The organism is Hydrogenophaga sp. (assembly GCF_051860785.1).
In the GTDB taxonomy this organism is placed as follows: Bacteria; Pseudomonadota; Gammaproteobacteria; order Burkholderiales; family Burkholderiaceae_C; genus Hydrogenophaga.
Window position 1 is genome coordinate 222,747 of record NZ_JBIMLB010000002.1, and the last position, 110,238, is coordinate 332,984.

Consider the following 110,238-nt stretch of genomic DNA (forward strand, 5'->3'; position numbering starts at 1 on the left):
GGCTGCGTGGGCTGCGGCCTGTGTGGCGAAGTGGCCGATGCGGCCGTGCTCTGCCCGTCGTTCCACAAGATCGAGATCGTCACCCACCCGAGCTGGTGGGACCGCCTCACCGACCGTTTCAACCGCTTCTTCATCGGCCTGTTGCAGCCGGCCTGATCCATGACGACGACATCACAAGACAAGGCCTACGGCATCCTGATCGCCGCACTCGGTGGCGAGGGCGGCGGTGTGCTGGCCGACTGGCTGGTGCAGTGCGCCCGCATCCAGGGCCTGCCGGTGCAGGCCACCTCGGTGCCCGGCGTGGCGCAACGCACCGGCGCTACCAGTTACTACATCGAGCTGCTGCGCGAGCCGCTGGCCGAAGGCGCTTCGCCCGTGTTCGGTCTCACGCCCGTGGCCGGGCGCGTGGACGTGGTCGTGGCCAGCGAGTTGCTGGAGGCCGCGCGCATGGTCGAACGCGGTTTCGTCACCGGCCGCACGACGCTGCTGGCGTCCACGCACCGGGTCTACACCACGCTGGAAAAAATGCACATGGCCGATGGCCGGCAGGACCCGCAGCGCCTCGCCGCGGCGGCGCGCGCGCTGGCACGTCAGACCGTGCTGTTCGACATGGAAGCGGTCACCGTGAAGGCCGGTACCGTGATCTCGGCCGTGATGTTCGGTGCACTCGCCGGTGCCGGCGTGCTGCCCTGGCCCCGCGCAGTGTGTGAAGAGGTGATCCGCGCGTCGGGCAAGGGTGTGCAGGCCAGTCTGGCGGGGTTTGGTGCGGCGTTCGACGAAGCGCAGCAGCCTTCCGGCTCGGTGGACGTGGTCGCGCCCGATGCCTTGCAGGTGCTGGCCGGCGCCGGCTTGCCCAACCGCGTGCGCGAGGCTTGGGTCGGGCGCATGCCAGCGTGGCCATCGGCGGTGCAGTTGCTGGCTGCGCACGGGGCGCTGCGTTGCCGCGACTACCAGAACGACACTTATGCAGACACCTTCCTCGATCACGTGCGGGCACTGGTGGCCGCATCCCCACCGAGCGCCAGCGATGCGCTGGAAGAAGCCGTGCGGCACCTCGCCTTGTGGATGTGCTTCGAGGACGTGATTCGCGTGGCCGACCTCAAGACGCGGCGCAGCCGCTACGCCCGCGTGGCCAGCGAGGCGCAGGCCCGTGACGGCGATATCGTGCGCGTGACCGAACACTTCAAGCCCGGCATCGACGAGGTGGCCGCTGTGCTGCCGCGTTCGATGGGCGAGGGCCTCATGAAGCTGGCGCAGCGCCGCGGCTGGCTGGGCAAGGCCCATGTGAGCCTGCACATTCGCTCCACCAGCCTCTGGGGTTACCTCATGCTGCGCAGCCTGGCGCGTTTGCGCCCGCTGCGCCCGCGTTCGCTGCGTTTTGCGCAGGAGCACGAGACGCTGACTGTGTGGCTCGGCGCGATGCGCCAGGTGTTGCCGCAGTCGCCCGCGTTGGCCCGGGTGCTCGCCGGCTTGCCACAGGTGCTCAAGGGCTACGGCGACACACAGTCGCGTGGACGCCTGAACTATGCGCGGCTGTGGACGACACACGTGGCACCCACCCTCGCGGGCACGCTCGATGTCGCCACGGCCGCCAGCGCGCTGCGCGACGCGCTCAAGGCCACGCTGGCCGATCCCGAAGGCAGGCTCAACACCGCGCACCGGCCAACCGCCGGTGGCAGCCAACCCGTGTTCTGGGCCGAACGGCCTCGGCGCGACAAACCCGTCACCCCCGCCGCATGAGCGCACGCCGCCTGCGAATTTTCTTAGAAGACCTCAACCAGGAGACAGACATGAAAAAAATCTTCCACCCCTCCCTTCGCGCGGTCGCCGTGGCGGCCCTGTTGCTGGGCGCTGCAGGTGCGCAGGCGCAGGACAAGGCGGTCGAACTCAAGTTCGCCCATTGGCTGCCGGCCTCGCACCCGCTGGCCAAGCTCGGCTTCGAGCCCTGGGCCAAGTCGGTCGAGGCGGCCTCCAAGGGTTCGATCAAGGTGGCCCTGTTTCCCGCACAGCAGCTCGGCAAGGCCGCCGACCACTACGACATGGCGCGCGACGGCATCGCCGACATGACCTGGGTGAACCCGGGTTACCAGGCCGGCCGCTTCCCGCTGGTGGCCGCCGGTGAACTGCCCTTCCTGATCGCCAAGCCAGGCCCTGGCTCCGCTGCGCTTGACCAGTGGTATCGCAAGTACGCCACCACCGAAATGAAGGACGTCAAGTTCTGCTTTGCGCACGTGCACGTGGGCACCTTCCACTCCAAGAAGCCGATCACGGAACCGGGTCAGCTCAAGGGCATGAAGATCCGCTCGGCCAACGGCACCGTGGCGCAGACCATGTCGCTGCTGGGCGCGACCAACGTGCAGGTGTCGGCGCCGGAGTCGCGCGATGCATTGGAAAAGGGCCTGGCCGATGCCATCACCTTCCCCTGGAATTCCATCGTCACCTTCGGCATCGACAAGGCGGTGAAGTTCCACAGCGACATGCGGCTCTACACCTCGGACTTCGTCTGGGTCATGAACAAGGGCTGGTACGACAAGCTGGCCGCCGGCCAGAAGAAGGTCATCGATGACCACTGCAACAACGAGTGGGCCGGCAAGGTGGGTGGTGCCTGGGGCGACGAGGAAGACTCGGGCCAGGCGAAGCTGGAGAAGACCGCCGGCCACACCATCGTGCCGATCTCGGCAGCACAACTCGACGTGTGGAAGAAGGCGGTGGAGCCGGTGTACACCCAATGGGTGAAGGCCGCCGATGGCGCGGGCGTGCCCGGCCAGGCCGCGCTGGATGAGCTGCGCAAGGAACTGGCGGCGCGCAAGGCCTCCAACTGATGAAGCGGTTGTTCTCGGCCATCGAGACGATGGCCGCGCTCACCCTGCTGCTGGTGGCGGTGCTGACGGCGGGCAACGTGCTGGTGCGCTACGCATTCAGCACGCAGATCCCCGACTGGTTCGATGGCTCGCAGATGCTCCAGGGCATTGCCATGTTCTGGGGCATTGCGCTGGCCACCTACTACGGCACGCACATCGGCGTGGACATCGTGTGGGAGCACCTCAAGCCCGCCGGCCAGCGCCGCGTGGATCTGGTGGCCACCACCATCACGGCGGCCTTCATGGTGCCACTGGCGTGGATGGTTTGGGTGAAAGTGGCGGGCACGGGCAGCCAGGGCACCATGGACCTGCGGCTGCCGCTGCAATGGTTCTACAGCGTCGCCGCGGTGGGTGCCACGGTGGCCGCGGTGCTGGCGCTGGTGCGGCTGGTGCACCTGTGGCAGGGCCGTGCGGCCGCGCCCGAACCGCTGGAAGACGACGTGCCGGGAGCCGCCCATGGATCGTGATGTCGTGGCCTTGCTGGGCTTCGTGGCCATGTTTGGCCTCATGGCGGTTCGCGTGCCCATCGGCATCGCCATGGGCATTGCCGGCGTGGGCGGTTTTGCGCTGCTCTCGGGCACCAAACCGGCGTTGAACCTGCTGGCCAATGTGCCGCTGTCGGTGCTCACCGACTACAACCTCAGCGTGATCCCGATGTTCATCCTGATGGGCGCCTTCGCCTCGCATTCGGGCATGAGCACCGAGCTGTTCAAGGCGGGGCGGGCATGGCTGGGGCACCGCCGGGGTGGGCTGGCACTCGCGTCCATCGCGGCCTGCGGTGGCTTCTCGGCCATCAACGGCTCCTCGGTGGCCACCGCCGCCACCATGACGCAGGTGGCCTTGCCCGAGATGCGCCGCGCGGGCTATCACCCCGGTTTCGCGTCCGGGCTCATCGCGGCCGGCGGCACGCTGGGCATCATGATCCCGCCTTCGGTGATCCTGGTGCTCTACGGCATCATGACCGAGACCGACATCACCAAGCTGTTCGCCGCCGGCATCATCCCCGGCCTCATGGCCATCGGCTTCTACAGCGTGGTGGTGGCCATCGTCGCCCGTCTGCGGCCAGACACCATGCCCAGTGGCGAGCGCATGGACTGGCGGCAACGTTTTGTCTCGCTGCGTCCGCTGTGGGCCGTGGTGGTGCTGTTCCTGTTCGTGCTGGGTGGCATCTACGGTGGCATCTTCACGGTGCAGGAGGCCGCCGGAGTGGGTGCCATCGGCACGCTGCTCATCGGCATGCTGCGCCGGCGCCTGGGCTGGCGGCAGATCAAGGCTGCGCTCATCGGTGCGTTGCGCGTGTCCTCGGCCATCATGATGATCGTCGTGGGGGCCTACCTGTTCGGCTACTTCCTCACCATCACCCAGTTCACGCAGAACGCGGTCGAATTCCTGGTGCACCTGCCAGTGGGACCTTATGGCGTGCTCGCGCTCATCATGGTCGGCTACCTGATCCTGGGCGCGGTGATGGACGAACTCGCCATGATCCTGCTCACCGTGCCCATCGTGTTCCCGGCCATGATGCAGCTCGGCTTCGACCCGGTGTGGTTCGGCGTGATCGTGGTGATGGCGGTGACCTTCGGCATGATCTGCCCGCCCGTGGGCATGAACGTGTTCGTGATCAACTCGATCGCGCGCGACGTGCCGCTGGGTACCATCTACAAGGGCACCATGCCCTTTATCGCGGTGGATGTGCTGCGCCTGCTGATCCTCTGCGCCTTTCCTGCGATTTCGCTGTGGCTGCCCGGGTTCATCGAATAGGGATGCGGCGTTATGCTGCGTCCCATGAACACCCCATCTCTCGAACTGCTTGAACTCGTGAGCGGCGGCGATCCGGCCGCCGCGCCGGTGGCCTCCATCATCGTGCTGCACGGCCTGGGGGCCGATGGCAACGACTTCGTGCCCATCGCGCGGGAGCTTGACCTCGATGACATCGGTCCCGTGCGCTTCGTGTTCCCGAGCGCGCCGGTGCGCCCGGTCTCGCTCAACGGCGGCTACCGCATGCGCGCGTGGTACGACATCTTTCCTCCGCCGAGCCAGCCTGGCGCGCAGCGGCCCGAAGACGAGGCGGGCTTGCGCGAAGCCAGTGCGCTGGTTCAGGGGCTGCTGGATCGCGAAGCCACGCGCGGCGTGCCGGCTGCCCGCACAGTGCTCATGGGCTTTTCGCAAGGCTGCGCCATGACGCTCATGGCCGGCCTGCGCGCGCCGCAGCGCCTGGCGGGTCTGGTGGGACTCTCGGGTTACCTGCCGCTGGCCGACACCACCGCGGCCGAGCGCAGCGACGCGAACCGCGATGTGCCCATCTTCCTGGCGCACGGCGAACACGACCCTATGGTGGTGCTCGACCGCGGCGTGGCCACGCGCGACGTGCTGCAGTCGCTCGGGTACGACGTGGACTGGCACACCTACCCGATGGAGCACTCGGTGTGTGCCCAAGAAGTGGAAGATCTGAATGGGTGGTTGCTGCGCGTGCTGGCTCAGCCCGGCTGAAACAGCCGCAGGAAGCGTTCGTCTCCCGCATACGCGATGTTCACGCGCATGCGTGGGCGTTCGGAGTGGCGGTCCGGAAAGAACACCGAACCCGGTGAAATGAAAATGCCCTGGGCGGCGGCACGGCGCACCAGATCGATTTCCGACTCGCCCTCGGGCAACTCCGCCCACGCGTAGTAGCCCCCGGTGTAGCGCGACAACAGCCGCAATCCGACGCGCTCCATGGCCGGAATCGAAAGGCGTTGCGCCGACTCCAGCCGCGCCTTCAGGCGCGCGAGGTGCCGACGGTACTGGCCGCCATCGATGAGCTGGCTGACCACGCGCTCCACGAAGTCCGAGGTGGAGACCAGCGTCACCATCTTGAGGTCGCACAGGTCGTTGATGGTCGCGCTGCGTCCCGCAATGAAGCCCACGCGCAGGCCGGCCGAGAGCGTCTTCGAGAAGCTGCTCACGTAGATCACCCGGTCGAGCTGGTCCAGCGCCGAAAGGCGCGGCGCGCTGGCGGGCATGAGGTCGGCAAACGGATCGTCTTCGACGATCTGCAGGTCGTGCTGCGCGGCGAGCTGCAGCAAGCGGTGCGCCTTGGCCAGCGAAAGCGAACCGCCTGTGGGGTTGTGCGCCAGGGACTGCGTGAAGAACACCTTGGGCCGGTGCGCGGCGGCCAGGGTGTTCAGTGCCTCCAGGTCCGGCCCATCGACCAGGCGCGGCACGCCCACCATTTCCACCTTGGCCAGCTTGAGTTTGCCGAACAGCGGGTAGTAGCCGGGCGAGTCCACCAGCACCACGTCGCCCGGCTGCAGCAACTGACGCACGATGAGGTCGAGCGCGTGGTTGGCGCCCTGGGTCAGCAGCACCTGTCGTGCATCGGCCTGAATGGCGCGCTCGTGCAGCAGCCGCGCAATCGTCTGGCGCAACGGCAGGTAGCCCGACGGCGTGCCGTAGCCGTGCTCAAGCTGGTTCCAGGTGCTGGAGCGCACGCCGCGCAGGTGGCGGCCGAGTTCCGATCCTTCCATCCATGAGGCGGGCGGCCGGCCGTCGCCCACGCGCACTTCGTAGTGCTGCTCGAGCTGCTCGCGCAGCAGCGAGACCACGTCCACCGCTTCGCTCAGGTGGGCGGCCGGTGCTTGCGTTCGCGGGCCGGTGGCCTTGCGCGCGAAGTAGCCTGAGCCCGGGCGCGATTCCGCATAGCCGCGTGCGATGAGGCGGTTGTAGGCCTCCACCACGGTGTTGCGCGAGAGGGCTTCCTTGTCGGCGCAGTCGCGCACGGAGCGCAACCGCGTGCCTGCCGGCAGCAGGCCATGGTCGATGGCGGACGCAATGCGCTTGACCAGTGCCTCCACCTTGGTGTCCGGTGAGGCGTTGTCGTCGGTGGAGGTGGGGATCTCGTGCACGGCGCTGTCTCCATGTATCGATGGGTACGGTTTGTTCTTCCGTCACCAAACTGTACCCTTTGATTGGGATGTCCGTCGATACACTTTGCCCGACGTTGCCCCAGCCGGCGACGCTCACCGCCCGCTCACCGCGCGGGATGCCACAACCAGAATCGAATGGAGACAACAGATGACTCAGAAAACCGTTGCGCGCCGCGCGATGCTCAAGTCCGCCCTGGCCGGGGCTGCCGTCGCGGGTCTTGCCGCGCCGAAACTGGCGAGCGCCCAGTCCACCGTCACCTGGCGCATGCAGGCGCTCTGGGACGGGGGCACCACGCCGCAGAAATTTGAAGAGCAGTTCGTGGCCCGCGTGGCCGAGCTCACCGGCGGTCGGTTCAAGATCAACCTGTTCGCCGCCGGCCAGATCGTGCCGGCCGCGCAGGCTTTCGACGCGGTGCGCGGCGGCGCTTTCGAGATGATGAAGACCTTCGACGGCTACGAAGCCGGCAAGATCCCCGCCTTTGCCTTCACCAGCACCATTCCGTTCGGATTTGCCGAGGCCGATGAGTACGAAGCCTGGTTCTATGAAAAAGGTGGCCTCGACATGGCCCGCCAGGCCTACGCGCCCGCCGGCCTGCACTACATCGCGCCCACGGTGTACGGCCAGGAGCCGCTGCACTCCAAGGTGCCGGTGCGAAAGATTTCGGACCTGACTGGCAAGAAGGGTCGCTTCGTCGGCCTGGCCTCCTCGGTGATGGGGGCGTTCGGCGTGGCGGTGACGCCGCTGCCCACGGGCGAGGTGTATTCCGCGCTCGACAAGGGTGTGATCGACATGGCCGACCGGGGTGACCTCACCGCCAATTTCGAAGCTGGCCTGGCCGAAGTCGCCAAGTTCGTGATCGTGCCAGGCTTCCACCAGCCCACCACCGCCACCGCCTACGTGGCCAACCGCGGCGCCCACGACAAGCTGCCGGCCGAGTTCAAGGCGGCTCTGGCGGTGGCGGCGCGTGAGGTGTCGGGCGCGCTGCGCCAGCGCATCGTGGTCAACGACGCTGCGGTGCTTGCCAAGTACCAGGCCAAGGGCTGCGAAATCATCCGCTTCAGCGCGGCCGACGTGGCCGCCGCACGCCCCAAGGCCATTGAAGCCTGGCGTGGCGCCACCAAGGGCGATGCCCTGGCCGGCAAGATCCTGGACAGCCAGATCGCCTTCATGAAGGAACTGGGCCTGCTGGCCTGATCGCCCGCACCCCGCGTCGCAAGTGCAGCGCGGGGTGTTCTTGTCCTTCAAGGAAACCGGTATGCCTGCCTGGTTGTCGGCGGCCACCTCGGCCGTCACGCGCCTGAACCGCGCGATCTTCTTTCTCACCGTCTGGCTCATGGCCATCGTGGTGCCCGTGATGTTGTACGAGGTGGTTCGCCGCTACCTGTTCAACGACCCCACCGTCTGGGCCATGGAACTCGCCGTGCTGCTGTTCGGCCCGTATTTCCTGCTCGGTGGTCCCTACCTGCTGCACCTGCGCGGCCACGTCACGCTCGACCTCGTTCGTCAACGCCTGAACGCCACCTGGCAGCGGCGCATGGACCTGGTGAACTTCCCCGTGATCATCCTGTTCTGCGCCATCCTCATCTACTTCAGCTGGCCATCGGCCTGGAGCGCGTGGCAGTACCGCGAGACCAGCTTCTCGGCCTGGAACCCGCCCATCTGGCCGGCCAAGGCGGTGGTGCCGCTGTCGCTGGTGCTCATGTTGCTGCAGGCGGTGGTGGAACTGTGCCGCGTGTTCTTCCGCACCGATGGGGAAGCGTCCACGGTTGAGGGGGTGACACAGTGACCCCGAACACCATCCTGCTGCTGATGTTCGGCAGCCTCACGCTGTTCATGCTGAGCGGATTGCCGATCGCCTTCGTGCTCGGTGGCCTCTCGCTGCTCTTCATCGTCACGCTGTGGGAACCGAGCGCGGTCATCGTGCTGGTGCTGCAGATCTACGACACCATGAAGTCGGAGGCGCTGCTGGCGATTCCGCTCTTCATCCTCATGGCCTGCATCCTCCAGCGATCGGGCGTGATCGAGGCCCTCTACAAGGCCATGGAGCTGTGGTTCGGCCGCCTGCGCGGGGGGCTGGCGATCGGCACCGTGATCATCTGCGTGGTGATGGCGGCCATGACCGGCGTGGTCGGCGCGGCCGTCACGGCCATGGGCATCCTGGCATTGCCCGAGATGCTGCGGCGCGGCTACAAACCCGAGCTGGCGCTGGGCACCATCTGCGCGTCGGGCACGCTGGGCATCCTCATTCCGCCTTCGGTGCTCACCATCGTCTACGCGGTCACCGCGCAGGTCTCCATTGGCCAGATGCTGATTGCCGGCCTCGTCCCCGGCCTGATCCTGGCTGCGCTCTACATCGCCTACATCGTGGTGGTGGGGTGGCTCAAGCCCGAGTGGGTGCCGCTGGGCCCCAGCACGCGCCAGGTGCCCTGGCGCGACAAGATCGTGGCCCTGAAGGCGCTGCTGTTCCCAAGCATGTTGATCGTGCTCATCCTGGGCTCCATCTTCTTCGGCATCGCCACGCCCACGGAGTCCGCAGCGGTTGGCGTGGCGGGGGCCATCATCCCGGCGCTGTTCAAGCGCAAGCTGAACCTGCCGATGCTGAGCCAGGCCGGCGTGGACACGCTCAAGGCCACGTCGATGATCCTCTGGATCACGCTGGGCGCCAAAGCCTACGTGGCGATCTTCACCGGCCTCGGGGGTGCAGACACGCTGCTCGAGTTCATCAAGGGCATGGAGGTGAATCGCTGGTGGATCCTGGCGGCCATGATGCTGTTGCTGATCTTCCTGGGCACGGTGCTCGATGAGCTCGGCATCATCCTGCTCACGGTGCCGGTGTTCCTGCCGATCGTGCGCCTGCTCGGCTTCGACGAGATCTGGTTCGGCGTGCTCTACGCCATCACCATCCAGATGGGCTACATCAGCCCGCCCTTTGGCTACACGCTGTTCTACATCAAGGGCACCTTGCCCAAGCACATCGGCATGGGCGCGGTCTACAAGGGAATCATTCCCTTCTTCTTCCTGCAGTTCGTCGGCCTGCTGATCTGCGCCGCTTTCCCCGACCTCATCACCTGGCTGCCGAAGCTCATGGCTTCGCGCTGATTCCGCACTTTCTCATCAAGGTTCAACGCATGAACACCCAGACCCCATCCAGCCGCATTGGCGGCTTCCACAAGCTGGCCGTCGCCCAGCGCATCGAGCGCGTGGCGCAGTTCGCCCGACTCAGTGCCGAAGACCAGGCGCTGCTCGCGCAGACTGGCAACCTCTCGGCCGAGACCGCCGACCACATGATCGAGAACTTCGTCGGCACCATGAACATCCCCATGGGCGTGGCGACCAACCTGCGCATCGATGGCCGCGATCGGCTCGTGCCCATGGCCACCGAGGAGTCGTCGGTGGTGGCGGCGGTGTGCAACGCAGCGCGCCAGAGCTACGACGCGGGTGGTTTCGTGACGTCCATGTCGGGCACCCAGATGATTGCGCAGATCCAGTTGACCGGTGTGAGCGATCCGCAGCACGCGCGCATCCGCATCCTGGAGCGGCTCGAAGACATCCGCGCGATGTGCGACGCCTGCGACCCGGTGCTCGTCAAGCTGGGCGGCGGCTTCCGCGATCTGGAGGTGCGTGTGCTCGACACACGCGGCGGCGCCATGGTGATCACCCACCTCATCGTCGACACGCGCGATGCCATGGGCGCCAACGCCGTCAACACCATGGCCGAGAAGCTGGCGCCGCACATGGCACAGTGGACCTCGGGCACCACCAACCTGCGCATCCTCTCCAACCTGGCAGACCGCCGGCTGGCACGTGCTCGTTGCGTGTGGCCACTGGAGGCCATTGGTGGTGCCGAGGTGCGCGACGCGATGCTGTCGGCCTACCACTTCGCCGACGCCGACCCCTACCGCGCCGCGACGCACAACAAGGGCATCATGAACGGCGTGAGCGCCGTGGTGCTTGCCACGGGCAACGACACGCGCGCGGTGGAAGCCGGTGCCCATGCCTACGCCGCGCGCAGCGGTCGCTACGCCAGCCTCACCGCCTGGGAAGCCACGGCGCGCGGCGACCTGGCCGGCACCATCGAGCTGCCCATGGCCGTGGGCCTGGTCGGTGGTGCGACCAAGGTGCACCCCATGGCGCGTCTGGCATTGAAGATCCTGAACGTGGGCAGCGCCGAAGAACTCGCGCGCATCATTGCCGCAGTGGGCCTGGCGCAGAACTTCTCGGCCCTGAAAGCGCTGGCCACCACAGGCATCCAGAAGGGGCACATGGCCCTGCACGCACAGAACATTGCCATGATGGCCGGCGCCGTGGGCGACGAAATCGACCGCCTGGCCCGGGTGCTGGTGGCCAAGGGCATGGTTCGCATGGACGTCGCCGAGGCCGAACTCCAGCTGCTGCGAGGCGCCTGAGCCCCGGTCTGCCGGCAGGAAACTGTCGGCTTGACTTTCGACTTGATATGAATCATGATTCAGTATTCGTGAATTAGAGTTCATTCATGACCAAAGCCCAGATTCGCAAGCAGTTGATCGCCGACACCGAGCAGCGCGTGCTCGCCATCACCCGGGAAATGGTGTCCGAGGGAGGGTGGGGTGCGGCCCAGATCGCGCTCATCGCCCACCGCGCCGGCGTGGCCACGGGCTCCGTCTACCGCTACTTCGACTCCAAGGCGGATCTGTGCGCACAGGTTCTGGCGGCGGTGTCCCAGCGCGAGATCGATGTCGTCGCCGCCATCGTCGACAGCGAAGGCGATGCCACGGTTCGCCTGCACGACGCAGTGGTGGCTTTCGTGCGCCGCGCCTCGCGCAATCCCCGCCTGGCCTACGCGCTGATCGCGGAACCATGCGAGCGCGAGCTGGACGAGGCGCGCCTGGCCTACCGGGCTGCGCTGGCCAAGCAGTTCTCGCGGTTGATCGCCGAAGGCATCGCGCGCGGCGAATTCGTCGACCTGCCCAGCGACCTGCTGTCCACCTGTGTCACCGGCGCCTTCATGGAGTCGCTGGTCGGTCCGCTGGCGCGTGAGGCCCATCTGGACCCGCAGGAGATCGACGCGCTCGCCCAGCAGGTCGCCAACCTGTGCGTGCGCATGGTGCGCGCCGGCTCACCCGCGCTGGCATTGGTCAAGGCAAAAAAGGGGCGAACATGAACATGCCGACAGAGGGTGAATACCTGAGCACCATAGGTCACGCGGATGCTGCACCAACGCACGAAGTGCTCAACCAGGCAAAGCCTTGTGAAGGCCACAACGCCTTCGAAGACGATGTCGCACTGAGTGGACTGGTCTCGCGCGTGGCGCCGTGGTTTGCGCCGGAGGCGGCTGCACTGGGCCGTCTGGCCGGTGATGCCGGCACACAGGAACTGGCGCGGCTGGCCAACGAGCACTCGCCGCAGTTGAAGACCCACGATCGCTTTGGCCACCGCATCGACTGGGTCGAGTTCCACCCGGCCTGGCACCAGCTCATGGCCCTCGCGTGGGAGCATCAGGTTCCAAGCCTCGCCTGGACTACCGGGCATAAGTTGGGTCACTTCGGTCGTGCCGTGCTCAGCTACCTGTGGAACCAGGTCGAGAACGGCGTCGCTTGCCCGACCGGCATGGCCTACGCAGCCGCGGCCGGGTTTCACGGCAAGCCGGCTTTCGCCGAGTGGCGAGAGAAGGTCCTGTCCCGCAGCTACGACGGACGCCGTGTGCCCATCGCGCAGAAGCAGGGTGTCGTCATCGGTTATGCGATGACGGAGAAGCAGGGCGGCTCTGACCTGCGGCAGACGCAGACCACGGCCACCCTCGCCGGCCGTCACGTCGACACGCCGGTCTATCTGATCACCGGCCACAAATGGTTCTACTCGGTGCCCGTGGCCGACGGCTTCTTCACGCTCGCACAGACCGCCTCGGGCGTGAGCTGCCTCTTCGTGCCGCGCTTCCTGCCGTCCGGTGAGGCCAACACCTTCGCCTTGCAGCGGCTCAAGGACAAGTGCGGCAACCGTTCCAACGCATCCAGCGAGATCGAGTTCCGCCAGACCTGGGCGCTGCTGGTGGGCGAAGAGGGCCGAGGCATTCGCGAGATCCTCTCGCACGCCCATCTCACGCGGCTGGACTTCGCGGTCGGTTCTGCCGGGCTGTTGCGCCAGGCGGTGACGCTCGCGATCCACCACGCGCAGTCGCGCATCGGCTTCGGCCAGTCGATGGCCAGCCTGCCGATGCAGGTCAACGTGCTGGCCGACCTGGCCCTGGAAAGCGAGGCCGCCATGCTGTCGGCCCTTCGCGTGGCGCGCGCCACCGACGGCATGGCCAGCAGCGAACACGAGCGCCTGCTGGCACGTGTGGCCACGCCGGTCACGAAGTACTGGAACTGCCAGCGTGCTCCCACCGTGGTCTACGAAGCCTTGCAGGTCCACGGTGGCAATGGCTTCATCCTGGAGAACCCGGTGGCGCGGCTCTATCGGGAGGCACCACTCAACTCCATCTGGGAAGGCACGTCCAACATGATGTGCTTGGACGTGTTGCGCGCCATGCAGCGCGAGACCGGTGCGCGCGAAGTCTTCGTGGAGGAAGTGCGCGGCGCGGGCTATGCGGGCGACGCGCACCGCCGCTTTGTGCAGCAGCTGGCCAGCGACCTGGGGGCCGTGCAAATCGACGAAGCGCAGGCACGGGCCATCACCACGCGCATGGCGCTGGCCTTGCAGGCCAGCGAGATGCTGCGGCACAGCGATCCCGGCGTGGCGCAGCGCTTCATCGACTCGCGCCTGGGTGGTGCATCCTGTGGTGTCCTGGGCACCCTGCCTTCCGGTGCGGACCTGGGCCGCATCGTGGATCGCGCTTCGGTGGCCCAGCGCGCGGAGGCCGCATGGGCGTGATGGAAGCACTGCCACTGAGCGATGTGCGCTCGACCGTAACCCCGCAGGAATGGCAGATGCGGGTGGATCTGGCTGCGTGCTACCGCCTCATGGCGGTGTTCGGCATGACCGACCTCATATACAACCACATCAGCGCGCGGCTGCCAGGCAGCGATGAGCACTACCTCATCAATCCCTACGGCATGTTGTACGAGGAAGTCACCGCGTCCAGCCTGCTGACGATCGACATCGAAGGCCACACGCTGCTGCAGCCCGACCATGGGTACAGCGTCAACGTTGCCGGCTTCTACCTGCACGCGCCGATCCACCGGGCCCGTGCCGACGTGCAATGCATCATCCACACGCACACCCGTGCAGGCACGGCTGTGAGCGCGCTCGACGAAGGCCTGTTGCCGCTCTCGCAGACGGCCATGCGTTTTCATGGCCAGGTGGGTTACCACGAGTTCGAGGGACCGGCGATCAACGGCCTGGAGTGCGAGCGCGTGGTGCGCGACCTCGGCCTGCGCGACGTGCTGATCCTGCGCAACCATGGCCTGCTGGTGTGCGGCCAGAGCGTGCCGCAGGCCTTCAACGCCATGTACTGGCTGGAGAACGCCTGCCGCATCCAGGTCGACGTGCTGGGCTGCAACCGGCCGGTGCGCGAGCCCTCGGCGCTGGCCATCGACAACACGGTGACCTGCTTCGCGGGCCGAGAGATCACACTGGTCAACCAGGCGCTGACCAATCCTGTGCTCAACGAGGCCGCACGATCGCCGCAGGGCGGTTACGGATCGCTGGAGTGGGCCGCGTTGCTGCGCAAGCTCGACGCGCTGGATCCTTCCTACAAGACCTGAGGGAGCGGCCATGACGTTCCAACAAAGGCGGGTGGGCTTCGTGGGATGTGGCCGTGTCGGCCGTACGCTGGGGCAGGCGCTCGCGCAGGCGGGGTACCGCGTGACGGCCGCCTGGAGCCGCTCGCCGGAAGACCTCGACGCGTTCGAGCGGGAAGTGTCTGGCGCCGCAGCCATGGCCAGCGCGCAGCACGTGGCCGACGCTTGCGACTTTGTCTGGCTCACCGTGTCGGACGATGCCATCGGACCGGTGGCCCGGTCCATCCGGTGGCGACCCTCGCACCGCGTGGTCCATTGCAGCGGCGCCACCGAAGTCGATGCACTCAGGCCTGTGGCCGATGCCGGTGGCGCATGTGGCGGATTCCACCCGCTGCAGATGTTTGCCAACCCGGCCGTGGCGCTGAAAGGGCTGCCCGGTTGCACCGTCGGCATTGAGGCCGAGGGCGATTTCGAGCGCGAACTGGAGCAACTGGCGCGGGATCTGGGTGGCGTACCCATTCGTGTGCCCCATGGGGGCCGGGCGGCCTACCACGCCTCGGCCTATTACGTCGGGCCCTTCCTCATTGCACTGCTCGCGGAGGCCGCCACCCTGTGGCGCAGCTTCGGCGCGAGCGAGCAGCAGACGCTGGAAGCGCTGTTGCCGCTGCTGGCCGGAACGGTGGCGGCCGCGCGCGATTCCGGGTTGGCGGGGGGCATGGGCGGTTGTGTGGCGCGCGGCGATGTCGGTACGGTCGAGAAGCACCTGCGGGCGCTGGACGGACTGCAGCCGGCGATGGGCGAGCTCTACCGCGAACTGGCGCTGCGCACCATCCCGCTCGGTCTGGAGCGGGGCACGCTGAGTGCAGGCGCAGCCCGGCGCATCGAGGAAGTCATCCACGAAGGCGCGAGCGCCGGGAGCATCCAGTCATGAGCCGTTATCTGTGCCACGACCACCCGGACGTGTTCGAGTTCACCGCCACCGTGCTGCGTTCCCGCCCCGGTGGCATGCTGCTGTCGCGAAGTTATTTCTACCCCGGCGGTGGTGGCCAGTTGCCCGACCGCGGTCACTTCACCATCGACGGCGCGATGCACGCCATCAGCGGTGTGGAGGAAAGCGGCAGTGTCTGGTGGCACCTGCACGACGGCCCGGATCACGTGGCGGGTGAAGTGACGGTGCGGATCGACGCCGGCTTCCGCGCATCCATGGCCCAACTGCACACGGCGCTGCACCTGGTCAACGCCTTCGTGTTCAAGGCGTTCGAGGGCGCACTGGTCACGGGTGTGCAGATGGGGGCGGATCGAACCGCACGCATCGACTTCGACCTGCCCGACGCCGACAACGACCGCATTCGCGCGCTGGAACCCTTGATCAACGACGCCATCCGGGCCGGCCTGAAGGTGAGGGAGACCTTCGTCCCGCTGAGCGCAGCGGCCAGCGAACCCGGGCTCTTGCGCAGCCGCTCGGTAGCGCCTCCACCCCAGGCCGACGGCACGGTCCGCATCATCGAAATCGACGGACTGGACCGGCAGGCCTGTGGCGGCACGCACCTGGGAATGACCAGCGACTCGCCCCCGATTCGCATCCTGAAGATCGAGAACAAGGGTCGCCACAACCGGCGGGTGCGGATCGGGCTGGCATGACCCCGGCCGACCCGGTCGAGATCCTGCGCGAACTCGTGGCGTTCGACACCACGTCGCGCAACTCCAACCTGGCGCTGCTCGAATGGGTCGCGGAGCGCGCGCAGGCGGCTGGCGCGGTCGTGCGCTACACGCGCAGCGACGACGGGTGCAAGGCCAACGCGCTGATCTCGATGGGTCCGGTGGATGTGCCCGGCATCGTGCTCTCGGGGCACACCGATGTGGTGCCGGTCGACGGACAGGCGTGGAGTTCCGATCCGTTCACGCTGCGTGACGATGGGGGCCGCCTGTATGGCCGCGGCACCTCCGACATGAAGGGGTTCATCGCCTGCTGCGTGGCCGCGTTGCCGCAGTGGTCCGAGCGGCCGCTGGCCCGGCCGATCCACCTGGCCCTGTCGTACGACGAGGAGGTGGGCTGCCTGGGCGTGCCCCGTCTCATCGCCGACATGCTGGACCATGTGGCCCGGCCGGAATTCATCATCGTGGGCGAACCCACCGGCATGAAGCTCGCCACCGCGCACAAGGGGTTCTGCCTGTACTCGACCGTCTTCGATGGCGAGGAGGCACATTCGAGTCTGTCCCACCTGGGGCGCAGCGCCATCGCGCCTGCGGTGCGCTTCGCCAACTTCCTGCTGGAGACTGGCTCATTGCTGGCCTACCGCACCACGGCCGTACCCGGCATGGTGCCCAACCACACCACCTTCAACATCGGACAACTGGAGGGGGGCACGGCCATCAACATCATCGCAGGCCGGTGCAGGGTGACGTGGGAATTTCGCGCCGTGCCCGACGAGGACGTGGCCGCCATCAAGGGCCGCATCGCCAACTACCTGCGCAACGGGCCCGTGAACGAGGGCAAGGTGACGCACCAGGAACTGCTGGAGGTGCCGCCGCTGATGACCGATCCGACGCAAGCCGCCGTGGAATGGCTCAAGCGCTTCCTGCAGACCGACGAGACGATCTCCGTGCCCTTCGGCACCGAGGCGGGATTCTTTGCTCGGCAGGGGCTGCCCGCGCTGGTGTGCGGTCCAGGCTCGATCGCGCAGGCACACCGTCCCGATGAATGGATCGAAAAGGCACAACTTCGGCAATGCATGCGCCTGATGCAGCATGTAGGCAGCCAGGCCTGGAGCCACTGACGGGTGATGCTGCCTAACGTGCTCCGGCCACGCTGCCGGGCTTGCGAAGCCACCAGGTCCGGCCCAGTTTCATGGCTTCGCGGCCATAGAGGATCAGCGCCAGCGCGAGCAGGATCAGCGGCATCGCCACGAATACCCAGCCGGTCAGGCGTTCGCCGCCCAGCATCACGCCCACGCACAGCGCCACCACGGGGTTCACGAATGAGTAGCTGCCGGCCAGCGCGGCCGAGGTGTTCTTGAGCAGCCACAGGTAGGCGTTGAGCGTGACCATGGTGCCCATCACCACCAGGTACAGCCAGGCCAGCGCCGAGGCGAGCGAGACCTGGGCCCAGGCCACGTTGCGCGAACCGGGTTCCCACAGCCAGGCCACCACCAGCCCGAGCAGCCCGCCCAGCAGCCACTGTGTGGCCGAGGCCATGGCGGGCGGAGGCAGGTCGAGTCGGCGGGAGGCGTAGGAACCCAGGCTCCAGGCCAGCGGTGCGCCGAAGGCGCACAGCGTGCCGACGAGCGTGGTGGAGAAATCACCTTCCAGCGCCAGGAGCGCCGCGCCGGTGGCGCCCAGCACCAGGCCGACCCAGCTCGTCACTGGCACGCGCTCGCCACCCCAGCGTGTCCACAGCGCCAGCCACATGGGCATGGTGGTCACCACCGTGGCCATGAGCCCGGAGCCGATGCCCAGCTTCTGTGCCAGCACCACCAGCGCCATGGCGGCAAAGGCCATGAGCGAACCGATGAGCGCGCTCGCGCGCCATTGCGCAGCCGTGGGCCAGGCCAGGCCTTGCCAGCGTGCAATGCCCAGCATGAGCACGCCCGCGAGCAGGAAGCGCCCGCCGTTCATGAGCAACGGCGGCAGCGTCTGCATGGCGATGTCGAGCGCGAAGTAGGTCGTGCCCCACACCAGGTAGACGATCAGCAAGGCCCCGCCCAGTTTCAGGGTTTGGCGATCCAGGGCATTGGGGTTGAAAATGGACGGCATATCCGGCTCTGCGTAGGATAATTTCCGGCGAATCGCCGTGTGTCCGTATTTTGAACAGATTTCAGCCGCCATGCAAGCAAATATTCAGCTCGACGACACAGACGCCAGAATTCTTACGGCGTTGAGCAGCGACAGCCGTCGTTCCTACGCCGACGTGGCCTCTGAAGTGGGGCTGTCGACCGCGGCGGTGCATGAGCGCGTGAAGAAGATGGTTGAGCGTGGCGTGATCGAGCGCTTCTCGCTCAGCGTCGACCCCGACCGCGTGGGCCTGCGCTTCACCGCTTTCGTGGCCATCCGCAACGACGGTGGCGTGCACTGCCGCGAGGTGGCGCCTCGCCTTCGCGAGCTGCCCGAGGTGCTGGAACTGCACAGCGTGGCCGGCGAGTTCGACTTCCTGGCCAAGATCCGCACCACGCACGCCCGCGCGCTGGAAGATGTGCTTTATCAGATCAAGGCGATTCCCGGCGTGGCGCGCACCACCAGCACGGTCGTGCTCAACACCGAGTTCGAAGATCGTCCCCTCAAGCTGCCCGGCGTCGGCGAGGGCTGAGCCTTCAGGCGCTGCGCGCGGTGTGCGCGAGCTGCAACGCCAGCCGGTTGTGCCGCTCCACCAGCGGGCCGAGGTCCACCGTGGTGAGCTGCCCGTCGCGCACCACCACCCTGCCGTTCACCACCGTGTGCGTGGCGAGCGGGCTGGCGCACAGCAGCAGGCTGGCCACCGGGTCGTGCACCGCGCCGCCGGCAAAGCCCAGGGTGCGCAGGTCGAACAGCGCGATGTCGGCGCACATGCCGGGCGCGAGGTGGCCCACGTCCGAGCGGCCCAGCACCTGCGCGCCGCCGCGCGTGGCGATGTGCAACGCGTCGCGCGCCGTCATCTCGGCCGGGCCGAGGTCGCAGCCGAAGAAGGTCTTGCCGTTGCGCGTCTCGGGGGCTTGCAGCGCGCGCCCTACGCGCGCCAGCAGCAGGGCCTGGCGCGCTTCGTTGACCATGTGCGCGCCGTCGTTGCTGGCGCTGCCGTCTACGCCCAGGCCCACGGGCACGCCGGCGTTCAGCATGCGGCGCACGGGCGCAATGCCCGAGGCCAGGCGCATGTTGCTGCAGGGGCAGTGCGCCACGCCGGTGCGGCTGGCGGCGAACAGCGAAAGGCCTTCGTCGTCGAGCTTCACGCAGTGCGCGTGCCACACGTCGTCGCCCAGCCAGCCGAGCTCCTGCGCGTACTGCGCAGGCGTCTTGTTGAACTTCTCGCGGCTGTAGGCGATGTCGTGGTCGTTCTCGGCCAGGTGGGTGTGCAGGCGCACGCCCTGGCCCTTGAAGGAGCGCGCCAGCGCAGCGCTTTCACGCATCAGCGCCGGGCTCACGGAAAACGGCGAGCAGGGCGCCAGTGCCACCTGCTGCATGGCGCCGTGTCGTGGGTCGTGCCAGGTCTCGATGAGGCGCTGGCTGTCCTTCAGGATCGCATCTTCCTTCTCCACCACCGAGTCCGGTGGCAGGCCACCGGCGCTGGCGCCAACACTCATGCTGCCGCGCGTGGCGAGGAACCGCATGCCGACGGCCTGCGCCACCTCAATGCTGTCTTCCAGCCGCACGCCGTTGGGGTAGATGTAGAGGTGGTCGCTGCTGGTGGTGCAACCCGAGAGCAGGAGCTCGGCCATGGCCACCTGGGTGGATACGCGCACCATCTCGGGGGTGAGACCGGTCCAGATCGGGTAGAGCCCGCGCAGCCAGCTGAAGAGTTCGGCGTCCTGCACGCCGGGTATGGCGCGGGTCAGCGACTGGTACATGTGGTGGTGCGTGTTCACCAGGCCTGGCGTCACCAGGTGGCCCCGCGCATCGATCACCTCGTTCGCCTCGTCGCGCAGCGCCTGGGGCAGTTCGGCATCCGGGCCGATCCATTCGATGAGCGGGCCACGCGCGAACAGCGAGGCATCTTTCAACTCGCGGCCCCGCGCCGGGTCCGCATGGTCGAACGTGGCGATGCAGGTGGCGTTCCGGATCAGCAGGCTGGTGTTGTTCATGGCGTCTCGCGCAGCCAGTAGCCGGGCTGCGAGTAAACCTTCTTGAGGTGGTCGATGAAGAACCGCACCTTGGCCGGCAGGTGACGCTGCTGCGGGTACACGGCCAGGATGTCGTAGGCGGGCAGGGCGAAATCGTCGAGCACGGTCACCAGTTCGCCGCGCTGCAGTTGCGCCTGGATTTCCCAGGTGGAGCGCCAGCCCAGGCCCAGGCCTTCGCTCACCCAGCGGTGCAGCAGTTCGCCGTCGTTGCAGTCCAGGTTGCCTTCGGCGCGCACCGTCACGGTCTTGCCGTCCTGCTGGAAATACCAGCCGCGCTGCTGGCCGCCTTGCAGGTTGAAGGCCAGGCAGTTGTGGCGTTTGAGATCGTCCAGCGTCTTGGGCTTTCCGTGCTTGCGGAAGTAGGCCGGCGTGCCGCACACCACGCGCTGGTTGGTGGCCAGGTGCACGGCCACGAAGTTGGGGTCGATGGCGCCGCCGATGCGCAGGCCCACGTCGTAGCCTTCTCGCACCAGGTCCACCACGCGGTCGGTGAGGTTGAAGGAAATCTTCACCTCGGGGTTGGCCTTGAGGAAGGCGCTGGCGTGTGGCGCCACGTGCAGCCGGCCGAACGCCGCCGGGGCTGACACCACCAGGTGGCCGCTGGCGCGGTGCTTCTGCGCCGACACCGTGGCCTCCGCCGCCGACCACTGCGCCAGCAGCGCGCGGCATTCGTCGAGATAACGAGCACCCTGCTCGGTGAGGGCCAGCCGCCGCGTGGAACGGTGGATGAGCTGCGTGCCCAGCCGGCGTTCCAGCCCGTCGATGCGCCGACCCATCATCACCGGGGTGATGCCCGCGTGCGGAGCGGCAGCGGCCAGGCTGCCGTGCTCCATCACCAGCACGAAGGCTTCGATTTCCTTGAAACGGTCCATGGCCGCATGTTAATGCCGGTTTGGGGCGATTGCATACCTGGAGTACCGAATCAAAGTACCTGCACTGTCATTCCCAAGGAAGAAGCTTCTGCCTAGCATCGGAACCAGTCCACCAACCCAGGTAAGGAATCACACCATGGCTCGAATGACTGCGGCGCAAGCCGCCATCTGTGTGCTGGAGAAGGAAGGCGTCTCGCAGGCCTTCGGCGTGCCCGGCGCCGCCATCAACCCGTTCTACGCCGCCATGCGCGAGCGCGGCAGCATCTCGCACATCCTGGCGCGGCATGTGGAGGCCGCCTCGCACATGGCCGAGGGCTACACGCGCGCCAAGGCCGGCAACATCGGCCTGTGCATCGGCACCAGCGGCCCTGCCGGCACCGACATGATCACCGGCCTGTATTCCGCGCAGGCCGACAGCATCCCCATCCTCTGCGTCACCGGCCAGGCACCGCGCGCGCGGCTGTACAAGGAAGACTTCCAGGCGGTGGACATCGAGAGCATCGCCAAGCCGGTGACCAAGTGGGCCGTGACGGTGCGCGAACCCGCGCTGGTGCCGCGCGTGTTCCAGCAGGCCTTCCACCTCATGCGCTCGGGCCGTCCGGGCCCCGTGCTGATCGACCTGCCGTTCGACGTGCAGATGGCGCAGATCGAGTTCGACCCCGACACCTACGAACCGCTGCCGGTCTACAAGCCCCAGGCCAGCCGCAAGCAGGTCGAGCGCGCGCTGGACATGCTGGCGGCCTCCACCAAGCCGCTCATCGTGGCCGGCGGCGGCATCATCAACGCCGATGCGGCCGACCTGCTGGTGGAGTTCGCCGAGCTCACCGGCGTGCCGGTGATTCCCACGCTCATGGGCTGGGGCACCATTCCCGACGACCACCCACTCATGGCCGGCATGGTCGGCCTGCAGACCAGCCACCGCTACGGCAATGCGACCATGCTCGCGAGCGACTTCGTGATCGGCATCGGCAACCGCTGGGCCAACCGCCACACCGGTTCGGTCGAGACCTACACCAAGGGCCGTAAGTTCGTTCACGTGGACATCGAACCGACGCAGATCGGTCGCGTGTTCGAGCCGGACTTCGGCATCGTCTCCGATGCGAGAAGCGCACTCGAACTCTTCGTGCAGGTGGCGCGTGAGCGCAAGGCCGCTGGCCAGTGGCCGAGCTACGCCAACTGGGCCGGCCGCTGCGCCGAACGCAAGCGCCTCATGCTGCGCCAGACGCACTTCGAACAGATCCCCATGAAGCCGCACCGCGTGTACGAAGAGATGAACCAGGTGTTCGGCCGCGACACGGTGTACGTGAGCACCATCGGCCTCTCGCAGATAGCCGGGGCGCAGTTCCTGCATGTGTACGGCCCACGCCAGTGGATCAACTGTGGCCAGGCCGGTCCGCTGGGCTGGACGCTGCCGGCCGCGCTGGGTGTGGTGGCCTCCGATCCGACTAAGAACGTGGTGGCGCTCTCGGGCGACTACGACTTCCAGTTCCTGATCGAAGAGCTCGCCGTGGGTGCGCAGTTCCGCCTGCCCTATGTGCACGTGCTGGTGAACAACTCCTACCTGGGGCTGATCCGCCAGAGCCAGCGCGGCTTCGACATGGACTACTGCGTGCAGCTCGCCTTCGACAACCAGAACATGGGCGAGGAAGCCGGTGAGCTGCGCGGCTACGGCGTGGACCACGTCGCCGTGGTCGAGGGCCTCGGTTGCAAGGCACTGCGCGTGACCGATCCCGAGAAGCTACAAGGCGCTTTCCGCCAGGCGCAGCAGATGGCTCAGGAGCACCGTGTGCCGGTGGTGGTGGAATGCATACTCGAGCGCGTCACCAACATCGCCATGGGCACCGAGATCGACAAGATCAACGAATTCGAGGCCATCGACTGCCGTGCCCCTCAAGGCCTCGAAACGGTCGGCCTGCTGGACTGAACAACAAGGAAACGAAGCCATGCCGAAGTTCGCCGCCAACCTCTCCATGCTCTGGAACGAGCTGCCGTTCCTGGACCGTTTCGCCGCCGCCGCGCGCGCCGGTTTCAAGGCCGTGGAGTTCCTGTTTCCGTACGACTTCAAGGCCGAGGAGATCGCGCAGCGTCTGAAAGAGAACCGCCTGCAGCTGGTGCTGCACAACATGCCCGCCGGCGACTGGGCCGCCGGCGAACGCGGCAAGGCCTGCTGGCCGGGTGGCGAAGACGAGTTCCGCGCCAACGTGACGCTGGCTCTGCAATACGCCACCGCGCTCGGTTCACCCAGCCTGCACTGCATGGCCGGCATTCCGCCCGCCGGCGCGAGCCGCGCCCAGGCACACGCCACGCTGGTGGGCAACCTGCGCTTTGCCGCCGAGGCCGCGAAGCAACAGGGTGTGCGCCTGCTGCTCGAGCCCATCAACCATTTCGACATACCCGGCTTCTTCGTGAACCGTCCGCGCCAGGCGATCGAGATCCTGGATGAAGTGGGTTCCGACAACCTCTTCCTGCAGTACGACATCTACCACGCGCAGCGCATGGAAGGCGAACTGGCCAACACCATCAAGGACCTGCTGCCGCGCATCGCCCACATGCAACTGGCCGATACACCGGGCCGCCATGAGCCGGGCACGGGCGAGATCCACTACCGCTACCTTTTCGATCGCATCGATGAGCTCGGCTACACCGGTCACATCGGCTGCGAGTACAAGCCGCGCGACGCCGGCCCCGGCGGCACCGACAAGGGCCTGGCCTGGGTCGCTGCGCACCACCAGACCCTGTAAGGACACGAACGCATGACATCGAACAACGCCATCAAGGTCGGCTTCGTCGGTCTGGGCATCATGGGCGCGCCCATGGCACTGAACCTGCTCAAGGCCGGGCACGCGCTCTTCGTCGCCAGCCGTGGAAAGATCCCCGCCGCTTTTGCGGAGCAGGACGCCACCGTCTGCACCAACGCCACCGAGGTGGCGAAGCGCGCCGACATCGTGATCATCATGGTGCCCGACACGCCGCACGTGGAGGACGTGCTGTTCGGCGAGACCGGCGTGGCCAAAGGCCTGAAAGACAGTGCAACCGGCCCGGACGGCCGGGTGGGCAAGCTGGTGATCGACATGAGCTCCATCAGCCCCATGGCCACCAAACAGTTCGCGCAGAAGATCAACGCGCTGGGCTGCGACTACCTCGATGCACCGGTGAGTGGTGGCGAGGTGGGCGCCAAGGCCGCGAGCCTGACCATCATGGTCGGCGGGCCGCAGGCCGCGTTTGATCGTGCGCAGCCGCTGTTCGCCGCCATGGGCAAGAACATCACGCTGGTCGGCGGCAACGGCGACGGGCAGACCACCAAGGTGGCGAACCAGATCATCGTGGCGCTCAACATCGAGGCCGTGGCCGAAGCCCTGCTGTTCGCGAGCAAGGCCGGCGCCGACCCGGCCAAGGTGCGTCAGGCGCTCATGGGCGGCTTCGCGGCCAGCCGCATTCTGGAGGTGCACGGCGAACGCATGGTCAAGCGCACCTTCAACCCGGGTTTCCGCATCGAACTGCACCAGAAGGACCTGAACCTGGCGCTGCAGGGTGCGAAGGAACTGGGCGTGAGCCTGCCCCACACCGCGAGCGCGGCCCAGCTGCTGCAGAGCTGCGCCGCGCACGGCATGGCCGGGCTGGACCACTCCGCGCTGTGCCGCAGCCTGGAGATGATGGCGGGCCACGAGATCGCCTCCGGGGACCAGCAACCGGGGTGAGGGCGCCCGGGCACTAAACTTGCCGCCATGCCCCAGCCGAATGCCACCCCCTCCCTGAACGACCCCAGCGCCCTGCTGCGCCACCTGTACGACGTGGCGGTGCAGCGCGCACTGCCTCTGCACAACACGGCAGCCCACCTGCCCAAACCCCCCAAAGGCCGCACCCTGGTGCTGGGTGCGGGCAAGGCGGGCGGTGCCATGGCGCAGGCGGTGGAAGCCCTCTGGCCGGCAGACGCCCCGCTCAGCGGCTTGGTCGTCACGCGTTACCACCACACGCCCCCGCGCCCCGAAGGCCTGCCACAGCGCATCGAGGTGGTGGAAGCCTCGCACCCGGTGCCCGACGCGGCCGGGCTGGACGCGGCCCAGCGCATCCTGAAGCTGGCCGACGGCCTCACGGCAGACGACCTGGTGCTCTGCCTCATCTCCGGGGGCGGCTCGGCTTTGCTCACGCTGCCCTGCGAAGGCCTCACGCTGGAAGACAAGCAGCGCATCAACCGGCAACTGCTGGAGAGCGGTGCGCACATCGGCGAGATGAACACGGTGCGCAAGCACCTCTCGCGCATCAAGGGTGGCCGCCTCGCGGCAGCGTGTGCGCCGGCGCGCCTGGTCACGCTCACCATCAGCGATGTGCCGGGCGACGACGTGAGCGTGATCGCCAGTGGCCCCACCGTCGCGGATGCCTCTACCTGTGCCGAGGCGCTGGACATCCTGAGCCGGTATGGGATCGACGTGCCCGCCCCTGCGCGCGCCCGGCTGGAGAGCGGCGAACTGGAAACCCCCAAGCCCGGTGACCCGCGCCTGCAAGGGCACGAGGTGCAACTGATCGCCACACCGCAGCAGAGCCTGGAGGCCGCCGCGGCGGCGGCGCGCGCGCTGGGCCTGAACGTGGTGCTGCTCAGCGACGAGATCGAAGGCGAGTCGCGCGAGGTCGGCAAGGTGCACGCCGCGCTGGCGCGGTCCACCGCGCTGGGCCGCAGCAGTTTCGCCAAGCCCTGCGTCATCCTCAGCGGCGGCGAAACCACGGTCACGGTGCGCCCCCGCGCCGAGGGACAGGCCCGGGGCCGCGGCGGGCGCGCCGGTGAGTTCTGCCTGGGCCTGGCGCAGGCGCTGGGTGCTCAGGCCGGCGTGTGGGCGCTGGCGGCCGATACCGACGGCATCGACGGGGTGGAAGATAATGCGGGCGCGCTGGTCACGCCCGACACGCTCGCTCGGGCCAGTGCCCAAGGCCTCAAAATCACCGACCACCTGGCCCGCAACGACGCCTACGGCTTTTTCCAGCCCATTGGCGATCTCGTCATCACCGGGCCGACGCACACCAACGTGAACGACTTCCGCGCCGTGCTGGTGGTCTGATCGACCCTGGCGCGGCCCCGGCGGGCGGTGGCATGCACCCGCCGGGCGAAGTGTTCCAAAGGAAACCTGTTTGCGTTACAGCCATTTCAACCGTTCCCCGCTGGTGCGGCAGCTCGCCGCCTGGTTGCCTCCCGAGGCCGATACCGCGCCCCGGCAGGACGTGGGCGAACGCCTGGGTGAATGGCTGAACGTGGCGGACGCGATTGCGCTGCATTCGGCGCACCAGAGCCTGCCTGCCATCCAGACCCGCCGTCGGCCCGGCAAGCCGGTGGACGCGGGCGCCGCGCAGGCCGAACTGCAAGGTGTGCGTGCCACCTTGTCCAAAGCCATTGCGGCGCCGCCCATCCATCCCGTGCACGCAGCCGACACCGAATTCGCGCCGCACCACCAGCGCTACCTCGATCAGCAGCGCCGTATGGAAATGGCCATCGACGCTCTCAGGGGCCACCTGCGCCAGACCCTGGCCCAGGCCACGCCCCGCCTGGCGCAACTCGCCGCGCTCGATGCCGTGCTGGACCAGATGCTCGGCGGGCGTGAACAGAAGTTGCTGGCCGGTGTGCCCGCCTTCCTGAAAACCCGCTTTCAACACCTGCGCCAGGCCGAGCCGGAAGGCTGGCCACCCCTTTTCGAACACGACCTCCAGCAGACGCTGCGCGCCGAACTGGAACTGCGCCTGCAGCCCGTCACGGGCCTGGTTGAAGCGCTGACCCAAGCAACGAACTGAACGCCTCCCCTATGAGCAGCCCCACCTTGAACCGCTGGTTCCTGATCTTCGCCTTTGTCCTCGGTCTTGCCGCCATCGCCTGGGTGGGCGTGGGCTTCGTGGGAACCGGTGGCATCGCCCTGGCCATGACCGCGCTGATCGGCGCCGTCTACATGATCGGTGCGCAGGAGATCCGGCGCTTTCGCGCGGTCACCGCGTCGCTCGCGCAGGCGCTGGCGAACGTGCCCCAACCGCTGGAGCAACTGGGCGACTGGCTCGTGCACGTGCCGCCCGCGCTGCAGAACGCCGTGCGCCAGCGCATCGAAGGCGAGCGCGGTGCCCTGCCGGGGCTGGCGCTCACGCCGTACCTCATCGGCCTGCTGGTGATGCTGGGCATGCTTGGCACGTTCCTAGGCATGGTGGTCACCTTCAAGGGTGTGGTGTTCACGCTCGAAGGCTCGGCCGATCTGCAGGCCATCCGCTCGGCACTGGCCGCGCCCATCAAGGGCCTGGGCCTGGCCTTCGGTACCTCGGTGGTGGGCGTGGCCACCTCGGCCATGCTCGGCCTCATGTCCGCCGTCAGCCGGCGCGAACGGCAGGACGTGGCGCGGCAACTGGATGCGCTGGCCGCCACCACGCTGCGCCCGTTCTCGCTGGCGCATCAGCGGCAGGAAGCCTTCAAGGCCCTGCAGCAGCAGGCGGGTGCACTGCCTGCGGTGGCCAACCAGCTCAGCACACTCATCGAGCAGATGGAGCGCCGCAGCCAGCAGCTGGACGAACAGCTGCTGGCGCGGCAGGCGCAGTTCCACCAGGAAGCGGCGCAGGCCTACAGCGGCCTGGCCCGCTCGGTGGAGCAATCGCTGAAAGACAACCTGGCCGCGAGCGCCCGCGCGGCCGGCGAGAGCCTGCAACCGGTGGTGAGCAACGCCATGAGCGCCATCGCGCAGGACACCACCCGACTGCACGAACGCGTGAGCGATGCGGTGCACACGCAGATGTCCGGACTGACCGAGCGCCTGGGCCGCTTCACCCAGGACTTTGAACAGCGCTGCGCCACCATGGTGGCCAGCGTTCAGGACACCGTGAGCCGATCGCACACCGCGCAAACCGCAGCCGATCAGCAGAAGCAGGCCGCCTGGACGCAAGCCCTGCAGGGCCTGGCCACCACGCTGCAAAGCGAATGGCAGCAAGCCGGGGCGCAGACCGTCGCCCAACAGCAGGCGGCGGCGGACCAGCTGGCGCAGACCGCCACCCTCTGGCGCAACGAGCTCGCCACCCTGCGCGCCGAAGAATCGGCGCGGGGCGAAGCGCTCATGCAAAACCTGCTGCAAACCGCGGCCGAAGCGCCCAAGGCCGCTGCGGAAGTGATCGCGCAACTGCGACACGACATGAGCCAGCTCACCGAGCGGGACAACCGCGCGCTGCAGGAACGCGCCGAGCTCATGAACCAGATCGACGGCCTGCTCAAGAGCGTGGAGGCCGCCACTGGCGAGCAGCGCTCGGCCATCGAATCGCTGGTGGGCTCGGCCAGCGCCGTGCTCGACCAGGTGGGCCGGCAGTTCGCCGAGACGGTGGGTGCCCAGGCCGTGCGCGCCGAGGACGTGGCCACGCAGGTGAGCGGCAGCGCCATCGAACTTGCCCGCCTGGGCGAGGCCTTCGGCGAAGGCGTGCGGCTCTTCAGCACCACCAACGAAAAACTGATCGCCAGCTTGCAGGGCATCGAAAGTGCGGTGAGCCAGTCCATCGCCCGCAGCGACGAACAGCTCGCCTACTACGTGGCCCAGGCGCGCGAGGTGATCGACCTCAGCATCACCTCTCAGCAAGGCATTCTGGAAGACCTGCGCCGCCTGCGCAGCGCCGAACCAACGGCGAAGGCGGAGAAAAAGGCGATCGCATGATGACCGGCCTGGACGACCGCGCCATCGACGACGACGGCACCGACCGCACCGCGCCCGTGTGGGCCGTGTTCGGCGACCTCATGTCGGGCCTGGTCGGTGCCTTCGTGCTCATCCTGGTGGGTGTGCTCGTGGTGCAGATGGACCTGGTGGCCAGCCTGCAGGCCGAGGTGCAGAAGCGCCAGCAGGAAGAGCAGCGCCGCATGGCCCTGGAGAAGGCGCTGGCGATCCCGCTGCAGAACGGCCGCGTGACGCTGGACAACGGCCGCATCGGCATCAGCGGCAGCGTGCTCTTCGCCTTGAACTCCGACGAGCTGCGCCCCGAAGGCCGGCAGATCCTGCAAAGCCTGGTGCCCCCGCTGCAGGTGTACCTGGGCGAGCGCGACGAGATGCTGATGGTCAGCGGTTTCACCGACGACCGTCCCGTGCAGAGCACCAACCAGCGCTTTGCCGACAACCTCGAACTCTCCGCCCAGCGCGCCCTCACCGTCACCCGCGCCCTCATCCAGGAAGGCATGCCGCCGCAGCGCGTGTTCAGTGCTGCCTTCGGCGCCGAGCAGCCCGTGGCCTCCAACGCCGACGAAAAGGGCAGGGCGCTCAACCGACGGGTGGAAATGGCACCGGTGCCCAAGGCCGCTCCATCGAAGGCACCGACCCGTGAGTGACAAGGCTGCGCCTTCACCGCTGGCCCGGCTCAACCAGCACATCGCCAGCCTCAGCCCGCCGGGCGCCGAACTCCGCAGCGTGCAGGCCTTCCGCGAAACCTGGGCCCGCATCGCCACCGAAGACCAGGTGACCGAAGCCGTGCAACGCGGCCCCGAGAACGCCGGCCCGCTCAACTCGCACATGCTGGTGCTGCGCACGCTGAGCCTGATGCAGGCGCTGTCGCCGGACTACCTGCGGCGGTTCGTGGCGCACGCGGACAGCCTGCTGTGGCTGGATCAGGCGGGCAGCAGGCTCAAGCAGCCAGCGGGCAAGGGCAGGGCGGTGCGGCAGAGGCGATGAGCATGGCCGCGGCCACCGCTTAGCCCGACACCGTTGCTTCCGTCAGTCGCTGCCGCAACACGCGGTGCAGGCTCTTGCCGGTGGCGTTGTGGGGCATGTCGGCGTCCGAAAGAAAGGGCGTGAGCAGCGGATCGGTGAGCGCGATGATCGAGCGCATGAGCCAGGAGCGGGTGAACGCCTGAATAGATGTGGCGTTCATGGGGCCGTCGAAGCGCCTGCCACTCTCCAGATCGACTCAGATCTGTACGTCTGGCAGGTCGGTGCCGGGCAGGAACTCGTCTGCCGAGAGATTGTCGATGGCTGCCAGCAGGCAGCGCCGCGTTGCAGCAACGTCCTGAATGTCCACGCCTCGAAGGGCAATGGCGTTCACTTCTTCAGCCAGCGGCACCAGCGTGTCCTTCAACTGGCGTCCCATTGGCGTCAGGTAGACATAGATGTTCTTGCGGTTCTCTGCCTTGCGCTCCAACGACACATATCCCAGCGATTCCATGGCTCGCAGCGCCACGAACGTCGTAGGCTCCATCAAACCGGCCTCCATGCTGAGCTCGCGCTTGGTGAGGCCATCGCGCTGCCACAGAATCCGCAGGAAGGTCCAGTGGCCCAACTGCACGTGGTGGCGTGCAAGTCGTACCTGCAACGCTCTCAGAAAACATCGGGTGGCATCTTTGACCAGGTGGGCCATTCGGTCGTTGGGTACCGCTTCGTGCCAGTGCCGGAAGACACGCACGACTCCCTCTGCATCGTGTTCGCTCATGGCATTTTTCTTCGGGTTCATTCGTCCTCGTAAGGTTTGAGTGCGACGTCCTTGCCCAGCTCCGCCGAACGCAGAAGAGCCAGACACGCCTGTATCGTCTCACGAGCCCAAGGTCCGTTGTGCAATGGAGCCTTCCCCGACCGAAGCGCCAGAACCAGCTCGTCGATCACTTCTGCGCGGGGAATGGGGGGTCTGGCCAGGAACAGCCGCTCGTGCGACTGATTGCCATGCACATGAATCGCATCGGGAAGTGGGCACAGGTCGGCCTGCTCGCAAGTCACGATGATAGGCCCGAAGTGCTGATGAGCGACGGGGTGCGCCGACGGATCAGGCGGCTGATAGAGGTTACCGCCATAGGCTGCCCTGGCCTTCTGGATGGCTTCTGTGGCGGCACTACCCAGACCAGCCAGTCGAGCGCGCGTCGCCTGGTGCTCGTTGGCTTGTCGAGCCTGGCCCATTTCGCCGATGCCTCCGCACCAGGCATCACTGTCGAAATGCGCGTAGCCGCTGTAGACCAGGTTGGCAAAGCATCCATTGTCAAACCACAGCAAAGCTGCGTAGGCGCCTTCAGTCGGGCGCGTCTCGTCCCAACGCCCGGTGATGGCCCTCACGCGAACGATGCTTCCCAGAGCCAGGAGTCTCACGATGTCGATCTGATGTGCGGCCTGACTGAACACCACGCCACCGCCCTCTTCCGTTTGCAACTCCTCTGGGCGCCGAGGTCGGTACAGGAAATCGGTGTAATTCATGGCGTGAATCATGCGCACGCTCCCATAGCGTCCGCTTCGCACCAGTTCACGGGTGCGAAGGTAGGGTGTGTTGAAGCTGTGGCAATGGCCCACGATCAGATGCACGCCAGCACATGCACAGGCCTGGATCATCCTGTCGCAATCTTCCAGGCTCAAGGCCATGGGCTTCTCGACCAGCACGTGTTTTCCGTGCTGGGCCGCCAATGCTGTGTGCACCACATGAAGCTGGTGAGGGCTGGCAACGTAAATCAGTTCAACGGTTGAATCGGCGCAAAGCGCTTCGGCCGTGTCCCAGACATGGCCCCCGAAGTCACGCAAGAACTGCTGGCGAGGCGCTTCGCGTGGGTCGCAGGCAGCCACAAGACGCACGCGTGGATCAGCCAGGAATGTCGGCAACATGAGCGTGAAGGCCCGCCCCAGACCGATCACACCAATCCGTACGGGCGCCTCGCTCACAGGTCCAGAGTCAGTTCAGCGCCATGCGCTCGCGACACACACAACATGATCTGGGTGTCGACTTCTTCCGGCATGAGCACCATGTCCCGATGATCGGCCTGGCCAGACAGCAACGCTGTACGGCAGGTCCCGCAGGTCCCGCTTTCGCACGATGCAGCCACCTGGCAACCAGCTTCGCGTACCACCTCGAGGATCGACCGCCCTACCGGTACCGTCAAACGATGGCCCGACCTTGCCAGGTGCACACTGAACTCAGTGTCTTCGCGGCGCGGCACGCCACCATCGACAAAGCTCTCGAAATGCACGCGGCCGGCAGCCCAATGACCTGTCATGTCTCGTACCGCCTCCATCAGCGGTCTCGGCCCGCAGCAATACACATGTTGATCGGACTTGGGTTTTTCAAGAGAAGGCCAGAGATCCAATATCTGCGACGGATCTCCCTCGTCGTGGTGGACCACCACCTGACCGCCCTGGTCGAGTTCGCCAAGCTCCTGCAAGAAGGCAGTCTGGTTGGCGTGTCGCGAGAGGTAGAGAAGTTTCCAGTTGATCGCATGCGTATCCTGCAGCGAGCGGATCATGGAGAGGATAGGCGTGATACCTATACCGCCGGCGATAAACAGGCTGGAGCGCGCGCCCCGTGAAAGACGAAACGCGTTTTCGGGTGGCAGGACCTCGATGAGGTCACCGTCCTTCGCTTCATCCACCATACTGATGGAGCCGCCTCGACCTGTGGCGTCGCGTTTGACGGCAATGACGTAGCGGTTGCGCTCCTGCGGATGATTGCAAAGTGAGTACTTTCTAAGCAGACCCGCAGGCGTGCGCAATTTGATGTGCGCTCCGGGCGTGAAGGCTGGCAGCTCGCCACCGCCGGGGTCGACCAGTTCGAACGATCGGATACCCTCTGCGGCGCGCAACGCCCGCGCGATGCGCAACGGCATGAAGGATGGTAATGCCTCACTCATGGCTGAAGATCAGATGCTGTAGGTTTCATATGTGGAGGAGTGGAACAACTCTTCCACCTTCAGTTGCCTGGGCGAAAGCCCTTGCAGGTGATGCTGTCGCAGGAACATTTCCAGCGTGGCGCGGTTGGGCTGAACGCCGTATGACCAGAAATCGTCGCCCATCAGGGCGCGTGCTGCCTTGACTTGTTCCTCCACGAAAGGCAGGGTGACTTTTGTGGCCGACGTGTCTTCCAGTTGTTGCAGCGCAAGCTGTTTGGCCTGGCCAAAGGCTTTCTGCACCGCGTTTGGAAGCCAGGGGTGTTGCTCGGCCAGGCTCCGGCGTACGCCCACAAGATGCATGATCGGAAACACGCCTGTACGGTGGTATGCCGCCTTGGCCACGGCAGTGGGGTCATCGAACAGCCAACCTACATCAGGGTTGTGCAACGCCCGACCGCCAGGTGGACGCGGTGCGATGAAACCGTCGATCTCGCCCCGGTCGAGCATTTCGGAGATCGTCACACCCTCTGGCGCGTTTTCCAACCGGATGTCTGATGGCAGTTCCAGACCGATCTTCTCCGGCCGTCCGGGTGTATCGATGCCGCCACGCACCCATCGAATATCTCGGGGACTCACACCGTGGTCCTCTTCTAGTATGCCGCGCGCCCATACGATGGCCGACAGCTGGTATTCCGGCACACCCACCCTGCAACCCTTGAGGTCCTCAGGTGTTCGAATCCTGTCTTTGCGCACATAGATCGAGGTATGCCGGAACGCGCGTGAGAGAAAGACAGGCACGGCAATGTAGGGGCAGTCACCGCGAGCGAGTTTGACCACGTAGCTGGAAAACGAGAGCTCAGCGATATCGAAGTCTCGACTGCGCATTGCCCGGAAAAACATCTCTTCTGGGTTGAGGAGCATGTAGATCGGGTCCACGCCGTCGATCAGCACACGCCCGTCGTAGAGCGCGCGGGTACGGTCGTAGTCGCCCATGGCCACCGAAAGTTGCAGTCGTCCCATCGGTTCAGCCCTGCACAAGGTAGCTGGGTTCCAGGGTGGGCTGCACCTTGTCCAGCCAGACGGGGCGCGCCTCGTGTGTGCGCCAGTCGGTGGCCTTTGGCACGATCGCCTGGTAGGCGCAGACGTCCCTGGGTATGGCCATTGCACCCGTGCCGATGGCGGGTTCTCCGGCATTGAACCGTTGCAGCGCCTCCAGCATCTGGCGGCGGAACTCCACAATGGCTTGATCACTTGCGCCCAATCTGTCGCGGCTTCGGTCCGCGATGGGTCCCATCGTCACCCACATGGCCAGATCCTGGTTGGGAAACCCCGTGATGCCTGTGAAGTTTCCTGCCTTCATGGCCTGACGATCCTGCCAGAAGGCGTTGCTCCGTTTGCGCAGAGGCCGATATTGCTCATCCAGGTCCACCCCCACGGTCTGGCGCAAGAACTTGCGCCAACTCTCGGTTTCAGGTGTCTGCGAGGGATGGCCCCAGGCGATGAAATAGAAGGCCGTGTTCGTGTCGTCCATCGGTACGTTCACGTTAGCCACGTTGTAGAGGTTGTTGGGAGGGATCAATGCGGTGGACGGTGCAACAAACACTGTGGTGCGCACATAGTCGTGCGTTGCGGCGTCCTTGATGGGACGGCGCAAGGCGGCGTAGCGAAAGCCGTAGCCTGCGCGCTGAACCTGCATGCGCGGCGCCTTGTCGGTCGACGGGCGCAGCCAGTTCTTCTCGTTTGCCTCCGCACCGCCGACACGTGCGGGCACCATGTCCGAGGAATGCAGACTGGAGCTGTGGGCGGAGTCAATGGCCCCTTCAAGTACCTGTGCCCAGTTGCAAGGAAGAACGACCTTGGCGATGCTCACCCGAGCGTCGGCAGTGGGCGCCCAGGCTGGCGGTGCGAATGCCGGCATGGTCTCGGCTGGGCCCATGTACGCCCACACCATGCCACCCCACTCGTGCGTGGGGTAGGCTTTGTGCTTGACCTTCTCGACCAGGGCGCTGGCACCTGGCTCGGAGGCCATCTCCAGCACGTTGCCATGCACGTCCATCTTCCAGCCGTGGTAGAGGCAGCGCAGGCCACAGTCCTCATTGCGGCCGAGCACGAGCGAGGCGCGGCGGTGCGGACAGTACTCGTCCATCACACCCACCCGTCCCTCGGTGTCTCGGAACACCACCAGATCTTCGCCGAGCATGCGAGAGCGGACCGGAGCACCGTCGGGCTCGGACACTTCTTCCCGCAGACACACCGGCAACCAATGGCGGCGTATGAGCTGTCCCATGGGCGCATCGCCCTCCACCCTGCAAAGCAGGTCGTTCTCTTGCGGCGTCAACATGGCAATGTTCCTTCGTTCTATGGTTAGATATCTAAGTTCAAGATGTGATTCACCCTCGATCCAGGAGCCACTCAAGGCTCGAGGGTGATGTTGATGTTCTTGACCTGGGAATAGTGAAAGAGCTCGTCGATCGACTCTTCCCGCCCGATGCCGGATTGCTTGTAGCCACCGAACGGTGCACCGATGAAATGGCGGCTGACGTTGTTCACCCACACATAGCCTGCCTGCACACGCGAAGCGGTGCGGTGGGCATGGGCCAGGCTGCTGGTCCAGATCGAACAAGTGAGACCGTACTCCACGGCATTGACCTGCGCGATCATCTCGTCTTCGTCGTGCCAGCGCAGGATGGAGAGGACCGGACCGAAGACTTCCTCATGCGCAATGCGCATGTCTTGCGTCACGCCGTCGAACAAGGTGGGTTCGATGAAGTGCCCATTGACCAGGGCGGGGTTCTCCGGTCGCTTGCCTCCATGGATCAGGCGCGCGCCGTCGGCATGAGCCATGTCGATACAGCGCATGACTTTGTCAAAGTGCTCGCGAGAGATCAGGGCACCCATGGTCGTGGTCATGTCGGTTGGCAGGCCCGGCCGGAAGTGCTTGACCAGCTCGAGCATGCCGGCCACCACCTCGTCGTACACCGAGTCATGCACAAACAGGCGCGAAGTAGATCCGCAGGACTGGCCACACCATGTGAAGTTCATGCCATCCACCGCGCCCTTGGTGGCCTTGGCCAGGTCGGCGTCCGGGTAGATGATGCAGGCGTTCTTGCCGCCGAGCTCCAGCGACACCTTCTTGAGGCGTTGGGCTGCAGTGCGTGCGATAGCGCGTCCGGTAGGCACGCTACCGATCAACGCGACGTGCTGGACCAATGGATGATCGACCAGCGCCTGGCCCGCCTCGACGCCTCCCGTCACGATGTTGAGCACGCCGTCGGGCAGGATGCCGTGGAGCAGCTCCATGAGGCGGTAGGTGGAGAGAGGAGCTTGATGGGGAGCTTTCATGATCGCGGCGTTGCCAGCGGCCAGCACGGGCGCGAGCTTGCCCGCAACAAACATGAGTGGATGGTTGTAGGCCACAATGCGCGCGCATACGCCCAGGGGCTCGTGCACCGTCATGTTGATCACCCCATCACCCATGGGAATGGTGTCGCCTTTGATCTCGGTCACCAGGCCTGCGAAGTAGTCCACCTGGGCAGCGGCAATCAGCGCATCATTTCCCATTTCACGCACTGGGTTTCCACAGTTGGCCGCATCGATCAGCGCGAGTTCGGCTGCGTTGTCTCGCAATACCTGGGCAATGCGCCGCAGCAGTGCTGCTCGTTCCAGCGGCTTGATCGAGCGCCAGACTTCGAAGCCCCTTTGTGCTGCCTGCACGACGCGGTCCACATCGGCGGCGTTGGCGTGCGCACAAGGCCCGAGAGAATCACCGGTGGCTGGATTGAGCGTGTCCAGATAACCGCCCAGCGGATCGATCCATTGTCCACCGGCGTAGAGGCGGCGCTCGTGGGGGAGCACCGAGTCCAGAGAAAGTGCGTCATGCGTCGTTGCTGTCATGTGTGCTTCCTGTCCTGCTCTTGCTGGGTGCTACTTCGAAGAGACCGGCGCCAGCCCGAGCAGGTCGTTGGCGGCGTCATCGGCGGAAGGTGCGAGCACTCCTTCGCACGATTTGGCCAATTGCCCTCGTATGGCCCGCAGGCAGCTTTTGACCACGGCGTCGTTGCCCCCCCCAAGTGCCGACAGCATGGTGTTGTTGACGTCCTCGGCCACCGCCATGAGCTCGGGCTCCAGCGCGCGTGCGCGCACGGTCAGGCACACTTTCATGCGGCGGCGATCCGCTGCGTCACGGGTGCGTTGAACGAGGTCCAGGCGCTCCATACCGCGCAGTGTCATGACCACGGCGGGTTCGGCAAGACCCAGGCGCTCGCTGAGCTCGCGCTGCGAGATCCCGTCGCGCTGCCAGAGGACGCGAAGCACGAACCAGCATGACCCTGGTATGCCGTAGGGTGCCAGGCGCGCATACAGCACGCGGCGCACATAGCGCGCACTGTCACAGATCAGGAAGCCCAGGCTGTCATCCACACCTGGACCCAGACCCGTTGCACCATTGGATGTCGTGGGGCTCAACGGGTTTTCTCCGTGTTGGGGTACATCACGCGCCGGTAGTACTCGTAGAAGCCACGGATCGGGCCCTCGGTCACCATGTTGCCATCAGGAGGGGCGGAGCCTTCCCTCCCCCCGAGTTCAAGCACGGCCACCTGCGAGGGATTGGAGCGAATGCCGGAACCTGAGTACTCCAGCACCTCGGTGTCGTCGACCGAGACGAACCCCGACGGGCCGGTGAGGTTCGCCTGGCGCAGGCGGCGCAGGGTGGTTTCCTCGTCGTCGTCCTCGTAGCCGAAGTAGGTCCACTGCAGCTCGAATTCATCGGGTCCGCGTGGGATCACATAGCGCATCTGCAGGCTGTTGCCTTGCTGTTGCAGCACCAGATCGGGAAATATCGTCTGGATCTGGATGGTGACATCGTCATCGAACTCCTTGGCACCCGTGACCAGCCGCATGTCGTTGAGCTTGAGGTCCTTGCGGTACGACTTCATGTCCTCGGTGCCAGCAGTCTCGCTGGCAGGGTTGCGCATGGAGGCGAACACGTTGTGAGCGAGCGTGCGCTCGTCGGTGATCGTCACGCCTTTCTGGTCGATGCGGTAAAGACCGAAACTGATCAGGAACACGTGCAGCAGCGAAGCGTGATACGGGTCCTTGATGTTCTCCATGTAGAGCTTCCAGTTGCCTTTGATGCGCTGGCGCTGATACCCCAGCACCACGGCCTTGCGGCCGTTGAAGATACGGGTGAGGTACTGGTAGTTTCCCTCGCCCAGGTATTCGGGCAGCGGAGGAGTTTCGTGATCGAAGCTGGCGAAGATGGCGCCGTTGACGCTCTCGACCTTGAGTGCGCGCAGGCCGTGCTGGGCGGGATCGAAATCCTCGGGGAAGCCCCCCTTCCCCTTGACGCCGCGTCGAAATGGCACCCCCATGAGCTTGCCGCTGAGGTTGTATGTCCACTGGTGGTAGGGACACATGATCTCCTTCTGCGAGCCGAAGCTGGACTGGCAGATCTCCACACCACGGTGTGCACAGCTGTTGAGCAGCACACTGAGTTCGCCCGACTCGGTGCGGGTCACAATGACCGAGCGCTCGCCAATGGTCGCGCGTTTGAAGTCGCCGGGCTTGGGGATTTCGCTCTCCAGCCCCACCATGTGCCAGTGCGGGCCATAGAAGATGGCTTCCAGCTCACGACGGTAGTTGTCTTCGTCGCTGTAGACCCACAGCGGCACGCGCGAGCTGTCTTTGCGAGGCCAGATCTTGATCGGGTGCAGTTCGCTCGCGCTGTCGGAGGATTCGCCAGGGGCCATGGCGTGGGGGCAGGTGTCGTTCATGTGCATTCACCAGTTCGGTAGGTTCTTCAAACGGGGTAGACCAGTGCGCCGGACAGCAGCTCGGTGTCAAAGACGACCAACCGTTCCCTGAAGCGGAGTTCGGGGCCGCTGGCATCCACGACGTCGAAGCTGCGGCCCACGAGCTGCAGTTGGGTGATGCCATCGATCAGCGTCTGATAGACCACGATCATGCTGCGGCATTGCACGCCTTCGCCTTCGCCATCGACGACGCGAACGCCGCTGACGAGGTGCGTCACGCTGCGCGCGGAATACACCAGAGTTTCCCGGATGGCGACCACACGATCGGTGAGCGCACCTTTGCTTTCGGCAAACATCGGGCCGATGCGCAATCCCCGGTCGTGGTTGGTCCGCGGCACCAGCCGGTAAAGACAGTCGTCGGTGAAGTACGACGGCCACTGTTCGATCTGGAGGTCGCAGAGTGTCTCGGCGTAACGCTTGTAGTGGTCTTCAACGCGCTGTTGCAACGTCAACTCGGGCATGCTGGGTCTCCCTGCAAGTAATGTGGTTTTCAAGGCGCGGGCTGGGTCTGGAGAGGGGGCGGGGGTGGCGAGGCTCTTTCGCCGGCTTGTGCCGGTTCCTCGCGATACAGCCGAGCCGATTCAAGAAGCGGTGCGTCGCTGACCGAGAAGAGAACCGCGCCCTCTTGACCGTCGCGATGGCGGTGCTCGTGCCATGCCCATGTGGGCACCACGAACACATCTCGCGGACCCCAGTGAAGTTCGGTGTCACCTACCACGGTTGTGCCCTCTCCTTCAATCACGTAGTACACCGTGCTCGCGGTGCGGCGCACGCGTTGGCCCGAGAATCCCGGTCGCAGTCGCTGCACGCAGCAGCGCAGCGTAGGCAGCACCGACCCCCCATGCATGGGGTCAACGTATTCCAGGATCACGTCGTCACAGGGACTGCCCTGCCCTTGGGAAAACAGGTCGAGTTGGGGCTTGACAGTGGCCCAGGGAAAGCGAAGTGGAAGGGCTCCCGCTACAGGCTTCTCCCACTGGGGCCGCACCATACCCACGCGCTCGCTTGCGTAATCGCGGCGTTCGGTCCGGATGGGCTGGGTCGTTTCGCCCAGAGGCTCATACGCCATCTGGCCGAGCGAGAGCATGAGTGGCACATCCAGTACGTCGAGCCACATGCCCAAATGATCGCTCTCGTTGTGGTGGTCGTGCCAGGTCCAGGCCGGTGTGAGCACCAGGTCGTTGGCCTCCATCGGAAGTTTCTCGCCTTCGACCACGGTGTAGAGCAGTGGGTCGCCCTCGATCACGAAGCGAAGTGCCGAGATCGGATGGCGATGGGCCCAGGCCACTTCGCCTGGCTTGACCGCCTGCATGCCAGCCAGCAGCGTCTGCGAGGTGCCGCCGCGCTCGAGACCGGGGTTGATAAAAGAGAGGTTGCGTCGTGCGGTGAAGCTCTCGGGCATGATTTCGCAGGACTCCATGAGCTTGCGATGCACAAGTGCCCATGGCCAGACCATGGGAACGGCCGTGGTCTTGGGACCGCCGATCAGGCGCTCCAGCATCTCATCGTATTGCCACTGTCCACGAATCGAGACCTCGGCGAGATCCTGGTCAAACTGCTTCATGCTCTTGGAAGCCGCCGGAAACGAAGGGTGGTTCATGAAAGTCCTTTCTGGCACGTCAAGCGCCGGCAAATTCACGCTGAAGACTGGACCAGCGCTGACCACAGATGCGTGAACCTTCCACATAGTCGGCTGGCGCTTCCAGGTAGGGTGGCCGCGAGGGGCCGGGATTGAAAAGACCGGCCTCACGAAAACGCACATGCCCCAGCTGAATGCTGTAGTCCATGAACTTGGAGAGGTCACCACCCGGAAACATGGGCTGCACCGCCCAGTTCAGCTTGTCACTGATGGTCTTGGCTGCGGCCCAGTCTCGAGAGGTCACTGCCTTGGCCAGTGCCACCATGGGCGCTGGCGCACACGCGACGCTGCCCGACCAGCAGGCCAGCGCCTGGTCGGGAAATTCCTGAGCCAGCTTGTACCAGTCGATCTCCAGCGGCAGCAACCGGATGCGGTCGCCTACCGCCCGCATGTCGGTAGCCAATGCAGGCCCACCCACGTGCTTGGCTGCGACCACCTCCGGAATCTGCGCCAGCGCAAGGTAGAGGTCGCGTGATATCTTCCCCTTGAACGCTGAGGGGTTGTCGTACACAACCAGCGGTACGCCGGGCAAAGCGCTGGCCACGTCTCGATAGAAGCGCAGGATGGCCACATCGTCCATGGCCAGCCACATCGGGCGGCCCACGAAAAGCCCGTCGGCGCCAAGTCCCATGAGTTCCCTGCCACGCTGGATCGTGTCGCGCGTGTTGAGCGTGGTTACCCCGGCAAACACCGGGCAGCTGCGACCCACCGCGCGGACCACCGCATCGGTGAAGGTGCGCAACTCGTCCCAGGTGAGCGTGGCGCATTCGCCAAAGGTGCCGGTGGTCATCACCACATCCACACCGGCATCCACCACGGCGCGCACCATCTTTTCGGTCTGTTCCAGCTCCACCGTGTTGGTGGCCTCCCAGCTTTCTGCGTCGGCGGTGGCGGGCGTCGGGATGATGCCCACCACGCCGCGAATATCCTGCATCGTGATCTTCATGTTTGCTCCGGTATGTGTTGGTGTGTTCAGACGCTGAGATATCGCGCCATGATGTCGGGTTCTGCGGCCAGGGACCCGGATGTGCCTGACCAGGCGACCCTCCCTTTTTCAATGACGTAGTGCCGGTCGGCCAGGTGTAACAACGGGCGCAGGTTCTTGTCGATCACCAGCATCGCAAGTCCCTGTGCCTTGAGCGACTCCAGGCACAGCCAGATCTCACGGCGCACAAGCGGTGCAAGGCCTTCGGTGGCTTCATCCAGGATCAGCAGACGGGGGTTGGTCATCAACGCCCGACCGATGGACAGCATCTGCTGTTCGCCTCCCGAGAGGTCGCTACCCAGGTTGCGTGCGCGCTCCTTCAGACGAGGAAACAGTGCATGCACATGATCCAGTGTCCATTGCGCGCCGGCGCCCTGGCGCTCGATTGCTGTGGCGATCAGGTTCTCACGCACGGTGAGGTTGGGAAAGATACCGCGCCCTTCGGGTACCAATCCGATGCCCCGTCGAGCGATTTCGTGGTCGGGGCGCCCCACCACGCTGCTGCCAGCGAAGTGGATCGAACCTGCCTTGATGGGCAGAATGCCCAGTAGGGTTTTGATCAGGGTGGACTTGCCCATGCCGTTGCGGCCGAGCAGCGTGACGAACTCGCCCGGGTGAATGGTCAGGCCCGCACCAAACAACACCTGACTGCTGCCGTAGCCTGCCACCAGATCCTGAGCATGAAGCAAAGGTTCGTTCACAACACGGCCTCCTCATCGCCGATGTAAGCCTCTCGAACCACAGGGTTGCCCCGTATCTCTGCTGCAGTACCCGAGGCGATCACCTTGCCATAGACCAGTACGCTGATGCGGTCGGCAAGCGCAAAGACGGCTTCGAGATCGTGCTCGATGAGCACGATCGCCGCGCTGCTTTTCAAGCGGCGCAACAAAGCCACGATGTCCTTCGACTCGCCTGGGCCGGTTCCCGCCATGGGCTCGTCGAGCAGCATCAGCGCAGGCTCAAGCGACATGACGATGGCCAGTTCCAGCTGGCGCCGTTGCCCGTGCGCGAGGTCAGCCACTTTGCAATCGGCCAGGTCCCCCAGCCCCGCGCAAGCCAGCGCGCTGTTGCCAGCGTCGACGATCTGCTGATCGCGGCCGGCATTGCGCAAAAAGCGAAAGCCATGGCCTGAGCGTGCCTGCACGGCCGTCATCACGTTTTCCAGTACAGAAAGTTCGTTGAAGAGCTCACTGATCTGATAGGACCGCGCAAGGCCCAGCAGGGCCCGCCGATGCACCGGCAGTCGAGTGATGTCCTTGCCCCGGAACTCGATGGTCCCTGCATCCGGTGCAATCTCTCCGGTGAGCTGGTTGATGAACGTTGTTTTGCCCGCTCCATTGGGGCCGATCACGGCATGTATCTCACCGGGCCTGACGTCAAAGTCAATGCCATCTGAGGCTCGCACACCGCGGAATTGCTTGACCAGTTGCTGAACACGAAGCAGCGCGCTCATGGCCGAACCTTCGAGGCGAGCAAACCCGCAATGCCGTGGCGGGTGTTCATGCCGACCACAACAATGAACAAACCGATCAGGGCCAGCCAGTGCGAGCGTATGAAGCCATCGGTCCCCATGGGCAATGGGATCGCCATGTTCGCCAGGAGCTCTTCCAGCAGCAGCAGGCAGATGGCGCCCAGCACGGGACCGAAAACGGTGCCGATGCCGCCCAGCACCACCATCACGATGAGCTCGCCTGATAAAGACCACTGCAGATAGGAAGGTGAGGTCAGGCGCGACAGATTGGCCAGCAGGAAGCCTGCCACGATGCACACCCAGGCCGAAAGCACGTACGCACAGAGCTTGTACAGCAGCACTGGGTAGCCTATGGCTGCCATGCGGCGCGCATTGAGGCGGCACCCTCGCAACGCCCATCCAAATCGCGAACGCGAAGCCATGCCCACGGCGAGCAGAACCAGCAGCAGGGTGATGAAGATGAAGTAGTAGAAATGCGTCGAGTCTTCGATACCCTGGCCCCAGAAGGTGCTTCGAGAAGCCAGTTGCATGCCGTCGTCGCCACCGTAGCGCTTGAGGCTGATCACGATGAAATAGAACATCTGCGCGAATGCCAGCGTGATCATGATGAAAGCCACACCGCTGGTGCGCAAGCACACCAGACCGATCAACAGAGCCAGGACGCCACCGGCCGCAAGCGCGGCGAAGAGCTGCAACCAACCGCTCTGAATACCCGCATCCGAGAGAATCACAACTGCATAGGCGCCCAAGCCCACATAGAGTGCATGCCCGAAGCTGACCATGCCACCGAAACCCAGTGCGATGTTCAGACCAACGGCCGCAATTGCCAGGATCAGTATCCGGCTGGCCAGAGTGATGTAGTAGGACTCACCCAGGGCATGCGCCACCATGGGCAGCACTGCCATTGCCATGAGGAGCAAGCCGGGTACCACGGCAGGCAGAAGGTTTCTGGATAATTTAGCCATGTTTGACAGGGAACAGGCCTTGCGGACGCACGGCCAGCACAAAGGCCATGAAGAGATAGATGAGGACAGAAGCCAGCGCCGGTCCAGCCGCCTGCGCAACCTGGCGCTCGAACACCTCGCGCAGCAGCAGCGGCAGGAACGCCCGGCCCATGGTGTCGACCATGCCGATGATCATGGCGCCCAGGAAAGCCCCTCGAATGGAGCCGATACCGCCGGTCACGATCACCACCAACGTCATGATCAGCACGGGCTCGCCCATTCCTGGTTGTACCGAACTGATTGGCCCTGCCATGAGTCCAGCCAGGCCCGCCAGTGCTGCGCCGAGCGCAAACAGCCAACGCTTGAGGCGCACGATATCGACGCCCAAGGCACGCACCATGTCCGGGCGGACCGCACCCGCTCGCACCAGCATGCCCATGCGGGTGCGGTGGATCAGGAGGTACAGCGCCAGCGCGACCGCCATGGCGACGCCAATGATCATCAGGCGGTAGGCGGGGTAGTTCACGCCCATGAGCGAAACCGCCCCAGCCAGCGCCGCAGGCCCGGCCATGTGTACCGAGGTGGGCCCCCAGACGATGCGGGCCAGCTCATTGAAGAACAACACCAAGCCAAAGGTCACCAGCACCTGATCCAGGTGTTCCCGGTGGTACAGGCGTGCTACCACCAAGCGCTCCACTGCCATGCCCAGCAACAGCGCGCCCCCTACACCTGTGATCGCCGCCACCGCGAAGGAGCCCGACACCTGGTAGCCCGCTGCAGCGAAATAGGCGCCCATCATGTAGAGCGAACCGTGCATGAGGTTGACGAAGCGCATGATGCCGAACACCAGTGTGAGCCCCGCTGACAGCAGGAACAGCAACGCGCCGAGCTGAATGCCATTGAGCAACTGGGTGAGGAAGAGAGCAAGCGTCATGACTGTGCGCGGTTCCAGCGGAGTGGTTTCATTTCATCGCGCACTGGGCGTGGTAGTTGTCGGCTTGAGCCTTGAATGGGGTTGCCACCGTCTTCAGACTCACGCGACCGCGAGCGTCCTTGGCGACTTCCTGGATGTGGAAGTCCTGCACGGGGAAATTGTTGTTGCCGAACTTGAACGGACCGCGCACCGAGTCGAAATCTGCGGCCTTGAGCGCCGCCATGAAGGCTTTCTTGTCCGCCACATTGCCCTTGACCTTGGCCAGGGCCGAGTCCAGCAACTGCGCAGCGTCGTAGCCTTGCGCGGCGAAGGCGGCCGGAATGCGGTTGTGCTTGCGTTCGAATTCATCCACGAATCGCTTGTTTGCCGGGTTGTCCAGGTCAGGTCCCCATGGGAACGCTCCAAGCACACCAATGGCGGTTTCCTTCAGGGCCGGCAAAGTGGTCCCGTCCACTGCACCTCCCGACATCAGCGGCACCTTGCCCAGTAGCCCAGCCTGCTGGTATTGACGAACAAAGTTGATCCCGAGGCCGCCTGGATAGAACACGAACACGCCATCAGGCTTGGTCACCGCCAACTGACTCAGTTCAGCCGAAAAGTCCGGCTGGTTGAGCGCGGTATAGACCTCGTCGATGATCTCGCCCTTGAAGGTGCGCTTGAATCCGGAAAGGAAGTCTTTGCCCGCCTGGTAGTTGGGCGCCATCAAGTAGACCCTCTTGTAGCCCTTCTGATTGGCGTGCACGCCGAACACCTCGGCGAGCTGGTCGACCTGCCATGACACGAGGAACTGATATGGCGAGCAGGCCGCTCCCGCGATGGGAGAAGGTCCGGCATTGGAGCCGATAAGGAAGACTTCTTTCTCTGTCACCGGGCGATGAATCGCCATCATGATGTTGGAGAAGGTCACGCCAGTGATGATGGAAACCTTGTCGCGTTCGATGAGACGCTGGACCACCTGACTGGCCACGTCGGGCTTGAGTTGCGTATCTTCCTTGATGATCTGGACCGGCACGCCGCCCAGCTTCCCGCCGTTGCGCTCCACCACCATCATGAAGCCGTCGTACTGATCCTGGCCCAACGCGCCCTGCGGTCCCGAGAGTTCGCCGACGAATCCGATTCGTACCGGCGCCTGGGCTTGGGCCTGGATGGCCATGAGTGAGGCAGACGCCAACAGCGCCAGTACCAGCTTGTCGAGTTTTTTCATGTGTGTCTCCTTGTGGGTGGGGTGGGGCGGGAAAGAATGACCATGAATGGCACTGTTGGTCAGGCGGTTCCCCTGACGATGTCTTGTGGCTGAAGGAAGACCACCCCGTCTCGTACCTCGACTCGAAAGATCCTGAGGGGCTCAACGCATGGGGCGGCCGTGGCCTGACCAGTGCGTACGTTGAACATGCCTTGGTGCAGCGGGCACTCAACCTCATCGCCAATGAGATAGCCATCGACCAGCGAGGCGTTGCCATGGGTGCAGGTGTCTTGCGTGGCGTATATGCAGCCGTCCACATGGAACAGGGCCACGGCTTGTCCTTGAAGCTCGCAGCGCCGCGCCTCGCCCGGGGGCAAGGCATCCAGCTGAATGACGGGAAGGAAGGGGGCGGTCATGAAGGGCGTTTGTTAAGACGGGCTGGAACAAAACAGATGGCACTTAGCCCGCGAATCGAGTGGATATTGTCTCCAATTTAATTAGATAACTAACTAAGTGTATTCCCTAGCATCCTCCGATCTCGGCGCCGGGCCGGTGGGTTTTCTTCAGCGCGGTGCGTGTGAGCCGTTCACGAACAGGGGCCGCACGCAGGTGGACCGAACGGAGCGTGCGCGGGCGAGCAGCTTGCGTTCGTGTTCCACCAGATTCGCACGGCCCACGCGCTGCTCGCCCAGGTTCTCGCGCATGCTGGCGTTTTCAGCATAGAACGCCTCGATGGCCTCGGCGTGGTCGCCTTGCTCGACACATTCGATGAAGCGTTCCAGGGTGTCGGGGGTGGGCATGTGATGTCCTCGTCAAGATGGCCGTTGTCAGCTCTTCCGGTTCTTCTTCAAATGGTAGGTGAGCGAAGCGGCGATGCAGAACGCCAGTGCATCTTCCGGCAGCTTGCCCTCGAGCGGCAGGAGCAAGGCCCGACGACCTTCGAAACGGAAGTCGTGGGGAAACAGGGTTCTGAAAGTGTCTACCAGCTGGGTCTGGCAATTGAAGTACATCGCACAGTGGCAGGGGTCTTTGTGTTTCCAGTCGATGCGCACGGTGCTACCGCTTCTGTTTGGGGTGAGGTAGGCGGGTTCGCCCCATTTCAGGGTCTCCTCGATCTCACCCACGCCTGCCGTGGTGGCCGCCGTGCGAAAGATCAGTTCCCGCAAGGCCTGCAACCGTCTGCGAGCCTGCGGCGGATACGCTTCGAATCGGGCCGCCACAGCAGCGTTGGTGAAGGGTCTCATGAAGTGCGTTCCACCAGCTTCAGCAGGTTGCCGCGCGCCACGAGCTCTCGCGCTGCGGGGCTCAACTGGCGCAGGAAGTTCTGCACGCTCTGGAACTTCATGGCCTCGCTCTCGGCGGAGCGGTGGCTGGCGTCGGTGCCGACCAGGAAACGTTCGGGTTGGCGTTCGATGAAGGCGAGCCACTGCGGCCAGACGTTCTGGCCGTCGCGCAGGATGGTGTAGTCCGGCGAGCGTGGGTGCACCGGCCAGGTCCGTGCGCTGAGTTCGTAGTGCAGGTTGGCGTGCTGCTCCAGCATGCGCTGCGCGATGAACAAGGGCGTGTAGCCGCCGTGCGCCCAGATCACGGGCACGTCCGGAAAGGCGCGCAGCAGTTCGCTGAACTCGCGCAACCGCGTCCATTCGGCGTGCACCATCACCGGCACGCGGTGCTTGCGCGCCAGCGCGAGGATGCCCCGCAGCGTGGCGCCGTTGGGGTTGAAGTCGGCCTCGGGCAGGCCGGGCGAAGGGAAGTGCGTGACCGAGATTTCGCCGATGCCGCGGTACAGGCCGGTGGCCAGCAGGGCGTCGAGCGTGTCCAGCAGCCGCGCATCGTCCTGCTCCCAGCCGCGCCGGTAGGCGGCGCGCTCGGGCGAAATGGAGACAAACGGAATGAAGCGGTCCGGGTGGCGCTTCGCGCTGGCGGCCACGCTCTCGTTGTCGCTGTTGCGCCCCCAGAACACCACGGCACGCTCCACGCCATGGCGCTGCATCAGGTCGAGCTGCATGCGCTCGTCGTTCAGGTGCACGTGGGCGTCGATAAAGGGGATGTTGTCTGGCTCGGCGGCACGGGCGCCCGTGCCGCCGAGCGCCAGAGAACAGAGGAGCGCGGTGGTGGCAAGGAATCTGTTGATCCGGATGGGCATGGAGGATGAGCGTGGGGGGAAGCAGGATTGTCGTCACAAGGCGGGCGCATGGCCAGCCGCAAGCGCCCGCGCATACCGCCCGGGCGCTTCCCCCACATGCCGGCTGAAGGCGGTGCTGAAGGTGCTGGCCGAGCTGTAGCCCACGCGTTCGGCCACTTCGGCAATGGCGGGTGCGTCGTGGCGGCGTAGCAGGTCCTTGGCCAGCGCCATGCGCCAGGCCAGCAGGTACTCCATGGGGCGCAGGCCCACGGCTCGCAGGAAGCGGTTGAAGAACGCCGAGCGCGACAGCGCCGCTTGAGCGGCGAGTTCTTCCACCGTCCACGCGCGTGCCGGGTCTTCGTGCATCAGGCGCATGGCCACGGCCAGCCGGGCATCGGCCAGGCCGCGCAACAGGCCCTGTGACGTGGCTTGCGCACTGCTCGAGCGCAGAGCCTCGATCAGCAGGATTTCGACCAGCCGTGCCAGCACGAGATCGCGGCCCGGTCGCTGGTCCAGCGATTCTTCCCTCACCAGTTTCACGAGCACCGGAAGCCGCTCCACGCCGCGCACATGCAACAGCGTCGGCAACAGCGACACCAGCAAGGACGCATCGGGCGAGTCGAAGGCGAAGTAGCCACCGAGCATGCGCACGTCTGGCGGACCGTCGGGGTCGCCGTGGCGCAGTTCGTTTTCGGACGCCGGCACCAGGTTCGGGTCCATGGTCACGGGCGCCACAGGCTCCAGGCCCGACAGGGTGAACCCCGGCGTGGCGGGCATGAGCACGAAGTCGCCGGCTGCCAGCGTAAGGGGCTCCTGGCCGTCCACCGCCAGCAGGCACTGGCCTTCGAGCATGGTGCAGAAGCTGGGCTCGCCGAACGCCGAGTAGCGAACGCCCCAGGCGCCGGCGCCGCTGATCACTTTGGAGAACACCGCGCGCGGCCGCAGCAGGGCAATGACTTCAGCCAATGGATCGGTCACGATTGGACTCTTGCAAACAAAATATGGACGATTGATTGTAGATGGTATCGAATCGCCCACGTATCGTTGCGGCTTCCGTTCACCAACCCCAAGGAAACCGCTCATGAAAACCGTTCTGATCACCGGCTGCTCGTCCGGCTATGGCCTGGAAACCGCACGCCACTTTCACGCCAAAGGCTGGAACGTGGTCGCCACCATGCGCATGCCGCGCACCGAGTTGCTGCCCCCTGCCGAGCGCCTGCGCGTGCTGGCGTTGGACGTCACCCGACCCGAAAGCATCGCCCACGCGCTGGAGGCCGCGGGGCCCATCGACGTGCTGGTGAACAACGCCGGCCTCGGCCTGTTCGGCGCGTTCGAAGCCACCCCGATGACCACCGTGCGCGACATCTTCGAGACCAACACGTTCGGCACCATGGCGATGACGCAGGCGGTGTTGCCGCAGTTCCGCGAGCGTCGCGCGGGCGTGGTGGTGAACGTCACGTCCAGCGCCACGCTGGCGCCCATGCCGCTCGTGGCGGCCTACACGGCGAGCAAGACCGCGGTGGAGGGCTTCACCGAGTCGCTCGCGCACGAGCTCGCCGCGTTCAACGTGCGCGTCAAGCTGGTCGAGCCGGGCTATGCGCCCACCACGAGCTTTGCCGAGAACGGCGCCGAGCGCATGCAGGGGCTGCTGCCCGAGGCTTATGCAGGCTACGCACAGACCATCTTTGCCGCATTCGGGCAGCAATCGGCATTCACGCGCGAATCGGACGTGGCCGAAGCCGTGTGGTTCGCTGCGAACGATGGGTCGGCCCGGCTGCACTACGCGGCGGGCGCGGACGCGGTGGCGCTGGCCCGGCAGGCCGATGGCAGGCGGGTCGCATGAAGCCGCGCACCCTGTTGCTGAGCGCCTGTGCCGCTGCCCTGGCGGTGGTCGCCGGTTGCGCCTCCACCGGACAAGCAGTGCTGCCGGATCTGTCGACGCGCACGCTGGTCCAGGTTCGCGACGGTGGCCCGACGCGGCCGGTGAGCGGTGAGCAACCCACCGTGGCCCTGGTGCTGGGCGGTGGCGGGCTGCGCGGTTTCGCCCATGTGGGCGCACTGCTCGCGCTGGAAGAGGCCGGCATCCGGCCGCACATCGTGGTGGGCACGTCGGCCGGCTCCGTGGTTGGCGCTGCTTACGCCAGTGGCCTGAACGCGGCGCAGATCCGGCAGGCGGCGATGGAGGTCAAGGTGTCCTCGCTGCTGGACTTCACCTGGCGTTCCGGCGGCATCATCCAAGGCAACCACCTCGCCAGCTGGGTCGGCGACGTCACCGGAAGTGTGCCGATCGAACAATTTCCCACCCGCTTCGCCGCGGTCGCCACCGACCTCCAGAGCGGCCAGGCCGTTCTGATCGAGAAGGGATCGGCCGGACGCGCCATCCAGGCTTCGTCTGCCGTCCCTGGGGTGAACGTGCCAGTGCCTTATGCCGCCGGTCACCTCATCGACGGAGGCATCACGAGCCTGGTGCCGGTGCGTTTTGCGCGTGCCATGGGCGCCGACGTCGTGATTGCCATCGACATCTATTGCCGCAGCCCCCGTGTGGCGGGCATGAGCATTCCCTCCGTCATCGGGCAGGTGATGCAGACGCAGAGCTGCCTCGTTGCCGCGCCGGAAATGGCCGAGGCCGATCTGCTCATCGCACCGGTGACCGATGTGCCGGGCATGTCGGCGAAGGCCGAGAAGGAGCGCGTGATCGAGGCGGGCTACCAGGCCACGCGCGAAGCCCTGCGGCGCTGGCGCGCAAGCGGTGCTGCCGATGCCTAGGCCATGGTGGTGGTGCTCTCCAGCACGTCGCGCAATGCCACGTGCCCGATGAACGCGCCTGTGCTGCGAGCGGCCTCACCGTGCTCTACCGCGTGGGCGAAATGCACCGCAGGCTCTGCCTTCAGGCGTTCGTGGAGCGCATGCAAGGCGGGGAAGTCGCGTCGGTCCAGCACCTGGTGGAAATCGCTCCAGCGCGCAATGCCCATGAAGTAGGCGTCGGCGGCGGAGCGCTGCGTGCCAGCCAGCCAGGGGTTCGAGCCCAGCATGTTTTCCAGGTCCGCGTGGACCTTGCGCACCTTGTGGTGCCCCATGGCCGTCAGGGTGCGCTGCTCGCCGCCTTCCAGGCCGTGCTCCATCGCGTACCAGAGAGGCGAGAACGACTCGAAGAAGTCGGTGTTGAGAAAGGCCAGCACTTCATTGAATCGGTCGAACCCGGGTGTGCCCTGTGGAGGCACCAGGCCGCTGCCCGGGCTGTGTGCGCCGATATGGTGGAGGATGGCCATGCTCTGGTTCACCTGGCGTCCTTCGGCGGTGCGCAGCGACGGTGTCTCCGCCACCGCGTTGATGCGACGGTAGGCTTCGCTGCTCACCACGGCAGGCATGTCGATGCGGCAAAGCTGGTAGGGCAGGCCGCTCCATTCGAGCGCCACGATGGCGCCGAACGAACAGCCTTCGGGCACGCCGTAGAAAAGGATGGGATGCATGAAAAAGCTCCTGGGGTTTGATGAAGGAGCAGATTCTTGCGGCGTGGACGATGACTGGCTAGACCGTGGAAAGTGGATGCAAAGTCTACATCTGTGGACAATGGCGCCATGAACCTCAACGACCTCACCCTGTTCGCCCAGGCCGTGGAAAGCGGTGGCTTTGCACCGGCGGCGCGGCGCTTCTCGGTACCGAAGTCCACCCTGAGCAAGCGCGTGGCCGCGCTGGAAACCAGTCTGGGTGTGCGCCTGATCGAGCGCAATTCCCGCAGCTTCCACCTGACCGAGACCGGGCGCGATTTCTACCAGCACGCGCGCGCCGCGCTCATCGAAGTGGAGAGCGCGCAGCACATCGTGCAGCAGCGACTGGCCGAACCAAGTGGCACGGTGCGCATCACCGCCGCTGTGCCGGTGGTGCAGTTCCTGCTGGCGCCGCACCTGCCGGCGCTGGCGGGTCAGTGGCCTCGGCTGCAGCTCCAGCTGCACGCCAGCGACCGCTTCGTGGATCTGGTGCAGGAGGGGTTCGACATCGCGGTGCGCAGCCACTTTGCGCCGCTGCCCGATTCGGGCCTGGTGCAACGCACCTTGATGGTGGAGCCGGTGTGGCTGGTGGCGGCGCCGGCCTTGTTGCAAGAGTTGGGCACGCCGCGCAAGCCGGGCGATCTGCTCAAACTACCGGGCTTGCTGACCTCGCCCGAAGCGAGCGAGTGGTCATTGCGCCGCGACGATGGCGAAACTCAGGCCGTGGCCGTGGCGCCCCGCTTGGTGGCGGACGAATCGGTCGCGCTGCTGCACGCGGCCAGCGCCGGGCTGGGCGTCACCTGCCTGCCGCAAGGCATCTGCCGCCATCACCTGGCGCGCGGTGAACTGGTGCGTGTGCTGCCGCGCTGGACCGCCGGCAGCGTCACCACCACGGCATTGGTACCGCACCGGCGCAGCCTGCTGCCGTCGGTGCGGGCGGTGCTGGATTTTCTGTCGGCGCACTTGTCCACGCCGACGTGACTCACTCCGCCTCGATGCCTGCCGCCTTGATCACACGGCCCCACAGCTCCGTCTCGCTGGCCTGGAACTTCACCAGGTCGGCGGGTGAGGTGGGGAACACCTCGCCGCCGCTGTTGGCGAAGAACTGGCGCACGCCCTGGCTGTCAATGGCCTTGTGCAGCAGTTCGTTGAGGCGGTTCACCACCGGCGCGGGCGTGCCGGCCGGTGCGTAGGCGGCGAACCAGTAGCCCATGTCGTAGCCCTTCACACCCGCCTCGGCGATGGTGGGCACGTCGGGCAGGGCGGCCATGCGCTTCGATGCCGTCACGCCGAGCGCGCGCACCTTGCCGGTGGTGATCTGCGGCATGCCGGTGGAGGCGTCGGTGAACATCATGGTGATCTGGCCACCCAGCAGGTCGGTGATGCCCATGGGGTTGCTGCGGTAGGGCACGTGCAGGATGTTCACGCTGGCCAGTTGCTGGAACAGCTCGCCCGCGACGCGGCTGGACGAACTGCCGCTGCCGAACGAGAGCTTGCCCGGCGCTGCCTTGGCGGCGGCCAGCACGTCGGCCACGGTCTTGTAGGGTGCATCGGCGCGCACGATCATGATCTGCCCGCCCTTGCCGATGCCGGTGATGGCCGCAAAGTCCTTCACCGGGTCGTACGAGAGCTTCTTGTACAGGTGCTGGTTCGCCGCGTGCGTGGTGTTGGTGGTGATCAGGACCGTGTGGCCGTCCTTGGGCGCAGCGGCCACGGCCTGCGCGGCGATCATGCCGCTGGCGCCGGCCTTGTTGTCCACCACCACCGGCTGCCCGGTCTGCTCGCCCACCGATTGTCCGAGCGCGCGCGCCAGGATGTCGGTGGCGCTGCCGGCAGCGAAGGGCACCACGAACGTGATGGGCTTGGTGGTCAGCGAGGCCTGGGCCAGGGCTGCAGGCAGCGCGAGCACCGAAGCAAGGGCAACCACGGCGTGGCGGCGGGTGAACGTGTTGATCATGTCTGTCTCCTTGTTGGATGGGGATGGAAACTGCGTCAACCCGAAGGGCCGCGCAGATGGGAAACCAGGTTGTCGGGAATCTCCAGTTCGAGTTCCAGCAGATGAAAGGACAGCGCCTTGCCATGGCTGTCGAGGTTCAGGGCGTCGTTCACGCCACCGTCCAGCACGTCGTCGAGCACGAAGTTCAGGGCGTGCAGATTCGGCAGCTGGTGGCACACCACCTGTCTGGGTGCGCGGTGGCGGAAATGCGAGGACACGCGCTCGGCGGTGATCTGCGCTTCGATGTGCGGCCAGAGCGCTTCGCTCCAGGCAATCACGCTGATGTTGGAGCGGTTGCCCTTGTCGCCAGTGCGGCCGTGGGCGGCGCGCCAGAGCGGTACCTGGATGGTGTTGCTCATGCCACCGTCTCCAGCATGCTGTAGCCCGTGGGCACATGTTCACGACGCAGCGGGCAGGACACGGTGCCCAGCGTGGGCCGCAGCGCGGTGCGCACACCGCCGCCGCCAGCCGGCCCGCAGGTGTAGAGCGCATTGACCTCGCGCGTCAGGCGCTGGGCGGTGGCCCTGTCCGCATGTCGCGTGGCCACGCGCAGGCGCACGTCGGTTGCAGCACCCTGTGGCACCTCCTGCAACCAGTGGCCCTGGTCGTCGGCCAGCACGCTGGAAACGCCAATCAGGTCGATGCGCAGCGCACCGATGCCATGCAGGCGTCGGGTCAGGATGTCGGCGGCGAGCCGGGCACGTTGTTCGGCGCGCACACCGGCGTAGGAAATCTCGCCCTCGGCCAGCCAGCCGCTCTCGAAGCACACGTTCACCTTCAGCGTGTCCGGCCGGCCATGGCCGCGCACGCCCGACAGCCGAACCCGGTCGGGTCCTACCTGCTTCACCTGCGCATGGGTGATGTCGGTCACCACATCGGGTGTGAGGTAGGCGGCAGGGTCGTGCACTTCGTAGAGCAGCTGTTCTTTCACCGTGTGCTCGTCGACCATGCCTCCAGTGCCTTCGGGCTTGTAGATGGTGCAGCTGCCATCGGACTCGATGGCGGCAATGGGGTAGCCCACCCGTGCGAGGTCGGGCACGTCCTTCACCCCGGGGTCGGCGTAGTAGCCACCCGTTACCTGCGCGCCGCATTCCAGCAGGTGACCCGCCATGGTGGCGCCGGCGATGCGGTCCCAGTCGTCCATGCGCCAGCCGTGGTGGGCCAGCGCGGGCCCGAGCACCAGCGAAGGGTCGGCAACGCGGCCCGTCACCACCACATCGGCGCCAGCGCGCAGTGCGTCGGCAATGGCCTGCGCGCCGATGTAGGCATTGGCGCTGATCACCGCGCGACCGGCGAGTGCGGCCTGCAGAGCCGGCGTCATCAACTGGTCGGTTACCAGGCGGGACACGTCGTCCCCGTGCACCACGGCCACACGCGGTTCGCGCAAACCCAGCGATTTCGCGATGGCGAGGATGCGCATGCCCGCCCCTTGCGGATTGGCAGCACCGAAATTGCTCACGATCGGAATGCGGTGCGCCAGACAGCGCGCGAGCACGGGGCGCACCAGGTCGTCCAGCAGTGGCTCGAAGCCGCCCTCGGGATCCTGCAGACGGGCGAGCTGGGCCAGGGCCAGCGTGCGCTCGGCCAGCGTCTCGAAAATCAGGCAGGCCGGTTCGCCGGTATGGATGAGGGCATCCACCACGGCATCTGCGGCGTCGACGCGGTCACCGGAAAAGCCGGCGGCCGAACCCACGTGGAGAAGTCTTGTGTCTGCCATGCCGGGCACTTTAGGTGCGATGCAATCATTCTGGAAACTCAAAGTTCAGATATATTGATTCGTGATGCAGATCAATCTTTCCACCCGCGAATTGCGTGCCTTCGTCGCACTGGCCGAGCAGCGCAACTTCACCCGGGCAGCTTCGCTGTGCCACCTCTCGCAACCGGCGTTCTCCGCGCTCATCCGCTCTCTGGAGACCAACCTGGGTGGTCGCCTGTTCGAGCGCACCACGCGGCACGTGGAGCTCACGGCAGAAGGCGATGCGTTTCTCGACGCCGCGCTGCGCCTGCTCAAGGACGCGGACGGCGCCATCGAGGGCGTGCGCGACCATGTGGCCCGCCGCCGTGGGCGTGTGGCCATTGCCATCCTGCCCTCGCTGGCGGCTGGGTGGTTGCCGCCGCTGCTGGCCCGGTTTCACCAGGCGCACCCGGGCATCGAGCTGGATGTGGCGGACGTTCTCTCTGACGAATGCCTGGAGCGCGTGCGTGCGGGCCGCGCGGATTTCGCGCTCGCATCGACGCGCACCGATCTGCCCGAGCTCCGCACCGAGCGCTTCTGTTCGGACGACTTTCATGTGGTGTACCCGAAAGGCCACTCGCTGGCGAAGGCAGCGGGCCCGGTGCGCCTGGGTGAACTGCATGCCTTCCCCATCATCCAGCTCGCGCGCTCCAGCAGCGTGCGCCAGTACGTGGAGGCCGCGCTCTACCCACACCGCATGCGCACCGTGCTCGAGCTGGAACAGCTCAGCACCGTGGCCGGCATGGTGCAGGCGGGCCTGGGCATCACCATCGTTCCTTCGCTCACGCTGTTCCATTTCCATCAGCCCGACCTGCTGGCGCGCAAGATCCGGTCCACCGGACTCAAAAGGCAGGTGTTCCTGATCCGCCGCGCCGACCGCGCGTTGTCTTCTGCGGCGCAAGGCTTGTACGCCTTGCTCATGAAGCACCGGCCCTGACACCTGGGTGCGCGAGCGCACAGACCCTCCCGTCGTCCAGCAGATACGGTGCAGTTCCATATCGCTGACATTCGGAGGATCTTCATGGCCATCACCACATCGAACACCGGTAGACCCGGTCAGATCCGGCAATACAACGACGACACGGACGACGGCTCTCTCATATTGCCGGGTGCGGTGTCCTGGGGCGCGATCTTTGCTGGCGCTGCAGGGGCGGCCGCGCTGTCGCTGATCCTGCTCATGCTCGGTGTCGGCCTCGGACTCTCTTCGGTTTCACCCTGGACAAGCGAAGGCGCAAGCGCCGCGGTGCTCGGCGTGTCCACGATCGTGTGGATCACCGTCACTCAGTTGCTTGCCTCCGGCATGGGTGGCTACCTCGCGGGTCGGCTGCGCACGCGCTGGACACACACGCACATCGACGAGGTCTACTTCCGCGACACCGCCCACGGGTTTCTGGCCTGGGCGGTGGCAACACTCGCCACCGCCGCACTGTTGACCTCCGTCATCGGCTCGATCCTGGGTGCCGGCGTGCAGGCCACGGCCTCGGTGGCCGGTGGCGCTGCCAGCACGGCCGTGACCGCCGCCGCGGGCGCTGCGGGTGCCGCGTCTTCCGGGCAGGACATGGATGGTGGTGAAGGCGCCATGGGGTACTTCGTCGATTCGCTGTTCCGCCGCAATGCGTCTGCACCACCAGATGCGGCTGCCACGCCTGCGTTCACCTACCAGCGCACGCCACAGGATGGCATCGAGGTGGCGCGCATCTTCATGAATGCCGGTTTCACGGACCCGTTGCCGCCCGATGACATCCGCTACGTGGGCCAGCTCGTGGCGCAACGCACAGGCCTTTCGCAGCAGGAAGCCGAAAGGCGCGTGACCGAGACCTACGAACGCGCTCAGACCCGGTTGCGCGAAGCCGAAGCCACCGCCCGCGAAGCGGCGGACAAGGCGCGATCGGCGTCGGCCAAGAGCGCGCTCTGGCTGTTCATCTCGCTGCTCGCCGGCGCGTTCGTGGCCAGCCTGGCCGCCACCTTCGGTGGTCGCCGCCGCGACACCTGATCCTTCAACCCCACATCCCAAGAGGTCGCCATGCGCTCACTTCTGCTGCTCTTTCTCGGTGTGCCACTGCCCATCATCATCCTGATCGCGATCCTCACCTGATCTCCCCGGTGCCATGGAAGAAAACCACCTGGCACAGTGGATACTCCGGTCATGAACAAATACCTCGCTGCGTACGCCGGCACGGCGGTCGTCATGATCGTGCTGGATCTGATCTGGCTCGGCGTGATTGCAAAACCGATGTACCAGCAGGGCATCGGGCACCTGATGTCCGAGCGGCCCAACATCGCGGTGGCGGTGGCCTTCTACGTGCTGTACGCCGCCGGTGTGGTGCTGTTCGGCGTGTCGCCCCAGTCCGGCGGAAGCGACTGGGGCACCACGCTGGCCATGGCCGCGCTGTTCGGCTTTTTCGCTTACGCCACCTACGACCTCACCAACCTCGCCACCTTGCGCGACTGGCCCTGGCGACTGTCGGTGATCGACATCGCGTGGGGCACTTTCGTGAGCGCCGCCGCTGCTGCGGGCGGCAAGCTGGCGCTGGATTGGGCGCAGAAGGCGTGAGGCCACCACGCGCATCGCGCTGCCACCGATGATGCGGTCGCTCTTTGCGTTGATCCGCGACACGCTCAATGCGTGGATCGACGACTACGCGCCCAGCATGGGTGCAGCGCTGGCCTTCTACACCATCTTCTCGATCACGCCTTTGCTGTTGATCGTGATCTCGCTGGCGGGCCTGTTCTTCGGTGAGCAGGCCGCGCGGGGCGAAATCCTCGAGCAGCTCTCGGACCTGCTCGGCCCCGAGAGTGCGCTCACGGTGCAGACGCTGCTGGAGAGCCTGAACCGGCCCGAGGCCGGCGCGCTCGGCACCTTGGTGGGGGTGGGCGCGCTGATCATCGGTGCCACCACGGTGTTCGTCGAATTGCAGGACGCCATGAACCGCATCTGGCGGGCGCCCGAGCGGCGCAGGAGCAGCGGCATCTTCAACTTCGTGAAAAGCCGCCTGCTTTCGGTCGGCATCGTGCTGGGCATCGTGTTCCTGTTGATGGTGTCGCTGGTGGCCAGTGCGGCGCTGGCTGCGCTGGGCAAGTGGTGGGCGCCCTGGTTTGGCGAATTCGCCCGCGTGGCCACGCTGGTGGACTGGGGGCTGAGCTTCACGCTCATGACCGCCCTGTTCGCCATGATCTACAAGTGGGTGCCCAGCGTGCGGGTGGCCTGGCCCGATGTGCTGATCGGCGCGGCGCTCACCGCCTTTCTCTTCACGGTGGGCAAGTTCCTCATCGGCCTGTACATCGGGCGCAGCGGTATCGCATCACCGTTCGGCGCCGCCGCTTCGCTGGTGGTGCTGCTGATGTGGGTGTACTACTCCGCGCAGATCTTCCTGCTGGGCGCCGAGTTCACCTGGATCTACGCGCACCGCCACGGCTCGCGCAAGCGACTGGCGCCGCAGCGCGAGGCCGATCAGGCATCCGATTTGGGCCGGCGCACCGAGCGCACCTTGCCGGTGGGGCCGCCACCGGCGTAGAACAGATCCGCACCGTCGGACTCCAGCCCGCTCACGCCCACGCCGGCCGGCATCTCCAGCCGCTCCAGCACTGCGCCAGTGACGGGGTCGATGCGGCGGATGTCGCTCTCGTCGCCTTCCCAGGTGCCGTGCCAGAGTTCACCGTCGACCCAGGTCACGCCGGTGACGAAACGGTTGGACTCGATGGTGCGGCGGACCGCGCCGGTGGCCGGGTCGATCTGGTGGATGGTGCGGTTGCGGTACTGTCCCACCCACAAGCTGCCTTCGGCCCAGGTGAGTCCGGAGTCTTCACCCTTGCCGGGCGCCGGGATGCTCGCAAGCACCTCGCCGGTGGCCGGATCGATCTTGTCGATGCGCTGCTCGGCGATCTGGTAGAGGTGCTTGCCGTCGAAGGCCGTGCCCGCGTCGCTGGCGCACGCCAGGGTGCGGGTTGGCTCGCCGCTGGTGGGATCGAACGCGACCAGCGTCGCCCCGGTGGCGACCCACACGCGCTGGCCGTCGTAGGTCACGCCGTGCGCGCGCTCGGGTTCGGCAAAGGGGCCATACTCGCGCACGATCTCGGCTGCACGGGCCTTGGGTGCCGGGGTTTTCTGAATGGTCGTGGTGTTCATGCTGGTTCCTTCAAGTGGCCCGCAACGCGGGGCCATGTAGCCACTCTATTCAATCGGCAGCGAAGCAGGGAGTAACAAGATCGTCGTGAAATCGGTCAGGGGAGGGGCCTGCCAGCGGCGGGCGCGGCCTTGTCCGATGGCGCGCACGCGCCCCTGGCTTTCGAGTTCGGCCAGCACGCGCTGCACGGTGCGCTGGCTGATGCCCAGGGCCAGTGCCAGCGAGGACGTGGACCACGCTGCGCCGTCCGAGAGCAGCGCCACCACCGACGCCTGCTCCCCTTCGATGGGTGGCGCCAGCACGACGATGGTGCGTTCGTCCAGCGGCCGCAGTGCAAAACCACGCGGGGTGGCTTCCATGCGCGCCAGAGTGGGTGCCAGCGCGCGAAGGCGGCCCATCTCCACACGCAACCGCGCGCGGTGGGTCTCGTCCGGCCGCCGCGTGCGAAAAGCCCGTTCGATCAGGGTCTCGCGCGCTACGTCATCGGGCCAGGCTTCGGCCAGTGCGCGCGCCAGCGTGAACAGCACGGGCCTGCGCGCCAGGGACAGCCACTCGGTCGACGTACCGAGGCCGCGCCGGCAGGCGTCCAGCACCAGCGCATTCGAGGCCAGCAACGCGGCCACCTCGTCCAGCGGCAAGGCCTGTTCGCCATCGGCACGCCGGTGCCGGGCGGCGGGGCGCTCCAGTTCGCTGCGCGCCTCTGCCACCTCGGCCAGCAGCGCCGGCACGCCCGCACGCGTGGCGGCATGGTGAGCCTGTGCCAGCGCCGCGCGGGCCTCTTTCACGCACAGCGAGCGCAGGGCCAGTTCCGCTCGGGTCAGCTCGGCCACCGCCGCCAGCGGAAGCGGCAGGCCTTGCAGGTCGGGCTGTCCGAGAGTGGCACGGGCGTCTGCCAGCCGACCCAGCAGCAGCAACCGGCGTGCCGCGATCAGCCGTGCGAGAAGTGCGTTGGCGCGGTCGGCGTGTGCTTCCAGCGTGATCGCGGCGGCCGCGAGCGCGCGCGTTGACCCGCTGAAATCGCGCATGGCCATGGCCACCTCGGCCTCGGCCACCACGCAGCGGGCGCGTGCCCGCGTCTCGTGGGCGCCAAAACGGCGCGCCGCGCGCTGCAGCAGTTCGCGTGCGCGGGCATGCTCGCCGAGCTGCGCCATGGCAATGCCGCGCAGCGCGAGGGCCGGCGGGTCTTCGCGCAGGGCCACACGCTTCAACGCACCCAGCGCATCGCCGGCGGCCAGCGCGCGGGCTGAGGCGGCGATGAGCGAGTCCATGGCTGGGCTTCAGCGCCGCAGCTTGTAGCCCGTCTTGAAGACCCACCAGATGAAGCCCAGGCAGGCCGCCATGAAGACCAGCGTCATGCCGGTGCTCACCGCAATGTGCACGTCTGCCACGCCGTAGAAGGCCCAGCGGAAACCGCTGATGAGGTAGACCACGGGGTTCACCAGCGACACCGTCTGCCACACGGGTGGCAGCATGTTGATGGAGTAGAACGCACCGCCCAGGAACGTGAGCGGCGTCACCACCAGCAACGGAATCACCTGCAGCTTCTGGAAGTTGTCGGCCCACAGGCCGATGATGAAACCGAACAGGCTGAAGGTGACTGCGGTGAGCAGCAGGAAGCCGAGCATCCACACCGGGTGGGCGATGTGGTACGGCACGAACACGCGCGCGGTGAGCAGGATGAGCAGGCCCAGCATGACCGACTTGGTGGCCGCTGCACCCACGTAGCCCAGCAGCACTTCGATCCACGACACCGGCGCGGACAGCAGCTCGTAGATGGTGCCGGACCACTTGGGCATGTAAATGCCGAAGGAGGCGTTGGAGATGCTCTCGCTCAGCAGCGAGAGCATGACCAGGCCGGGAATGATGAAAGCGCCGTAGCTCACGCCGTCGATGTCGCCCATGCGAGAGCCAATGGCGGTGCCGAAGACGATGAAGTACAGCGAAGTGGTGAGCACCGGCGCGAGGATGCTCTGCGTGATGGTGCGGAAGGTGCGCGCCATCTCGAAACGGTAGATGGCCTTGATGCCGTGGACGTTCATGCCAGGGTCTCCTGTTTCTTGTGGACGAGGCTCACGAAGATGTCTTCCAGCGAACTCTCGCTGGACTGCAGGTCCTTGAAGTCGATGCCCTGTGTGTTGAGCGCCCGCAGCAGTTCCGCAATACCGGTCTCTTCCTTCTGGGTGTCGAAGGTGTAGGTCAGCGTGAGCCCGTTGCCCGAGAGTTCGAGAGGCCAGCGCGACAGCGAGTCGGGCAGCCGATCCAGCGCGTGTTGCAGGGTGAGCGTGAGCTGCTTCTTGCCGAGCTTGCGCATGAGCACGTGCTTGTATTCCACCACGATCAGTTCGCCCTGGTTGATGACGCCGATGCGGTCGGCCATGTCTTCCGCTTCCTCGATGTAATGCGTGGTGAGGATGATGGTGGTGCCGCTCTCGCGCAGTTTGCGCACCATGCGCCACATGTCGTGCCGCAGTTCCACGTCGACACCCGCGCTGGGTTCGTCGAGGAACAGGATCTTCGGCTCGTGCGAGAGCGCCTTGGCAATCAGCACACGCCGCTTCATGCCGCCCGAGAGCGTCATGATCTTGTTGTCCTTCTTGTCCCACAGCGAGAGGTCTTTCAGCACCTTTTCGATGTAGGCCGGGTTGGGTGGCTTGCCGAACAGGCCGCGGCTGAAGCTCACGGTGGCCCAGACCGTTTCGAACGCATCGGTGTGCAGTTCCTGCGGCACCAGTCCAATGGCTTCACGAGCCTGGCGGTATTCGCGCTCGGTGTCGAAGCCATCGGCCAGCACCACGCCTTCGCTGGGTTTGGCAATGCCGCAGACGATGCTGATGAGGGTGGTCTTGCCCGCGCCGTTGGGACCGAGCAGCGCAAAGATTTCTCCTCGGCGGATGTCGAGATCGACGCGCTTGAGCGCCTGGAATCCGCCCGGATAGGTCTTGCTGACGCCGCGCACGGACACGATGGGGTCGACGGTGCCTGCCGCCGGTGAAGATGGGTTCATGGAGCCTCCTGGAGGGCCCACTCTACACTGTTTTTGTGTACAGTGATCGTCCTCATGAAAAGCGTCCACATTCCCATTCAGGCCATCAAAGGGCGGGGCGTTTCGCACCAGCAGCCGCACCGCTTCGAGCGCGATGCGCGCGAATCCTTTGACGATGGCTGGGGCGCGCTCGATGAGGTCGCGCATGCGCAGGACGAAGCGCCACCGCCGTTCACCGAGGTCACCTGGGAAGACTGCAAGAGCGCCATCACCCGCAACGAATCGCCCGATGTCGGTTTCAACCTCGGCCTCAATCCCTACCGCGGTTGCGAACACGGCTGCGTGTATTGCTACGCCCGCCCCACGCACAGCTACCTCAACCTTTCACCGGGGCTGGACTTCGAAACGAAACTCATCGCCAAGCGCAACGTGGCCGAGGTGCTGCGGCGCGAACTGGCCAGCCCGCGCCACGTGCCCGAGCTGATCGCCATCGGCACCGTGACGGACGCGTACCAGCCCGTGGAGCGCGAGTGGCGGTTGATGCGCGATGTGCTGCAGGTGCTCTCCGACACGCGCCACCCCCTGGCCATCGTCACCAAGGGCAGTGGCGTGGAGCGCGACATCGACCTGCTCGCGCCCATGGCTGCGCAGGGCCTGGCCGCCGTGTACGTCACCATCACGACGCTGGACGCGAAGCTCGCGCGCATCCTGGAGCCGCGCGCGGCCGCGCCGCACCGACGCCTGCGCACCCTTCGCACGCTGGCCGAGGCCGGCATCCCGGTCGGCGTGAGCGTGGCACCGCAGATCCCCTTCATCAATGACGACATGGAGCAGGTGCTGGAAGCCTCGTGGGAGGCCGGCGCGCGCCGCGCCTTCTATACCGTGCTGCGCCTGCCCTGGGAGGTGAACCCCATGTTCCGCCAGTGGCTGGAACTGCACTACCCGGATCGCGCCGCGCGCGTGATGGCGCGCGTGCAGGAGATGCGCGGCGGCAAGGACTACGACGCCGATTTCTCGCAGCGCATGCGAGGGCGCGGTATCTGGGCCGACCTGATCCGCCAGCGCTTCGACAAGGCCTGCCAGCGTCTGGGCTTCAACCAGGAGCGTGAGCCGCTGGACACCTCGCAGTTCAGGCCGCAGGCGGTGCGGGCGCAGCAGGAGTTGTTCTAGCGAGCGCGTCCACGCGCCAGTGGTGCAGGGCTTCGTAGAACCCTTCCCACACACAGCCGTTGCACCCGCGTCCGCAGCAGGTGGTGGGCTCGGGTGGGGGAGGCCGCCCGGCCCGCGCCCGCAGGTGGGCAATGAGCGCCTGCGCAGTCGCCAGGTCGGTCAGCGGCACGGTCGCCGGGTCTTGGCGGGTGAAGCGCGGTTGTTCTCGTCCCTCGAACACGCCGACCTCGGCGAACATGGCCGCCGGCCGCACCCATAGGCCCCAGCCGCCATACAGCGCGCGGTACAGCGTCATGCCCTGCAGGGTCTCGCTGCAGCGCACGGTATCCAGCACCTCGTACCAGCCGCCCTTGTAGTGGCGGTACAGGCCGGGTGGCGTGGGTTGCAGCGAGGGCAGGTCGTCGTCGGTCATGCCGGCGAGTTTATGCGTCGGCCTTTTTCGCGATCGATGCCACCGGCACGTAGAACTCGCCGCCCGTGGCCCTGAACTCGGCGGACTTCGCGGCCATGCCACGAGCGAGGGCTTCGGCCTCGCTCAACCCCTGCCTTTCTGCGTAGTCGCGAACGTCCTGCGTGATCTTCATCGAGCAGAACTTCGGGCCGCACATGCTGCAGAAATGCGCCTCCTTGCTGCTGTCCTTGGGCAGCGTCTCGTCGTGGAAGTCGCGCGCGGTGTCCGGGTCCAGACCGAGGTTGAACTGGTCGTGCCAGCGGAATTCGAAGCGTGCCTTGCTCATGGCGTCGTCGCGCGCGCGGGCACCCGGGTGCCCCTTGGCGATGTCGGCCGCGTGGGCCGCGATCTTGTAGGCGATCAGGCCCTGCTTCACGTCGTCGCGGTCGGGCAGGCCCAGGTGTTCCTTGGGCGTCACGTAGCAGAGCATGGCCGTGCCCATCCAGCCGATCATGGCCGCGCCGATGGCACTCGCGATGTGGTCGTAGCCCGGCGCGATGTCGATGGTGAGCGGGCCCAGCGTGTAGAAAGGCGCCTCGTGGCAGTGCTTCAGCTGCTCGTCCATGTTGGCCTGGATCAGGTGCATGGGCACGTGGCCCGGCCCTTCGATCATGGTCTGCACGTCGTGCTTCCAGGCGACCTGCGTGAGCTCGCCCAGTGTGCGCAGCTCGGCGAACTGCGCCTCGTCGTTCGCGTCCGCCGCGCTGCCCGGGCGCAGGCCGTCGCCGAGCGAGAAGCTCACGTCGTAGGCCTTCATGATCTCGCAGATCTCTTCGAAGTGCGTGTAGAGGAAGCTCTCGCGGTGGTGCGTGATGCACCACTTGGCCATGATGGAGCCGCCGCGCGAGACGATGCCGGTGCGGCGGTTGGCCGTGAGGTGCACGAAGGGCAGGCGCAGGCCGGCGTGGATGGTGAAGTAGTCCACCCCTTGCTCGGCCTGCTCAACCAGGGTGTCGCGGAAGATGGCCCAGGTGAGGTCTTCCGCCACGCCGCCCACCTTCTCCAGTGCCTGGTAGATCGGCACCGTGCCGATGGGCACCGGCGAGTTGCGCACGATCCAGTCGCGCGTGGTGTGGATGTTGCGGCCGGTGGAGAGGTCCATCACGTTGTCTGCACCCCAGCGGATCGCCCACACCAGCTTGTCCACTTCTTCCTCGATGCTGGAGGTCACGGCCGAGTTGCCGATGTTGGCGTTGACCTTCACGAGGAAGTTGCGCCCGATGGCCATGGGCTCCAGCTCGGTGTGGTTGATGTTGGCCGGGATGATGGCGCGGCCGCGCGCCACCTCGTCGCGCACGAACTCGGGGGTGATCACCTCGGGAATGCGCGCGCCCATGGGGTTGCCGCGCAGACGTGCTTCGCGCGTGGCATCGCCCAGGTACTCGGCCATCCACTCGCGTTTTCCGTTCTCGCGCAGCGCCACGCATTCCATTTCGGGTGTGACGATGCCGCGCCGCGCGTAGTGCATCTGCGTCACGTTGATGCCGCTGCGTGCTCGGCGCGGCGCGCGCTGCAGGCCGGCGGCCTGGGCGCGCAGTGCCTCGATGCGTTCGCTCTCGCGCGCTTCATGCTTCACGCCGTCATCCAGTGCCTGGCGAGCGCGGCCCGCGTAGGTCTCGGTGTCGCCACGGGCTTCGATCCAGGCGCTGCGCACATCGGGCAGGCCTCGCTTCACGTCGATGGCGGCCGTCGGGTCGGAGTAAGGCCCCGAGGTGTCGTAGACCACCACACGTTCTCCGTTGGTCAGCGCGATCTCGCGCATGGGCGCGCTCACGCCCGGCTGCTGGCCGGGCACATACAGCTTGCGTGAAGCAGGGAAGGGCTCGCGGCTCTGGGCAAGCGAGGCCAGGGCGATGGGATCGGGGGCGTTCATGGGGCGGTCTCCTGGACGTGGGCGTGGATGGAAATGCCCCGGAGCCGCCCACCCGCGAGGGTGTGCGTGCGCTCTTCTTTCGCCGGTACTAACCGGATCAAGTTCGCGGGTTCGGCCATTCGGCCATCTCAGCACCGGACCTTTTCAGGTCCGCGCACCCCGGAGCAGTCGGAAGTATAAAGTCGTGCGGACACGGCATTCGATGATGGAGAACAGCGTGGGCAACCAACAGGCAAAGACCGGCAGCGTGCGGGTTGGCGTGGGAGGCTGGACCTTCGAGCCCTGGCGCGACAACTTCTATCCCAAGGGGCTCGCCCACAGCAAGGAACTGGAGTACGCCAGCAGGCAGCTCACCGCCATCGAGGTCAATGGCACGTACTACAGCACCTTCAAGCCGCCCACCTTCGCCAAGTGGCGCGACGCCACGCCCGAGGGCTTCGTGTTCTCGCTGAAGGCGAACCGCTTTGCCACCAACCGCAAGGTGCTGGCCGAGGCGGGCGATTCGATCCAGCGCTTCATCGGCAGCGGCATTGGCGAGCTCGGCCCGAAGCTGGGCCCGCTGGTGTGGCAGTTCGCGCCCACCAAGGCGTTCGACCCCGGCGATTTCGAAGCCTTCCTGCAGCTCCTGCCCGACCAGGTGGACGGCGTGCCGCTGCGCCATGCGCTGGACGTGCGCCACCCCAGCTTCATGGATCCCGCCTACCTCGTCCTCGCGCGCAAGTACCGCTGTGCCACCGTCTTCACCGATTCGGACGACTACCCCTCGTTCGCCGACCTGACGGCGGACTTCGTCTACGCGCGACTGATGCGCACCGAATCGAAAGTGAAGACCGGCTATGCGCCGAAGGCCCTCGACCGTTGGGCCGAGGCGGCGAAGACCTGGGCGGCGGGTGCGGAACCGATCGACGTGCCACGGGTGGCGCCCACTGGCAAGCCGGCGAAGCCGCGTGACGTGTTCATGTACTTCATCAGTGGCGCCAAGGAGCGTGCACCCGCTGCGGCCATGAGCTTGATCGCGCGGCTGAGTTAGCTGACAGCGAGACAGTCACTCAGCGCCAGACCGGGGCGCGCTTCTGCTGGAAGGCAGCCAGCCCTTCGCGCGCGTCGCCGGTGCTCACCATGGCCGGCACCATGGCCTGCGCGTATTCCTGTGCCTGCTCCAGCGTCATGTCCTGCATGGCGTGGAAGGCCTGCTTGCCCAGGCGCAGTGCAGCAGGGGATCGGTCCACCGTGCGCTCGAGCAGCCAGGCCAGCTTGTCGTCCAGCTCGGCGCGCGGCACCGTGTAGTTGACGACGCCCAGCGCCAGCGCGCGCGTCGCGTCGATGGGTTCGGCGGTGATGCACATCTCCATGAGGGCGCGCGGTTGCAGCACGCGCAGCATGGTCGGCAGGATCATCATCGGCGTGAGCCCGATCTTGCTTTCGGGCGTGCCGAACAGCGCGTCGTCTGACGCCACGGCCATGTCACAGGCGCACAGCAACCCGAAGCCGCCTGCCAGGGCGTGGCCGTTGACACGCGCCACGATGGGCAGACCGCAAGCCTGCATGGTGCGGAACAGCGCGACCAGGTAGTGGCGCGGGCGCGAGTAGTCGACGTCGAACGGGCTGCCGGCACCACTTTGCTGCAGGTCGGCGCCAGCGCAGAACGCCTTGTCGCCCGCGCCGGTGATGACGATGGCGCGGCAGGCCGGGTCTGCCTGCGCGGCCACGATGCCTTCCCCCAGTAGTCGCACCACGACTTCATTGAGGGCATTGCGACGCGGCTCGCGGTCGATGGTGAGCCACTGCACCGCATCCCGCCGCTCGACCTTCACGACGGGTTGTTCTTCATCAGCCATGGTGCTTGTCTTTCATGGAGGCCTGCAGCCAGGCCTGGGGCACGTCCACCGGCATGTCCAGCAGGATCTGCGCGTGGGCCTTGCCTTGTGGGTCGTACCTCAGGGACGCCACGCCACCGCCGCCCAGGGCCTGGTGCATGAGGAAATTCAGGCCGTGCAGGCCCGGCCAGTCGAAGCGTTCGACCTTGCCGAGCACCAGGTGCGTGAACCATGCCTTCACCCGCTCCGTGGTGAGCTGCTCGCGCAGCAACGGCAGGCTTTCTGGTAACCGAGCCATGACGGCGATGTTGGACATGTCGCCCTTGTCCCCGCTGCGGGCATAGGCGATGGTGCCCAGTGGCACGCGCACCATGGGACCTTCGGCCAACGGTGCGGCCTCGGTTTCGGTGGTCATCGCAGCCGCCATGGCATCTGGCGAGGCATCTGCCCAGGCCACCTGGAAGGCTTCGTCGTCGGCCACCTTCACGCGCACCGGTATGCGGGCCTTGTCCAGCAGGAAGGAATACAGGCGCACCACAGGCTGCACCTTGGGTCGACCGCCATGCGCCCCCGCCACACCCTGAACCGTGCCGGTGGCGGCCGGAAACACCTCCCCGGCCAGAACCTCCAGCGCGCGCGCCTGCGCGTGCCGGGCCGCCAGCTTCAGCACCACCTCGCGCGGCGCATGGCCACTGGCGTTGGGACCGTAGGCCTCCTCGGCGCCCAAGACCTCGACGGAGGTCTCGGTGAAGGGACCGAGGTTCTCGCGCTGCAGGATGCGTCCACTGCGTTCGAGGATGGCCCTGGCCACCGCGCGGGCCTTGGCCGCGGCGTCCTGGCCACGCACCAGCAGCGTGGCAATGCAGCGATGTCCGTCCACCCACGTCGCACTGACCTTGCAATGCGGGCTCGGCGCCCGGCCACGCGCGCCTTCGACGCGCACACGGTCAATGCCCTGAGGCGTCACGCTCACGGTGGACCAGTCGCAGCACACGTCGGGCAACAGGTAGGCGCGCGGGTCGCCGGTTTCGTAGCTGATCTGTTCGCTCACGGTCGCCACCGTTACCGCGCCGCCTGTGCCTTCGGGCTTGGTGATGGTGAAGCTGCCGTCGGCAACGCAGGCCGCGATCGGGAAGCCGATATCGGCCCACTCGTGCTGCAAGGTTTGCCAGTCGGTGGAGAAGCCGCCGGTGCACTGCGGTCCGCATTCGATCACGTGCCCGGCCAGCGAGCCCGCTGAAAGCCGATCGTATTCGTGCGCCTGCCAGCCGAATTCGTGGATCAGCGGGCCGAGCACCAGCGCGCTGTCCACGCAGCGGCCCGTGACCACGATGTCGGCACCGGCATCGAGTGCCTGCGCGATCGGGAAGGCGCCCAGGTAGGCGTTGGCCGAGACCAGCCCTTCAGGCAGCGGTGTGCAGTCGGCCATCTCCCGAACACCTTGCTCGCGCAGCGCGTCGACCTGCGGCATCAGGTCGTCGCCGAACACGGCAGCCACCTTCAGCGCAATGCCCTGGGCCGCCAGCTCCTTCTCGATGGCGGCCTTGCAGGCCTCGGTGTTCACACCACCGGCGTTGACCACCACCTTCACGCCCTGCCGGGCGATTTCGCTCGCGAATGGCCGGATCACCTGCGTGATGAAGTCGGGCACGTAGCCGGCTTGCGGGTTGCGCGCGCGCATGCGCGCCAGGATCGACATGGTGACTTCGGCCAGGTAGTCGAGCATGAGGTAGTGCAGTTCGCCGCGCTCGATGAGCTGCCGCGGACCCTCGGGCGTGTCGCCCCAGAAGCCGCCGCCGCAACCGATGCGAACCTCGTTGCGTTCGGCGTTCATGCGGTGGGCGCGCGCCGGTCCACGCGTTGTTCGTCCAGCCGCGCCAGCGAGGCCCGCATCTCTTCTTCCAGGCGCGCGGTGATCGACGCGAATTGCTCGATGCGATCGGCGAAGGTCACCGCCTGCCCCAGGGAAATGAGGCCGCGTGTGGCATCGCCCGAGGCATAGGCGGCGCGTCCGAGCTTGCCGGTGATGTGCGGCATGAGATCGGCCAGGCCGGCACCTTCGCGCTCCAGGTCGGCGACGGTGCGCGTGGTCTCGTTGGCCAGCGCGCGCGAGGTGTTGTTCAGGCTCTGCATCACCAGCGCAGTGGCAGTTTCGTTGGCGGCCACCAGGCGTTCCTTGTAGTCACGGTGCGACCAGGCTTCTTCAGCCACCAGAAACCGCGTGCCCATGGCCACGCCGTCCACGCCGAGCGCAAGCGCCGCCACGATCTGCTCGCCAGTGCCGATGCCACCGCCGATCACGGTCGGGATCTTGATCGCGCGTGCCAGCAGTGTGGCCTGCACCATGGTGCCGATGAGGTCGGCCGAAGGATGCCCGCCTGCCTCGGCGCCCACCAGGCAGACCGCGTCCACGCCCAGCTTCTGTGCAGAAAGGGCATGGCGCAGGGTGGGCACCTTGTGCATGAGCTTCACGCCCGCCGAGCGCAACAGCGGCAGGAGCAGTTGCGGGTTTCGTCCAGCGGTCTCCACGAAGGGCACACCTTCCGTGGCGATGACTTCCACCAGTTCCTCCATGCGCTCGTGGGGCTGTGGCGAGGGCAGCATCGAGAGGTTCACGCCGAAGCGGTCGCTGCCACACAGGTCGCGGCAACGGCGGATCTCGTCGCGCACCGCCTCGGGCGAGGCAAACGAACGCGCCGTGATGAAACCCATGGTGCCGGCGCGCACGGCGGCACTGACGTAGCTGGCGTCCGAAATCCATTGCAGACCCGCTGCCAGGATGGGCAGGCGGATGCCGAAGAGCTGGGTGATGCGGGTCTGGAAGGGCCCTTGCGGCCCGCGCTCATGCACGTCGTGCTCCCTGGCGCACCGGCAGCGCGTTGCGTGGATCCTGTGCCAGCACCAGGTCCCATATCTGCTGGCCGGTTGGCGACTCACGCTCTTCAAGAATGTGGGCCACCAGGCCAGCGCTGCGCCCGATCAGGCCGAGGCCGCGCGCGAGCAACGGATCGAGACCCATCTCGGCAAAGATGGCGCCGACACCGCCGGCGGCGTTGAGGGGCAGGGGGCGGCCGAAGTCTTCGCGCAGCACGACGGCAATGGCCTCCATCAGCCGCCAGTGGCGGCCGTAGTAACCGTTGTCGCGCGACACCGCCGCCAGGGTGGGAATGCGCGGGTCGCCGTCGATGTGGATGGGATGGCCGACCCCACTCAGTGGTCGGCGCGCGTCGCGGAACTCCTGAACCAGCGCGCGCGCGCATTCACGCACCTGCGCGTCGCTGGCTTCGTCCGTGAGCGGTGCGGCGCCGCGCACCAGCATCTCCGTGACGTTCTGGGCCGAACCCAGGAACACGCTGCCCGCACCCAGCAGCCCGGCGGCCACGGCACCCTGCAAGGCTTCGGGTGCACCCAGGTAGGTCAGGCGAGCGCTGATGGCGCTGGGCGTGAGGCCGTGGTCCGTGGCCATCACCAGCACCAGGTTGGCCATGTTCTTCTCGCGCTGCTCCGGCATGCGGGCGAAGGTGGTCCACCAGATCATGTCGACGAAGTCGAACTGTCCCAGGATCTCGGTGGAAATGTTCTTGCCGCGAACCGTGATGCGGTCGGGCGTGGTCGTGCCGATGTCGGTCTTGACGGTCATGTTGCGTGGTCTCCGGAAGGGATGGCGAGCGCGTCCAGCGCCAGCACACCCTGGCCTTGCGCTCCCACCCAGAGGGGGTTGATCTCGAGTTCGGCGATGGCGCCGTGATGCGCCGTCACCAGGTCCGACACGGCCACCAGCGTGCGGGCCAAGGATTCGGTGTCGCGCGGTGGTTGCCCGCGCACGCCGCGCAGGATGGCGTGGCCGCGCAACTCGCGCAGCATGTCGCGCGCATCGTCCAGGTGAATCGGCAGCAGGCGGCGGCTCACGTCCTTGAGCACCTCCACGTGGATGCCACCCAGGCCGACACTGAGCACCGGGCCAAAGCATTCGTCCTGGTGCACGCCCACCAGCGTTTCCACGCCACCAGGGGGTGCCATGCGCTCGATCAGCAGACCCTGGATGCGAGCGTTTGGCAACGCCGCTGCAACGCTGTGGTGAATACGTTCCCAGGCCTGTGCCAGCTCATCGGCATTGCGCAGGCCCACCGCCACGCCGCCGGCGTCGGACTTGTGGAGCACATCGGCGCTGGCCACCTTGGCCACCACCGGCCATCCCATGGCGGCGGCGGCTTCCTGTGCCTCTGCCAGGGTACGGGCCAGGCGGTGAGCCGGCATGGGAATGCCATGGCCTGCGAGCCAGGCCTTGGCCAGGGGTTCGGTGGACACGTCGGGCAACGCCTGGCCCCTGGGTGCAGACAGCTGCAGCGGCTCGGGCACCGCCGTGGCATCGGCGCGCAGGCGCCATTGGCCGTAAGCCACCCAGCGCGCAATGGCCTTCACCGCTTTGCCCACGCTGCGAAATGGCATCAGGCCACCGTCCACCAGCACGTCGTAGCCGGCGCCCAGGCGGTCGCTCATCCAGACGGCCACGATGGGCTTGGAGGTCTCGCGCTGAACCCGAACGACGCTCTCCGCGACGACCTGCGTGACGGGACCGTATTCCAGGGGAATCGGGTACAGCACCAGGCCCACCGCCGGGTCGCTGACCACCGCGCGCAGGGTGGCGGTCATCGCCTCAAGGTCGCGCATGATCTCGCCGGTGGTGTCCACCGGGTTGGTTGCTGAAGCGAAGCTTGGCAACAACCCGGCCAGCTCGGCCCGTGTCCTGCCCTGAAATTCCGCGAGTTCCAGACCAGCCGATCCGATCATGTCGGCACTGAGGGCGGCGGTGCCGCCAGAAGAACAGAACACGGCGATCTTCTCGGCAGGGCCGGGCCGTGCGCGTGCCAGCAGCGCGGCGGTATCGATCAGTTCGTCGATGTCGTCCACCTCGATCACGCCCATCTGCCGCATGACTGCGCTGTTGACCTCGGCGGAACCGGCGATCGATGCGGTGTGCGACTGGGCGGCACGCCGGCCGTATTCGGAACGGCCGATCTTCAGCGCCACCACCGGCTTGCGCTGGAGCGCGGCGTGCCGCACCGCGTGCAGGAAACGCGCCCCATCGCGAACACCTTCGAGCAGCGTGGCGATCACCTCGATGCCGGTGGCGCCGGCCATGTGGTGAATGAAATCGCTGACCTCCAGGTCCACCTCGTTGCCGGCCGATGTCCACACGCCCACGCCAATGCCACGCTGCATGGCCTGCAGCAGGCAGCGGCCGAGGCCGCCTCCTTGCGTGGCGATGCCGATCGGGCCGGCCAGCAGATCCAGCTTGAAGGCGGGAGAAAAGGTGAGGCCCAGGCGCCGGTTGACGTTGGTCAGGCCAGGGCAGTTGGGGCCGTAGATGCGCATGCCGCTCTGCGCCACGATCTCCCTCATCTGCGCCTCGAGCGCCTTGCCTTCTTCACCGGTTTCGCCGAAGCCCGAGGTGAACACGATGGCAAAGCGCACACCGCGCGCCGCGCATTCCTGCAAGGCCGGCAGCACATCAGGCGCGGGCACCGCAAGCATGGCGAGATCGGGGGTGGCGGGCAGCGCCGCCACCGATGGCCAGCAGGTGCGGCCACCGATGTCGGTCCGGCGCGGATTGACCAGGTAGAGATCGCCCGTGAAATCGGAATGCTCGGTGATGTTCTGCAAGGCGTAGCCACCGATGCTGCCTGCCCGGTCCGAGGCGCCAATCAGCGCCACCGAGCGCGGTTCGAACAGCAGGCTCAGGTCCTGGGCGCCGCTCATGACGGCCGGCGCGAGACAAGCTGCGTGACCAGGCATTCGGCCACGGCCTCGCCGCGCTGGTTGATGGCGGTGCGCTTGAAGGTGACCACGCCGCGTTCGCTTTTCGAAGTCTCTTTCTGCTCCACGACTTCAATGTCCACTGCGATGGTGTCGCCGATGAAGGTCGGGGCGGGGAACTTGCAGCGCACTTCCAGCAGACCCAGCAGCGAGGGCTCGAGCATCTGGTAGGCCATGGTGCGCGTGCTCAGGCCTGCCATGTAGGAGACCACCAGCATGCCATGCACCAGCCGCTGGCCGTACATCGGCAGGGTGGCGGCGTACTCGGCATCCACATGCGCGCGGTTGAGGTCGCCGCTGTAGGTGGCGAACTGCACCACGTCGGCTTCGGTGATGGTGCGGGTGCTGGTGCGCCAGGCCACGCCGGGCTTGAGGTCCTCCCACCAGTAGCGCAGGGCGGCGAGTTCGGCTGGCGGTGGGGCCTGCAGGGATGTCTGCATGGTGAGGTCTCCGTTGTAGTTGGGTGCGTGGCCGCTCAGGACGAGTAGCGACCGCCGGTGACGTAAAGCGTGGTGCCGCTGATGTAGCGGGCGGCGTCGGATGCCAGGAACAGCGTGGCGTTGGCCACGTCTTCAGGCTCGCCCAGAAAACCCACCGGATTGCGGGCCATGGCGGCTTCGCGCAGTTGTTCGAACTTCGGCAGGGACTGCATCTGCTCGGTCATGATGAAACCCGGGGCGATGGCGTTGACGGTGATGCCGAACTTGCCTTGTTCCTGCGAGAGCGCGCGCGTGAAGCCCACGATGCCGGCCTTGGCGGCGGCGTAGCTCGTCTGGCCCGGGTTGCCGAACAGCGAACGCGAGGAGATGTTGATCACACGGCCCCAGCGGCGCGCCATCATGCCGGGCAACATCGCCTGGGCACAGTTGAAACTGCCCTTGAGGATCACGTCCATGGTCTTGTCCCAGAGCGAAGGATCCATCTTCGTGAGGTACACGTCCTTGGTCCAGGCGGCGTTGTTGACCAGGATGTCCACACCACCGAAGGCCTGCGTGGCCATCTTCTCCATGTGCTGCACGCTGGCCACATCGGTCACGTCGCATTCGAGCGCGATGGCTTCGAAGCCATCGTCCACCAGTGCCCTCGCGGTGGCACTCGCATTGCCACCGTCGATGTCGCTCACCACCACGCGTGCGCCTTCCCGCGCGAACGCGCGCACCATCGCCGCGCCAATGCCGCGGCCCGAGCCCGTCACCAGGGCCACCTTGTCCTTCAGATTCAAATCCACGGGTTGTTCCTTTTCAATGTCTGCGCTGACCGAAGGCAATGGCTGCCACTTCCTTCAGTGCGACCACGTAGTCGTCCAGATTGCGGCGCATGCGCTCGGCTGGTCCGCCCACGGAGATGGCCATGGCTTCTTCACCGATGTAGCCCCCCACACCCAACGCCGACACACCCTCGTTGCCTTCCTCTTCCGCCAGGTACCAGCCACGCTCGCGACCGGCCGCGAGATCGGCTTCCAGAAGACCGGCGTCGGTGAGGGTGCGCGGGGTCAGCTCGCGCATGGGCTTGAGCCGCATCTGGCGCGCGGCCTCCGCGGGGTCTTCTTCCCCGATCAGGCCAAGCAGCGCCTTGCCCAGGCCCGAGGCGTGCAGGGCGATGCGTTCGCCGGTGTTGAGCACGTAGCGCAGCGGGTGGCGGCCTTCCTGCATGGCAATCACCTTGACGGCACCGTCGTCGAGTCGGCCACAGAAGGCGGTTTCGCCCGTTTTGGCCACGAGCAGCTCGAGCGCCTCCACACCGGCTGCGTAGAGCGGGTCGTTGCGAACGATCTCGGAGGCCACGGTGTAAATGCGGCTGGTCGGATAGAAGCGCCGCGTGCGCGCCGTGCGCAACACGTAGCCCCCCTGGTGCAGCGTGTGCAGCAGGTCGGAGCAGGAGCTGTCGGGCAGGTCAAGGAAGCGGGCCACGTCCGAGTTGGACAGTTCACGTTTTTCGCGTGCGAAGACCTCGAGCACGGCCATGGTGCGGGTGCAGGCGGGGACGATGGAGGGCATGGTGACTTTCGGTTCTGGTGGGTCGATGAGCAAAATGTACAACAGCTATCTGACAATGTCTACGAAATATCGGAATCGTTAAAAATTGAATCGATGATGGATTGTAGACAAATTAAGGTAAAAAAACGATTGCACTTCAAAACATTGCGGTGTATCGTAGATGTCTGCGAGATATCGTGAAATGACATTGGAGCGTCGTTGGACATATTCACCGGAGACAACATGAGACCCATCCGCCACGCGCTGCGACACGCGGCCCCCTTCCTTCTGGCTTTGGCGGCGGCAGTTCCGCTGGCGGGGCATGCCCAGGCGCCAGCGCCTGCCTGGCCAACGCGAGCGCTGACCATCGTGGCGCCGTTCCCGGCCGGTGGCGTGGCCGATGCGCTGGCCCGCAGCGTGGCCCAGCGCCTGTCCGAACAGCTAGGCCAGCCTGTGGTGGTGGACAACCGGGGCGGTGCCGGCGGTTCGGTCGCCGCTGCGGCTGCTGCGCGTTCTGCACCCGACGGCCACACCCTGTTCGTCGGCTCGCAAGGTACGCAGGCCACCAACGCGGTGTTCTACAAGTCGCTGCCCTACGACCCGGTGAATGACTTCGTGCCGGTGCATGCCATCGCCGGTGGCGTCAATCTTCTGGTGGTACCACCCGACCGGCCCTACAAGACCGTGCGCGAACTGGTGGCCTACGCCAAGGCCCATCCCGGCAAGCTCAACTTCGCCTCGGCGGGTGCGGGCACGTCCACCCACCTGACCGCACTGATGTTCCAGCGCGCCGCCGGCATCGAGCTCACGCACGTGGCCTACAAGGGCAGCTCACCTGCGCTCACCGACCTCATGGGCGGGCAGGTCGACCTGATGTTTGACTACCCCGCCTCATCCGGGCCCCATGTGCAGGCGGGCACGCTGCGCGCGCTCGCCGTCACGTACGGCCAGCGCGTGGCCTCGCTGCCCAACGTGCCCACCATGGCCGAGGCCGGCGTGGCCGATGTCGAGTCCGTCGCCTGGACCGGGCTCTTCGCGCCTGCCAGAACGCCACCGGCCATCGTGGCGCGCCTTTCTGCCGAAATGGAGAAGGCGATCGCCAGCCCCGAGTTCACGCAGGTGGCGGCCAAGGCCGGTGTGCTGCCGCTGAACATCGCCGGGCCGAAGTTCACCGCTTTCGTGGCCAGCGAAACCGTGAAGTGGCAAGACCTGGCGCGCCGCTCCGGCGCCGTACCGCAGTAGCACCACGGAGATACCCACATGCCGGCATGGATGAGCAGCGCCGCTCGAACGAGCGAGGCGTCAGGGGAGAACGCGCGCCACGCACTGGCCCAACTGGGCTTGCTGCGTGAGCTGGAGGCGCGCACACGCGCTGCGTCGGCACGCGCCGCGCCACTGTTCGAGAAGCGGGGTCAGTTGCTGCCGCAGGAGAGAGCGGGTCTGCTGCTCGATCCGGGCGCACCCTTTCTCGAACTGTCGACCATGGCCGGTTATCTCCAGGACCACGACGATGCCGATCGCACCGTGCCTGGCGGGGGCATGATCTGCGGTATCGGTTGGGTATCGGGCGTGCGCGTCATGGTCGTCGTCGACGACGCCGGCATCGAGGCCGGTGCGATGCAGCCCATGGGCATCGAGAAGTTCCAGCGCGCGCAGCAGATCGCGCTGGACAATCGACTGCCTTTCCTGCACCTGGTGGAGTCGGCCGGCGCCAACCTGTTCAACTACCGCGTGGAGCATTTCATCCACGGCGGCGCGAACTTCTACAACCTTGCCCGCCTGTCCGCTGCAGGCATCCCGGTGCTGGCGGTGGTGCATGGCTCGTCCACCGCCGGTGGCGCCTACATGCCGGGGTTGTCCGACTATGTGGTGATGGTGCGCGGCCGTGCCAAGGCCTTCCTGGCTGGCCCGCCTCTGCTCAAGGCCGCCACGGGGGAGATCGCCACCGACGAAGAACTGGGCGGCGCGGAACTGCATGCGGGCACCACCGGCCTGGCCGAATACCTGGCAGAGGACGATGCCCACGCCATCGGCATCGCACGCGAGCTGGTGGCCTCACTGGGCTGGAACCGCGACCTGCCGCCGCGTGCCGACGAAGGCCCGGCGCCCCTTCTGGACCCGGAGGAACTGCTGGGCCTGTTCGGCCCCGATCAGAAGAAGCCGGTGGACATGCGCGAGGTGATCGCGCGCATCGCCGATGCCTCCGAGTTCCTGGAGTTCAAGGCCGGCTACGGGCCTGCGACGGTTTGCGGCCACGGCGCGCTCTACGGCCGGCGCGTGGGATTCATCGCCAACAACGGCCCGCTCGACCCGGCGGGCGCCACCAAGGTGGTGCACTTCATCCAGGCTTGCTGCCAGTCGGATGTGCCGCTGGTCTTCCTGCAGAACACCACCGGCTTCATGGTGGGTCGGCAGTCCGAACGCGAGGGCATGATCAAGCACGGCTCCAAGATGATCCAGGCCGTGGCCAACGCCACCGTGCCCAAGATCACCGTGCTGTGCAACGCCAGCTTTGGCGCGGGCAACTACGGCATGTGTGGCCGTTCGTTCGGGCCGAGCTTCGTGTTTGCGTGGCCGCATTCGCGCACCGGACTCATGGGTGCCGAACAGGCCGCCGGCACCATGACCGCGGTCACCGAAGCCGGCCTGCGCCGCCGTGGCAAGGAGGTCGACCCGGTCGCCATCGCTGCCATGCGCGAAAAGCTGATCGACACCTTCGAACGCCAGACGCCGGCCTTCTACACCTCGGGCTTGTTGCTCGACGACGGTGTGATCGACCCGCGAGACACGCGCCGCGTGCTCGGCATCGTGATGGGCGTGTGCGAGGACGCACGCCGCCGCGCCATGCGGCCCATCCAGTTCGCCGTGTCGCGTCCCTGACCTCCATTCATTCCCCGTTTCCGGACACCGCCTTGAAACTCACGCACGAACACGAGCAGATCCGCCGCACGCTGCGGCGCTTCATCGACGACGAGATCAACCCGCAAGTGGACGCCTGGGAGGCTGCAGGTCGCTTCCCCGCGCACGAGGTGTTCGGTCGCCTCGGCGAACTCGGGCTGCTGGGCCTGACCAAGCCGGCGTCCTGTGGCGGGGCAGGGCTGGACTATTCCTACGGCGTGGTGATGGCCGAAACGCTGGGGCACATCCGCTCAGCAGGCGTCCAGATGGCGATCGGGGTGCAGACCGACATGGCCACGCCTGCCTTGGCGCGCTTTGGCAGTGAGGCTTTGCAGCGCGAGTTCCTCGAGCCCTCCATCGCTGGCGAACGCGTGGCCTGCATCGGTGTGTCCGAGCCCGGCGCGGGTTCCGACGTGGCGGCCATCCGCACCCAGGCGCGCCGCGATGGCGGCGACTACGTGATTGACGGCACCAAGATGTGGATCACCAACAGCCTGCAGGCCGACTGGATCTGCCTGCTCGCCAACACCACGAGCGAAGGCCCGGCGCACCGCAACAAGACGCTGATCTGCGTACCGATGGACGCGCCCGGCATCACGGTGCAGGGCGGCATCGACAAGATCGGCATGCGCGCCTCGGACACCGGCATCGTGCATTTCGACGGCGTGCGCGTGCCGCAGCACTACCGCATCGGCGAAGAAGGGCAGGGCTTCACCTACCAGATGCTGCAGTTCCAGGAAGAGCGCCTGTGGGCGGCCGCCAATGCGCTGCAGATGCTGGACATCTGCATCGAGGAAACGGTGAACTACACGCGCGAGCGCCAGATTTTTGGGCGACCCGTGCTGGACAACCAGACCGTGCATTTCCGCCTGGCCGAATTGCGCGCCGACGTGGAGTGCCTGCGCTCGCTGGTCTGGCGCGCCACCGAACATTACGTGGATGGGTCGGACGTGACCGAGCTGGCCTCCATGGCCAAGCTCAAGGCCGGCCGGTTGTTGCGGACCGTGAGCGATGCCTGCCTTCAGTACTGGGGCGGCATGGGCTTCACATGGGACAACCCCGCCTCACGGCTGTACCGCGATGGCCGACTCGCTTCCATTGGCGGTGGTGCCGACGAGGTGATGCTGTCGGTGATCTGCAAGCACATGGGCACGTTGCCCGCGAGGGCACGCGCATGAGAACACTGCTGATCGCCAACCGGGGCGAGATCGCCGTGCGCATCATGCGCACCGCGCGCCGCATGGGCCTGCGCACCGTGGCCGTGTATTCCGAGGCCGACAGCGATGCCGAGCACGTGCGCAGTGCCGATGCAGCGCTGTGCATCGGCGCTGCCGCACCACGCGATTCGTACCTCAACATCCCGGCGCTGCTGGCCGCCGCGCGCAGTGCTGGCGTCGACGCGGTGCATCCGGGGTACGGCTTCCTGGCCGAGAACGCCGCCTTTGCCGCCGCCTGCGAACAGGCCGGACTGGTCTTCGTCGGTCCCTCGGCCGAAGCCATCGAAGCGATGGGCAACAAGGCGCTGGCCAAGCAGCGCATGCGTGCGGCAGGCGTGCCCTGCATTCCGGGTTACGACGGCGAGGACACCACCACCGTACACCTGGTTCAGGAGGCTGGCCACATCGGCTTTCCGCTCATGGTCAAGGCCGCCGCCGGTGGTGGTGGTCGCGGCATGCGGCTGGTGATGCAGGCGGCCGACCTGCCGCAGGCGCTGGACTCGGCGCGATCCGAAGCGCAGAGCGCGTTTGGAGACGGCCGCCTGATCCTGGAGCGCGCCTTGCTCGCGCCACGCCATGTGGAGGTGCAGGTGATGGCCGATGCGCACGGCCACACCATTCACCTGGGCGAGCGCGACTGCTCGATCCAGCGTCGCCACCAGAAGATCGTGGAAGAAGCGCCGTCGCCTGCGGTGGATGCCGCGCTGCGCGAGCGCATGGGCGCCAGCGCCGTGGCGGTGGCGCGCCAGATCGGCTACCGGGGTGCGGGCACGGTGGAGTTTCTGCTGGACACGGACGGTGCCTACTACTTCATGGAGATGAACACCCGCCTGCAGGTGGAGCATCCCGTGACGGAAGCCGTTACCGGCCTGGATCTGGTGGAGCTGCAGTTGCGCGTGGCGGCCGGCGAGCCGTTGCCGCTCACTCAAGACGACGTGCGCATCACCGGCCACGCGATTGAAGTGCGCTTGTGCGCCGAGTCGCCGGACAGCGATTTCCTGCCGCAGACGGGCACGGTGGCGCTGTGGCAGGCCGCACCGGGCCTGCGCACCGACCATGCGCTGCGCAGTGGCAGTGTGGTGAGTCCCTGGTACGACTCCATGCTCGGCAAGGTGGTGGCGCACGGCAGCGACCGCGCGCAGGCCGCGCAGCGCCTGGCCGATGGACTCGATCGCACGGTGTGCCTCGGTCTGCCGAGCAACCGCGCCTTTCTCGCAGCGGTGCTGCGGCATCCGGCCTTCCTCTCCGGCGACTTCTCCACCGGATTCATCGCTGCGCACTTCTCCGCCAACAGCGATCGTGCGCAGGTGCCTGGTGCGCACTTGTGGGCCGTGGCTGCTGCAGTGGCTGCCGCCATGCCGGTCTCGGACCAGGTGGTGGGTGACGATTTCCTGGGCTGGTCGAGCACGGGTCTGCGCGCGCGTTCGGTGCGGCTGGGCCTGGGTGACGAGACCCGGCGTTTCTCCGTCGTCGTGCAGCGCGACATGATCAACGTGCACGAAGGCAACGGCCCGACCACCACGCTGCGCTGGCTGGCCCGGCCCGCAGGCCCGCTGCTGCGCCTGGAACTGGATGGCCTTGCCCGTGAGGTGCACCTGGCGCGCAAGGCTCGGCGCATGGCCTTGCAGATGGAAGGGCGCGAGGCCTTGTTCGAAGACCTCACGCTGGAGCCGGTGGCCAGTGCCGCGAGCGCAGGTGCCAGTGGCGCCCTGCGTGCGCCGCTCAACGGCCGCGTGGTCAAGGTCATGCACACGGTGGGCGATGCCCTGCAGAGAGGTGACGCGGTCGTGGTGCTGGAGGCCATGAAGATGGAACACGTGCTCACCGCGCCGCACGACGGCACGCTGGCGGAACTGAATGTCGTGGTGGGCGACCAGGTATCGCCCGGCCAGCCCCTGGCCCTTGTCGAAGCGCCTGCGGCGGTGGTCGCCGCGGTGAATTGAAGAGAACACCATGCCCATTCCCGACCTGCTTGCCGGCCGCCTGAGCTTGCCCGCCATTGGCGCGCCCATGTTCCTGGTGTCTTTCCCGCCGCTGGTGATGGCCTTGTGCCGCGCGGGCGTGGTGGGCACCTTCCCCCACGTCAACGCCAGGCCTTCCTCGCAACTCGACCAGTGGCTCGACGAACTTCGCGCTGGCCTTGCAGCCGCTGCCAGCAGCGATCCAGCGGCGGCGGTGGCTCCCTTCGGCGTGAACCTGGTGTGCCACCACAGCAACCCGCGCTTCCTGCCCGATCTGGCCATCGTGGTGAAGCATCGCGTGCCGCTGGTGCTCACCAGCCTGGGCAACCCGGCGCCCGTCGCCGAAGCCGTGCACGCCTATGGCGGCGTGGTGTTTTCCGACGTGGTCACCGCCGCGCAGGCACGCAAGGCCGCCGCAGCGGGCGTGGACGGCCTCATCTGCGTGGGTGGAGGCGCGGGCGGCCATGCCAGCCACCAGAGCATGTTTTCGCTGGTGCGCGAAATTCGCGAATTCTGGGACGGTTGCCTGGTGCTGGGCGGCGGCATCAACGACGGCTGGCAGATCCGCGCCGCCGAAGCGCTCGGTGCCGATCTGGCGTACATCGGCACGCGCTTCAATGCCACGCAGGAGTCCCACGGGCAGCAGGCCTTCAAGCAGATGATCGTCGACTGCGGTGTCGATGACCTCGTCAACACCGATCGCTTCACCGGCGTGCACGCGAACTTCCTGCGTCCTTCCATCGAGCGCTTCGGCATCGACGTGGCCACGCTGCCCCCCAAGCGGCCCGACATCGCCGCGATTGCCGACGGCGATGCCAAGGCCTGGCGCGATTTCTGGAGTGCGGGCCACGGGGTGGCCACCATTCACGACATCCCGCCGGTGCGGGAACTCGTGGACCGCATGGCCGCCGAGTACGCCGCAGCCTGCCGCTTGCCGGTGAGCCCTGCGCTGCGCGGAAACAGCGAGGCCATCCTGCCATGACGCCCACGCACCGCACCGTGCGGTTCGAGTGCGAGCGCGGCATCGCCCGCGTGACGCTCGACCGGCCCGCGCAACTCAACGGCCTGTCGGCCGACATGCACTGCGATCTGCGCGAAGTGCTGACCGTGCTCGAACAGGACGACACGCTGCGCTGCGTGCTGCTGACCGGCACCGGGCGCGGATTCTGCTCGGGCGCCGACCTGGCCAGCACACCCGAATGCGGCCCCGATGGACGGCGCGACCTGGGCACCATGCTCGAGCGCGACTTCAATCCCCTGGTGATGCGGCTGCGTGCCTTGCCCGTGCCCGTGGTGGTGGCGGTCAATGGCGTGGCAGCCGGTGCGGGCGTGAGCCTGGCGCTGGCGGGTGACGTGGTCCTGGCCGCGCAAGGTGCTTCGTTCGTGCTGGCCTTCGTGCGCATCGGGGTCATGCCCGATGCCGGCGCCACCTGGATCCTGCCTCGCCTGATCGGTCCGGCTCGCGCAATGGCCTTGTGCCTGCTGGGCGAGGCGATGACCGCCGAAGCGGCGCAGCAGGCCGGCCTGATCTGGCGTGCGACATCCGCCGACGCGCTCATGCCCGAGGCCGAGGCGCTGTGCGCGCGATTTGCCAGCGGTCCGGCCCTCGCACTGCGCCACATCAAGACCGCCTTGCAGGCCGCCCCGGAGGCAACGCTGCACGAGCAACTGGCCCTGGAAACCCGCCTTCAGCACGAACTCGGCCGCAGCGACGACTGCATCGAGGGCGTGAACGCTTTTCTCGAGCGGCGAGCGCCGCGCTTCACGGGTCGGTAGGCGGCCAAGCGCTTGCCGACCTTCTTTTTCCTCCCTTCCCCCAACCAAAACCCTGGAGACATCGATGAGAAACAAGAAAGCCCTGCTGAGCCTTCCCCTGTTGGCCCTGTCGGCCGCCGCGTCCGCGCAGAGCAACGTGACCCTGTTCGGCGTGCTGGACACACTGGTGGCAGTCGGCCACGGCAGCGTGTCCAACCGGACCCAGCTCACCCATTCCGGCAACACCACGACGCGGCTGGGCTTTCGCGGTGTCGAAGACCTCGGCAGCGGATGGTCCGCCGGCTTCTGGCTGGAAGCGGGTGTCGCTACCGACACGGGTGCGGGCTTCGCTTCCAACGTGAACAACCAGCCGGCCGCAGGGCCTGGCCTCGGAGGTGCCCAGGGTCTGACCTTCAACCGGCGCTCCACGCTGAGCCTGTTCAGCCCGTTCGGTGAGCTGAGGCTGGGCCGCGATTACGTGCCCACCTACAGCAACATGGGCGCGTTCGACTCCTTCGGCAATGCCGGCGTCGGCACCAGCATCTCTGCGCTGCTGGGCGTCACGTCCAGCACGCCGGCGGGCATTCGTGCGTCCAACAGCATCGGCTACATCCTGCCTTCCGGCCTGGGCGGCTTCTACGGCCACGCCATGGTGGCGTTTGGGGAGAATGCGGCTGGCGCCACCGAAGACGATGGCAACTACCAGGGCTTCCGCCTGGGCTGGGCGCAAGGCCCGATCAATGTGGCCTTCGCCACCGGCAAGCTCAAGCAGCTCGGCAACGACTCACGCCCCGGCAACGTCGGCATCTCCTACGATTTCGGCAATGCGAAGGTGGCCTTTGGCTACGCGAACGAACGTCTGGGCACGGTCAAGGGCGAAGGCATCCAGACTGGCGTGGAATGGCGCGTGGGCTCCGGCCTGGTGCGCGCCTCCTACGGCGACTACCAGCGCAAGACCGGCCTCGAGCCCAAGACCCGAAAACTGGCGGTGGGCTATGTACACAACCTCTCCAAGCGCACGGCCGTCTACGGTACGCTGGCGCACGTGAGCAACCGGGGTGGCGCGACGTATTCGCTCAATGGCTCGGTGACCGGAGCCAACGCCTCGTCGCGCGGCATCGACCTGGGCTTGCGCCACAGCTTCTGATGAAAGAGCGGATGGGGGGCCGCACGGCTCCCCTGGCGCTCAGATCGGATCGGCCAGCAGCTTGGACAGCGCGGCGATGTTCGCGGCGCTGGGCACCTGCGGTTTCATCTCGTCTTCCTCGGCCGTTGCATTTTCGTGCGCCTGAATGGCATTGACCATGGCGTACTGGCTCTCCCACGACAGCGTCTTGCCTTCCGGGCACAGGTCGCGCACGGTGCCGAACCAGTAGTAGCCATCCTTGCCGCCGAAGAGCTGGTCGATGCCGCCCGCATCGCCCGGCTTCAGGCCGTGCGCGGCCAGGATGAGCTTGAGCTTGTGGTGGGAGGCGGAGTAGTGCATGGGGGCAGTGGGTGGTAGGCGGGTCGGCGATTGTACTTAAGGGCATGACGCCGGCGCAGGCATAAGATGTCTGGCACTGAGCTTGCTTGGGTGGGCCAGTCCTAGGAGCTTCCCATGACGTCCGCAGATTCTTCGTCGCCGACAGGCCTCGTGGCCGCTGAAGTACCACCCTCGCCCAACTCGCCGCATCCCCGGCACATCCGCCTCACCTCGCATTCCGGTGGTTTCGGCGCGCTGCCCATCCAGTGGGGCGCGGCCACTGCGCGGGAGCGCGGGCCGGTGGTGGGCACCACGCTGAACCTGGCGCATCGCAACGTGATCGGCACGCACAGTGGCAGTTACAGCGTGTATCGCGCACTGGCGGTGGCGGCAGGGGCGCTCAAGCGTGAGCATCGGGCCGACCTCACCAACACCTCGCCCACCGACATCATTGGCCCCTATCCGCAGTGGGCCGACCCGGAGAAGATCGTCAGCATCGACCCCTGGGGTGCGGTGGTGGCCGATGTGTACGCCACCGAACTGGGCGCGGGCTACGACATCCGTCCCACCATCGCCGTGACCAAGGCGCACGTGATCCTGCCCGAGGTGATCGATGCCTTGCTGAAAGGTCGGCTCAAACCCGACGGCAAGTTCCTCACGCCGGGTGGCGCGGCGGTGGTGACCAAGGTGGCGGTGGAACCGGTCTGGTACCTGCCGGGCGTGGCGAAGCGCTTTGGCTGCAGCGAGACCGACCTGCGCCGCGTGCTGTTCGAGGAAACCGGCGGCATGTACCCCGAGCTGGTCACGCGATCGGACCTCTCGGTCTTCCTGCCGCCCATTGGCGGGCAGACGGTCTACATCTTTGGCGAGCCGCGCGACCTCGCCAACCCGGATGTGACGCTGACGGCCCGCGTGCACGACGAGTGCAACGGCTCCGACGTGTTCGGTTCCGACATCTGCACTTGCCGGCCTTACCTCACGCACGCCATCGAAGAATGCATCCTCGGCGCGCAGCGCGGCGGCGTGGGGCTGGTGGCCTATTCGCGCAAGGAAGGCCGCGCGCTGGGCGAAGTGACCAAGTTCCTGGTCTACAACGCGCGCAAGCGCCAGGTAGGCGGCGACACGGCCGACCAGTACTTCGCCCGCACCGAATGCGTGGCCGGCGTGCAGGACATGCGCTTCCAGGAACTCATGCCCGACGTGCTGCACTGGCTGGGTGTGCAGAAGATCCACCGCCTGGTGTCCATGAGCAACATGAAGTACGACGCCATCACGGGTGGCGGCATCGAGGTGGGCGAGCGCATCAACATCCCGGACGAACTCATTCCCGCCGACGCGCGCGTGGAAATGGACGCCAAGATGGCGGCGGGCTACTTCACGCCGGGCCTGGTGCCCGGCGCGGAGGAACTCAAGATCGCCAAGGGTCGGGGGCTGGGCGCTTGAGCGGCATTCAGCCCGAGGCCGATATGGCCACCGCCGCCGGGGCGGTGAGTGCGCTGCGTTCTACCGTGGCGATTCGCGAGCGCGCCCAGGCCTTGCTGGTGCGGGCCCGCGCGGGCAAGTCGGCCAACTTCGCGGTGGATGATGCTGCCTTGAAATCGGCCGCCCGCACCGTGGCCGAGCTCACGCGGCAGCGCTTCCCCGACCTGCGCATCCCGTACCACAGCCGCTGGCGCCACTTCGAGGCCGGGCAGGTGGACCGGCGGGCGCAACTCGATGCGCTGCTGGGTCCGGTGGATGCCAGCGAGCGGGCACGCACGCAGATCGACCTGGCGCTGGTGAGCGTGCTGCTCGATGCCGGTGCGGGCGCCGCCTGGCGCTATGTCGAAACCGCAAGTGGACAGAGCTTCTCGCGCTCCGAAGGCCTGGGCGTGGCGAGCATCCATGCCTTCACCGCCGGCCTGTTCTCCGGCGATCCGGCGCAGCCGTTGCGCGTGGATGCAGCGGGCCTGGCCGCACTCACCGCCGAAAAGCTGGGCGAGGCGTTTCAGGTGAGCGAGGGCAATCCGCTGATCGGACTCGAAGGCCGGGTCGATGTGCTGCGCCGTCTTGGCGTGGCGATGCTCGGCCACACCGGAACCTATGGGCCAGCCGGGCGCCCGGGTGCGCTGTACGACGCCCTGCAGGCACCCACACTCAAAGCGCACGACATCCTCAAGACGCTGCTCGACACGCTGTCGGACATCTGGCCCGCGCAGAACCGGCTGGGTGGCATCGCCGTAGGCGATTGCTGGCGGCACGCCGACGTGCAGGGCCCGGGGCTCACCGAGGGCTGGATGCCATTCCACAAACTCTCGCAATGGCTGACCTATTCGTTGCTGGAGCCGTTTGAATGGGCCGGCGTGAAGGTGGACGGGCTGGATGCGCTCACCGGTCTGCCCGAGTACCGCAACGGCGGCCTGCTGATCGATGCTGGCGTGCTGCGTCCCTTGCCCGCCGACCACGCCACCCGCACCTGGCAGGCTGGCGACGAATTCATCGTCGAATGGCGGGCACTCACCGTGGCCTTGCTGGATGAACTCGCGCCGCTGGTGCGCACCGAGCTGGGCCTGCAGGCCCATCAGCTTCCGCTGGCCTGTGTGCTCGAAGGCGGCACATGGGGGGCGGGGCGGCTGCTGGCACAGCGCTTGCGTGGCGGTTTGCCGCCCTTCCACATCGCCAGCGATGGCACGGTGTTCTGACTCTTTCCACCCTCAAGGGCTACCACCATGAGCAACGTCCACCTCATCAACCACCCCCTGGTGCAGCACAAGCTCACCCTGATGCGCCGCAAGGACGCCAGCACCAACAGCTTCCGTCGTCTGCTCAACGAGATGGCCATGCTCATGACCTACGAGGTCACGCGCGACATGCCCATGCAGGACATCGAGATCGAGACACCGCTGGAGACGATGCAGGCCAGGGTCATCGACGGCAAGAAGCTGGTGTTCGTCTCCATCCTGCGCGCGGGCAACGGCATCCTGGACGGCATGCTCAGCGTGGTGCCGGGCGCGCGCGTCGGCCACATCGGCTTGTACCGCGACCCGAAGACGCTCACGGCGGTGGAGTACTACTTCAAGATGCCGACCCACATGAACGAGCGCGACGTGATCGTGGTCGACCCCATGCTGGCCACTGGCAACTCGGCGATTGCCGCCGTGGACCGTCTCAAGGAGATCGGTCCCAAGTCCATCAAGTTCGTCTGCCTGCTCACCTGTCCCGAGGGCATCGGCGCGTTGCAGCGCGCGCACCCCGACGTGCCCATCTACACCGCCGCGATCGACCGCGAGCTCAACAGCCACGGCTACATCCTTCCCGGCCTTGGCGACGCGGGCGACCGCATCTTCGGCACGCAGTGACACCGTTCCGTTTCCTGTTCTGTCCCCACCTACCAAGGAGTCGCGCCATGTCCCTCACTTCCCTTCGCCGCCGCCCGCTGCTGGCCCTGGCCGCCGCGCTCGCGTTGTCGTCCCCAGGCCTCGCACTGGCCCAGGCCAAGCTGAAAGTCGCCGCCATCTACACCGTTCCTTTCGAGCAGCAGTGGGTGAGCCGCATCCACAAGGCGCTCAAGGCCGCCGAGGCGCGTGGCGAGATCGAGTACAAGGCCACCGAGAACGTCGCCAACGCCGACTACGAGCGCGTGATGCGCGAATACGCCACCGGTGGCAACCAGCTCATCGTGGGTGAGGTGTTCGGCGTGGAAGCCGCAGCGCGCAAGGTGGCGAAGGACTTTCCCAAGACATCGTTCGTGATGGGTTCGTCCGGCAAGCCGCAGGCGCCCAACTTCAGCGTGTTCGACAACTACATCCAGGAGCCGGCCTACCTCACGGGCATGATCGCCGGCGGCATGACCAAGACCAACAAGATCGGCCTGGTCGGCGGCTTCCCCATTCCCGAGGTCAATCGCCTGATGCACGCCTTCATGGCGGGTGCCAAGGAGACCAACCCCAAGGCCGAGTTCACCGTGAGCTTCATCAACAGCTGGTTCGATCCGCCCAAGGCCAAGGAAGCGGCCTTCGCCATGATCGACAAGGGCGCCGACATCCTCTACGCCGAACGTTTCGGTGTGTCCGACGCGGCCAAGGAAAAAGGCAAGCTGGCCATCGGCAACGTGATCAACACCCAGGACCAGTACCCGGACACGGTGGTGGCCTCGGCGCTGTGGAACATGGAACCTTCGATCGATCGCGCCATCAAGCTGGTCAAGGAGGGCAAGTTCACCGCCGAAGATTACGGCCCGTACTCGATGATGAAGCACAAGGGTTCTGAAATGGCGCCCCTGGGCACCTTCGAGAAGAAGGTGCCGGCCGAGATCGTGGCGAAGGTGAAGGCGCGTGAGGCAGAGATTCTCTCGGGCAAGTTCACCGTGAAGGTCGACGACAGCCAGCCGAAATCGAGCAAGTAACCTCATCCGTCCTCCAGGGAGCTCCTCATGAACGTCTGGAACCCATGGCGCGCCGCCGGAATGGCGTGTGTGCTCGGTGCCGGCTTGCTGCTCGGCGGCTGCGCGGGCACCGCACCACACGCCGCATCGGCTGCATCCGCCGCACCTGCCAGGACCGCCACCGCAGCGGCCGGTTGGCTGGATGCCACACCGCGGGTGGCGGTGCTCTCGGCCTTCGCGCCGGAGTTGGTGCTGCTGCGCCAGCAACTGACCGAGCCGGTCACCCACCGGGTGCAGGGCGTGGAATTCACCACGGGCGTGCTGGCCGGGCGGCCGGTGGTGCTGTTCCTCTCGGGCATCAGCATGGTCAACGCGACCATGAACACGCAGCGTGTGCTGGACCGCTTCAACGTGCGGGCCCTGGTGTTCAGCGGCATCGCCGGTGGCGTGAACCCGGGTCTGCACATCGGCGACGTGTCGGTGCCGCAGCAGTGGGGCCAGTACCTGGAAGTGCTGATCGCCCGTGAATCCGGCCCCGGCCGGTACACCGCGCCGCCGTTCATGAAGGACGCCATGCACCCCAACTACGGCATGTTCTTCCCGCGCAGCGTGGAGGTGGTGACGGCGCAGCGCCAAGAGGTACATCGCAAGTTCTGGTTCGAGGTCGACCCCGGCATGCTGGCCGCGGCGCGCCGGCTCGAGGTCCCACTGTCCGCGTGCACGGCGCCGGGCAAGTGCCTTTCGCGCTCGCCCAGGCTGGTGGTGGGTGGCAACGGTGTCTCGGGCCAGGCGTTCATGGACAACGCGTCGTTCCGCGAATACACCTTCAAGACCTTCGAGGCCAACGTGCTCGACATGGAAACGGCCGCCGTGGGCCACGTGGCCTACAGCAACGGCGTGCCTTACATCGCCTTCCGCTCGCTGAGCGACCTGGCCGGCGGCGGCGAGGGCGAAAACGAAATGGGCACTTTCTTCGGACTGGCGGCCGACAACTCCGCCAAGGTGCTGCTGGCCTTTTTGCGCACGTGGCAGCCGTGACCGACGCGCCAGCGTCGGGCGAGCGCCAGACGGTATTGCGTCTTGTGGGTATCACCAAGCGCTTCGGCGCGCTGGTGGCCAACGACGCGATCTCGATTTCGCTCGACGAGGGCGAGGTGCTCGCGCTGCTGGGTGAGAACGGGGCCGGCAAGTCCACGCTGGTGTCGATTCTGTTCGGGCACTACGTGGCCGATGAAGGCGAGATCGAGGTGCATGGTCAGCGCCTGGCACCAGGGCAGCCGCGCGCGGCGCTGGCGGCCGGCATCGGCATGGTGCACCAGCACTTCACGCTGGCCGACAACCTCTCCGTGCTCGACAACGTGATGATGGGCACCGAGCCGCTGTGGCGGCCGTTGTCGCGCCGGGCCGAGGGCCGTGCGCGCCTGGTGCAGGTGGCCGAGCGCTTCGGCCTGGCCGTGCAATGCGATGCGCTGGTGGGCAGTCTTTCGGTGGGCGAGCGCCAGCGCGTGGAGATCCTGAAGGCGCTGTACCGGGGCGCGCGCATCCTGATCCTGGACGAGCCCACCGCGGTGCTCACGCCGCAGGAAAGCGAAGCGCTGTTCGCCACGCTCTCGCAGATGGTGGCGCAGGGCCTGTCCATCATCTTCATCAGCCACAAGCTGGCCGAGGTGCTGCGCGTTTCGCACCGGGTGGCCGTGCTGCGCCAGGGGAAGCTGGTGGCCGAAGCGCCGGTGGCCGGCACCACGCAGGCACAACTGGCGCAGTGGATGGTGGGGCATGCGGTGGACGCGGCCGAGCGCCGGCCGGCCGGCGCCGTGGGCCGCGAGGTCTGCACCTTGCGCGAGGTCAGCACGCCGTCGGGTGTGCGCGACCGGCTCGATGGGGTTTCGCTGAGCCTTCGCGCGGGCGAGATCCTGGCCATCGCTGGCGTCTCGGGCAACGGCCAGGTGGCGCTGGCGGAGTTGCTGTGCGGCATGCGTGCCGCCAGTGCGGGCGAGGTGCAGTTCCAAGGGCAAGCTTTGCGCGCCTCGCCGGCCTGGCTGGTGTCGCAGGGTGTGGCCCGCATCCCGGAAGACCGGCACGCCGTGGGCGTGGTGGGCGATTTGCCGGTGTGGGAGAACGCCGTGGCCGAGCGCCTGCGCAGCCGGGCGTTTTCGCGTGGCCCCTGGGTGCGGCTGCGTGCGGCGCGGCGGCACGCGCAGCGCGTGATCGAAGCCTTCGACGTGCGCGGTGGCGGGCCGGCCATGCCCGCGCGTGCGCTCTCGGGCGGGAACATGCAGAAGCTCATTCTGGGACGCGCCTTGCTTTCTCCGGAAGGTGAGGCCGCAACACCTGTCCTGATCGTCGCGCACCAGCCTACATGGGGACTCGACATCGGTGCCGTGGCTTACGTGCACCGCCAGTTGATCGAGGCGCGCGACGCCGGCGCAGCGGTGCTGGTCATTTCAGACGACCTCGACGAGGTCATGGCGCTGGGTGACCGCATCGCCGTGATGCACCAGGGCCACTTGACAGAAGCCTTGCCCGCGGATGCATGGACGCGCGAGCGCATCGGCCTGGCCATGGCGGGGGCTGGACATGCGGTTTGAGCGGCGGGCGCAGGCCTCACCGCTGGCCGTGGCTGGTGCCTCGGTCATCGCCATTGCGTTCACGCTGCTGGTCAGCAGCGGGCTGGTACTCTGGGCCGGCGCGCCCGTGGGCCAGACCTTCGGCTTGCTGATGCAGGGTGCGTTCGGCTCGCTCTTCGCCTGGAGCGAAACCCTCACACGCGCCGTGCCGCTCATGCTCACGGGGCTGGCCGCCATGGTGGCATTCAAGGCGCGCCTGTTCAACATCGGCGCCGAAGGCCAGCTGTACGCTGGCGCGCTGGCGGCGGTGGCCGTGGGTGGGCTGCATGGTGGCACTGGGCTCGGATGGCCGGTGTGGCTGCTGTTTCCGCTCATGATGCTGGCCGCCGCGCTCGCCGGTGCTCTGTTGCTGCTGGGACCTGCGCTCATGAAACTGCGCCTGGGTGTGGACGAGGTGGTGACCACGCTGTTGCTCAACTTCATTGCGCTGTTGCTGGTGTCTGCGTTGCTCGACGGTCCCATGAAAGATCCCATGGCCCTGGGCTGGCCACAGAGCGTGGCGCTGATGCCGGAGGTGGAGCTCGGCCGGCTCGTCGAACGCACGCGCCTGCACACCGGCCTGCTGTGGGCGGTCTCGCTGGCCGTGATGCTCTGGGTGCTGATCAAGTACACCGTGCTGGGCTTCGACATTCGCGCGGTGGGCGCCAATGCGCGGGCCGCCGCCTTTGCCGGCGTGCCGGTCACGCGCACGGTGGTGCTGGTGGCGCTGCTCTCGGGCGCACTCGCCGGGTTGGGCGGCGCCATTGAGGTGGCGGGGCGGGCCGGCTACGTCACGCTGGACATGTCGCCGGGCTACGGCTACAGCGGCATCGTCATCGCCATGCTCGCCGGCCTGCACCCATTGGGGGTGATCGCGGCGGCGGTGTTCATCGCGGGTGTGCTGGTGGGTGCCGACAGCATGAGCCGCGCCATCGGTGTGCCCACCTACCTGGCCGACGTGATCGTGGCCGTGTCGCTGCTGTCGGTGCTGGTGGCCAGCCTGCTCGCGCAGTACCGCCTGCGCCGGAGCTGAGTCGCCATGAGCGAGTGGATCGACATCCTCACCAACCCCGCGTTCTGGATTGCGGTGCTGCGCATCGCCACGCCCCTCATCCTGGGCACGCTGGGGGTGTTGTGGTGCGAGCGTGCGGGCGTTCTCAACCTCGGCATCGAAGGCATCATGGTTGCCGGCGCGCTGGCCGGCTGGCTCGCGGTGTACCTGGGTCTGCCGCTGTGGAGCGGGGTGGCGGTGGCAGCGCTCACCGGCGCGGTCTTCGGCCTGCTGCACGCCGCGCTCACCGTGGGTCTGGCGCTCTCGCAGCACGTGGCGGGCCTGGGCATCACCCTGCTGGCCACGGCGCTGAGCTACTTTGCCTACCGCGTGAGTTTTCCGAAGGTGAACACACCGCCCACCATCACACCCTTCGCGCCCATGGAGTGGCTCGGCATCCCGGTGCTGTCCGCCCAGACGCCGCTGACCCTGCTGGCGCTACTGGCCGTGCCGGTGTTCGCCTGGGTGCTCTACCGCACGCCGGCCGGGCTGGCTGTGCGCATGGTGGGCGAGAACCCTCAGGCCGCCGAAGGGCAGGGCCTGTCGGTGGCGGCGGTGCGCACCAGCGCCATCGTGCTCGGTTCGGCCCTCATGGGCGTGGCCGGCTCCTTCCTCACGCTCTCGGCTTTCAACGCCTTCTTCTTCAACATGGTCAACGGCCGGGGCTGGATCTGCGTGGCGCTGGTGGTGTTCGCCTCGTGGCGCCCCGGCAAGGCGCTGCTGGGCGCGCTGCTGTTTGCCTTCTTCGACGCGCTGCAGTTGCGCCTGCAGCAATCCGGTGGCAGCGTGGTGCCCTACCAGATCTACCTGATGCTGCCGTACGCCTTGTCCATCCTCGCGCTGGTGCTGGTGGCGCGCCGCGCGGCGTATCCTCAGGCGTTGATGAAACCCTACCGCAAAGGTGAACGCTGATGCTCGACCTGCTGATCACCCAGGCCAGCCTGCCCGACGGCCGTACCGGCATGAGCGTTGCCGTACAGGGCGGGCACATCGTGGAGGTGAGCCCCGGGCTGGATGCGCCCGCGCACGAAACGCTGGATGCGGGCGGCCAGTTGCTCACACCGCCTTTCTGCGACCCGCACTTCCACATGGACGCCACGCTCAGCTACGGCCTGCCGCGCGTCAATCAGAGTGGCACGCTGCTCGAAGGCATTGCGCTGTGGGGCGAGCTCAAACCCTTGTTGACCGAAGAAGCGCTGGTGGAACGCGCGCTGGCGTACGGCGACTGGGCCTTGGCCAAGGGTCTGCTCGCCATTCGCAGCCACGTGGACACCAGCGACCCCAGCCTGCGGCCGGTGCGTGCCATGCTCGAAGCCAGGAAGCGCATGGCGTCGTACCTGGACGTTCAACTTGTCGCCTTCCCGCAAGACGGCGTGCTGCGCTCACCGGGAGGGCTCGACAACCTGAAACGTGCACTGGACCTGGGCGTGGATGTGGTGGGTGGCATCCCGCACTTCGAACGCACCATGGGCGAGGGCGCAGCCAGCGTAAGGCTGCTGTGTGAACTGGCCGCCGAGCGAGGCCTGCCGGTGGACATGCATTGCGACGAGAGCGACGACCCGCTCTCGCGCCACATCGAGACCCTGGCCTTCGAGACGCAGCGCCTGGGTTTGCAGGGGCGCGTGAACGGCTCGCACCTCACTTCCATGCACAGCATGGACAACTACTACGTGAGCAAGCTGATCCCGCTGATCGCCGAGTCGGGTGTGAGCGCCGTGGCCAACCCGCTCATCAACATCACCCTGCAGGGCCGGCACGACACCTACCCGAAGCGGCGCGGCATGACGCGTGTGCCCGAGCTCATGGCCGCCGGCGTCACGGTGGCTTTCGGCCACGACTGCGTGATGGACCCCTGGTACTCGCTGGGCAGCGGCGACATGCTGGAAGTGGCGCACATGGGCCTGCATGTGGCGCAGATGACCAGCCAGGCCGGCATGCGCCAGTGTTTCGACGCCGTGACGACGAATGCGGCGAAGGTCATGGGCCTGGGCAACTACGGGATCGCGCCGGGCAAGGACGCCAGCTTCGTGCTGCTGCAGGCGCGCGACCCCATCGAGGCCATCCGCCTGCGTGCCACGCGCCTGAAGGTGTGGCGCAAAGGACGCTTGTTGTCGGAAATGGCGCCGGCCTGCGCGCGGCTGTCACTGCCAGGTCGTCAAGGGGTCTTGCCATGAACTCGTTCGGTAGACGCGCCCAGGGCGAACGGCTGGAGCGCATGCGGGCATCGAATCTTTGGACTGGCGAAGGCTTTCGCAACCAGCATCCCGTGTTGCCGGGATTGCGGGATGCCAGCGTGCCCCGGCCCACGCTCAAGGAGTTCCTGAGTTCCGGTGGGCGGCGCACACCGGGCGGGCCGCTGCCGTCCGTCGATCCGCGCGAGGCCTGGAGCCGACCGGTGCAAAGCGGCCTGCGCGCCACGTGGCTGGGCCACTCCACCGTGCTCATCGAGATCGACGGCCACCGCGTGCTGACCGATCCGGTGTGGGGCACGCGCGCCTCGCCCTTTCGCCTGCTCGGTCCCAAGCGCTTCCAGCCGGTGCCGCTGCGCCTGCGGCAGATGCCCGAGGTGGACGTGGTGGTGATCTCGCACGACCACTACGACCACCTGGACTACCCCACCATCCGGGCGCTCGCCAGACACAGTGCCGTGCCCTTTGTCACCTCGCTCGGCGTGGGCGCCCACTTGCAGGCCTGGGGCGTGGCGGCCGAGCGCATCACCGAACTCGATTGGTGGGAAAGCCACCGAGTGCCGGGAACAGGCCTCACCATCACCGCCGCGCCCTCCCAGCATTTCTCGGGCCGCGGCTTCAAGGACCGCAACGCCACGCTGTGGTCTTCGATGGTGGTGCAGTCCGAGCGCCACCGTGTGTTCTTCAGTGGCGACACTGGCCTCACCACCGAATACGCCGCCATCCGCGAACGGCTGGGCCCGTTCGACCTGGTCATACTCGAGGTGGGCGCCTTCCATCCGGCGTGGGGCGACATCCACCTGGGGCCGGTCAACGCCCTGAAGGCCCACGCGCTGCTGGGCGGTGGTGCCTTCCTGCCCGTGCACTGGGGCACCTTCAGCCTGGCCATGCACGAGTGGGATGAGCCGGTGGAGACGCTGCTGAAGCTCGCGCCCTCGCACGGCACGCCCCTGCTCATGCCCCGCCTGGGCGAAGCGGTCGAGCCCGCGCATCTTCAGGCGGTGGTGCCCTGGTGGCGCGGGTTGGAGGTGGGGGACGAAAGCCCGGGCACCCCACCGGCATCCAGAATTCAACGAGACCTGCCCTGGCCGCTGGACTGAGGACCGGCCCTCGCGCCATTCCTTGCCACCATGCCGGGAACTCTGCGGGCCGGGTGCGTTCCATCAGCGGGTGAAAAAACCAAAAGACAACACAGGAGACAAGCCCATGAGGCCTGGATGCAGAAGAGGGGTGCCGCATGGCCGGACCGCCCCGCGCTGAGGTGCACGCGCGGCCACAGCCGCAGTTGTCCGTCTTCGATGCGGTGGTGATCATGGTGGGGCTGGTGGTGGGCATCGGCATTTTCCGCACGCCCTCCATCGTGGCCGATGGCGTGGGCTCGGAAGCCATGTTCATCCTGGTCTGGCTGGTGGGCGGCTTGATCACCCTCATTGGTGCACTCTGTTACGCAGAGCTGGCCGCCGCCCATCCGCATGCGGGAGGTGAATACCATTTTCTTTCGCGGGCTTACGGCCGGCCCGTGGCCATGATGTTCGGCTGGGCGCGCTGCACGGTCATCCAGACCGGCTCGATTGCCCTGGTCGCCTTCTTGCTGGGGGACTACGTCTCCCAGGTGGTGCCCATCGGCCCGCATGGGTCTGCGGTCTACGCCGCGCTGGCCGTGATCGTGCTGACGGGTGTCAACGTGGTGGGCACCGCCGCCGGCAAGAACCTGCAGATCGTGGTGACCTTCATCCAGATCGGCGCCATGCTCGCCATCATCGGTTTCGGTTTTTTCGGACCGGCCGCGCCCGCGGCCCCGGCCACCCTGGCCGTGCCCGAGGAAGCCGCCGCGCTGGGCGTGGCGATGATCTTCGTGCTGCTCACCTATGGTGGATGGAGCGACGCGGCCTATCTGAGCGGCGAGCTGCGCGATGCGCCGCGCAACATCGCCAAGGTGCTCACCCTGGGCACCGCGCTGCTGGTGACCCTGTATGTGCTCGCCAACATGGCGCTGCTCTCCATCCTCGGCCTCGATGGTCTGCGCGCGTCAGACGCCGTGGCGGCCGACATGATGCGCGCGGCGGCGGGGCCATCGGGCGAGATGCTGGTCACGCTGGCCGTGGTCGTGGCCGCCATTTCCACGCTGAACGCCACCATCTTTACCGGAGGCCGTGTGTTCTACGCCATGGGCTGCGACCTGAGCGTGATGCGCTGGATGGGCGTGTGGAACGGGCGTGGCGGAACGCCCGCGAATGCTCAGATCGTGCAGGGTGTCATCGCCCTCGCGCTCATCGCCATGGGCTCCGTCACCCCGGATGGCTTCAAGGCGATGGTCGACTACACCGCGCCGGTGTTCTGGATGTTCCTGCTGCTCATAGGCGGTTCGCTGTTCGTGCTGCGCTGGCGCGACCCGCACCGGGCGCTGCCGTTCCGCGTGCCGCTGTATCCCATCACGCCCATCCTCTTCTGCCTGACCTGCATGTACATGCTTCACGCCAGCGTGATGCACACCGGTCCCGCTGCCCTGGTCGGGCTCGGCGTCCTGATCGCAGGAGCGCCGATCCTGCTCTTCCAGTCCACGAATTCCCAACCATCAGGAGACCCATCATGATGAAACTTCGCCCCTCCTTGCTGGCCGCTGCGATCTTCACGGCAGCCTCGGCATTGGCCACCCAGGCCATGGCGCAGACACCCGCGTCCGCGCCCGCGCCCACTTACCAGCCTTCGGAGGGTCAGTCCGGCAAGGACGTCATCTGGATCCCCACGTCGCAGGTGCTGGTCGATCGCATGCTGGAGATGGCGAAACTCACCCCCCAGGACCACCTGATCGACCTGGGTTCGGGCGATGGTCGCCTCGTCATCACCGCCGCCAAGCGCGGTGCCACGGCCCACGGCATCGAATACAACCCCGACATGGTGGCGCTGTCCAAGCGCGCCGCGCAAGCCGAAGGGGTGAGTGCGCGCGCCACGTTCGAGAAGGCCGACATCTTCGAGTCCGACTTCTCGAAGGCCACCGTGATCACCCTGTTCCTGCTGCCCGAACTGAACATGCGCCTGCGGCCCACCCTGCTCGCCATGAAGCCCGGCACGCGCATCGTCTCCAACTCCTTCAACATGGACGACTGGGAGCCCGACCAGGTGCAGCGGGTGGTGGAAGGCTGCCGCACCTACTGCGAGGCCTACCAGTGGACCGTGCCTGCCCAGGTGGCCGGCACCTGGCGCATGGGCAATGGCCAGGAACTGGTGCTGGAACAGACGTTCCAGAAGCTCAAGGGCACGCTGCGACAAGGCGGCCAGGCCTTGCCCGTGCGCGATGCGCGCCTGGTCGGGACTCAGATCCAGTTCATCGTGGACGGTCTGCGCTACGCCGGCGAGGTGAAGGGTAGCGACATGCAGGGCAGGGTGAATGGCGGCAGCGCCTGGAAGGCCACGCGCGCACAATAGCGGCCGATGTCCCCCGACCGCGACGCCCTCTTCAAGACCGTGCTGCAGGTCGTCAGCATCCTGATCCTGATCGGGATGCTCTCCATGATCTTCCACAAAGGGTACGCGGACGTGTCGGTGATCTGGCGGCAGCATTCAGGCGGTGATTTCTGGGCTGCGCTGGCGCGCTACCTGTTCCGCAACCTGGCGGGCTGATCGATCGCAAACCCGTTTGCTCAGCCAGGCTCAGCAGTGCTTCGCACTCTGTAGCGCTCAAAAATTGCCGTATCACGAAAACTCGTGGACTTGGAAATTCAAGTTGCAATTGATCTCCCTCCGCATTCACCGTCGAATCCGCACAAGCGTCGTGTGAAGCGAGCGCGATTGTGCGACGTCTCGACGATGTGAGGACGGTGAGGTATGAGTGACGTTCAAATCAGGATGTCGAACAGGTTCGAGAACGTGTCCGTCCAGGGACGGAACCCGGGTGTGGGTGTCAGCACCTTCGCGCCTTGCAGCACCGCTGGCAGCGCAGCGGCCTGCGCGGGATTCACGAACACCACCCACGACGATCGGCGGCAGAACGGGTCGCCATGGCCGGCGCTCAGTTCCAGCAGAAGCGCCACCTTGCCCAGATGCTGTGCGGCCGAGGCCATGACCGGGCGCAGGTCCAGATACGTGTTGGTGATGTGCACCGCCAGCAGGCCATCGGGCTTCATGTGGCGCTGGTAGGCCTCGAAGGCTTCCAGCGTGAGCAGGTGCGTGGGAATGGAGTCGCCCGAGAAGGCGTCCATGGCGAGCAGGTCGAAAGCCTGCGGGGGATCGCGCTCCAGCACCAGGCGGCCATCGCCCAGCAGGGGCACGATGGTGGCGGCGCTGTCGGCCAGGTAACTGAAGTGCTTGCGTGCCAGGTCCAGCACCTGGTCGTTGATCTCGACCATGCGCATCTCGTCGCCCGCGCGCCCGTACATCGCGAGCGTGCCCGCGCCCAGGCCCACCACGCCGATTTTTCGTGGCCGGTCGGTCGGCAGGCTTTGCAGCGCCCGGCCGATGCCGGTGCGCTCGCAGTAGTAGGCGGTGGCGCGCCGGGGATGGTTCAGGTACTGCTCGCCATGGGTGATGCTGCCGTGCACCATGCTGCGGACCGGACCCAGACCGTCCTGGTCCATGCTGTCCTCGATGCGGGTCTGGCTGTAGAAGTTGCGCACCACTTCGGTGTAGCCCTGCACATAGTCCAGCGAGATGCTGGAGAGCCTCGCGCCATACAGCAGCAATGCGACCAGCAGGGCACCGCGTGCCCAGCGGGCGTATGGCCTGCCGCGCAGCTCGGGCCACAGCACCAGCACCATCAGCAGCGCGCACAGGAACAGACCCAGGGGCAGTTCGAAATATGCGTTGAACGCCACGGGCGCCAGCAAGCCCACGAACAGGCCGCCGAGCGCGCCGCCCACTGAAAGCATGAGATAGAACAGCGTGAGGTGGCGCACTGGTGGCCGGCGCCGAACCAGTTCGCCGTGGCACACCATGCAGAAGATGAACACGGCGGCGCTCAGCAGGCCCACCAGCACCGAGGCGCTCACGCCTTCGTTCATGGCGACATCCAGCGCCACGAAGGCCAGCGGCAGCGTGCCCAGGAACAGTGGGCGCACGTAGTAGCGCGGCGCGTCGAAACACAGGATGAAGCTCAGCAGGTACAGCGCCAGGGGCAGCACCCAGAGGAAGGGCACCGGTGCCACGTCCTGCGTGAGGTGGCGCGTGATGGCCAGCAACAGCATGGAGGCCGTGGCCGCCAGGCCCACCCACATGAGGCATTCGCGCCAGCCGGGGTGCGGTGCATGGTCTGCAGGTGCTTCTTGCGTGCGGGCGTCGGTACCCTCCTGGCGCCGCAGGGTGTAGCCCGCCGTGACCACGCAGGACAGCACGAACAGCGCGTAGCCCGCGGACCACACCCAGGCCTGTGGCTTCACCGCCATGGCCGGCTCCACCAGCACCGGGTACGACAACAGCGCCAGCATGGACGCCAGGTTGGACAGCGCATACAGCCGGTAGGGCTGCACGCCTTGCGCCACAAAACTGCGCGCGTACCAGGCCTGCATCAAGGGGCCGGTGGTGGAAAGCAGCAGGTAGGGCACGCCCACCGTGGTGGCCAGCACCCCCAACACGCTTCAGGTAGGGTGGGCCTGCGCGTCCAGCTTCCAGGAAGGATCGGCCACCACCGGCAGCGTGGCCAGGCTCAGCAGCAGCAGCGCACCATGCACCCAGGGCTGTCGGCGGGCGCTGAGCTTTTCATGGACCAGGTGGACATAGGCATACCCCACCAGCAGTTCCACCTGGAAGAACACCATGCACAGTGTCCATACCGAGGAGGACCCGCCGAACCAGGGCAGGATCATCTTGGCCACGATGGGTTGAATCTGAAACAGCAGGAATGCTGAAAGAAAAACCGTGGCGGCGAAGAGGGGCATGAAGCGGTATCCAGTGCCGGTCGGGGATCAACTGGAAGCGCTGGTCATTGATCTTGCGTGATTTCTTCTGCGCGAAGCATCAACTTCTCCAGTGTTCGCGCGAAGCTGGCAAGTTCCTCCTTGCTCAACACGTCGAACAGGAGCCGGTTCTGGGCTTCCGAATGTGGTGCGATCGATTTGAACAGGGTTTCACCTGTCGGTGTCAGCCAGAGCAACATGCGACGGTGGTTTTCCGGGTCTCTCGCCTCTTCGACCAACCCGCGCTTTCGCAAGGCGATCACCGCCCGGCTGATGTTCATCGGATGCAGGCCGGTTGCCGCGCTCACGTCCTGCGCGGCGCTGCCAGGCTTGTTGGCCAGCACCACGATGGAACGCCATTCGTTCAGGGTCAGCTCGTGCTGTTTGGCAAACTGGCCAAAGAATGGCCGGCTCATGAGGTTGGTCAGCTTGAGCAGGCGGAATCCGGCCATGTCGGGCGTCAGAACGCTGGATGTTCCGGTGGACTTCGTGCGACGCTTCGGGCGTTCCGGTGAGGGGGCTGAAGGGGTTCGTTGCATGGCGTTCATGATTTGGCGGCTGGAAAGCGACAAGAGTGCATTCTGTGCGCAGATGGTGCATTCAGGGTAAACACCGATATCGATAACATTTGATATCGATAACATTTTACAAAGTCAAGCTGATTCCAGTTTGATGACTGAGCGTAAACCGCAGGAGACACCGATGGCCCCAAGACTTTCCCCATTTCTCCCGAGCGCCGGCATGCGTCGCGTCACCACCCTGGCGCTGACGGCCCTCGGGCTGCTGACCGGTGCCATGCATCTGACCGCTTCGGCGCAGAGCGCGCCGCCCCCCTTGTTCGAGCGCTTGCCCGCATCCGTCAAGACGGCAAAGGTGCTCAAGATGGTAGGCGATTCTTTCGCTCCCTATCGAATCGTTGGAGACGACGGCAAGACCGTGACCGGAATCGATGCGGACATGGCCCGGGCGCTCGAGCCCTTGCTGGGCGTCAGGATCGACATCACCATCGTCAGCAACCTGCCTGCCATGCTGGCAGGCATCGACACTGGGCGTTACGACCTCTCAGCCGGCCCCCTGCTGTCCACCAAAGCCCGTGAAGAGCGTTATGACATCCTGACCTGGCTGCTCAGCAAACCCGCTTTCGTGCTGCCGGTGGCAGGCGGTCACAAAACCTCCCGGCTGGCCGATCTTTGCGGCCTTCGCATTTCATTTCCCGCTGGCTCGGCGCAGGAGGATTACGCCAGGAAGGTCAGCGAGCGCTGTGTTGCCAGCAAGCAGGCGTCATTGCAGATGGTGCCGCTGGCAGACCAGAACGCCACGGTGCTTGCCGCGCAGTCGGGCAGGGCCGATGTGGCAGGCATGCAGATGGCCGCAGCGCTCTACCTGCAACAACGCAATCCAGGCAAATTCACGATCCAGACCGACGAGACCGACGGCCTGGGTGTTCTGCACCAGGGCTTCGTCCTCAAGAAAAATTCCGAGCTCAGTCCGGTGTTGAACGACGCCCTCAAGGTGCTGTGGACTTCGGGTGAATACGGCCGCATCATGGACAAATGGGGCCTCACGCTGGCGAAAGCGCCGGCACCGCAGTTGAACCCATCAAGCAAGTGAGTTGAGCGTCATGTCACAAGGAGTTCTGGCCATGTCCGTCGCCGAACGCGTGCGAGCGCCCGCCTCTCAAGGCGACCCGGTGGACGTCTCGACGGCCCGCCACCGGACCAGCCCCTTTCGTTGGGGCCTTACTCTGTTGCTCGTTCTCGCAGCTGTGCAGGTGGTGTATTTCCTCTTCACCAATCCCCGCTTCGAATGGGCGGTGGTCTGGAAATACCTGTTCTCGGCGAACATCCTTCTGGGGCTGGGCACCACGCTTCTGCTGACGGTCATCGCCATGGTCATCGGCACCGTGATCGGCACCATCGCCGCGTTGGCGCTGGTGTCTGACTTCAAGCCAGGTCGCTGGGCGGCGCAGACCTACCTGTGGGTGTTCCGTGGCACACCTTTGTTGATCCAGTTGATCTTTTGGTACAACCTGGCGTACCTGATCCCCAAGATCACCATCGGCCTGCCGTTCCTGCCGCCCCTTGCGGAGTGGCCGACCAATTCGGTCATCACGCCGTTCCTCGCCGCACTGCTGGGACTCGGGCTGGCCGAAGGCGCCTACATGACGGAGATCGTGCGCGCCGGGCTCTCGTCGGTCGATACCCGGCAGCACGATGCCGCCAGGGCACTGGGCATGACACCCGCAAAGGCCTTTTTCCGCATCATCTTTCCACAGGCCATGCGGTTCATCATTCCTCCCACGGGCAACCAGATCATCGGCATGGCAAAGGCCACCGCGCTGGTCAGTGTCATTGCCATGAACGACCTTCTTCATTCCGTGCAGATCATCTACAACCGCACGTACGAAATCGTCCCGCTGCTGATGGTCGCCGTCATCTGGTACCTCGCGGTCATCACCCTGCTGTATGCCTTCCAGTCGCGCCTGGAGCGCCATTACTCCAAAGGCCACCGTCGGGACACCACCCAAACATCCCCTGCGGTCGAGCAGGCCTGAAGCGATGACGGAACAATCCATGCCCAGCGTCACCCCATCCTCCACGCCGAAAGGCCATGTGCTGCGCCTGCACAACGTCGTCAAGCGATACGGCAGCCTGCAGGTGCTGAACGAAGTCTCGCTGGACATCGACGAAGGCGAAGTGGTCGCCGTCATCGGTCCTTCGGGTTCCGGCAAGTCCACGCTGGTGCGCTGCATTCACCAGCTCGAAACCATTGAGGGCGGTTCGATCTACCTGAACGGTGAACTGCTGGGCTACCGGCAGGAAGGCCGCCAGCTTCGGGCGCTCAGCCCCAGGGACATTGCCCGCCAGCGGCAGCAACTGGGCATGGTGTTCCAGCAGTTTGTGCTGTTTCCGCACATGACGGTGGAAGAAAACGTCATGGAAGGGCCGGTGCAGGTGCACGGCGACTCCGTCGCAGACGCGAGAACACGTGCACACCACCTGCTGGGTCGTGTCGGTCTGGCGGACAAGATCACCGCGTATCCCCAGATGCTCTCGGGTGGGCAACAACAGCGTGTGGCCATCGCGCGGGCGCTGGCAATGCGGCCCAAGGTGATGTTGTTCGACGAGCCCACCAGCGCACTGGACCCTGAACTGGTGGGCGAGGTGCTCGGCGTGGTGTCCGATCTCGCCCAGGCGGGCAAGACGATGGTGATCGTGACCCATGAAATCGGCTTCGCCCGCGAGGTCGCCACGCGCGTGGTCTTCATGGAAGGCGGCCGCATCCTCGAACAGGGGGAAGCGCGGGAAACGCTGTCGAATCCGAAGACCGATCGACTCCGGTCCTTCCTCTCGCGGGTGATGTGACGGCAGTCTTTTTTTTGGCCTTTCAATAACTTTTGATATCGATAACAGAAATCCACAAAACAGCACCATGGACAACTCAGACCATCACCGACACATTCGATACCTGTCGCCGACCGGCGTCCTTGGCGTGGGCTTCTCGGAAGACCATTTCCGCGCGGCGCTCTCTCGCGGCCTGGCCTTCATCGGCTGCGATGCAGGCTCCACCGATGGTGGGCCCGCCAACCTGGGAGGCAACAAGCCGTTCTTTTCTCGCGCCGCCATCAAGCGCGACCTGCGCATCCTCGTCACCGGGGCACGTTCCATCCAGGTGCCCCTGCTCATTGGGTCGTGCGGGGGCAGTGGCGGTAACTGGAACCTGAACTGGGTGCGCGAGATCGTGCGGGAGATCGCGCAAGAGGAAGGTCTGAACTTCCGCATTGCGGTGATCGAGTCCGAGCCTCCGAGGGAGCTCTTGCTCCAGAAGTACCGTGAAGGCCGCATCCGGGCGCTGGACCCGGCGCCGGAGATCGATGAAAGCGTGCTGCGCGACGCCGACCACATTGTTGCGATGATGGGCGCTGAAGCCTATGTGGCCGCACTGGAAGGGGGCGCAGATGTGGTGCTGGCGGGGCGCTCCACGGATGCCGCCATCTTCGCTGCCATTCCTGTATCGCAAGGCTTTCCTGCGGGCCTCTGCTGGCACGCGGCCAAGATCATGGAATGCGGTGGCGCTGCCGTGGTCACCATGGAGAAGCCCGAGGGCATGATCTGCACGATCACCGACGGGCATTTCACACTGGAGCCCGTGAGTCCCACGCAGCAGTGCTCACCGCTCAGTGTGGCGGCCCATGCGCTTTATGAGACGGCCGACCCCTACCGGATGCTCGAACCTGGCGGCGAGATGGACCTGACCGGGGCGCGGTACGAGGCGGTCAACGAACGCGAAGTGCGCGTCAGCGGCAGCGAATTCCGTCCCCTGCCTTACACCGTGAAGCTCGAAGGCGCCAGGCTCATCGGTTACCGCGCCATGGTGCTCGGTGGCGTTCGGGATCCGGTCATTCTCGAGCAGTTCGACACGTGGTTCGATGGGCTCAAGGACCACATTGCCGAGAACGTCGAAGCGGTCTATGGACCCGCCATCCGCGGCGAGTACCAGATCCACTACAAGCTGTATGGCAAGTCGGGCGTCATGGGGGAACGAGAGCCGTTCCCGGAGCGAGTCGGCAACGAAATCGGCCTGTTGATGGTGACCCTGGCCAAGACGCAGGAGGTGGCGTATGCCATCGCCGGCCAGGCGGCTCACATGGTGCTTCACCATTCCGTGCCCCAGTGGCAGGGGCTGCTTTCCAACCTGGCCTTCCCGATCGCTCCGCACTTCTGGAGCCTGGGCGAGGCATACCAGTTCGTGCTCAACCACGTGGTCGAACTCGACAACCCGCTCGAACTCCATCCCATCCGTTACGAGGAGGCCTGAACATGCCACGTCTGCGCGACATCGCCAAACTCATCCGGACCAAGAACGCCGGCCCTTTCCAGCTCACGCTGGACATCATGTTTCCTGACGCCGTCAGCTATGAGCACGTGGTTGCCAGTGGGGTGATCAACAAGCCGGCCATGGCGGCCTTCTTCCAGGTCGACGAATCCCGGGTACGGCTCTTCAACTACGCACCCGGCAATGCCATCAAGGTCACGGTGCCGCGTCTGGTGCCCTCCGGGGACCCGGCGGATACCGACCTCTTCGGGGGACAGCAGTTCGGCCCCCTGGTCGATCTGGACGTTCCACCGCTGCCTGCCTGAAGACGCTGCCTCCAGGCTCCACTCCTCACATTCCACATCAAGAGACCCATCATGACCAAGTCCATTCTCCGCACCCTCGTCAAGGACGCCACCGCGTGGAAGGCCGCCGACGTTCAGAACGACCGCTCCTGGATTTACCACCTGACCACGGACGAACTCGACGAAATCGATGAAGCGTTCCAGGTCATCAAGGCCGAGGGCCTGGCCTGGGGGGAGTTCGGCAAGGAAGCGTTCCCCTTGCCGGTGTTCGGCTGCAAGCTGATCGAGATCGATGACCAGATCCGCAATGGCCGGGGCTTCGTGCTGCTCAAGGGTTTCCCGGTCGAGCGCTACAGCATCGAAGACATCAAGACGATCTACTGGGGCATCGGGACCCACATGGGCCAGGTGATCTCTCACAACGTGGCGGGCGACTTCGTGGCGGCTGTGACCGATCTCGCGCTCAACACCACCGACCCGAACCGGCGCAACAACACCACCAACCAGTTGCTCGATCCGCACACCGACCTGGCCGATGTGGTCGCGCTGCTCTGCGTTGAGAAGGCTCAGCAAGGGGGCATCAGCAGCCTGGTCAGTTCGGTGGCGATCCACAACGAAATCCTGCTGAACCATCCCGAGTACCTGGAAGTGCTGTACGAGGGCTTCTATCACGACTACCGGGGCTATGGGCCCAATGCCGACCCCAACGAGGTCACGGCCACGCCGATTCCGGTCTTCGAATACAACAACGGCCGCGTGAACTGCGCCTTTGCAAAAAGGATCATCGAAACCGGAGCGAAGAAGCGGGGCGTTCCCCTCACGCCGCTGGAGCAGGAGGCGATCGACTATGTGCACGAGCTGGGCACGCGAGAGGACATGCGCCTGGACATGCTGCTGGAGCCGGGTGACATCCAGATCATCAACAACTTCATCACGCTGCATGCGCGCAGCAACTACTTCGACCATGACGACGGCCGAAAACGCTACTTGCTGCGGATGTGGATCAACCTTGAAGACAGCGTGCAACTCTCGCCCGATTTCGCGTCTTTCGTCCGTCGTGGTATTCCCGCCATCAAACAGACCGCCTGAACCATGACCGCTGTGACATCGATGCTGGCCCGCTTCGCGGCCGATCTGCGATTCGACGACCTTCCCGTCGAGGTGGTCGAACGAACCAAGCTGCTCTTCATGGACTTGAGCGGCATCATCATCCGTTCCCAGAGCCTCGATTCCACGCTCGTGCTCAAGGACACGTTGCGCGATCTCGGGCTTGACCGGGGCGACATTCAGGTGGCGGGCACGAGGGAGCGCTGGAGGCCGCAGGCCGCAGCGCTGCTGGCAGGGGCCGCGGCCCACAGCCTTGATTTCGATGACACCCACGCGCCCGCTCAGCTGCATCCGGGAGCGCCGGTCATTCCTGCTGCGCTGGCCGCTGCGCAGATGGTGGGTGCCAGCACGCGCGAGTTGATCGGAGCCATCGTGGCGGGTTACGAAGTCATGATCCGCGTGGCCCTGGGTTTGCCGGTGCTCAAACACAGCGAGCGTGGATTCCATGCGAGCGCCACCGTCGGCGTGTTTGGTGCTGCCGCCGCAGCCGGAAACCTGTTCAAGCTCACCCCTCTGCAGATGGAACACGCTTTCGGTACCGCGCTCAGCGAATCGGCCGGCACCGGTCAGTTCGTGGTGAACGGGGCCTGGACCAAGCGCTTTCACGTGGGCAACGCCGCCGCAGGTGGTCTGTTGGCGGCATCGCTGGCTCGACGGGGCTATACCGGGGCGACCCAGGCGTTTGAGGGCAAGGAAGGCTTTTTCAACGTCTATTCGCCGGAGCCGCAGCCAGCCAGGGCTGTCCAAGGCCTCGGAACCGTGTGGGAGATCATGCAGTCGGGATTGAAGCCCTATCCCTGCTGCCGGGGTATCCATTCGCCGCTGGACGCTGTCTTTGCCTTGCATGCGCGCCACGCCATCGACATCGCCCAGATCGAATCGGTGCGTGTGGGACTGGCCAGGCGCAGTGTGTATGTGGTGGGCACACCGCAGGAACGGCGGCGCGACCCCAAGAACGTGGTGGATTGCCAGTTCTCCACCCACCTGTGCCTGTCCATCGCACTCAAGCACAAGCGCATGGGGTGGGACGACTATGAGCCGGCGTTGGCCGATGCCGACATCCGCGCGCTGATGCAGCGCATTGACGTCTATGAGGACGCCGAATGCGAAGCCAACTTCCCCGCAGCCTTCTCGGGCGTGGTGGAGATTCGCACCAGGTCTGGAGAGGTCTGGCGCGAGTTCGTCCACGCACCTCGTGGTGAGCCGCAAACCATGCTGACGCCGGGCGAGCTGCGTGCCAAGTTCTCGCTTCTGGTGAAAGACGTGCTGGGAGAGTGGGGTGAATCCACCTTGTTCGATGCCATCCAGGCCATGGATGGTGCCAACCGCATCGAGACACTTTTCGTCATGCCCCGGGAACGGTGAGGAGCTGCCATGTCGCCACCACGGGATGCCCTTGAGGATGAACTGCGCAACGACCTTGCGGCGTGCTACCGGATTTTTGCTCTGCTGGGTTGGACCGAGCTCATCTACAACCACATCACGGTGCGTCTGCCGGGACCGGAAAGGCACTTCCTCATTAACCCGTTTGGGTTGCACTACAGCGAAGTCACCGCGTCGAACCTGGTCAGGATCGACATGGACGGCCGCATCGTGGGGGCATCGAGGTGGCCGGTCAATCCCGCGGGATTCATCCTGCACGCCGCGATTCACCAAGGCATTCCCGAGGCCCACTGCGTGATGCACACGCATACCACGGCCGGATGTGCCGTGGCCGGCAACCAGGCAGGCCTTTCGATGGACAATTTCTACGCAGCGCAACTCCATGGTCGGCTTGCGTACCACGACTTCGAAGGCATCACCGTGCACGCCGACGAAGGTCCCCGCGTGGTCCGCTCCATCGGCGACAAGCGAGCTGTGATCCTGCGCAACCACGGCCTTCTGTCATGGGGTTCCCATCTCGCGCAGGCCTTTGCCTATCTGTGGACCCTTCAGCGCGCCTGCGAAATTCAGGTGGCTGGTGCTGCGCTGGGGCCAGCCACGGCCATTCCCGAGGCCATCCAGCGCAAGGCCAGCGCCGACGCCTTGCAGTTCGATACCACACGAGGTGGAGGTCGAGACGTCTTCGCGGCGCTGGTGCGGCAGGTGGATCGACTGGATCCATCATTTCGCGACCTGACCCGGGCAAAGGACTGATCGATGAAGCGCATATGCATCTACGGCCTGGGTGCCGTCGGAGGACTCATGGCGGCTCGTCTGGCGGCGGCGGGAGTGGCGGTGAACGCCGTGGCACGCGGCCCCACGCTCGCGGCCATCCAGTCCAACGGAATCGAACTCCGCGAGACGATCTCGGGTCGGTCGGTGATCACTAGACACGCCTTGAACGCTGCGGAAGCGCCGGCAGAACTGGGCGTGCAGGACCTCGTCGTTCTGGCCGTGAAGACCACCGGCATGCAGCAGGTTGCCGCCGAAATAGGACCTTTGCTGGGCAAACACACCACGGTGCTGTCGGCCATGAACGGGGTGCCCTGGTGGTTTCTTCATGGAATGGACCCGGAGCTGGCCCGCATCGGGCTGAACACGGTGGACCCGCAGCGCGTCATTTCACAAGCGATCGATCCAGCGAGTGTCATCGGCTGCGTCACGCACCTATCGGCCGCCGCTCCAGCGCCCGGCGTGGTGCAACACGTGGCAGGTCATCGGTTGATCATGGGCGAACCCATGGGCGCCGTTCCAGGTCCACGTTGCGAACAGACCATGAATGTGTTCCGAACGGCTGGATTTGAAGTGGAGCCGGCCGATTCCATCCAGCGCGAAATCTGGTTCAAGCTCTGGGGAAACATGACGGTAAACCCCATTTCGGCACTCACGGGAGCGACGGGCGACCTGATCATGGCCGACGACCTCGTTCGTGCTTTCATGTCGCGCTGCATGCTGGAGGCCGCAGCCATCGGCCGGCGCATCGGGCTGCCCATCGAAGTCGACCCTGAAGAGCGCCATGCCGTCACCTCACAACTGGGCGCATTTCGCACCTCCATGCTGCAGGACGCCGAAGCCGGGAAACCCCTGGAACTCGATGCACTGGTCGCGGCCGTGGTGGAAATCGCTCGGCAATTGCAGATTCCTACTCCCCAGATCGATACCCTGCTGGGACTTGCGCGGTTGAAGGCGCGCGTGGCCGGGATGTATTGAAACCCCTCGCAGAGACCATCAAAGAAGAGCGCCGACGCCGGGTCGGAATGCACATGCGCTTCAGGCGAGGTACACCGCAATGAATGCCAGCATGAAAATCTGCAGCGCGCCCGCCAGTGGCAACACGATGGGCATGTAGTGGATGACCGTCTCCAGGAGGTCCTCGGCCTGCTCGTCGGTGTACTCCTTGAGCTCCGGATCGGAATAGTCCGTCGGGCGCTCGGCCAAGGCCTGGTCAGGTGGCGGCTGGTGGTGATGGGTATCCATGTGTTGTCCTTTCGCGTAGGAACGCCCTCAGGGCAATTGGCGTTCCTGC

112 protein-coding genes, 1 pseudogene and 1 riboswitch (1 of these 114 cut by a window edge) are annotated in these 110,238 nt (G+C 66.1%); of the genes and pseudogenes, 63 read left to right on the top strand and 50 right to left on the bottom strand.

Annotation, left to right across the window (positions count from 1 at the left end; genetic code table 11):
* The 6 genes in view from ACTIF6_RS04090 to ACTIF6_RS04115 are tightly spaced (at most 50 nt apart) and all read left to right on the top strand, a layout consistent with a single transcriptional unit that may run on beyond the window.
* On the top strand, positions 1-156 hold the final stretch of the coding sequence (locus tag ACTIF6_RS04090) for a thiamine pyrophosphate-dependent enzyme (RefSeq protein ID WP_439586731.1). The gene continues 1,992 nt to the left of window position 1, outside the view; only the last 156 of its 2,148 coding nucleotides appear in the window; the start codon falls outside the window, past its left edge; its stop codon occupies positions 154-156.
* Positions 157-159: 3 nt separating this feature from the next.
* Entirely contained in the window at positions 160-1,740 is a 1,581-nt protein-coding gene (locus ACTIF6_RS04095) for an indolepyruvate oxidoreductase subunit beta family protein (RefSeq protein WP_439586732.1), read from the top strand.
* 50 nt (positions 1,741-1,790) lie between these two features.
* The gene (locus ACTIF6_RS04100; protein ID WP_439586733.1) at positions 1,791-2,822 is read left to right on the top strand and encodes a TRAP transporter substrate-binding protein; all 1,032 of its coding nucleotides are present in this window, start codon (positions 1,791-1,793) and stop codon (positions 2,820-2,822) included.
* Complete coding sequence (locus ACTIF6_RS04105; protein WP_439586734.1) at positions 2,822-3,328, top strand: TRAP transporter small permease; 507 nt, start codon at positions 2,822-2,824, stop codon at positions 3,326-3,328. The genes ACTIF6_RS04100 and ACTIF6_RS04105 overlap by 1 nt, the downstream gene beginning before the upstream one ends.
* Entirely contained in the window at positions 3,318-4,619 is a 1,302-nt protein-coding gene (locus tag ACTIF6_RS04110; RefSeq protein WP_439586735.1) for a TRAP transporter large permease, read from the top strand. Before ACTIF6_RS04105 ends, ACTIF6_RS04110 begins: the two co-directional genes overlap by 11 nt.
* Before the next feature lie 24 nt (positions 4,620-4,643).
* Positions 4,644-5,348, top strand: coding sequence for an alpha/beta hydrolase (locus ACTIF6_RS04115; RefSeq protein ID WP_439586736.1), 705 nt, complete (start codon positions 4,644-4,646; stop codon positions 5,346-5,348).
* Here the strand turns inward: ACTIF6_RS04115 and ACTIF6_RS04120 are convergent.
* Complete coding sequence (locus ACTIF6_RS04120) at positions 5,336-6,739, bottom strand: PLP-dependent aminotransferase family protein (RefSeq protein ID WP_439586737.1); 1,404 nt, start codon at positions 6,737-6,739, stop codon at positions 5,336-5,338. The two genes, ACTIF6_RS04115 and ACTIF6_RS04120, sit on opposite strands and share 13 nt — an antisense overlap.
* A gap of 169 nt (positions 6,740-6,908) precedes the next feature.
* Between ACTIF6_RS04120 and dctP the strand changes: the two genes are divergently transcribed.
* The 10 genes from dctP to argE all read left to right on the top strand — a co-directional run bounded on the left by dctP (position 6,909) and on the right by argE (position 17,193).
* Positions 6,909-7,955 carry a TRAP transporter substrate-binding protein DctP gene (dctP, locus tag ACTIF6_RS04125; RefSeq protein ID WP_439586738.1) on the top strand — a complete coding sequence of 349 codons (1,047 nt, stop codon included), beginning with the start codon at positions 6,909-6,911 and terminating at the stop codon, positions 7,953-7,955.
* A gap of 61 nt (positions 7,956-8,016) precedes the next feature.
* Positions 8,017-8,547, top strand: coding sequence for a TRAP transporter small permease subunit (locus ACTIF6_RS04130; RefSeq protein ID WP_439586739.1), 531 nt, complete (start codon positions 8,017-8,019; stop codon positions 8,545-8,547).
* Entirely contained in the window at positions 8,544-9,860 is a 1,317-nt protein-coding gene (locus ACTIF6_RS04135) for a TRAP transporter large permease (protein WP_439586740.1), read from the top strand. Before ACTIF6_RS04130 ends, ACTIF6_RS04135 begins: the two co-directional genes overlap by 4 nt.
* A gap of 29 nt (positions 9,861-9,889) precedes the next feature.
* Positions 9,890-11,167 (top strand): hydroxymethylglutaryl-CoA reductase, degradative, encoded by a 1,278-nt coding sequence (locus tag ACTIF6_RS04140; protein WP_439586741.1) that lies wholly within the window; start codon positions 9,890-9,892, stop codon positions 11,165-11,167.
* 86 nt (positions 11,168-11,253) lie between these two features.
* Positions 11,254-11,901, top strand: a complete 648-nt coding sequence (locus ACTIF6_RS04145) for a TetR/AcrR family transcriptional regulator (RefSeq protein ID WP_439586742.1) — start codon at positions 11,254-11,256, stop codon at positions 11,899-11,901.
* Positions 11,898-13,607 carry an acyl-CoA dehydrogenase family protein gene (locus ACTIF6_RS04150; RefSeq protein ID WP_439586743.1) on the top strand — a complete coding sequence of 570 codons (1,710 nt, stop codon included), beginning with the start codon at positions 11,898-11,900 and terminating at the stop codon, positions 13,605-13,607. The genes ACTIF6_RS04145 and ACTIF6_RS04150 overlap by 4 nt, the downstream gene beginning before the upstream one ends.
* Positions 13,598-14,440: a class II aldolase/adducin family protein gene (locus ACTIF6_RS04155; RefSeq protein WP_439586744.1), complete on the top strand. Its 843-nt coding sequence runs from the start codon at positions 13,598-13,600 to the stop codon at positions 14,438-14,440. The genes ACTIF6_RS04150 and ACTIF6_RS04155 overlap by 10 nt, the downstream gene beginning before the upstream one ends.
* A 10-nt stretch (positions 14,441-14,450) precedes the next feature.
* Positions 14,451-15,347: a Rossmann-like and DUF2520 domain-containing protein gene (locus tag ACTIF6_RS04160; RefSeq protein WP_439586745.1), complete on the top strand. Its 897-nt coding sequence runs from the start codon at positions 14,451-14,453 to the stop codon at positions 15,345-15,347.
* Positions 15,344-16,057, top strand: coding sequence for an alanyl-tRNA editing protein (locus ACTIF6_RS04165; protein ID WP_439586746.1), 714 nt, complete (start codon positions 15,344-15,346; stop codon positions 16,055-16,057). Before ACTIF6_RS04160 ends, ACTIF6_RS04165 begins: the two co-directional genes overlap by 4 nt.
* Complete coding sequence (gene argE / locus ACTIF6_RS04170) at positions 16,054-17,193, top strand: acetylornithine deacetylase (RefSeq protein ID WP_439586747.1); 1,140 nt, start codon at positions 16,054-16,056, stop codon at positions 17,191-17,193. Before ACTIF6_RS04165 ends, argE begins: the two co-directional genes overlap by 4 nt.
* Before the next feature lie 13 nt (positions 17,194-17,206).
* Here the strand turns inward: argE and ACTIF6_RS04175 are convergent, their stop codons facing one another.
* The gene (locus ACTIF6_RS04175) at positions 17,207-18,169 is read right to left on the bottom strand and encodes an EamA family transporter (protein ID WP_439586748.1); all 963 of its coding nucleotides are present in this window, start codon (positions 18,167-18,169) and stop codon (positions 17,207-17,209) included.
* Positions 18,170-18,239: 70 nt separating this feature from the next.
* Here ACTIF6_RS04175 and ACTIF6_RS04180 point away from each other — a divergent pair, with 70 nt between their 5' ends.
* Positions 18,240-18,719, top strand: coding sequence for an Lrp/AsnC family transcriptional regulator (locus ACTIF6_RS04180; RefSeq protein WP_439586749.1), 480 nt, complete (start codon positions 18,240-18,242; stop codon positions 18,717-18,719).
* 4 nt (positions 18,720-18,723) lie between these two features.
* Here the strand turns inward: ACTIF6_RS04180 and ACTIF6_RS04185 are convergent, their stop codons facing one another.
* Complete coding sequence (locus tag ACTIF6_RS04185) at positions 18,724-20,184, bottom strand: 8-oxoguanine deaminase (RefSeq protein WP_439586750.1); 1,461 nt, start codon at positions 20,182-20,184, stop codon at positions 18,724-18,726.
* Positions 20,181-21,095 carry a LysR family transcriptional regulator gene (locus tag ACTIF6_RS04190; RefSeq protein ID WP_439586751.1) on the bottom strand — a complete coding sequence of 305 codons (915 nt, stop codon included), beginning with the start codon at positions 21,093-21,095 and terminating at the stop codon, positions 20,181-20,183. Before ACTIF6_RS04190 ends, ACTIF6_RS04185 begins: the two co-directional genes overlap by 4 nt.
* Positions 21,096-21,231: 136 nt before the next feature.
* On the opposite strand from ACTIF6_RS04190, the gene gcl reads away from it, so the two are divergent.
* The 8 genes from gcl to ACTIF6_RS04230 all read left to right on the top strand — a co-directional run bounded on the left by gcl (position 21,232) and on the right by ACTIF6_RS04230 (position 29,749).
* Positions 21,232-23,019: a glyoxylate carboligase gene (gene gcl / locus ACTIF6_RS04195; protein WP_439586752.1), complete on the top strand. Its 1,788-nt coding sequence runs from the start codon at positions 21,232-21,234 to the stop codon at positions 23,017-23,019.
* Between the two features lie 19 nt (positions 23,020-23,038).
* Entirely contained in the window at positions 23,039-23,836 is a 798-nt protein-coding gene (hyi, locus tag ACTIF6_RS04200) for a hydroxypyruvate isomerase (protein WP_439586753.1), read from the top strand.
* A gap of 12 nt (positions 23,837-23,848) precedes the next feature.
* Entirely contained in the window at positions 23,849-24,793 is a 945-nt protein-coding gene (locus ACTIF6_RS04205; RefSeq protein ID WP_439586754.1) for a 2-hydroxy-3-oxopropionate reductase, read from the top strand.
* 27 nt (positions 24,794-24,820) lie between these two features.
* Complete coding sequence (locus ACTIF6_RS04210) at positions 24,821-26,146, top strand: glycerate kinase type-2 family protein (RefSeq protein ID WP_439586755.1); 1,326 nt, start codon at positions 24,821-24,823, stop codon at positions 26,144-26,146.
* A gap of 70 nt (positions 26,147-26,216) precedes the next feature.
* Positions 26,217-26,870 (top strand): DUF3348 family protein, encoded by a 654-nt coding sequence (locus tag ACTIF6_RS04215; RefSeq protein ID WP_439586756.1) that lies wholly within the window; start codon positions 26,217-26,219, stop codon positions 26,868-26,870.
* 11 nt (positions 26,871-26,881) lie between these two features.
* Positions 26,882-28,747 (top strand): hypothetical protein, encoded by a 1,866-nt coding sequence (locus tag ACTIF6_RS04220; RefSeq protein ID WP_439586757.1) that lies wholly within the window; start codon positions 26,882-26,884, stop codon positions 28,745-28,747.
* Positions 28,747-29,409 carry an OmpA family protein gene (locus ACTIF6_RS04225; RefSeq protein ID WP_439586929.1) on the top strand — a complete coding sequence of 221 codons (663 nt, stop codon included), beginning with the start codon at positions 28,747-28,749 and terminating at the stop codon, positions 29,407-29,409. The genes ACTIF6_RS04220 and ACTIF6_RS04225 overlap by 1 nt, the downstream gene beginning before the upstream one ends.
* Positions 29,402-29,749 carry a DUF2894 domain-containing protein gene (locus tag ACTIF6_RS04230; protein WP_439586758.1) on the top strand — a complete coding sequence of 116 codons (348 nt, stop codon included), beginning with the start codon at positions 29,402-29,404 and terminating at the stop codon, positions 29,747-29,749. Before ACTIF6_RS04225 ends, ACTIF6_RS04230 begins: the two co-directional genes overlap by 8 nt.
* Before the next feature lie 19 nt (positions 29,750-29,768).
* On the opposite strand, the gene ACTIF6_RS04235 is transcribed toward ACTIF6_RS04230, so the two are convergent.
* The 22 genes from ACTIF6_RS04235 to ACTIF6_RS04340 all read right to left on the bottom strand — a co-directional run bounded on the left by ACTIF6_RS04235 (position 29,769) and on the right by ACTIF6_RS04340 (position 48,718).
* Positions 29,769-29,948, bottom strand: a complete 180-nt coding sequence (locus ACTIF6_RS04235; protein ID WP_439586759.1) for a hypothetical protein — start codon at positions 29,946-29,948, stop codon at positions 29,769-29,771.
* Between the two features lie 36 nt (positions 29,949-29,984).
* A complete protein-coding gene (locus ACTIF6_RS04240; RefSeq protein WP_439586760.1) occupies positions 29,985-30,503 on the bottom strand; it encodes a MarR family winged helix-turn-helix transcriptional regulator in 519 nt (172 codons plus the stop codon).
* Positions 30,504-30,520: 17 nt separating this feature from the next.
* Positions 30,521-31,708, bottom strand: coding sequence for a Gfo/Idh/MocA family protein (locus ACTIF6_RS04245; protein ID WP_439586761.1), 1,188 nt, complete (start codon positions 31,706-31,708; stop codon positions 30,521-30,523).
* The gene (locus tag ACTIF6_RS04250; RefSeq protein ID WP_439586762.1) at positions 31,705-32,646 is read right to left on the bottom strand and encodes a PDR/VanB family oxidoreductase; all 942 of its coding nucleotides are present in this window, start codon (positions 32,644-32,646) and stop codon (positions 31,705-31,707) included. Before ACTIF6_RS04250 ends, ACTIF6_RS04245 begins: the two co-directional genes overlap by 4 nt.
* A 33-nt stretch (positions 32,647-32,679) precedes the next feature.
* Positions 32,680-33,669, bottom strand: a complete 990-nt coding sequence (locus ACTIF6_RS04255; protein WP_439586763.1) for an ABC transporter substrate-binding protein — start codon at positions 33,667-33,669, stop codon at positions 32,680-32,682.
* A gap of 4 nt (positions 33,670-33,673) precedes the next feature.
* Positions 33,674-34,990 carry a Rieske 2Fe-2S domain-containing protein gene (locus ACTIF6_RS04260; protein ID WP_439586764.1) on the bottom strand — a complete coding sequence of 439 codons (1,317 nt, stop codon included), beginning with the start codon at positions 34,988-34,990 and terminating at the stop codon, positions 33,674-33,676.
* Positions 34,991-35,061: 71 nt separating this feature from the next.
* The gene (locus ACTIF6_RS04265; protein ID WP_439586765.1) at positions 35,062-36,543 is read right to left on the bottom strand and encodes an aldehyde dehydrogenase family protein; all 1,482 of its coding nucleotides are present in this window, start codon (positions 36,541-36,543) and stop codon (positions 35,062-35,064) included.
* Between the two features lie 30 nt (positions 36,544-36,573).
* Entirely contained in the window at positions 36,574-37,113 is a 540-nt protein-coding gene (locus ACTIF6_RS04270; protein WP_439586766.1) for a MarR family winged helix-turn-helix transcriptional regulator, read from the bottom strand.
* Positions 37,110-38,420: an aromatic ring-hydroxylating oxygenase subunit alpha gene (locus tag ACTIF6_RS04275; RefSeq protein WP_439586767.1), complete on the bottom strand. Its 1,311-nt coding sequence runs from the start codon at positions 38,418-38,420 to the stop codon at positions 37,110-37,112. The genes ACTIF6_RS04270 and ACTIF6_RS04275 overlap by 4 nt, the downstream gene beginning before the upstream one ends.
* A gap of 26 nt (positions 38,421-38,446) precedes the next feature.
* A complete protein-coding gene (locus ACTIF6_RS04280; RefSeq protein ID WP_439586768.1) occupies positions 38,447-38,920 on the bottom strand; it encodes an aromatic-ring-hydroxylating dioxygenase subunit beta in 474 nt (157 codons plus the stop codon).
* 29 nt (positions 38,921-38,949) lie between these two features.
* Positions 38,950-40,059 (bottom strand): cupin domain-containing protein, encoded by a 1,110-nt coding sequence (locus ACTIF6_RS04285; protein WP_439586769.1) that lies wholly within the window; start codon positions 40,057-40,059, stop codon positions 38,950-38,952.
* A gap of 19 nt (positions 40,060-40,078) precedes the next feature.
* A complete protein-coding gene (locus ACTIF6_RS04290; protein WP_439586770.1) occupies positions 40,079-41,044 on the bottom strand; it encodes a dihydrodipicolinate synthase family protein in 966 nt (321 codons plus the stop codon).
* Positions 41,045-41,070: 26 nt separating this feature from the next.
* Positions 41,071-41,784, bottom strand: coding sequence for an ABC transporter ATP-binding protein (locus ACTIF6_RS04295; RefSeq protein ID WP_439586771.1), 714 nt, complete (start codon positions 41,782-41,784; stop codon positions 41,071-41,073).
* Positions 41,781-42,536 carry an ABC transporter ATP-binding protein gene (locus tag ACTIF6_RS04300; protein ID WP_439586772.1) on the bottom strand — a complete coding sequence of 252 codons (756 nt, stop codon included), beginning with the start codon at positions 42,534-42,536 and terminating at the stop codon, positions 41,781-41,783. Before ACTIF6_RS04300 ends, ACTIF6_RS04295 begins: the two co-directional genes overlap by 4 nt.
* Positions 42,533-43,465 (bottom strand): branched-chain amino acid ABC transporter permease, encoded by a 933-nt coding sequence (locus tag ACTIF6_RS04305; protein ID WP_439586773.1) that lies wholly within the window; start codon positions 43,463-43,465, stop codon positions 42,533-42,535. The genes ACTIF6_RS04300 and ACTIF6_RS04305 overlap by 4 nt, the downstream gene beginning before the upstream one ends.
* Before the next feature lie 46 nt (positions 43,466-43,511).
* A complete protein-coding gene (locus ACTIF6_RS04310) occupies positions 43,512-44,432 on the bottom strand; it encodes a branched-chain amino acid ABC transporter permease (protein WP_439586774.1) in 921 nt (306 codons plus the stop codon).
* Positions 44,433-44,460: 28 nt separating this feature from the next.
* The gene (locus tag ACTIF6_RS04315) at positions 44,461-45,636 is read right to left on the bottom strand and encodes an ABC transporter substrate-binding protein (RefSeq protein ID WP_439586775.1); all 1,176 of its coding nucleotides are present in this window, start codon (positions 45,634-45,636) and stop codon (positions 44,461-44,463) included.
* Between the two features lie 59 nt (positions 45,637-45,695).
* Positions 45,696-46,031, bottom strand: coding sequence for a non-heme iron oxygenase ferredoxin subunit (locus tag ACTIF6_RS04320; RefSeq protein ID WP_439586776.1), 336 nt, complete (start codon positions 46,029-46,031; stop codon positions 45,696-45,698).
* A gap of 147 nt (positions 46,032-46,178) precedes the next feature.
* Positions 46,179-46,415, bottom strand: coding sequence for a hypothetical protein (locus tag ACTIF6_RS04325; RefSeq protein ID WP_439586777.1), 237 nt, complete (start codon positions 46,413-46,415; stop codon positions 46,179-46,181).
* Between the two features lie 27 nt (positions 46,416-46,442).
* Positions 46,443-46,859, bottom strand: a complete 417-nt coding sequence (locus ACTIF6_RS04330) for a DUF1801 domain-containing protein (RefSeq protein ID WP_439586778.1) — start codon at positions 46,857-46,859, stop codon at positions 46,443-46,445.
* A complete protein-coding gene (locus tag ACTIF6_RS04335) occupies positions 46,856-47,761 on the bottom strand; it encodes an amidohydrolase family protein (protein ID WP_439586779.1) in 906 nt (301 codons plus the stop codon). Before ACTIF6_RS04335 ends, ACTIF6_RS04330 begins: the two co-directional genes overlap by 4 nt.
* Positions 47,762-47,794: 33 nt before the next feature.
* Positions 47,795-48,718, bottom strand: a complete 924-nt coding sequence (locus ACTIF6_RS04340; RefSeq protein ID WP_439586780.1) for an AraC family transcriptional regulator — start codon at positions 48,716-48,718, stop codon at positions 47,795-47,797.
* A gap of 103 nt (positions 48,719-48,821) precedes the next feature.
* On the opposite strand from ACTIF6_RS04340, the gene ACTIF6_RS04345 reads away from it, so the two are divergent.
* Together ACTIF6_RS04345 and ACTIF6_RS04350 are read left to right on the top strand one after the other, a co-directional pair.
* Complete coding sequence (locus ACTIF6_RS04345; RefSeq protein WP_439586781.1) at positions 48,822-49,583, top strand: SDR family oxidoreductase; 762 nt, start codon at positions 48,822-48,824, stop codon at positions 49,581-49,583.
* A complete protein-coding gene (locus tag ACTIF6_RS04350) occupies positions 49,580-50,506 on the top strand; it encodes a patatin-like phospholipase family protein (protein ID WP_439586782.1) in 927 nt (308 codons plus the stop codon). The genes ACTIF6_RS04345 and ACTIF6_RS04350 overlap by 4 nt, the downstream gene beginning before the upstream one ends.
* Here ACTIF6_RS04350 and ACTIF6_RS04355 read toward each other — a convergent pair.
* Entirely contained in the window at positions 50,503-51,210 is a 708-nt protein-coding gene (locus ACTIF6_RS04355; RefSeq protein WP_439586783.1) for a glutathione S-transferase family protein, read from the bottom strand. The two genes, ACTIF6_RS04350 and ACTIF6_RS04355, sit on opposite strands and share 4 nt — an antisense overlap.
* 108 nt (positions 51,211-51,318) lie before the next feature.
* On the opposite strand from ACTIF6_RS04355, the gene ACTIF6_RS04360 reads away from it, so the two are divergent.
* Positions 51,319-52,209, top strand: coding sequence for a LysR substrate-binding domain-containing protein (locus tag ACTIF6_RS04360; RefSeq protein WP_439586784.1), 891 nt, complete (start codon positions 51,319-51,321; stop codon positions 52,207-52,209).
* 1 nt (position 52,210) lies between these two features.
* On the opposite strand, the gene ACTIF6_RS04365 is transcribed toward ACTIF6_RS04360, so the two are convergent.
* The 3 genes from ACTIF6_RS04365 to ACTIF6_RS04375 are packed head-to-tail and all read right to left on the bottom strand — an operon-like array spanning position 52,211 to position 54,941.
* Positions 52,211-53,182: a Bug family tripartite tricarboxylate transporter substrate binding protein gene (locus tag ACTIF6_RS04365; RefSeq protein WP_439586930.1), complete on the bottom strand. Its 972-nt coding sequence runs from the start codon at positions 53,180-53,182 to the stop codon at positions 52,211-52,213.
* A 38-nt stretch (positions 53,183-53,220) separates the two neighbouring features.
* A complete protein-coding gene (locus ACTIF6_RS04370) occupies positions 53,221-53,583 on the bottom strand; it encodes an AtuA-related protein (protein WP_439586785.1) in 363 nt (120 codons plus the stop codon).
* Entirely contained in the window at positions 53,580-54,941 is a 1,362-nt protein-coding gene (locus ACTIF6_RS04375) for an acyclic terpene utilization AtuA family protein (RefSeq protein WP_439586786.1), read from the bottom strand. The genes ACTIF6_RS04370 and ACTIF6_RS04375 overlap by 4 nt, the downstream gene beginning before the upstream one ends.
* A gap of 64 nt (positions 54,942-55,005) precedes the next feature.
* Here ACTIF6_RS04375 and ACTIF6_RS04380 point away from each other — a divergent pair, with 64 nt between their 5' ends.
* The 4 genes from ACTIF6_RS04380 to ACTIF6_RS04395 all read left to right on the top strand — a co-directional run bounded on the left by ACTIF6_RS04380 (position 55,006) and on the right by ACTIF6_RS04395 (position 58,474).
* The gene (locus ACTIF6_RS04380) at positions 55,006-55,896 is read left to right on the top strand and encodes a LysR substrate-binding domain-containing protein (RefSeq protein WP_439586787.1); all 891 of its coding nucleotides are present in this window, start codon (positions 55,006-55,008) and stop codon (positions 55,894-55,896) included.
* 84 nt (positions 55,897-55,980) lie between these two features.
* Positions 55,981-56,952 carry a hypothetical protein gene (locus ACTIF6_RS04385; RefSeq protein WP_439586788.1) on the top strand — a complete coding sequence of 324 codons (972 nt, stop codon included), beginning with the start codon at positions 55,981-55,983 and terminating at the stop codon, positions 56,950-56,952.
* Positions 56,953-57,105: 153 nt separating this feature from the next.
* A complete protein-coding gene (locus ACTIF6_RS04390; RefSeq protein ID WP_439586789.1) occupies positions 57,106-57,513 on the top strand; it encodes a DUF2177 family protein in 408 nt (135 codons plus the stop codon).
* 28 nt (positions 57,514-57,541) lie between these two features.
* Complete coding sequence (locus ACTIF6_RS04395; protein WP_439586790.1) at positions 57,542-58,474, top strand: YihY/virulence factor BrkB family protein; 933 nt, start codon at positions 57,542-57,544, stop codon at positions 58,472-58,474.
* On the opposite strand, the gene ACTIF6_RS04400 is transcribed toward ACTIF6_RS04395, so the two are convergent.
* Genes ACTIF6_RS04400 through ACTIF6_RS04415 form a run of 4 tightly spaced genes read right to left on the bottom strand, consistent with a single transcriptional unit; the run spans position 58,411 to position 62,087 of the window.
* The gene (locus ACTIF6_RS04400) at positions 58,411-59,085 is read right to left on the bottom strand and encodes a Vgb family protein (protein WP_439586791.1); all 675 of its coding nucleotides are present in this window, start codon (positions 59,083-59,085) and stop codon (positions 58,411-58,413) included. The two genes, ACTIF6_RS04395 and ACTIF6_RS04400, sit on opposite strands and share 64 nt — an antisense overlap.
* A gap of 45 nt (positions 59,086-59,130) precedes the next feature.
* Positions 59,131-60,351, bottom strand: coding sequence for a helix-turn-helix domain-containing protein (locus ACTIF6_RS04405; RefSeq protein WP_439586792.1), 1,221 nt, complete (start codon positions 60,349-60,351; stop codon positions 59,131-59,133).
* A 9-nt stretch (positions 60,352-60,360) separates the two neighbouring features.
* On the bottom strand, positions 60,361-61,122 hold the full coding sequence (locus ACTIF6_RS04410) for an ABC transporter permease (protein ID WP_439586793.1): 762 nt from the start codon (positions 61,120-61,122) through the stop codon (positions 60,361-60,363).
* On the bottom strand, positions 61,119-62,087 hold the full coding sequence (locus tag ACTIF6_RS04415; protein ID WP_439586794.1) for an ABC transporter ATP-binding protein: 969 nt from the start codon (positions 62,085-62,087) through the stop codon (positions 61,119-61,121). Before ACTIF6_RS04415 ends, ACTIF6_RS04410 begins: the two co-directional genes overlap by 4 nt.
* Before the next feature lie 54 nt (positions 62,088-62,141).
* Here ACTIF6_RS04415 and ACTIF6_RS04420 point away from each other — a divergent pair, with 54 nt between their 5' ends.
* Positions 62,142-63,236 carry a PA0069 family radical SAM protein gene (locus ACTIF6_RS04420; protein WP_439586795.1) on the top strand — a complete coding sequence of 365 codons (1,095 nt, stop codon included), beginning with the start codon at positions 62,142-62,144 and terminating at the stop codon, positions 63,234-63,236.
* On the opposite strand, the gene ACTIF6_RS04425 is transcribed toward ACTIF6_RS04420, so the two are convergent.
* The 3 genes and pseudogenes from ACTIF6_RS04425 to thiC all read right to left on the bottom strand — a co-directional run bounded on the left by ACTIF6_RS04425 (position 63,196) and on the right by thiC (position 65,560).
* The gene (locus ACTIF6_RS04425) at positions 63,196-63,405 is read right to left on the bottom strand and encodes an oxidoreductase-like domain-containing protein (RefSeq protein ID WP_439586931.1); all 210 of its coding nucleotides are present in this window, start codon (positions 63,403-63,405) and stop codon (positions 63,196-63,198) included. The two genes, ACTIF6_RS04420 and ACTIF6_RS04425, sit on opposite strands and share 41 nt — an antisense overlap.
* Positions 63,406-63,420: 15 nt before the next feature.
* Positions 63,421-63,648: pseudogene (locus tag ACTIF6_RS04430) on the bottom strand (DUF1653 domain-containing protein); the annotation flags it as partial.
* A gap of 10 nt (positions 63,649-63,658) precedes the next feature.
* Positions 63,659-65,560 carry a phosphomethylpyrimidine synthase ThiC gene (thiC, locus tag ACTIF6_RS04435; RefSeq protein ID WP_439586796.1) on the bottom strand — a complete coding sequence of 634 codons (1,902 nt, stop codon included), beginning with the start codon at positions 65,558-65,560 and terminating at the stop codon, positions 63,659-63,661.
* Positions 65,561-65,617: 57 nt separating this feature from the next.
* A riboswitch (TPP riboswitch) is annotated at positions 65,618-65,732 on the bottom strand.
* A gap of 45 nt (positions 65,733-65,777) precedes the next feature.
* Here thiC and ACTIF6_RS04440 point away from each other — a divergent pair.
* On the top strand, positions 65,778-66,590 hold the full coding sequence (locus tag ACTIF6_RS04440) for a DUF72 domain-containing protein (protein ID WP_439586797.1): 813 nt from the start codon (positions 65,778-65,780) through the stop codon (positions 66,588-66,590).
* Positions 66,591-66,609: 19 nt separating this feature from the next.
* Here the strand turns inward: ACTIF6_RS04440 and ACTIF6_RS04445 are convergent, their stop codons facing one another.
* Genes ACTIF6_RS04445 through ACTIF6_RS04480 form a run of 8 tightly spaced genes read right to left on the bottom strand, consistent with a single transcriptional unit; the run spans position 66,610 to position 75,191 of the window.
* The gene (locus ACTIF6_RS04445; RefSeq protein ID WP_439586798.1) at positions 66,610-67,398 is read right to left on the bottom strand and encodes an enoyl-CoA hydratase-related protein; all 789 of its coding nucleotides are present in this window, start codon (positions 67,396-67,398) and stop codon (positions 66,610-66,612) included.
* Entirely contained in the window at positions 67,391-69,211 is a 1,821-nt protein-coding gene (locus tag ACTIF6_RS04450; protein WP_439586799.1) for an acyclic terpene utilization AtuA family protein, read from the bottom strand. Before ACTIF6_RS04450 ends, ACTIF6_RS04445 begins: the two co-directional genes overlap by 8 nt.
* Complete coding sequence (locus tag ACTIF6_RS04455) at positions 69,208-70,227, bottom strand: NAD(P)H-dependent flavin oxidoreductase (protein WP_439586800.1); 1,020 nt, start codon at positions 70,225-70,227, stop codon at positions 69,208-69,210. Before ACTIF6_RS04455 ends, ACTIF6_RS04450 begins: the two co-directional genes overlap by 4 nt.
* A complete protein-coding gene (locus ACTIF6_RS04460) occupies positions 70,220-71,017 on the bottom strand; it encodes a citryl-CoA lyase (RefSeq protein WP_439586801.1) in 798 nt (265 codons plus the stop codon). Before ACTIF6_RS04460 ends, ACTIF6_RS04455 begins: the two co-directional genes overlap by 8 nt.
* Positions 71,014-73,137 (bottom strand): acetate--CoA ligase family protein, encoded by a 2,124-nt coding sequence (locus ACTIF6_RS04465; RefSeq protein WP_439586802.1) that lies wholly within the window; start codon positions 73,135-73,137, stop codon positions 71,014-71,016. Before ACTIF6_RS04465 ends, ACTIF6_RS04460 begins: the two co-directional genes overlap by 4 nt.
* Entirely contained in the window at positions 73,134-73,634 is a 501-nt protein-coding gene (locus ACTIF6_RS04470; RefSeq protein ID WP_439586803.1) for a MaoC family dehydratase, read from the bottom strand. The genes ACTIF6_RS04465 and ACTIF6_RS04470 overlap by 4 nt, the downstream gene beginning before the upstream one ends.
* Positions 73,635-73,669: 35 nt before the next feature.
* On the bottom strand, positions 73,670-74,422 hold the full coding sequence (locus ACTIF6_RS04475; RefSeq protein WP_439586804.1) for an SDR family NAD(P)-dependent oxidoreductase: 753 nt from the start codon (positions 74,420-74,422) through the stop codon (positions 73,670-73,672).
* Positions 74,423-74,435: 13 nt separating this feature from the next.
* Positions 74,436-75,191, bottom strand: a complete 756-nt coding sequence (locus tag ACTIF6_RS04480) for an IclR family transcriptional regulator (RefSeq protein ID WP_439586805.1) — start codon at positions 75,189-75,191, stop codon at positions 74,436-74,438.
* A 222-nt stretch (positions 75,192-75,413) separates the two neighbouring features.
* On the opposite strand from ACTIF6_RS04480, the gene ACTIF6_RS04485 reads away from it, so the two are divergent.
* From ACTIF6_RS04485 to ACTIF6_RS04515, 7 genes are all read left to right on the top strand, one after another.
* Complete coding sequence (locus ACTIF6_RS04485; protein ID WP_439586806.1) at positions 75,414-76,412, top strand: Bug family tripartite tricarboxylate transporter substrate binding protein; 999 nt, start codon at positions 75,414-75,416, stop codon at positions 76,410-76,412.
* 18 nt (positions 76,413-76,430) lie between these two features.
* Positions 76,431-78,050, top strand: coding sequence for an acyl-CoA carboxylase subunit beta (locus tag ACTIF6_RS04490; RefSeq protein WP_439586807.1), 1,620 nt, complete (start codon positions 76,431-76,433; stop codon positions 78,048-78,050).
* 32 nt (positions 78,051-78,082) lie between these two features.
* Positions 78,083-79,246 carry an acyl-CoA dehydrogenase family protein gene (locus tag ACTIF6_RS04495; protein WP_439586808.1) on the top strand — a complete coding sequence of 388 codons (1,164 nt, stop codon included), beginning with the start codon at positions 78,083-78,085 and terminating at the stop codon, positions 79,244-79,246.
* Positions 79,243-81,228 (top strand): acetyl/propionyl/methylcrotonyl-CoA carboxylase subunit alpha, encoded by a 1,986-nt coding sequence (locus ACTIF6_RS04500; RefSeq protein ID WP_439586809.1) that lies wholly within the window; start codon positions 79,243-79,245, stop codon positions 81,226-81,228. Before ACTIF6_RS04495 ends, ACTIF6_RS04500 begins: the two co-directional genes overlap by 4 nt.
* A gap of 10 nt (positions 81,229-81,238) precedes the next feature.
* Entirely contained in the window at positions 81,239-82,228 is a 990-nt protein-coding gene (locus tag ACTIF6_RS04505) for an NAD(P)H-dependent flavin oxidoreductase (RefSeq protein ID WP_439586810.1), read from the top strand.
* Positions 82,225-83,022 (top strand): enoyl-CoA hydratase-related protein, encoded by a 798-nt coding sequence (locus ACTIF6_RS04510; RefSeq protein ID WP_439586811.1) that lies wholly within the window; start codon positions 82,225-82,227, stop codon positions 83,020-83,022. Before ACTIF6_RS04505 ends, ACTIF6_RS04510 begins: the two co-directional genes overlap by 4 nt.
* Positions 83,023-83,086: 64 nt before the next feature.
* Positions 83,087-84,148: a porin gene (locus ACTIF6_RS04515; protein ID WP_439586812.1), complete on the top strand. Its 1,062-nt coding sequence runs from the start codon at positions 83,087-83,089 to the stop codon at positions 84,146-84,148.
* A 39-nt stretch (positions 84,149-84,187) separates the two neighbouring features.
* Here ACTIF6_RS04515 and ACTIF6_RS04520 read toward each other — a convergent pair whose 3' ends face one another.
* Positions 84,188-84,487, bottom strand: coding sequence for a hypothetical protein (locus tag ACTIF6_RS04520; protein WP_439586813.1), 300 nt, complete (start codon positions 84,485-84,487; stop codon positions 84,188-84,190).
* A gap of 114 nt (positions 84,488-84,601) precedes the next feature.
* On the opposite strand from ACTIF6_RS04520, the gene ACTIF6_RS04525 reads away from it, so the two are divergent.
* The 13 genes from ACTIF6_RS04525 to ACTIF6_RS04585 all read left to right on the top strand — a co-directional run bounded on the left by ACTIF6_RS04525 (position 84,602) and on the right by ACTIF6_RS04585 (position 98,296).
* The gene (locus ACTIF6_RS04525; RefSeq protein WP_439586814.1) at positions 84,602-85,909 is read left to right on the top strand and encodes a GTP cyclohydrolase II; all 1,308 of its coding nucleotides are present in this window, start codon (positions 84,602-84,604) and stop codon (positions 85,907-85,909) included.
* A gap of 5 nt (positions 85,910-85,914) precedes the next feature.
* Positions 85,915-87,147, top strand: coding sequence for a URC4/urg3 family protein (locus ACTIF6_RS04530; protein ID WP_439586932.1), 1,233 nt, complete (start codon positions 85,915-85,917; stop codon positions 87,145-87,147).
* Between the two features lie 27 nt (positions 87,148-87,174).
* Positions 87,175-87,804 carry a uracil phosphoribosyltransferase gene (upp, locus tag ACTIF6_RS04535; protein WP_439586815.1) on the top strand — a complete coding sequence of 210 codons (630 nt, stop codon included), beginning with the start codon at positions 87,175-87,177 and terminating at the stop codon, positions 87,802-87,804.
* 47 nt (positions 87,805-87,851) lie between these two features.
* The gene (locus tag ACTIF6_RS04540) at positions 87,852-88,850 is read left to right on the top strand and encodes a BMP family protein (protein WP_439586816.1); all 999 of its coding nucleotides are present in this window, start codon (positions 87,852-87,854) and stop codon (positions 88,848-88,850) included.
* Positions 88,851-88,877: 27 nt separating this feature from the next.
* Positions 88,878-89,867 carry a 5'-methylthioadenosine/S-adenosylhomocysteine nucleosidase gene (locus ACTIF6_RS04545; protein WP_439586817.1) on the top strand — a complete coding sequence of 330 codons (990 nt, stop codon included), beginning with the start codon at positions 88,878-88,880 and terminating at the stop codon, positions 89,865-89,867.
* Positions 89,864-91,417, top strand: a complete 1,554-nt coding sequence (locus tag ACTIF6_RS04550; RefSeq protein ID WP_439586818.1) for an ABC transporter ATP-binding protein — start codon at positions 89,864-89,866, stop codon at positions 91,415-91,417. The genes ACTIF6_RS04545 and ACTIF6_RS04550 overlap by 4 nt, the downstream gene beginning before the upstream one ends.
* Entirely contained in the window at positions 91,407-92,468 is a 1,062-nt protein-coding gene (locus ACTIF6_RS04555; RefSeq protein ID WP_439586819.1) for an ABC transporter permease, read from the top strand. Before ACTIF6_RS04550 ends, ACTIF6_RS04555 begins: the two co-directional genes overlap by 11 nt.
* A gap of 6 nt (positions 92,469-92,474) precedes the next feature.
* The gene (locus tag ACTIF6_RS04560) at positions 92,475-93,398 is read left to right on the top strand and encodes an ABC transporter permease (RefSeq protein ID WP_439586820.1); all 924 of its coding nucleotides are present in this window, start codon (positions 92,475-92,477) and stop codon (positions 93,396-93,398) included.
* Positions 93,398-94,660 (top strand): amidohydrolase family protein, encoded by a 1,263-nt coding sequence (locus tag ACTIF6_RS04565; RefSeq protein ID WP_439586821.1) that lies wholly within the window; start codon positions 93,398-93,400, stop codon positions 94,658-94,660. Before ACTIF6_RS04560 ends, ACTIF6_RS04565 begins: the two co-directional genes overlap by 1 nt.
* Positions 94,657-95,775 (top strand): MBL fold metallo-hydrolase, encoded by a 1,119-nt coding sequence (locus tag ACTIF6_RS04570; RefSeq protein ID WP_439586822.1) that lies wholly within the window; start codon positions 94,657-94,659, stop codon positions 95,773-95,775. Before ACTIF6_RS04565 ends, ACTIF6_RS04570 begins: the two co-directional genes overlap by 4 nt.
* A 137-nt stretch (positions 95,776-95,912) precedes the next feature.
* On the top strand, positions 95,913-97,268 hold the full coding sequence (locus ACTIF6_RS04575; RefSeq protein ID WP_439586823.1) for an APC family permease: 1,356 nt from the start codon (positions 95,913-95,915) through the stop codon (positions 97,266-97,268).
* Positions 97,265-98,101 carry an SAM-dependent methyltransferase gene (locus ACTIF6_RS04580; RefSeq protein WP_439586824.1) on the top strand — a complete coding sequence of 279 codons (837 nt, stop codon included), beginning with the start codon at positions 97,265-97,267 and terminating at the stop codon, positions 98,099-98,101. The genes ACTIF6_RS04575 and ACTIF6_RS04580 overlap by 4 nt, the downstream gene beginning before the upstream one ends.
* Before the next feature lie 6 nt (positions 98,102-98,107).
* Positions 98,108-98,296, top strand: coding sequence for a hypothetical protein (locus tag ACTIF6_RS04585; protein WP_439586825.1), 189 nt, complete (start codon positions 98,108-98,110; stop codon positions 98,294-98,296).
* Positions 98,297-98,511: 215 nt separating this feature from the next.
* Here the strand turns inward: ACTIF6_RS04585 and ACTIF6_RS04590 are convergent, their stop codons facing one another.
* Genes ACTIF6_RS04590 through ACTIF6_RS04600 form a run of 3 tightly spaced genes read right to left on the bottom strand, consistent with a single transcriptional unit; the run spans position 98,512 to position 101,207 of the window.
* Entirely contained in the window at positions 98,512-100,233 is a 1,722-nt protein-coding gene (locus ACTIF6_RS04590) for a spermidine synthase (protein ID WP_439586826.1), read from the bottom strand.
* 12 nt (positions 100,234-100,245) lie between these two features.
* On the bottom strand, positions 100,246-100,545 hold the full coding sequence (locus tag ACTIF6_RS04595) for a hypothetical protein (RefSeq protein WP_439586827.1): 300 nt from the start codon (positions 100,543-100,545) through the stop codon (positions 100,246-100,248).
* Between the two features lie 44 nt (positions 100,546-100,589).
* The gene (locus ACTIF6_RS04600; RefSeq protein WP_439586828.1) at positions 100,590-101,207 is read right to left on the bottom strand and encodes a MarR family winged helix-turn-helix transcriptional regulator; all 618 of its coding nucleotides are present in this window, start codon (positions 101,205-101,207) and stop codon (positions 100,590-100,592) included.
* A 97-nt stretch (positions 101,208-101,304) separates the two neighbouring features.
* Between ACTIF6_RS04600 and ACTIF6_RS04605 the strand changes: the two genes are divergently transcribed.
* From ACTIF6_RS04605 to ACTIF6_RS04645, 9 genes are all read left to right on the top strand, one after another.
* Complete coding sequence (locus ACTIF6_RS04605; protein WP_439586829.1) at positions 101,305-102,174, top strand: transporter substrate-binding domain-containing protein; 870 nt, start codon at positions 101,305-101,307, stop codon at positions 102,172-102,174.
* A gap of 31 nt (positions 102,175-102,205) precedes the next feature.
* Positions 102,206-103,117 (top strand): amino acid ABC transporter permease, encoded by a 912-nt coding sequence (locus tag ACTIF6_RS04610; protein ID WP_439586830.1) that lies wholly within the window; start codon positions 102,206-102,208, stop codon positions 103,115-103,117.
* Positions 103,118-103,136: 19 nt separating this feature from the next.
* Positions 103,137-103,928 (top strand): amino acid ABC transporter ATP-binding protein, encoded by a 792-nt coding sequence (locus ACTIF6_RS04615; RefSeq protein WP_439586831.1) that lies wholly within the window; start codon positions 103,137-103,139, stop codon positions 103,926-103,928.
* 67 nt (positions 103,929-103,995) lie between these two features.
* A complete protein-coding gene (locus ACTIF6_RS04620) occupies positions 103,996-105,381 on the top strand; it encodes an acyclic terpene utilization AtuA family protein (protein ID WP_439586832.1) in 1,386 nt (461 codons plus the stop codon).
* A 2-nt stretch (positions 105,382-105,383) separates the two neighbouring features.
* Positions 105,384-105,704, top strand: a complete 321-nt coding sequence (locus tag ACTIF6_RS04625) for a DUF4387 domain-containing protein (RefSeq protein WP_439586833.1) — start codon at positions 105,384-105,386, stop codon at positions 105,702-105,704.
* Between the two features lie 51 nt (positions 105,705-105,755).
* Entirely contained in the window at positions 105,756-106,772 is a 1,017-nt protein-coding gene (locus ACTIF6_RS04630; RefSeq protein WP_439586834.1) for a TauD/TfdA family dioxygenase, read from the top strand.
* 3 nt (positions 106,773-106,775) lie between these two features.
* Positions 106,776-108,155: an MmgE/PrpD family protein gene (locus ACTIF6_RS04635; RefSeq protein WP_439586835.1), complete on the top strand. Its 1,380-nt coding sequence runs from the start codon at positions 106,776-106,778 to the stop codon at positions 108,153-108,155.
* Positions 108,156-108,164: 9 nt separating this feature from the next.
* Entirely contained in the window at positions 108,165-108,926 is a 762-nt protein-coding gene (locus ACTIF6_RS04640) for a class II aldolase/adducin family protein (protein WP_439586836.1), read from the top strand.
* 3 nt (positions 108,927-108,929) lie between these two features.
* Complete coding sequence (locus ACTIF6_RS04645) at positions 108,930-109,922, top strand: 2-dehydropantoate 2-reductase (RefSeq protein ID WP_439586837.1); 993 nt, start codon at positions 108,930-108,932, stop codon at positions 109,920-109,922.
* A gap of 60 nt (positions 109,923-109,982) precedes the next feature.
* Here ACTIF6_RS04645 and ACTIF6_RS04650 read toward each other — a convergent pair whose 3' ends face one another.
* Entirely contained in the window at positions 109,983-110,189 is a 207-nt protein-coding gene (locus tag ACTIF6_RS04650; RefSeq protein WP_439586838.1) for a hypothetical protein, read from the bottom strand.
* Between the last annotated feature and the right edge of the window lie 49 nt (positions 110,190-110,238).

Excerpts from the sequence above, each read along its gene's own strand:
- ACTIF6_RS04280 (WP_439586768.1), bottom strand. The coding sequence starts at position 38,920 with ATGCCCGAGTTGACGTTGCAACAGCGCGTTGAAGACCACTACAAGCGT.
- ACTIF6_RS04305 (WP_439586773.1), bottom strand. The coding sequence starts at position 43,465 with ATGGCAATGGCAGTGCTGCCCATGGTGGCGCATGCCCTGGGTGAGTCC.
- ACTIF6_RS04360 (WP_439586784.1), top strand. The coding sequence starts at position 51,319 with ATGAACCTCAACGACCTCACCCTGTTCGCCCAGGCCGTGGAAAGCGGT.
- ACTIF6_RS04645 (WP_439586837.1), top strand. The coding sequence starts at position 108,930 with ATGAAGCGCATATGCATCTACGGCCTGGGTGCCGTCGGAGGACTCATG.
- ACTIF6_RS04150 (WP_439586743.1), top strand. The coding sequence starts at position 11,898 with ATGAACATGCCGACAGAGGGTGAATACCTGAGCACCATAGGTCACGCG.
- ACTIF6_RS04115 (WP_439586736.1), top strand. The coding sequence starts at position 4,644 with ATGAACACCCCATCTCTCGAACTGCTTGAACTCGTGAGCGGCGGCGAT.
- ACTIF6_RS04555 (WP_439586819.1), top strand. The coding sequence starts at position 91,407 with ATGCGGTTTGAGCGGCGGGCGCAGGCCTCACCGCTGGCCGTGGCTGGT.
- ACTIF6_RS04560 (WP_439586820.1), top strand. The coding sequence starts at position 92,475 with ATGAGCGAGTGGATCGACATCCTCACCAACCCCGCGTTCTGGATTGCG.
- ACTIF6_RS04575 (WP_439586823.1), top strand. The coding sequence starts at position 95,913 with ATGGCCGGACCGCCCCGCGCTGAGGTGCACGCGCGGCCACAGCCGCAG.
- ACTIF6_RS04240 (WP_439586760.1), bottom strand. The coding sequence starts at position 30,503 with ATGAGCGAACACGATGCAGAGGGAGTCGTGCGTGTCTTCCGGCACTGG.
- ACTIF6_RS04180 (WP_439586749.1), top strand. The coding sequence starts at position 18,240 with ATGCAAGCAAATATTCAGCTCGACGACACAGACGCCAGAATTCTTACG.
- ACTIF6_RS04255 (WP_439586763.1), bottom strand. The coding sequence starts at position 33,669 with ATGGGACGACTGCAACTTTCGGTGGCCATGGGCGACTACGACCGTACC.
- ACTIF6_RS04160 (WP_439586745.1), top strand. The coding sequence starts at position 14,451 with ATGACGTTCCAACAAAGGCGGGTGGGCTTCGTGGGATGTGGCCGTGTC.
- ACTIF6_RS04580 (WP_439586824.1), top strand. The coding sequence starts at position 97,265 with ATGATGAAACTTCGCCCCTCCTTGCTGGCCGCTGCGATCTTCACGGCA.
- ACTIF6_RS04445 (WP_439586798.1), bottom strand. The coding sequence starts at position 67,398 with ATGGCTGATGAAGAACAACCCGTCGTGAAGGTCGAGCGGCGGGATGCG.
- ACTIF6_RS04320 (WP_439586776.1), bottom strand. The coding sequence starts at position 46,031 with ATGACCGCCCCCTTCCTTCCCGTCATTCAGCTGGATGCCTTGCCCCCG.
- ACTIF6_RS04615 (WP_439586831.1), top strand. The coding sequence starts at position 103,137 with ATGCCCAGCGTCACCCCATCCTCCACGCCGAAAGGCCATGTGCTGCGC.
- ACTIF6_RS04275 (WP_439586767.1), bottom strand. The coding sequence starts at position 38,420 with ATGAACGACACCTGCCCCCACGCCATGGCCCCTGGCGAATCCTCCGAC.
- ACTIF6_RS04630 (WP_439586834.1), top strand. The coding sequence starts at position 105,756 with ATGACCAAGTCCATTCTCCGCACCCTCGTCAAGGACGCCACCGCGTGG.
- ACTIF6_RS04265 (WP_439586765.1), bottom strand. The coding sequence starts at position 36,543 with ATGACAGCAACGACGCATGACGCACTTTCTCTGGACTCGGTGCTCCCC.
- ACTIF6_RS04250 (WP_439586762.1), bottom strand. The coding sequence starts at position 32,646 with ATGCCGTTGCGCATCGCGCGGGCGTTGCGCGCCGCAGAGGGTATCCGA.
- ACTIF6_RS04415 (WP_439586794.1), bottom strand. The coding sequence starts at position 62,087 with ATGAACCCATCTTCACCGGCGGCAGGCACCGTCGACCCCATCGTGTCC.
- ACTIF6_RS04300 (WP_439586772.1), bottom strand. The coding sequence starts at position 42,536 with ATGAGCGCGCTGCTTCGTGTTCAGCAACTGGTCAAGCAATTCCGCGGT.
- ACTIF6_RS04370 (WP_439586785.1), bottom strand. The coding sequence starts at position 53,583 with ATGAGCAACACCATCCAGGTACCGCTCTGGCGCGCCGCCCACGGCCGC.
- ACTIF6_RS04285 (WP_439586769.1), bottom strand. The coding sequence starts at position 40,059 with ATGAACCACCCTTCGTTTCCGGCGGCTTCCAAGAGCATGAAGCAGTTT.
- ACTIF6_RS04605 (WP_439586829.1), top strand. The coding sequence starts at position 101,305 with ATGCGTCGCGTCACCACCCTGGCGCTGACGGCCCTCGGGCTGCTGACC.
- ACTIF6_RS04385 (WP_439586788.1), top strand. The coding sequence starts at position 55,981 with ATGGCCATCACCACATCGAACACCGGTAGACCCGGTCAGATCCGGCAA.
- ACTIF6_RS04505 (WP_439586810.1), top strand. The coding sequence starts at position 81,239 with ATGCCCATTCCCGACCTGCTTGCCGGCCGCCTGAGCTTGCCCGCCATT.
- ACTIF6_RS04610 (WP_439586830.1), top strand. The coding sequence starts at position 102,206 with ATGTCCGTCGCCGAACGCGTGCGAGCGCCCGCCTCTCAAGGCGACCCG.
- ACTIF6_RS04110 (WP_439586735.1), top strand. The coding sequence starts at position 3,318 with ATGGATCGTGATGTCGTGGCCTTGCTGGGCTTCGTGGCCATGTTTGGC.
- ACTIF6_RS04225 (WP_439586929.1), top strand. The coding sequence starts at position 28,747 with ATGACCGGCCTGGACGACCGCGCCATCGACGACGACGGCACCGACCGC.
- thiC (WP_439586796.1), bottom strand. The coding sequence starts at position 65,560 with ATGAACGCCCCCGATCCCATCGCCCTGGCCTCGCTTGCCCAGAGCCGC.
- ACTIF6_RS04465 (WP_439586802.1), bottom strand. The coding sequence starts at position 73,137 with ATGAGCGGCGCCCAGGACCTGAGCCTGCTGTTCGAACCGCGCTCGGTG.
- ACTIF6_RS04105 (WP_439586734.1), top strand. The coding sequence starts at position 2,822 with ATGAAGCGGTTGTTCTCGGCCATCGAGACGATGGCCGCGCTCACCCTG.
- ACTIF6_RS04350 (WP_439586782.1), top strand. The coding sequence starts at position 49,580 with ATGAAGCCGCGCACCCTGTTGCTGAGCGCCTGTGCCGCTGCCCTGGCG.
- ACTIF6_RS04500 (WP_439586809.1), top strand. The coding sequence starts at position 79,243 with ATGAGAACACTGCTGATCGCCAACCGGGGCGAGATCGCCGTGCGCATC.
- upp (WP_439586815.1), top strand. The coding sequence starts at position 87,175 with ATGAGCAACGTCCACCTCATCAACCACCCCCTGGTGCAGCACAAGCTC.
- ACTIF6_RS04380 (WP_439586787.1), top strand. The coding sequence starts at position 55,006 with ATGCAGATCAATCTTTCCACCCGCGAATTGCGTGCCTTCGTCGCACTG.
- ACTIF6_RS04450 (WP_439586799.1), bottom strand. The coding sequence starts at position 69,211 with ATGAACGCCGAACGCAACGAGGTTCGCATCGGTTGCGGCGGCGGCTTC.
- ACTIF6_RS04650 (WP_439586838.1), bottom strand. The coding sequence starts at position 110,189 with ATGGATACCCATCACCACCAGCCGCCACCTGACCAGGCCTTGGCCGAG.
- ACTIF6_RS04565 (WP_439586821.1), top strand. The coding sequence starts at position 93,398 with ATGCTCGACCTGCTGATCACCCAGGCCAGCCTGCCCGACGGCCGTACC.
- ACTIF6_RS04545 (WP_439586817.1), top strand. The coding sequence starts at position 88,878 with ATGAACGTCTGGAACCCATGGCGCGCCGCCGGAATGGCGTGTGTGCTC.
- ACTIF6_RS04600 (WP_439586828.1), bottom strand. The coding sequence starts at position 101,207 with ATGTTATCGATATCAAATGTTATCGATATCGGTGTTTACCCTGAATGC.
- ACTIF6_RS04375 (WP_439586786.1), bottom strand. The coding sequence starts at position 54,941 with ATGGCAGACACAAGACTTCTCCACGTGGGTTCGGCCGCCGGCTTTTCC.
- ACTIF6_RS04310 (WP_439586774.1), bottom strand. The coding sequence starts at position 44,432 with ATGACGCTTGCTCTCTTCCTCACCCAGTTGCTCAATGGCATTCAGCTC.
- ACTIF6_RS04155 (WP_439586744.1), top strand. The coding sequence starts at position 13,598 with ATGGGCGTGATGGAAGCACTGCCACTGAGCGATGTGCGCTCGACCGTA.
- ACTIF6_RS04330 (WP_439586778.1), bottom strand. The coding sequence starts at position 46,859 with ATGAGACCCTTCACCAACGCTGCTGTGGCGGCCCGATTCGAAGCGTAT.
- ACTIF6_RS04140 (WP_439586741.1), top strand. The coding sequence starts at position 9,890 with ATGAACACCCAGACCCCATCCAGCCGCATTGGCGGCTTCCACAAGCTG.
- ACTIF6_RS04290 (WP_439586770.1), bottom strand. The coding sequence starts at position 41,044 with ATGAAGATCACGATGCAGGATATTCGCGGCGTGGTGGGCATCATCCCG.
- hyi (WP_439586753.1), top strand. The coding sequence starts at position 23,039 with ATGCCGAAGTTCGCCGCCAACCTCTCCATGCTCTGGAACGAGCTGCCG.
- ACTIF6_RS04490 (WP_439586807.1), top strand. The coding sequence starts at position 76,431 with ATGCCGGCATGGATGAGCAGCGCCGCTCGAACGAGCGAGGCGTCAGGG.
- ACTIF6_RS04540 (WP_439586816.1), top strand. The coding sequence starts at position 87,852 with ATGTCCCTCACTTCCCTTCGCCGCCGCCCGCTGCTGGCCCTGGCCGCC.
- ACTIF6_RS04145 (WP_439586742.1), top strand. The coding sequence starts at position 11,254 with ATGACCAAAGCCCAGATTCGCAAGCAGTTGATCGCCGACACCGAGCAG.
- ACTIF6_RS04515 (WP_439586812.1), top strand. The coding sequence starts at position 83,087 with ATGAGAAACAAGAAAGCCCTGCTGAGCCTTCCCCTGTTGGCCCTGTCG.
- ACTIF6_RS04595 (WP_439586827.1), bottom strand. The coding sequence starts at position 100,545 with ATGCCCCTCTTCGCCGCCACGGTTTTTCTTTCAGCATTCCTGCTGTTT.
- ACTIF6_RS04260 (WP_439586764.1), bottom strand. The coding sequence starts at position 34,990 with ATGTTGACGCCGCAAGAGAACGACCTGCTTTGCAGGGTGGAGGGCGAT.
- ACTIF6_RS04165 (WP_439586746.1), top strand. The coding sequence starts at position 15,344 with ATGAGCCGTTATCTGTGCCACGACCACCCGGACGTGTTCGAGTTCACC.
- ACTIF6_RS04405 (WP_439586792.1), bottom strand. The coding sequence starts at position 60,351 with ATGGACTCGCTCATCGCCGCCTCAGCCCGCGCGCTGGCCGCCGGCGAT.
- ACTIF6_RS04480 (WP_439586805.1), bottom strand. The coding sequence starts at position 75,191 with ATGCCCTCCATCGTCCCCGCCTGCACCCGCACCATGGCCGTGCTCGAG.
- ACTIF6_RS04520 (WP_439586813.1), bottom strand. The coding sequence starts at position 84,487 with ATGCACTACTCCGCCTCCCACCACAAGCTCAAGCTCATCCTGGCCGCG.
- ACTIF6_RS04460 (WP_439586801.1), bottom strand. The coding sequence starts at position 71,017 with ATGACCGTCAAGACCGACATCGGCACGACCACGCCCGACCGCATCACG.
- ACTIF6_RS04410 (WP_439586793.1), bottom strand. The coding sequence starts at position 61,122 with ATGAACGTCCACGGCATCAAGGCCATCTACCGTTTCGAGATGGCGCGC.
- ACTIF6_RS04525 (WP_439586814.1), top strand. The coding sequence starts at position 84,602 with ATGACGTCCGCAGATTCTTCGTCGCCGACAGGCCTCGTGGCCGCTGAA.
- ACTIF6_RS04345 (WP_439586781.1), top strand. The coding sequence starts at position 48,822 with ATGAAAACCGTTCTGATCACCGGCTGCTCGTCCGGCTATGGCCTGGAA.
- ACTIF6_RS04175 (WP_439586748.1), bottom strand. The coding sequence starts at position 18,169 with ATGCCGTCCATTTTCAACCCCAATGCCCTGGATCGCCAAACCCTGAAA.
- ACTIF6_RS04400 (WP_439586791.1), bottom strand. The coding sequence starts at position 59,085 with ATGAACACCACGACCATTCAGAAAACCCCGGCACCCAAGGCCCGTGCA.
- ACTIF6_RS04510 (WP_439586811.1), top strand. The coding sequence starts at position 82,225 with ATGACGCCCACGCACCGCACCGTGCGGTTCGAGTGCGAGCGCGGCATC.
- ACTIF6_RS04325 (WP_439586777.1), bottom strand. The coding sequence starts at position 46,415 with ATGCCCACCCCCGACACCCTGGAACGCTTCATCGAATGTGTCGAGCAA.
- ACTIF6_RS04585 (WP_439586825.1), top strand. The coding sequence starts at position 98,108 with ATGTCCCCCGACCGCGACGCCCTCTTCAAGACCGTGCTGCAGGTCGTC.
- ACTIF6_RS04335 (WP_439586779.1), bottom strand. The coding sequence starts at position 47,761 with ATGCCCATCCGGATCAACAGATTCCTTGCCACCACCGCGCTCCTCTGT.
- ACTIF6_RS04420 (WP_439586795.1), top strand. The coding sequence starts at position 62,142 with ATGAAAAGCGTCCACATTCCCATTCAGGCCATCAAAGGGCGGGGCGTT.
- ACTIF6_RS04485 (WP_439586806.1), top strand. The coding sequence starts at position 75,414 with ATGAGACCCATCCGCCACGCGCTGCGACACGCGGCCCCCTTCCTTCTG.
- ACTIF6_RS04100 (WP_439586733.1), top strand. The coding sequence starts at position 1,791 with ATGAAAAAAATCTTCCACCCCTCCCTTCGCGCGGTCGCCGTGGCGGCC.
- ACTIF6_RS04185 (WP_439586750.1), bottom strand. The coding sequence starts at position 20,184 with ATGAACAACACCAGCCTGCTGATCCGGAACGCCACCTGCATCGCCACG.
- ACTIF6_RS04635 (WP_439586835.1), top strand. The coding sequence starts at position 106,776 with ATGACCGCTGTGACATCGATGCTGGCCCGCTTCGCGGCCGATCTGCGA.
- argE (WP_439586747.1), top strand. The coding sequence starts at position 16,054 with ATGACCCCGGCCGACCCGGTCGAGATCCTGCGCGAACTCGTGGCGTTC.
- ACTIF6_RS04470 (WP_439586803.1), bottom strand. The coding sequence starts at position 73,634 with ATGCAGACATCCCTGCAGGCCCCACCGCCAGCCGAACTCGCCGCCCTG.
- ACTIF6_RS04220 (WP_439586757.1), top strand. The coding sequence starts at position 26,882 with ATGAGCAGCCCCACCTTGAACCGCTGGTTCCTGATCTTCGCCTTTGTC.
- ACTIF6_RS04625 (WP_439586833.1), top strand. The coding sequence starts at position 105,384 with ATGCCACGTCTGCGCGACATCGCCAAACTCATCCGGACCAAGAACGCC.
- gcl (WP_439586752.1), top strand. The coding sequence starts at position 21,232 with ATGGCTCGAATGACTGCGGCGCAAGCCGCCATCTGTGTGCTGGAGAAG.
- ACTIF6_RS04315 (WP_439586775.1), bottom strand. The coding sequence starts at position 45,636 with ATGAAAAAACTCGACAAGCTGGTACTGGCGCTGTTGGCGTCTGCCTCA.
- ACTIF6_RS04570 (WP_439586822.1), top strand. The coding sequence starts at position 94,657 with ATGAACTCGTTCGGTAGACGCGCCCAGGGCGAACGGCTGGAGCGCATG.
- ACTIF6_RS04210 (WP_439586755.1), top strand. The coding sequence starts at position 24,821 with ATGCCCCAGCCGAATGCCACCCCCTCCCTGAACGACCCCAGCGCCCTG.
- ACTIF6_RS04095 (WP_439586732.1), top strand. The coding sequence starts at position 160 with ATGACGACGACATCACAAGACAAGGCCTACGGCATCCTGATCGCCGCA.
- ACTIF6_RS04205 (WP_439586754.1), top strand. The coding sequence starts at position 23,849 with ATGACATCGAACAACGCCATCAAGGTCGGCTTCGTCGGTCTGGGCATC.
- ACTIF6_RS04130 (WP_439586739.1), top strand. The coding sequence starts at position 8,017 with ATGCCTGCCTGGTTGTCGGCGGCCACCTCGGCCGTCACGCGCCTGAAC.
- ACTIF6_RS04355 (WP_439586783.1), bottom strand. The coding sequence starts at position 51,210 with ATGCATCCCATCCTTTTCTACGGCGTGCCCGAAGGCTGTTCGTTCGGC.
- ACTIF6_RS04620 (WP_439586832.1), top strand. The coding sequence starts at position 103,996 with ATGGACAACTCAGACCATCACCGACACATTCGATACCTGTCGCCGACC.
- dctP (WP_439586738.1), top strand. The coding sequence starts at position 6,909 with ATGACTCAGAAAACCGTTGCGCGCCGCGCGATGCTCAAGTCCGCCCTG.
- ACTIF6_RS04640 (WP_439586836.1), top strand. The coding sequence starts at position 108,165 with ATGTCGCCACCACGGGATGCCCTTGAGGATGAACTGCGCAACGACCTT.
- ACTIF6_RS04395 (WP_439586790.1), top strand. The coding sequence starts at position 57,542 with ATGATGCGGTCGCTCTTTGCGTTGATCCGCGACACGCTCAATGCGTGG.
- ACTIF6_RS04390 (WP_439586789.1), top strand. The coding sequence starts at position 57,106 with ATGAACAAATACCTCGCTGCGTACGCCGGCACGGCGGTCGTCATGATC.
- ACTIF6_RS04190 (WP_439586751.1), bottom strand. The coding sequence starts at position 21,095 with ATGGACCGTTTCAAGGAAATCGAAGCCTTCGTGCTGGTGATGGAGCAC.
- ACTIF6_RS04235 (WP_439586759.1), bottom strand. The coding sequence starts at position 29,948 with ATGAACGCCACATCTATTCAGGCGTTCACCCGCTCCTGGCTCATGCGC.